This window comes from Reyranella massiliensis 521 (genome assembly GCF_000312425.1).
In the GTDB taxonomy this organism is placed as follows: domain Bacteria; phylum Pseudomonadota; class Alphaproteobacteria; order Reyranellales; family Reyranellaceae; genus Reyranella; species Reyranella massiliensis.
The window spans coordinates 4,660,562-4,771,091 of sequence record NZ_HE997181.1 but is presented as its reverse complement, the minus strand read 5'-3'; the positions used below and the strand labels follow the sequence as shown (position 1 = coordinate 4,771,091).

The window sequence follows — 110,530 nt, the reverse complement described above, 5'->3', positions numbered from 1 at the left end:
TTCGGCCAACGCGCAGATCGGCGTCGCGATCGGCGCCTTCTATCCGCAGATCTCGCTGGGTGCTTCCATTGGCTTCCTGGCCGGCGGCCTGGGCTCGCTGCTGCAGATCGGCAATGCAGTGTGGTCGGTGGGGCCACAGCTTGCCGGGACCTTGCTCGATGGCGGCGCGCTTTCCGCACAGGTCGAAGGCGCACGGGCCAACTACGACGCCACGGTGGCGACCTATCGCCTGACTATCCTGACCGCTTTCCAGCAAGTCGAGGATGCGCTCGCCCAGCAGCGCATCCTGGTGCAGCAGGAGAAGGTCCAGCGCGCCGCCGTCGCTGCCTCCCGCGAGGCTGAACGGCTGTCGCTCAATCAATATCGCGTCGGCACCGTACCCTATACGACCGTGGTGCAGACGCAGGCCACGGCACTGGCGGCCGAGCAGACTTTGCTGACCATTCGCCTCAATCGGCTTATCGCCAGTGCGAACCTGGTGAAGGCATTGGGCGGCGGCTGGCAGCAGGCCGATCTGCCGGCCGTGACGCCGATCGGCGGCCTCAAGCGGGCGAACCCTGCGCCGCCGGCCCTGCCGACGCCTCCGCCTCAGCCGGCGCCGTCGCCGGCCGTGCCGACCGTTTCGGCGACACGCTAGGACTCGACAACCCTCGGGGAGGAGGATTTTCTTCTCCCGTCGCGGCCGGCAGGCCGGACTTGCCGATCGCGCGTACTGCTTTGGCAGTCATTGCCGTTGACCACGACACGGGCGGCAACGACGCTCGCCTTTCGTTGCAAACAGCGAGGCCATACAATGACTAACTCCCGCCATCCTGAGACCCTGTCGCTGCATGCCGGCTGGCGCGCCGACCCCGTGACCGGCTCGGTCGCGGTGCCGATCCACCAGACCACCTCGTATCAGTTTCGCGACACCGAGCACGCCTCGAACCTGTTCGCCCTGAAGGAACTGGGCAACATCTACACGCGCATCGGCAATCCGACGGTCGACGTGCTCGAACAGCGCATCGCAGCCCTCGAAGGCGGCGCCGCGGCGCTGGCGGTAGGGTCGGGTCAGGCCGCATCGGCCTTTGCGCTGCAGAACCTGGCGCGGGCCGGCGACAATGTCGTGAGCTCGACCGATCTCTATGGCGGCACGTGGAATCTCTTTGCCCACACGCTCAAGGATCAGGGCATCGAAGTGCGCTTTGTCGATCCGGCCGATCCGCAGGCCTTTGCCCGAGCCACCGACGATCGCACGCGGGCTTACTATGCCGAGACGTTGCCCAATCCCAAGCTTACAGTCTTCCCGATCAAGGAAGTGGCGGATATTGGCCGGCCTCTGGGCATCCCGCTGATCGTCGACAATACGGCGGCGCCGATCCTTACGCGCCCGCTCGATCACGGCGCCGCGGTCGTCGTCTATTCCGGTACCAAGTATATCGGCGGACATGGTAACTCGATTGCCGGCCTGATCGTCGATGGCGGTACCTTCGACTGGGCCGCTCATCCCAAGCGTCAGCCGGCACTCAATACGCCCGATCCCAGCTATCACGGTGCCGTCTGGGTCGAGGCGGTGAAGCCGATCGGGCCGGTCGCCTACATCATCAAGGCACGCACGACCTTGCTGCGCGATCTCGGCGCGCCGCTGGCGCCGTTCAATGCCTTCCTGATCCTGCAGGGCATCGAGACCGTTACGTTGCGCATGGAGCGTCACGTCAAGAACGCGCAGGCTGTGGCCGATTTTCTGGTCAAGCGTCCGGAGGTCGCGAAGGTCATTCATCCCTCGCAACAGAAGGGCGAGGCGCGGCGCCGCGCCGACACCTATCTGAAGGGCGGCTATGGCGGTCTCGTCGGCTTCGAGCTGGCGGCGGGTCGCGAAGCCGGCCGGCGCTTCATCGATTCGCTGAAGCTGCTCTATCACGTCGCCAATATCGGCGATTCGCGCAGCCTCGCCATCCACCCGGCCTCGACGACGCACTCGCAGCTTTCCGCCGAGGAGCAGCTCGCGACCGGCGTTTCGGATGGCTACGTGCGGCTGTCGATCGGCATTGAGCATATCGACGATATCCTCGCCGATCTTGCGCAGGCGCTCGATGCGGCCGGCAAGCTGAAGCAGGCGGCTTAACGCGAGATTCGGGCTCAGGTCCTCGCGACCAGAAACTGCTCTGCGCTCGACGGACGGAGGCCGTCCGTCCTGCCGGCGAAGTAACGCTCGGCAAGATCGGCGGCCGACACGTGCTGGACTTCCCGGAAGCCCGCTTCGCGGGCCAGGTCCAGCATCTCCGTCGGGCTGAAGAAACTGACGAAAGGTGTCCCGGCGGCCTCCGCACCCTTTGCCGCTGCCTGACGCAGGGCGCGCTCTTCTGAATCGACAAACTCCAGTGGCGGCATGAAGGTCATGGCCAGCGTAGAGCCTCGAACGAGGGCCGCGGCACGGCGCAGTGTCGTCATCACCGCATCCTTGCTGAGGTACATGGTGACACCGCTGGAGGCCGCCACTGCCGGCCGATCCGAATCGAATCCCGCAGATGCAAGCTTCTCCCACCACGACCAGCCCGTCTCGAAGTCGACCGGGACGAGCCGCAGATAGTCGGGAATGCCGAAGCCGGTTTCGATCAAGCGTTTCTGCTTCCAGGCCTGGGCAGCGGGTTGATCGACTTCGAAGGTGCGAAGGCGGGTGGCGATCTCCGGTCGGCGCTGAACGAAGGTATCCAGGCCGGCGCCGAGGATGAGGTACTGGCTGATACCTTGGTTTGCCTGCTCGACGACCAGATCCTCGATGAAGCGGGCGCGGGCAACGACCGACGCGCGGGCGCGGCTGGTGGCCTTGGCGTCCATGTCCGGACGCTGACGCCAGTCGTCGGTCGGCGCGGCGAGCAGCAGGCCGATCTCGTCTCGGAGCACGTGCGGCGGTGAGTCGATCTGGGCATGCAGGGCCCGCCACAGGGCGACCCTGAGGGCTGCCCCGTCTGGAGCTGCGGTTTGCTCGGCCGGCATGACGCACTCCCCATTCACTTCGATCAGGGAGTGGAACCAATACCGCGTCGCGGCCGGCTTGGAAAAGCCTGCCGCTTCGGTCGTGCCGTGGCGCCCTAGCTGGGGGCGGCCCACTCCACGACATGGTCGGCGCGATCGGGGCGCGCCATCGGCGGCAATGTTGTGGCCGGTGTGCCGACGGTGATGAAGCCGATCAGATGCGACGGCGCCTCGAAGCCCAGCAGGGCATTCACGGCGGGATCGTAGACATTCGCGCCGGTCACCCACATGCCGCCATAGCCCAACAGGTGGATGGTGTTCAGCATGTTCATGGCGGCCGCGCCGGCGGAAAGCACCTGCTCGATCTCGGGAATGTTGCCGTCCTTCACGACGGCGCCGACGGCGATCAACATCGGGATGCGCCGCACCCAGGCGCGGTAGCGTTCGCCGAGGGCGGCACCGTTCGCTGGATCGCGTTTGGCGGCGGCTTCGGCCAGGCGCTCACCGAAGGCGAGGCGGGCGTCGCCGCGGATGATGACGAAACGCCAGGGTCGCAGCTTTCCGTGGTCGGGCGCACGCAAGCCGGCATCAAGGATCAGGTCGAGGTCGGCGCCTTCTGGCGCCGGTTCCTGCAGCGGTCCCACCGAGCGGCGGGTCAGCAATTGGTCGAGGGCGAGCCGTTGCACATCGCGGCTCTCGGGGAAGGCGGGAGCAGTATCGGGCATGGTCAGACTGTATCCGTGTTGCAAACGATTGTCATTTGCATATCGGCGATACCCAGGGCTCATACCTCTATAATCAGACCATGGCGGAAACCCCGACCCGCAAGATCATCCATGTCGACATGGACGCTTTCTATGCGTCCGTGGAGCAGCGTGACGACCCGGCGTTGCGCGGCCTGCCGGTCGCGGTCGGTGGCCGCCAGCGCGGCGTCGTCATGGCCGCGAGCTACGAGGCGCGGAAGTTCGGCGTGCGCTCGGCCATGCCCTCGGTCACCGCGAAGCGGATGTGTCCCGAACTGGTCTTCGTGAAGCCGCGCTTCGACGTCTACAAGGAAGTGTCGTGTCAGATCCGCGAGATCTTCCTCGACTACACGCCGCTGGTGGAACCGCTGTCGCTCGACGAGGCCTATCTCGACGTGACGACGAACCTCAAGGGCATGCCGCTCGCTTCGGATATCGCCCGCGAGATCCGTGCCCGTATTCTGGAGCGCACCGGCCTCACGGCTTCGGCCGGCATCTCCTACAACAAGTTCCTGGCCAAGCTCGCCTCGGACCATCGCAAGCCCAACGGCCAGACGACAATCCCACCCGAGAAAGGTCCGGCCTTCGTCGAGAGTCTGCCGGTCGCGAGGTTCCATGGCGTAGGACCGAAGACGGCGGAGAAGATGAACCGGCTCGGCATCCATACCGGCGCCGATCTCAAGGCGCAGTCGCTCGAATTCCTCGAACAGTATTTCGGACGCTCCGGCACCTACTACTACGCCATCGCGCGTGGCCATGACGAACGCCGGGTCGTACCCAACCGGCCGCGCAAGTCGGTGGGCTCGGAAACGACGTTCATGGAGGATCTCGACCGGCCGCAGGCGGTGGAAGAGGGAGTGGCCTCGGTGTTGGGCGATGTTTGGTCCTATTGCGAGCGGACCGGCATCGTTGGCCGCACGGTGACGGTGAAGATCAAGTATGCCGACTTCCAGATCGTGACGCGCAGCCGCACGCTCTCCGAATCGGTCGGCACGCGCGACATGCTGGAGCGCACGAGCCGCGAATTGGTCCGCACGATCTTTCCGCTGGAGAAGAAGGTGCGCTTGCTCGGCGTCTCGCTCTCTAACCTGCACGAGCGGGAGGAACCTAAAGTGCCCCCGCAGATGACGCTCGCGCTCTAGCGATAGAGAGGGGCGAGCGTGTCGATGGCGGTTTCGGCCTCGCGGCGATCGGGTGCCTCGTCGGCGTTGCCATAGCCATACATGTCGTTACGTCCCGTTTCCTGGATGACGATCCCCTCGGGGTGCGGCAGCATGAGGACGTGTCGATAGAAGAGGCCATAGCGGACTTCCGGCTGCGGCAAGAGCCAGGCGATCTGGCCGCGCACGGGCACCACCGACTCGTCCCTCCATAACGCCCGCGCGCCGTAACCCGTGCAGTTGACGATCACGGGCTCGCGCAGCCGCGCGAGATCGGCCGGCGTGTCGAAGGTCATGTCGACGATCCGGCCGCCTTCGCGCAGGAAGTCGTCGGTCAACCGTTGCCCCAGTGCCGCAATGTTGAACTGCATGGATGTTCCCACTCGCGCGTGAGCGACGGGGAAGGGATTCTCGTTGGTCGGCAAGGAACGGTAAGGTGACGTTAGGCCGGCCAGGCGCTGGCCGTAGCTGGCGAAATGAACCTCCTCGGCCGATAGGTCCGGTTCGGCGGGCGCTGGCTGCGCCACATCGTCGAACAGCACATAGCGTTCGCTCATGGCGACCGGCTCGCCCGGCTGACCGATATAGCTCTGGTAGGTGGCGTAGGAGGTACGCGCCATTTCCTCCCATTGGGCAGGAAAGGTCGGTGCCACGCTGCCGGTGGCGGCGATGCGCGAGTCGGGCGACCAGGTACCCGTCGCGCGCGCCGACTGGCTCTGCGGCAGGCGTTCCTTCGCGTAGATCGTCACATGGGCGCCGGCGCGGCGCAGCAGCAGGGCCGAGGTAAGGCCGAGCGCCCCGCAACCGATCACCGCGACATCGCGCGTGCCGCCCTCCAGCGCCATGCCGGCGGCGATGCTGCTCGACCCCCAGGCCAGCGACCAGCCGCTGCCGCCATGGCCGTAATTGTGGACCACGCGCTTATTGCCGACCGTCTCGACTTCGAGCCGTGGGCCGGCCGCCCGAAAGGGGCGCAGGCATACGGTGATGCGGGCGACGCGGCTCATCTGCAGGCGTGGCGGTGGCAGAGGCTGCGCGCCCGATCGGGTGCCGGTCGCGCATCCCGCAAGGCCGAGTGCGCCCAAGCTGCCGAGGCCCATGATGACAGTCCGCCGACTGCGTCTCGCTGCCTCGGTCATGCGTGCCTCGCTGGGGACCCTATAGAGGATGATTCTAACGGCTACGCCGCGGCCATACCACGCGATATGCTGGCGCGATGATCGACAAGCTCGAGTTCCTGCTGGCGCTGGCGCGGGAGCGGAATTTCAGCCGGGCCGCGGAGCAATGCGGCGTCACACAGCCGACATTCTCGGCGGCGATCAAGCAGCTCGAAGATACGTTGGGCGTGATGCTGGTGCAGCGCACCTCGCGCTTCATCGGCTTTACGACCGAAGGCGAGCATGTGCTCGACTGGGCCCGCGGCATCGTTGCCGACGCGCGCGCCATGCGTCAGGACCTGCAGGCCTTGAAGAAGGGGCTGACCGGCCGGCTGCGGATCGCGGCGATCCCCACGGCGCTGGCAATGGTCTCGGCCCTCACGACGCCGTTTCGCGCCCGGCACCCGAACGTGACGTTCACCATCTTGTCGCGCACCTCCATCGAGATCCTGTCGATGGTCGAGAACCTCGAAGTCGATGCCGGTCTCACCTACATCGACAACGAGCCGCTGGGGCGCATGCGCACCGTGCCGCTCTATCTCGAACAGTACCGCTTGCTGACGTCGGAGAGCAGCCCGCTCGGCGATCGCGATCAGGTGACGTGGGCGGAGGTGGCCGGCATCCCGCTCTGCCTGCTGACGCCGGACATGCAGAACCGGCGCATCATCGACCGCCTGCTCGGCAATCCGAGCGGCCGTGCCGAACCGACCCTGGAATCGAATTCGATGATCGTTCTGTTCTCGCACGTGCGGACCGGCCGTTGGGCGACCGTGATGCCGGAGAAGCTGGCTGATACGCTGGGCCTCACCGACCATTTGCGCGCTATCCCCATCACCGAGCCGACCGCCGTGCACCAAGTCGGCCTGGTCGTCCCGCCGCGGGAGCCGATGACGCCGCTTTCGGCCGCCCTGGTGGCTGAAGCAACCCAGCTCGCCCGGGTTTTGACGCCAACGTCATAGTCTTTCGCTCGCCAATACAGGCTGATTGATAGGAATGTTCTATTGCAGCACTGGGAAGCCTTATTGAGAGTACGGCGACGAAGACGGATCATTCCTTATGAAAAAGTCGGCGCCAAGCCGCTCAAGACAGGGATGGGAGTCGATCGATGCCGATGGCATGGAGCGAAAGTCGGACCAGCGAGATCATCCGGCGGCATGTAGACCGGGAAGGTCCGTTGCTGCCCATCCTGCACGAGGTGCAGGCCGAATACGGCTGCATCCCTGCGCCGGCCATTCCCCAGATTGCGGCGGCGCTCAACCTGACGCGGGCCGAGGTTCACGGCGTCGTCTCCTTCTATCACGACTTTCGCGGAGCGCCGGGCGGGCGGCATGTGCTGAAGCTCTGCCGCGCCGAGGCCTGTCAGTCGATGCAGGGCGAGGCTCTGGCCGAACAGGTGCTGCGCCACTTCGGCGTGGCCTGGGGCGGCACGACGCCTGACGGCCATCTCACCGTGGAAGCCACCTATTGCCTGGGCCTATGCGCCTGCGCGCCGTCGGCGCTGCTCGATGGCGAACCGCGCGGCCGGCTGACGGCGGAGTCGATTGCGGCGCTCGCCGCGGAGATCGGGCGATGAGCGCATTGCGCATCTTCGTCCCTTGCGATGCCGCGGCGCGCGCTGTCGGCGCCGACAAAGTCGCCGTGGCGATTCGCACCGAAGCCGCTCGCCACGGTGTGGATGTCGAGATCGTCCGTACCGGCTCGCGCGGCCTCTTCTGGCTGGAACCGATGGTCGAGATCGCGACGCCCTCCGGCCGCATCGCGTTTGGCCGCGTGACGCCTGGCGACGTGCCGGGCCTGTTTGCGGGCTACAGCCGGTTCGCGGCCAGCCATCCGCTCTGCGTGGGACGCCCGGAAGAGATCCCCTTCCTGAAGCGCCAGACCCGCATCACTTTCGCGCGCTGCGGCATCGTCGATCCCTTGTCGCTCGACGATTATCGTGCGCACGGTGGCCTGCGTGGGCTGGAGCGGGCGCGCAGTCTCGGTGCTGCGGGCACCGTGGCCGAAGTGACCAAGTCCGGCCTGCGCGGCCGCGGCGGCGCGGGTTTCCCGACCGGCCTCAAGTGGAAGACCGTCGCCGACACATCGGCCGACCAGAAATACATCGTCTGCAACGCCGACGAGGGCGACTCGGGGACCTATGCCGACCGCATGCTCCTGGAAGGCGACCCGTTCGTGTTGATCGAAGGCATGATCATCGCCGGGCTCGCGGTCGGTGCGGCCAAGGGCTACGTCTACATCCGCTCCGAATATCCCGACGCCATCAGGACCTTCTCGAAGGCTGTCGCCGTCGCCGAATCCTCTGGCCTTCTCGGCGCGGCGGCGGGTTTCGAGATCGACGTGAGGGCCGGCGCCGGCGCCTATGTCTGTGGCGAAGAAACTTCGATGCTGGAAAGCCTCGAAGGCAAGCGCGGGCAGGTGCGCGCCAAGCCGCCGCTGCCCGCGCACAAGGGTCTGTTCGGCAAGCCTACCGTCATCAACAACCTTGTCTCGCTTGCGACCGTGCCGGCGATCCTGGCCGATGGTGCCGAGGCCTATGCGGCGCTGGGCATGGGCCGGTCGCGTGGCACCATGCCGATCCAGCTCGCCGGCAACGTGAAGCAGGGCGGCCTCTTCGAGACAGCTTTCGGCCTCACCCTGGGCGAGATCGTCGACGAGATCGGCGGCGGCACGGCGAGTGGCCGGCCGGTGCGTGCGGTGCAGGTGGGCGGGCCGCTCGGTGCCTATTTCCCAAGGTCTCTGTTCGATACGGCGTTCGATTACGAAGCCTTTGCCGCGCTCGACGGATTGGTCGGCCACGGCGGCGTCGTGGTGTTCGACGACACGGTCGACATGGCTCGCCAGGCGCGCTTCGCGCTCGAATTCTGCTCCATCGAATCCTGCGGCAAGTGCACGCCCTGCCGCATCGGTTCGATACGCGGCGCGGAAACCATGGACAAGATTATTCGCGGCGAGCGGATCGCCGCCAATCTCGCGCTGATCACCGATCTTTGCCAGACCTTGAAGTTCGGCTCGCTCTGCGCGTTGGGCGGGCTCACGCCTTATCCGGTGATGAGCGCCCTCAAGTATTTCCCCGAAGATTTCGACCGGCCGCGCCTTGTCGCGGCGGCCGATTAAGAGGCCGTCATGTCCCTCGTTCACGAAATCGACTACGGCACGCCGCCGAGTCGAGCGGAAGAAAAGGTAAATCTCACCATCGACGGCCACGCCGTCACCGTGCCGGCCGGCACGTCGATCATGCGCGCTGCCGTCGAGGCGGGCATCCAGGTGCCCAAGCTCTGCGCCACCGACTCCGTTGAAGCGTTTGGCTCCTGCCGCCTCTGTCTCGTGGAGATCGTCGGCCGCGCCGGCACGCCCGCCTCGTGCACCACGCCGGTGGCGGCAGGCATGGTCGTGTCGACCCAGACCGAGCGCCTGAAGCAGGTCCGGCGCGGGGTGATGGAACTCTATATCTCCGATCATCCGCTCGACTGCCTGACTTGCGCCGCCAACGGCGATTGCGAACTGCAGGACATGGCGGGTGCCGTCGGCCTGCGCGAGGTGCGTTACGGCTACGATGGCGAGAACCACATCCAACAGACGAAGGACGAATCGAACCCGTATTTCACGTTCGATCCGTCCAAGTGCATCGTCTGCTCCCGCTGCGTGCGCGCCTGCGAAGAGGTGCAGGGCACCTTTGCACTGACCATCGAAGGCCGCGGCTTTGACTCCAAGGTTTCGCCCGGCGCGGCAACCGACAATTTCCTGAGTTCCGAGTGTGTCTCCTGCGGGGCCTGCGTCCAGGCTTGCCCGACCGCGACGCTGTCGGAAAAGAGCGTGATCGACATCGGCCTGCCGGAGCATTCGGTCGTCACGACCTGTGCCTATTGCGGTGTCGGCTGCAGCTTCAAGGCCGAGATGCGCGGCGCGGAGCTGGTGCGCATGGTTCCCTACAAGGACGGCAAGGCCAATCGCGGCCACTCCTGCGTCAAAGGCCGCTTCGCCTGGGGCTATGCTAATCACCGCGAGCGCATCCTGAAGCCGATGGTGCGCGAGAGCATCGATCAGCCGTGGCGCGAAGTGAGCTGGGACGAGGCGATCGGCCGGGTCGCATCGGAGTTCAAGCGCCTGCAGGACAAGCATGGACGCCTGGCGGTCGGCGGCATCACCTCCTCGCGCTGCACGAACGAGGAAACCTACCTGGTGCAGAAGCTGGTGCGCGGCGGCTTCGGCAACAACAATGTCGATACCTGTGCCCGTGTCTGTCACTCACCGACCGGCTTCGGTCTCAGGACCGCTTTCGGCACGTCCGCCGGCACGCAGGACTTCGATTCCGTCGAGCAGGCCGACGTGATCCTGGTGATCGGGGCCAACCCGACCGATGCGCACCCGGTCTTCGCCTCCCGCATGAAGAAGCGCCTGCGCCAGGGCGCGCGGCTGATCGTGATCGATCCGCGCCGCATCGATCTCGTGCGCATGCCGCATGTCGAGGCGGATTATCATCTGCCGCTGCGGCCGGGCACCAATGCCGCGATCCTGAATGCGCTGGCCCATGTCATCGTCACCGAAGGTCTGGTCGACGAAGCCTTCGTGCATTCCTTCTGCGATCGCGATGCCTTCGAGTATTGGGCGGCCTTCGTGGCCGAGAAGCGCAACAGCCCCGAGGCAGTCGGCCTGATGGCCGGCGTCTCGCCCGAGGAGATCCGCGGCGCTGCGCGGCTTTACGCTGCCGGCCCCAACAGCGCGATCTATTATGGCCTCGGCGTTACCGAGCACAGCCAAGGCACGACCGCGGTCATGGCCATCGCCAACCTGGCGATGGTGACCGGCAATCTCGGCCGGCCGGGCGTCGGCGTGAACCCGCTGCGCGGCCAGAACAACGTCCAGGGCTCCTGCGACATGGGCTCGTTCCCGCATGAGCTCAGCGGCTATCGCCACATTTCGGACGATGCGACCCGTGCCATGTTCGAGGAGATGTGGGGCCGCTCGCTCGATGCCGAGCCCGGGCTGCGCATTCCCAACATGTTCGATGCGGCGATCGAGGGCAGCTTCAAGGGCCTCTACGTGCAGGGCGAGGACATCCTGCAGTCCGATCCCAACACGACCCACGTCGCGGCCGCGCTCAGAGCGATGGAATGCGTCGTGGTCCAGGATCTGTTCCTGAACGAGACGGCGAACTATGCCCATGTCTTCCTGCCGGGCTCGACCTTCCTCGAAAAGGATGGAACCTTCACCAACGCCGAGCGCCGTATCAACCGCGTGCGCCGCGTGATGACGCCCAGGAACGGCCTGGCCGACTGGGAAATCACCCTGGCCATCTCCAAGGCCATGGGCTTCGAGATGCCCTACGCGCACCCGTCGGAGATCATGGACGAGATCGCGCGCCTGACGCCGAGCTTCGCCGGTGTCTCCTATGCCCTGCTCGACGAAGTGGGCTCGGTCCAGTGGCCGTGCAACGAGAAGGCGCCGCTCGGCACGCCGGTGATGCATATCGGCGGCTTCGTCCGCGGCAAGGGTAACTTCATGATCACCGAGTATGTGCCGACGGACGAGCGCACCGGCCCACGCTTCCCGCTGCTGCTCACCACGGGCCGCATCCTTTCGCAATACAATGTCGGTGCCCAGACGCGGCGCACCGACAATACGGTCTGGCATGGCGAGGATGTGCTGGAGATCCATCCGCACGATGCCGAACAGCGCGGCGTCCGCGACGGCGACTGGGTGAAGCTCGACAGTCGCGTCGGCGGTACGACCTTGCGCGCCCATCTCACCGATCGCGTGGCGCCGGGCGTCGTCTACACGACCTTCCATCATCCCGACACGCAGACCAATGTCGTGACCACGGAGTTCTCCGACTGGGCGACCAATTGTCCGGAGTACAAGGTCACGGCCGTGCAGGTCTCGCCTTCCAACGGCCCCAGCGAGTGGCAGCGCGACTACGCGGCGCAGACAGGTCGCAGCCGGCGGATCTCCAAGGTCGCGGCGGAGTAGAAGCGATGTCGGCCACGAGCACGAACGAGCGGCTGGTGACCATGGCCAACCAGATCGGCCAGTTCTTCGTGCCGCAGCGTCGGGGCGACCCGGCCGCGGCCATTGCCGATCATTTGCGGAAGTTCTGGGACCCGCGCATGCGGGCGGCTATCGTCGCGCACCTGGAGGCTGGTGGCGAAGGGCTCGACGGTCCGGTTCGCGAAGCCGTGGGACGGTTGAAGGAAATGGGCTGCCCGTGAACATCTTCCTCACCGGCGCCACCGGCTATATCGGCGGCACAGTGGCCCATCGTCTCCTGCGGGAGGGCCACAAGCTGCGCGGTCTGGTGCGCGATGCGGAGAAGGGCAGGCGCCTTGCTGCGCTGGGCATCGAGCCGGTGGCGGGAGGTCTCGACGATGCGGCGACCCTCACGGCCGAGGCGCGCCGCGCCGACGCCGTGGTCAATACCGCGAACAGTGACCATCGCGGCGCCATCGAGGCCCTGATCGAAGGGCTCGCCGGGTCGAACAAGCCGTTCCTGCACACCAGCGGCTCCAGCATCGTGGCCGACGAGGCGCATGGCGACAGGGCGTCGGATCGTATCTACGACGAGGAGTCGCCGCTCGATCCCGTGCCGGGCAAGGCGGCGCGCGTCGCCATCGACCGGGCGATCCGCGAGGCGAGCCAGCGCGGCGTGCGCTCGGTCGTGCTGTGCAACACCATGATCTACGGCAACGGCCTTGGCCTGGCGCGCGACAGTGCGCAGATCCCCGGCCTTGCCGCGCGGGCGCGCAAGACGGGCATCGTGCGCCATGTCGGCCAGGGCCTGAACATCTGGTCGAATGTCCATGTCGAGGACATGGCGGACCTCTACAGCCTCGCACTCGCCAAGGCGCCGGCCGGTGCTTTCTACTTCGTGGAGAATGGCGAGGCGTCCTATCGCGACATCTGCGTCTCGATCGCTAGGCGTCTCGGTCTCGCCGCCCCGCAGGTCTGGCCTTTCGCCGACGCTGTCAAGGAACTGGGCGAAAGCAGCGCCGCCTACACCTTCGGTTCCAACAGCCGTGTCCGTGGCAAGCGCGCGCGCAGCGAACTGGGCTGGCAGCCGACGCACAAGTCGGCGACGGCGTGGATCGAAGCAGAGCTACCGTTCTAGATCGCGATCTCCGCCGCCATGCGCTTCAGCAGGGCTGCATCGGGATAGGTGCCGAAGCCGGCCTGCAAGTTGTCCTTCATGTGTTCGGGCTTGCCGGTGCCCGGAATCACGCAGGTCACCGCCCGGTTGGCCAGCACGAACTTGAGCAGGAGCTGGGCCCAGCTCGTGACGCCGATCTCGGCCGCCCAGTCCGGAAGCTTGCGCGAGGAGAGCTTGCGCAGGAGGCCGCCGCCGCCAAAGGGCTGGTTGACGATCACCGCGATGCCGCGCTCCGCAGCCAGCGGCAGCAGGCGCTGCTCCACTGCCCGGTCGTCGAGCGCGTAGTTCAACTGCACGAAGTCCCATTTCTCGGCGCGCATCACGCGCTCCAACTCGTCGTGTGCACTTTGCGTATAGTGCGTGATGCCGAGATAGCGGATGCGGCCGTCCGCTTTCCAGGCCTGCAACGTCGGCAGGTGGGCGCGCCAGTCCACGAGGTTGTGGACTTGCATCAGATCGATGCGGTCGGTGCGCAGCAGACGCATCGAGGCCTGCATCTGGGCGATGCCGTTGTCGCGGCCGTTGGTCCAGACCTTGGTGGCAATGAAAGCTTTGCTGCGGGAGCCGGAGGCGGCCAGCAAGCTGCCGACCACGGCCTCGGCCGAGCCGTACATCGGCGATGTATCGATCACCGAACCGCCGGCCTCGAACAGGAGGCGCAGCACGTCGGCGACCGGCGCGCGATCCTCGGGTTTGCCGCCGACGTCGAAAGTGCGCCAGGTGCCGACGCCGACGACGGGCAGCAGTTCACCTGAAGAGAGAATCTTGCGTCGATTCATCTGGACGGATGGTTGGGCCGCAACGTGACGGCCGGCAAGCACGCTGGTCCCAGCGAGGCTCAGTAGCGCAGAACGTGTCAGCTTCATGGTCCCCCTGGCACGACGACGCACGTCATCGATCTGTCATTGTCTTCTTCGTTTGGCCGTATCGCCAGCATGGAAAAGAGCATCGCCATATTGATGCCGTACGCGAAGGGTCTGCTGTCTCTCACCGCAGGTTTGGCAGCATCGGCCATTGCCATGGCGCGCTGTCGACACCATGTGGGAGTGGCCACAGATACTTCAGCCCCGACTGAAACCCCAAGGGAGACCGTGCCATGCCCGAACCCTTCGTCGTCGAAATCTGGGGTCAACCTGCGGGCATCGTCCTGAAGGAAGGAAACGCTTTCCGCTTCCATGCTTACGCGCGTCCTTTCTTCGAGATGGACGGTGCGCAGTTCAGCACTCCAGGTCAGGCTAAGCTTGCCGCAGCGCGGTTGAAGCCGCCGCGCGAAAGTCCGCGCGCCGAGTAACGTCTTTCGCCTTGTCGGTCGAACGGCGTGGCGTTAGTCCGGAACGCTAGCCAAGCCGAGACCTGCAAGGAGAATGACACGGTGATCAAGCGCAAGCAGCGAATCCCTCTGCGTGACCTCGCGACCATGAAGCCGGAGGAACGCGAGGCCGTCGAAAAGAACGCCATGAACGGGCAGGTGTTCAACATCTTCAAGGTGTTGGCGCACCACCCCAACCTCACCAAGCGCTGGACGCCGTTCGCGGGCCACATCCTCTCCAAGCAGACACTGCCGTTCCGCGACCGCGAGCTGCTGATCCTGCGCATCGGCTGGCTGAACCAGGCCGAGTACGAATTCGCCCAGCACGAGCTGATCGCCAAGCGCGGCGGCCTGAGTGACGCCGATGTTGCGAACATCAAAGAAGGCCCGAAGGCCAAGGGCTGGAACGAGCACGAGGCGACACTGATGCAGCTCGCCGACGATCTCTACGAAAACTCCGTCGCCTCCGATGCGACCTGGGCCACGCTCTCGAAGACCTATTCGACGGAGCAGCTCATGGATGCCGTCTTCACCGTCGGACAGTACAATCTCGTCTCCTGGGCGCTGAACAGCTTCGGTGTGCCGCTCGACGATTTCCTGCCGGGCGCCCAGAAGAAATGAGGAACTAGAGCCGTTCCCCTCAGACGAGGGGAACGCCGTCCAGCGTAATGCGGTGCATCAGGCGCCGCTCGCCCTGATAGTCGTTGATGGCGAGATGCCAGGTGGCTCGATTGTCCCAGAAGGCAATCGAGCCTTCGCGCCACTGGAAGCGCGTCTGGAACTGAGGCTGCGAGGCGTGCGTGTAGAGATAGTCGAGCAGCGGCTTGCTCTCCTGCGCCGTCCAGCCCTCGAAATGCGTCGTGAACCCCGGATTGACGTAGAGGGTCTTGCGCTTGCTCAAGGGGTGCTGGATCACGACGGGGTGGACGGCATCCTGTGTCGCGAGTTCGGCATTGCCGATGCGGCCCACCGTGTCGCGTGCATATTGGGCGGTCGCGCCGAACACATGCCGGCTCGAATGCACGGCGCGCAGCCCCTCCAGCGTGCGCTTCAGACCGTCCGACAGCGCCTCGTAGGCCAGCGACATGCTGGCGAACATGGTATCGCCGCCGCGCGGCGGCACTTCGCGCGCCAGCAGGATCGACCCCAGCGCCGGTACCTCGTCGTAGCTGTGGTCGGTGTGCCAGCCGCCGCCGATGTTCCGGGTCTGGTCGGGCTCCTTGCGGACCTCGGCGATCTCGGGATGGTCCGGCACCGCCTTGAAGAAGCGGTTGATATTGATCGGCGCGATGCTTCCGGCGAAGGCGATGTGCTGCTCGGGGGTCAGCTTCTGGTCGCGGAAGAAGATCACGCCATGCTCGGCGAGGGCGCCGCGGATTTCGTCGGCCTGCGACGATGACAAAGGCTGGGCGAGATCGACGCCCAGGATCTCCGCACCCAGTGCGCCGGATGTCGGACGCACGTCGAAATGGGAATTGCGCATTTGCTTTCCTCCGAAGGAATTCTTATAATTAGAATTATAATTCTAGTTTTGATTGTCTGGCAAGTGCGTCCAACGCAAGGGTGGGGTTCCGGGGATGCTGGACGAGCAGCTCATTGCTGAAGCAAACGTGCCGGGTCTGAAGCCGACGCAGCAGCAGCGCAGCCGCGCGCTGGTCGTCAGGCTGATGAACGAGGGCTTGGCGCTCCTGGAGGAGCACGACTTCGACGGTCTGTCGATCGAGGCACTGTGCGCCCGCTGCGACACGACGGTCGGCTCCTTCTATGCCCGCTTCGACAGCAAGGACGCTTTCGTCGATACGCTGCAGCGGCTGGTGGTCGAGGATCGCCGGCGCGAACTGGCGGCGCGCTACAGCTCGGACCGGGTACCGCGGAGCGACCTGGCGCAGCTCCTGAACTGGATCAGCCGGGGCGGCGTCGTCTGGCTGAAGCGCCATCACGGTCTCGTCCGCGCGTCGCTGCGCCGGGCCGGCAGCGACCTCGGAAGCTGGACGCCGATGCGGGAGCTTGGCCAGATACAGGTCGACTATGCCCTGCCTCTCATCGTGGATTTGCTCGGCGGTCGGTCGACGGCTGACCTCGAGCAGCGGATCCGGTTCGCCTTCCAGATCATGTACGGCACCCTGAACAATATGATCCTGATCGATCCGGGGCCGTTCACGCTGCAGGACGCCGCCACGCCGCGCCTGCTGGCGACCGCCATGCACCGTCTGATCGACCCGACAATGGCCTAGTCTTCCGCCGGTTGCGCGGCCTCGATCGGCGAGCACATGCGCATCGAGGCGATGGTCCTGGCGGTGGGACATGAGGGCGCGGGCCCCGGCTCGCTGCCCTGGGCTACGATGCGTTGGGCTACGATGCCTGGCATTGGTGCCGTAGCCGTGGTCTGTATGCTCGCACGGCGTGCCCGGTGGCTGCGTCCGTTGGCGCACCTCTTCCATCATCTCCGAGGCTGGCTTCATCACATGCGCGTTTCTCGTTTGCTTGCCTTTCTGGCCTTCCTGCCGGCGCTCGCCCTGGCCCAAACGGCTATGTCGCCCGCGGCTGCTCCCGGTCCTGCCGCCGCGGCGGTGCTGCCGCGCGACCTTTCGGTTCTGGGCATGTTCCTCGCGGCCGACTGGGTGGTGCAGGCGGTGATGGTCGGTCTGGTTGTGGCCTCGGTGCTGACCTGGACGGTGTTCCTCGCCAAGAGCCTCGAGCTTGCGGCCGCGCAACGGCGACAGACGCAGGCTCTTGCCGCGATCGACAATGCGCCGTCGCTCGATGCCGCGCCTGCCAACGATCTCGTTGCCGCGGCACTGGCGGAGCGCCAGCTCAGCGTCGACAACGACAACGACCGCGACGGCCTGAAGGAACGAATCGCGTCGCGGCTGGAACGGCTCGAAGCGGCGACGGGCCGCCGCATGCTCAAAGGGACCGGCGTTTTGGCCACCATCGGCGCGACCGCGCCCTTCGTGGGTCTGTTCGGTACGGTCTGGGGAATCATGAACTCCTTCATCGGCATCTCGAAATCGCAGACGACGAATCTCGCCGTCGTGGCGCCCGGCATCGCGGAAGCACTGCTGGCGACGGCGCTGGGGCTGGCGGCCGCCATTCCGGCGGTCGTGATCTACAACCACTTTTCCCGGCGCATCGCGGCGTACCGCGCCCTGGTGGGTGACACGTCGGCGGCCGTTCTCCGTCTCGTGTCGCGGGACCTTGGCAAGTCGGGGGCGAAGTAGATGTCGGTCAAGCTGGATCACGGGTCCGACGACCTCGCCGAGAACCACGAGATCAACGTCACGCCCTTCATCGACGTCATGCTGGTGCTGCTGATCATCTTCATGGTGGCGGCGCCGCTCGCCACGGTCGACGTGCCGGTCGATCTGCCGGTCTCGACGGCCGAGCGTCAGCCGAAGCCGGACACGCCGCTCTATCTCACCTTGAAAGCCGATCTCTCCTTCGTGCTGAAGGAACAGCCGGCGACCCGGGAGACGCTGGCCCAGGCGCTGGACGAAGCGACCGGCGGAAAGAAGGACGAGCGCATCTTTCTGCGCGCCGACAAGACCGTGCCCTACGGCGAGCTGATGCAGGCGATGAACATCCTGCGCGGGGCCGGCTATCTCAAGGTGGCCCTGGTCGGGCTGGAGCAATGAGGGAAGGCCTGCGCTGGGGGTGCTCGTTTGCCGTTGTGCTGACCCTGCATGCCGGCGCAGTCGGCATTGCGCTCGGCTGGTCGCATCCGGAAGCGCCGTTCGCCCCGCCGTCGGCAGCCGTGATGGTGGAGATGGCGCCGCTGCCCGCGGCGCCGGGAGTCGTGCCCAAGGAGGCGCCGCCGGGCCCCGATCTCAGCGAAATGCTGCCCGATCCCGAGCCGCCGCCGCCGGTCGAGATGCCGCCGCCGGTGATGGCCGAGGTGACGCTGCCCGATCCCGAGCCGCCGCCGCCGCTCGACTTGAAGCCGCCACCGCCACCAAAGCCCAAGCCGCCGGAAAAGAAGGTTGAGAAGAAGCCGCCGCAGCCCAAGGCCGCGGCATCGCCAGCCGCGCCCCAGCAGGCGGCGGTCGCTGCGGCACCGCAGGCCGGCGCTACTCCGGCGCCTCCTTCGGCTGCATTGCCGACCTGGCAGGGGCTGCTGCTGCGCCACCTTGAGCGCCACAAGCGTTATCCCTCCGAGGCGCAACGCGCGCGTCAGGAAGGCGTCACCTACGTGCGCTTCACCATGAGCCGCGACGGTCGCGTGCTCGCCGCCCGGATCGAACGCGCTTCCGGAATCGGCGCGCTCGACCGCGAAGGGCTGGAGCTGTTGCAACGGGCGCAGCCCCTGCCGCCATTGCCCTCCGATCAACCGGGCGAAAGCCTGGAGATCGTCGTGCCGATCCAGTTCTTCCTGCGGCGCTGACGCTCAGCGCTTCGCTACTTCCACGTTCCAGAAGGCCGTGGTCGACGGCGGGCGAAGCCAACCCTTGGTGCGCGAGCTGACGGCCGAGGCGCTGTACCATTCCCCCAGCGGGTAGTGCGTGCCGAGTTCCATAGCACGCGCCTGGATCTGCTCGGCGATGGCCTTGCGCTTGGCAGCATCGGGTTCGAGAGCAAAGGCGTTGCGCAATTCCTCGATCTTGGCGTCGCATGACCAACCGGCCGATGCCTTGTCGCACGCCGAGTTGAGGAACAGAGACGTGACCGGGTTCACCACGTCGAGTACGCCGGTGCTGGAAAGCGTGACGTTCCAGCCACGATCCTCAGGCGGCTCCTTGCGCATCACGCGGGCGAGATGGGTCTGCCAATCGGCCGGCCGCATGTCGACCTTGAAGCCAACCCGCTCGAGCTGCGCCTTGGCGACGGGTGCGAGGTTGGCGAGCGAGGCGAGATCGCTCACCTGCAGCAGCACGATCGGGCGTCCGTCGTAGCCCGCTTCCTTGAGCAACGCCTTGGCCTTGCCGACATTGCCTTCGAGCAGGCCATTGGTGCCGGCCTCGGATGCGAGGGGCGTGCCGCAGCCGAAGTAGGTCTTGCAGAGGCGCCAATACTTCGGGTCACCGACGGCCGCTTCCAGATAGCCTTTCTGGTCGATCGCATAGCCCAGCGCGAGGCGCATCCGCGGATCGTTGAACGGGGGATGGAGCCAGTTGGGCCGGAGCGCATACTGGCTGGCATAGGCGCCGCGCTGGACGTCGATGCCCTTGCGCTTCTCGATCAGCGGCAGCAGGTCGTGTGCCACCGATTCGAGCGCATCGACTTCGCCATTCTCCAGGGCATTCACCGCAGTCTGCGGATCGGCAATCGACGTCCATTCGATCCGGTCGAGCTTGACGACCTTGCCGCCAGCGAAGTTCGCAGGCGGCTCGGTCCGCGGGACATACTTCGGATTCTTCACATAGACGACCTTGTCGCCAGGCCGCCATTCGTCGGCCTTAAAGATGAAGGGGCCCGAGCCGGTGGGGTCCTTGATCTGTTGCGTGGCAGGCGCTTCGGCGATGCGCTTGGGCATCATGAACGGCACGATGCCGGCGGGCTTGGCGAGCGAGTCGAGCACCAGCCCATAGGGCTGGCTCAGTTCCATCCGGATCGTCTTGGCGTCCGGTGCGGAAAGCTCCTTTACATGCGCCATCAGCTTGATGCCCATCACGTCCCGGCTGCCCCAGCGCTTCAGCGAGGCGACGCAGTCCTCGGCCGTCACCGGCGCGCCGTCGTGCCAGGCAAGGCCATCGCGCAAGGTGAAGCTGTAGACCAGACCCGCAGGATCGACGGTCCAGGCGCCGACCATCTGTGGCTGCGGCTTGAGATCGCCATCGAGGCCGAACAGCGTATCGTAGACCATGTAGCCGTGCGTGCGGCTGATCTGCGCCGACGCCCAGATCGGATCGAGGACCTTGAGGTCGGAGTGCATCACGATCTTGAGCGTCGATTGCGCGGCCACGGGCGCGGCAAGCAGCAGGCCGGCAAGTGCACCAAGCAGAGAGCGTAGCTTCATTGTATTTCCCCTCGTTATTGTTCGGCCGCGAGGCCGTTGATCGTTTGCAGGGCAAAGGCGCGAAACTGGCCGAGGATCATCCCCTTCCAGTCGTCGGCATCGACGTAGAAGGCATCGCGTACGGCGCGGCGGATTTCTGCTGAGACCGCGGCCGGCGCATCGGGGTGGCCGGCGAGCCAGGCTTCGCCACGCAACGCGCGCCGCACCTGCGGCGAGGGCAGGGTGCCGTATTCGAGAGTCGAGGGGGTGATCGCGACGCCGGGGCATTCTTCGGGCGCGCAACCTGTGATGTGACCCGTGGTGCGCGGCGAGACCGACTCGGTGGCCGTGCTGACGATCAGGTCGCTGCCCCACCAGGCAAGCGCACGGGCGAGTGTCGCGTCGGAATGGTGGCCAAAGATCTTCTCGCCATGGCCGTAAGGGCCGAGCCCGGTATGCACGTCGATCCAGGCAATGTGTCGGCAGTTGGCGCCGTGCTTGCGTACGATCCTGCGGATGGTGCGGTTGCTCCAGGCTGGCCCCGTGCCGCTGTAGAAAAGGCCGTCAGGATGCCTGGCCTGCCCGCTGGAAATTCCCGGTGCGCGTCGACCGACGAGACGTGCCATGGCGGCGGCGAGCTGGTTCTCGTTCTCCGCACTCGGTGGCCAGGCGGCGGGGACCAGCAGATCGTGGATCTCCTCGTAGACCGGATTGTCGGGATAGGGTGTCGAGAAGTCGTTGAAATTACGGTTGAGATCGATGTTGTCTTCGTTGGTCCGCTTCAGATGCGAGAAGCCGAACGGATTGACCGCATGGATCAAGAGCAGAGCGATGCCGCGATCGGTGGCACGGCAGGCAAGCTCGTCGTTCAGCAGCGCGAGCTGGCAGGCCGATCCCGAGAAGCCTTCGGGTCCGTGCGTGCCGGAACTCACGATGAACAGCTTGTCGGCGTCGGCGGCGCCCAGCAACGCGGTGTCGGTGCCGATCTCCTCGCCCTCGGCGCCCGTCAGTGGATGTACGTGCGCATCGACGGCGGCGCCTGCCTTGCGGGCCGCCTCGAGAAAGCGTTGTCGCGCTTCGCGGTAGGTGGCTGAGAAGAAGGTGGCGCTCATCTGATTTTCTCGTCGAAATAATCCATTGCCCGGAAGGCGCCGCCGATCACCGGCAGGAACCAGGGCTTGCCGGAGTAGAGCGGAATCGGCGGCAACGCAGCATCGGCGAAGGGCAGTTTCCCGCGCAGACGGCCGGCGATCGACCTGCCGATGGCGTCGCCCAGGAACGGCATCATCGACACGCCCGAGCCGTTGCAGCCCACCACGAAGTGCAGCCCGTCGAGTTCGCCCGCATGGGGCAGGGCGTCGTAGGTGAAGGCGACATTGCCCTGCCAGGTGTGCGTCACCTTGGTGCCTGCGAGTTCGGGTAGGCGCTCGACCAGGGCCCGATGCAGGAGCTGAGCTCGGAGTTCGCCGGGAATCTCGGTGAAGCGGGCGCGGCCACCGAAGATCACGCGCTTGCCGTCGGGCGAGAGCCGGTAATAGTGCAGCACGCGGCGCGTCTCAGAGAAGGTCCGTCCCTTGGGGCAGATCTTCGCGGCGAGCCCCGGCGGCAGTTCCTCGGTGGCGATGATGTGGCTGGCGATTGGAACGAGCCGGCGCTGCAAGGTCGGCGTCAGGCCGCCCGTATAGCCGTTGGTCGCGACCACGACATGGCGTGCGCGGACTTCGCCCGCCTCGGTCTTGACCCGCCAGCCCTCGCCGTCGCGGCTGAGGCCGGTGGCGCGGCAGCCTCCGGCCAGGGTGATCGAATTGCGCCGCCGCGCCGCCGCGAGCAGCCCGCCATAGAACAAGGCGGGATGCAGCTTGCCCGCAGTCTCGAAGACCATGCCGCCGTGATAGAAGTCGCTGCCGATCTCCTGGCGCTGCTCCTCGCGACTGATCAGCTTGCAGTCCGTGGCGCCGCCCGAGCGCAGCTTCTCGAAGCGCGTGCGCAGACCTTCATAGTGCGAGGCGGCGCAGGCGCCGAGGAAGCGGCCGCGCTGTTCCAGATAGCAGTCGATCTTCTCCTGCTCGACGAGATCGATCAGTCCGCGATAGGCATCGATCGCCCAGCCCACGACGTCGCGCACCAGCTCGGGGGCATAGTCGAGCGTTCGGCCAGTAAAGCTCTTGCCGATCGAAAGGCCGGCGCTCAACGCGCCGCCGCTGCGCGTCGACGCGCCCGCGCCGAATTCATCGGCTTCCAGCACCAGGCTCTGCACGCCGCCATCGGCCAAGGCGCGTGCCGTGGCAAGCCCCGCGTAGCCGCCACCGACGACCACGACATCGGTTTTCGCCGGCAGCGCCGACGTCGGTATGGCCTGCGGACGGAACGCCCCCCACCAGTAGGGCTCCTCCTTGAAGTCGCTGCTGAAGATTGACTGATCAATGGAAGGCATGAATACGCCCTTGTCTGAAATGTCGATGCAGTGGACTTTTGGCTTGTCGCCCTACAGGGTCAAAGTCATTGTCGGCGGACTCAAATTCCCTGGAGTTATGATGATCACGTCGCGCCAGCTCGAAGCCTTCCGGGCGATCATGTCCCACGGCACGGTGACGGCGGCGGCCGAACGGCTGGGCGTATCGCAGCCCGCAGTGAGCAAGATCCTCGCCGGGCTGGAGCATGAGATCGGCTATCCGCTGTTCACGCGCATCAAGCGGCGGCTGGCGCCGACCAGCGAGGCACGCCTGCTCGAAGCCGAGGTGACGCGCCTCTATCACAGCCTCGAACGGGTGACCGAGGTGGCGCGCGAGATCCGCGAGCGCCAGGTCGGCGACCTCCTGATCTATTCGACGCCGGCGTTCGGCCGCTCCGTCCTGCCCGACGTTCTGGCGACCTTCATGAAGCGTCATGCCAAGGCGCATATCGGCTTTCACGTTCGCAGTTCGACCTACATCAACCAGAAGATGATCGACCAGCAGATCGACCTGGGCTTCTCCATGATGCCGTTCGAGCATCCTTCGATGGTCACCGAAGAACTGAGCCGCGCCACCGCGGTCTGCGTGCTGCCGGGCGACCATCGGTTGGCGCGACGTAAGGTGATCCGGCCGGCCGACCTGCGCGGCGAGCGCTTCCTGTCCTTTCCGCTCGATGGCCGCATGCGCCATCTGATCGACGCGGTGTTCGAGCAGGAACGGATCGAACGGCGTTTGCAGATCGACGTCTATTCCTCGGCTGATGCCTGTGCGCTGGCGGCCCGTGGGCTCGGCGTCTCTATCGTCGAGCCCTTCACGGCGCGCGATTATCTCAACGAAGGCATTGCCGTCGTGCCTTTCGAGCCCAGGATCCGCTACCTGTTCCGCGCCATGCGGCCGCGCTACCGAAAGCCGTCGCGCCTGGCCGACGCTTTTCTCGACACCATGCGGGCACATCTGAAGGCGAAAGGGTGGGCCTGATCGCTTAGGCCGGATCATGCGCCACGAAGAATTCGAGCCCGATCAGCCGTTCCAGCAGCATCACGACCAGCAGCGTCACCGCGACCGTCACCGTCGAGATCGCCGCCAGCAGCGGCGACGCGTTCTCCTGGATGAAGGCGTAGATCTGCACCGGCAGGGTCGTGACCTGCGGCCCGGTGAGGAACATCGTCACCGTCACCTCGTCGAACGAGATGATGAAGGAGAAGAGCAGCGCCGTGACGATGCCTGACCGGGCCAGCGGCAGGGCGATGCCAAGCGCGATGCGGCGCTCGTCGGCGCCCAGCAGCGAGGCGGCCTCGACGATCTCGCTGTCGATCCGCTGCAGGGCGACCATGATCGGCCGCCAGGCAAAGGGGAGCGTACAGACGACATGGGCGACGACGATGCCGCCTGCCGTGCCGAGATGGCCGCTGAGCGCCAGCACGTTCACCAGCGCGACACCCAGCGCGGCATGCGGGAAGAACAGCGGCGACATGACGATGAGCTCGAAGGTTGCCAGCCAGCGCGGCTTCAGCCGGTGGCAGGCATAGGCGCCGGCGAACGCGATGGCCGTCACTGTCACGGCGACGATGGCGGCAATGCCAAGGCTGGTGAGGAAGGAATCGATCCAGCGTGGATCGGTGGCGGCTTCGGCGTACCAGCGCAAGCTGAGCTCGCCCGGCGGGAAGCGCAGGTAGCCGGCCGCAGCGAAAGAGGTCGCGCCGATCACCACAATGGGCGCCGGCAGGAAGAACAGCAGCGCCAGGGAGCCCGCCCGGCCGAGCTTGATCAAAGGCGCATTCATTTGTCGGCTTTCGGTACGAGCGCGGCTTCCACGGTGCGCAGCAGCACCAGGCCGAGCGCGCTCAGGATCAGCAGGCAGAGCGCCCACGCAGACGCCTTGCTCATGTTGAAGTTGTAGACGACCTCTTGATAGATCTGCGTGCCGGCCATTTTCTGGCGGATGCCGCCCAGCAGGATCGGCGTCACGATGGCGCCCATCGAGGTCAGGAAGGTGATGCCGATGCCGGTGAAGACACCGGGGAGCGACAGCGGCAGCACGACCCGGCGCCAGGTTTCGAACGCGCCGGCGCCCAGCGATTCGCTGGCCTCCTCCAGCCGGTTGTCGATCTGCAGCAGCACCGACAAAGTGGCGATCACGGAGAACGGCATCAGTACATGGGTGAGGCCGATCACCACGCCGAGATCGTTGAAGATCAGCGGCAGCGGTGACTCGATGACACCGGCCCAGCGCAGCGCCTCGTTGAGGAAGCCCTTGGGTCCGAGGATGACCAGCCAGCCATAAGTGCGCACGACCAGGCTGACCAGCCACGGCACCAGCACCACGACCAGCAGAAGGTTGCGCCACTTGGGAAGACGCCAGAGCAGCCAGGCGATGGGATAGGCCAGCAATGCCGAGGCGAGCGACACGATGGCCGCGATCGACACGGTGCGCAGGAAGACTTCGTGATAGTCGGCGCGATCGAGGATCTGCTTGAAGTAGGCGAGAGAGAACCCGTCCTTGGTCCAGAAGGCGTGCAGGAAGAGGAGCGCCACCGCTCCCAGGAAGAGGGCGAGGACCAGCACCGCCGGCAGCAGCAGCCAGCCCAGGCCCTTGGGCGTTGCCGTGGCGCCACGCATCTTCAGGCGCCCGTGGCGAAGCCCGGCGGGAACTCCGCCGACGCGCCGGTCTCGGCGTCGAAAGCCTCGGCGAGCCGGATGAGATGCGCTTCCTCGTACCACGGCGCCACGAAGTGGATGCCAATGGGCAGGCCCGCCTTGGAGCGGCCGAACGGGATCGAAATCGCCGGATGGCCCGTCATGTTGAAGGGGATCGTGTAGGTGTACCAGGCGGCACGCAGGTCGCCGAGCGGCTTGCCGTCGACAATAAGCGGCTTGAACTGATCCTGCGTGGCCAGCGGCGCCGGCGTCGCGACGGTCGGCGTCAGCAGAAGGTCGGCATCGGCAAACAGACGCTGCACGGACTTGTAGGCCGTGGTGCGGTCGGCCAGTGCGCGACGCAGCATCACCGCATCGACCGCGTCGCCTTCGTCCAGCGTCTTGGCAAAGGAGGGATCGAGCTCGTCACGCCTGGTCTTCAGGATCTCGCCGAAACGCTCGATCTGGTTGGCACGCAGGACGACGCGCGCCACGTCGAGCTTCCAGTCGATCTCGCGCCCGTCCATTTCCTTGATGTGGGCGCCTTGCTTGTCGAGGAAGGCGAGGGCTGCGTCGAGGCGCGCTTCGGTGTCCGGATCGAGATAGCCGCCGGTCATGCGGCGGATCACGGTGATGCGCTTGCCGGCAATCGGATGCTCGCCCGTGTTCTCGGGCCAGGCGAAAGGCGTGCGTCCGATGGCGGCGGTCCAGGGATCGTCGCGATGGCCACGCGACATCGACGCCAGGCCGGCGCCGAGATCGGTCGGATGGCGCGCCATCACGCCGAGATAGGTGAGCTGGCCGAACTGGTCGGGCGCGATTTCGTGCGGCACGCGGCCGAGCGTGGCCTTGAGACCATAGATGCCGCAGCAGGCGGCCGGGATGCGGCCCGAGCCTGCACCATCGGTCGACATGGCGATGGGGCCGAGGCCGAGTGCCACGGAAACCGCCGCGCCGCCGCTCGACCCGCCCGACGTGTGCTCGCGGTTCCACGGGTTGCGCGTGACGCCGTGCAGGCGGCTGTCGGTCAGGACCTTGTGGCCGAACTCCGGCGTCGTGGTCTTGGCGAACAGCACGGCATCGGCCGCGCGCCACTGGGCGATCGCGTCGGCGTCGATGGCGGGCACGTTATCTTTCATGGTGAGCGAGGCGAAGGCCGTCCGCAGGCCCTTGGTCAGGATCAGGTCCTTGGCCGAGACGGGCACGCCCGCCAGCTTGCCGAAGCCGGTGCCGCGCTTGCGTCGGGCATCGAGCGCATCGGCCGCGGCGCGCGCACCGTCGACATCGAGCGTTGCAATGGGATTGAAGGGTTCGGCCTTCTTGACGCGCTCCAGCACACCCTCGATGAGGTCGCGCGCCGAGACTTTGCCCGAGGTGAAGGCCTCGACATGCTGGGCGACGGTACGGCCGGCGAAATCCTTGGCGGACATGATTGTTCTTTCAGGTTGGGACGAAGACGGTGAGCGTGTCGGAAGGCACGACGACACGCACCGTCTTTCCCTCCGCGAGTTCCGCAGCCTGCGGGGCGCCGGCCATCATCAGCGCCGTGAGCGGCCCCAACGGCGTATCGAGCATTGCCTTCACCGTGGGGCCGAGGCGATGGAGCGCATCGATGCGCCCATCGAGGGCGAGCGCATTGGCACTATCGTCGGCAAGAGTGACGGCTTCCGGTCGGCAAGCGATCTGGCAGGCAGCGCCGGCCGCCGGCTGTCCAACAATCGCCGACGGCGGCAGGTCGAAGCGATGCTGGCCGAGATCGACCGATACCGACGAGCCGTTCACTGTCGCGATGCGGCCTTCGAGCATGTTGATGTCGCCCACGAAGCGCGCGACGAAAGGCGATGCCGGCCGGCGATAGATTTCGCCCGGGCTTCCGACCTGACGCACGCGGCCGCCTTCCATGACGACGATCGTGTCGGACAGCAACGTCGCTTCTTCCTGGTCGTGCGTAACGAAGACGAAAGTGGTTGCGAGCTGGCGCTGGATCGCCTTCAGCTCGACCTGCAACTGACGGCGGAGCTGCAGGTCGAGGGCCGAGAGCGGCTCGTCGAGCAGCAGGATCGCAGGCTCGAGGGCCAGCGACCGCGCCAGCGCCACGCGCTGCTTCTGGCCGCCGGAGAGCTGGCCGATGCGACGGCGCTCGAAGCCCGCCAGTCCGACCAGACCCAGGAAGCGCGCGACCTTGGCCGCGATCTCGGCCGCCGGCGTCCCACGGATTTTGAGGCCGTAGGCGACGTTCTCGAAGACATCGAGGTGCGGGAACAAGGCAAGGTTCTGGAAGACCATGCCAATCGGCCGGCGCCGCGGCGTCACGCCCTGCATCGGTGCTCCGTCGATGGCGATGGTGCCGCGGCTCGCCTCGAGGAAGCCCGCGATCAGACGCAGCAACGTCGTCTTGCCGCAACCCGAAGGGCCGAGCAGGGTCACGAAGCTGCCGCCCTCGATCACGAGGTCGACGTCGCTGAGGACCGTCGTGGCGCCGAAATCCTTTCCGACGCCCGCGACCGTGATTGTGCCTCGCCTCACTTCTGGACGCCGGACAGCAGCTTCTCGGCGCGGTCGACGCGCGCCTCGTTATGGTCGACGACGACGCTCCAGTCCGGTGAATAAAGGCTCTTCACGATGTCCTCGTAGGGCCGGCCCAGCGTCTTCTGCAGCTCTTCGGGCAGCTTGACCTTGGAGTTCATCGGCAGCCAGCCGTCGAGCAAGGCGGCGCGCAATTGCGGCTCGGCGCCGGCGATGTAGTTCATCCAGAGCAGCGCCTTGTCCTGGTGCTTGGCACCCTTCGGCACCACTACGACATAGGGCAGCATCAGGACGCCTTCCTTGGGCATCACGATGTCGACATTGGCGGCGCCCTGGCGGCGCAGGGCCCAGACACGCGAGGCATAGAAGGGAACGGCCGCGACTTCGCCGCGCGTCAGCAGCGTGTTCATGTGCGCCAGCGAGGTATAGGTCGCCAGCACGTTGGGCACGATGCGCTCCAGCAGCTTGAAGCCCGGATCGATATCCTTCTCGCTACCACCCATGGCCTTGGCCATGATCACCGCGTCATAGGGCGCGAGATAGACCGGCCGCGTCACGGAGAGCTTGCCCTTCCACTTGGCATCGGTCAGCCCCTGCCACGAGGCGAAGTCCTCGGCTTTGGCCAGGTCGGTGTTGTAGGCGATGCCGTAGTAGGTGAAGTAGACCGGCAGGCCGACGTGGCGCCCCTTCTTGTCCTTGGTGAGGAACTTGGGGTCGACGTCGCCGATACCCGGGAGCTGCTTGTCGTCGAAGGATTCGATCAAGCCTGCGTTGGAAAGGGCAATCGCCTCGAAGTAGGTGACCAGCGCCAGATTGTACTGGCTGGCCGCGGCCGGCGAGCGTAGGCCGCCGGCCGGATTCGGCACTTCGACCATCTTGATGGTGAACTTTTCCGCTGGCGAGAACTGCTTGATGAACGCCTCGCGCCAGGTGTTGGCGCCGCCGCCGCCCCACACCGCCATGGTGAGTTCCTGGGCGGCCGCGGTGCTGGCAACGCATGCCATGGCTGCGGCGCACGCCAGCGCCTTCAATCGGTTCATCATCGTTTGCCCCCTTCACAACCCCTGTTGTTTCGACGTTAGGCGTGTCGGGCGATGACGGAGAAATTCATTCGTCCTTTATGGTCATTCCAGAAAGTTATGGGCATGGAAGTTGCTCGTCGTGGAATGCACTCCTACAGTCGTGGGGAGAAAACGAAACAGGGGGTCTGTCATGGACATCAAGCGTCCGCACCGCCGTCACGTTCTTTCACTTCTCGGAGGCGCCGCTGCCGTCGGCGTATCGGGCCGGGCATTCGCCCAGGCGGAGCCTCCCAAACCGGCTCAGATCGTGGTCAATCATTCTGGCGGGTCGATGGGCACCGCCATGCGCAAGGCCTTCTTCAACGGCTTCGAGAAGAAGTACGGAATCAGGGTCGTCGAAACGAGCCCGGTCGATTTCGGCAAGCTGCGTGCCATGGTCGATTCTGGCAATGTCGAATGGGACCTGACGGAGATCGGTGGCCAGGACGCCATCCGCGCTTCCAAGCTGAACCTGCTCGACAAGGTCGATCCCAAAGTGGTCGACCGTTCCAAGTATCCACCGACGGCGCAGAACCCCAATGTCTTCGCCTCGTCGGTCTATACGACGATCATCGGCTACCGCACCGATGTCTTCAAAGGCGGGACGCATCCCAAGAGCTGGGCGGAGTGGTGGGACGTCAAGAAGTTCCCCGGCGCGCGCTCCATGCGCAACCATCCGACGGACAATCTCGAATTCGCGCTGATCGCCGATGGTGTCCCCAAGGACAAGGTCTATCCGATCGACTTCGACCGAGCGTTCAAGAAGCTCGACCAGATCAAGCCGTATGTGACGGCCTGGTGGTCGACCGGCCAGCAACCGGCCCAGCTCCTGCTCGACAAGGAGGTCGTGCTGGCGACCGGCTGGAACGGGCGCTTCTACGACGTCATCAAGAAGGGCGGACCAATCGAGATCGAATGGAACGAGGGCGCCCTGAAGCAGGGCAGCTTCGCCATCCCGCGCGGCGCCAAGAATCCGTACTGGGCCAACAAGATGCTGGCCGAGCTGGCGATCCCGCAGCAGCAGGCGGTCTACGCCTCGGAGCTGGGCTATCCCGGCCTCAACCTCGAGTCGCTGAACTTCGTCGACGCCAAGGTGAAGCCCTATCTGCCGACCGCGTATCTCGACAAGCAATTCTGGATCAGTGACGAATGGTATGCCGAGAACGGCGCCAAGGCGCAGGAACTATGGAACGCGTGGATGCTGAAGAAGGCGTAACCGGCATTGCGTACAGGTAAGGGGTCCGGTGAAGGATCGGCCGAACTCCTGATCGAAGGGGTGGCCAAGCGATTCGGCGATGTCGTGGCGCTCGACCATGTTTCTCTCCAAGTGGCGCAGGGCGAACTTCTGACCATCCTGGGCCCCAGTGGCTCCGGCAAAACGACCTTGCTGAAGGTCGTGGCCGGCTTCGAGACACCCGATGCCGGGCGGGTCACGGTCGGCGGGGCGGACATCACTTCCTTGCCACCGGCCAGGCGCGACATCGGCATGGTGTTCCAGAATTACGCGCTCTTTCCGCATCTGTCGGTGAAGGCCAACGTGGCCTTTCCGCTGGAGATGCGGAACGTCGGCAAGGCCGAGATCGACCGCAGGGTCGGCGAGGCCTTGGCCATGGTCGAGCTTGCGGGCTACGAGGCGCGGCTGCCCAAGCAGCTTTCCGGCGGCCAGCAGCAGCGCGTCGCCCTTGCCCGCGCCATCGTCTTCAATCCGCGGCTGCTGCTGCTTGACGAGCCGTTCGGCGCCCTCGACCGCAAGCTGCGCGAGACCATGCAGCTCGAGGTGCGCCGGCTGCAACGCAGGCTCGGCCTCACCACCATCTTCATCACCCACGACCAGGAAGAGGCGCTGGTCCTTTCCGACCGAATCGCGGTGATGAACAAGGGCGCGATCCAGCAGATCGCTACGACCACGGAAATCTACGAGCGACCGGCCAACGATTTCGTCGCCGACTTCGTGGGCGAGAGCAACATCCTGCATGGCACGATGAGCGCGCCGGGTCTCGTCGCGTTGCCCGACGGCCGCAAGCTCATGGTCGACAGCGAAGCCGCGCCCGGCGCCAGGGTCGGTGTGCTGATGCGGCCGGAGCGGTTCGCGCCAGGCGGCATTAACGAGTTCACCGGCGAGATCGTCGAGGCAGTCTATCTCGGCACCTCCTTCAAGCTGCGGCTCGCCTGCGAAGGCGGGCAGGAGCTGCTGGTCCGCCAGCCGGCGCGTGGTCCGCTGCCCGCCGCCGGTACGACGATCACCGTCGGCATCGACCCGGAAGCGATCCATGTTTTCTGACCGGCTGCGCGGTTCGGCCTGGCCGGCGCTGCCGGCGCTGATCCTGCTGCTGGTGTTCTTCCTGTTTCCGGTCGTGCGCATGCTGGGCTTCAGCGTCGAAGCGGGCACGCTCGACTGGTACGCCAAGGCGCTGGGCGAGGGGCTCTACCTGCGCGTCTTCTGGAACACCTTCGAGATCGCGCTGCTGGTGACGCTCGTCTGCCTGCTCCTGGGCTATCCGCTGGGCTACCTGATGGCGACCACGACGCCGGGCTGGGCGACTTTCGGTTTCATCTGTGTTCTGCTGCCGCTCTGGACGTCGGTGCTGGTGCGTACCTATGCCTGGATGGTGCTGCTCGGCCGCAACGGCGTGCTGAACCGTACGCTGATGGAGTCCGGACTTACGACGGATCCGCTGCCGCTTCTGCACAATTTCACCGGCGTGCTGATCGGCATGGTGCATGTGCTGCTGCCTTACATGGTGCTGCCGGTCTATGGCGCCGTGCGCCGCGTCGATCCGGCGATCCCAGCGGCGGCTGCCGGCCTCGGTGCTTCGAATGCACGCATCTTCTGGCGCATCTACCTGCCGCTCACCTTGAACGGTATCTTCGCCGGCAGCGTCCTGGTGTTCGTGCTGTCGCTGGGCTTCTTCATCACCCCCGCTCTGCTGGGCGGCGGCCGGGTGATGATGATTGCGGTCCTGATCGAACAGCAGGTGCGCGAGACGCTGAACTGGCCCTTTGCCGCGGCGCTCTCGGCGGTGTTGCTGGTCTTCACCTTCGCTGTTTACGCGGTGGCGCAGCGCTTCACGCAGCCGGAGGCGACACGATGAGAAATGGAGGAGGGAGCCGCCGTCTCCTCGTCGCGGTCTGCGCGCTGATCTACTTCTTCCTGATGCTGCCGCTGCTGGTGGTATTCCCGATCTCGCTTTCTTCGGCGCCCTACATGCAGTTCCCGCCGCCGGGCTTTTCCTGGCAATGGTACGAGCGCTATCTCGACGATCCGCAATGGATCGACGCCACATGGCGCTCGCTCTACATCGGCGGCGCGACCGCGGTGCTGGCATTGCTGTTGGGCGTGCCGCTGGCCTTCAGCCTGGTGCGCGCCCGCTTTCGCGGCCGTGCGCTCCTCGACCGTCTGGCGCTGGCGCCCATCATCGTGCCGACCATCATTCTCTCGGTCTCGATCTATGGCCTGTTCGCCAAGCTGAAGCTGATCGGCACCTGGTACGGGCTGGTCGTTGCGCACACGGTGCTGGCGCTTCCCTTCGTGGTGCTGGTGATCGCCGCAGGCCTGCGCGATTTCGACCGTTCGCTGGAGCAGGCGGCCGAAGGGCTGGGCGCCTCGCGCTGGAAGACGCTGACGCGCATCACCCTGCCGCTGCTGCGACCGAGCCTCGTCTCGGCTGGATTGCTCGCCTTCATCTCCTCCTTCGACGAAGTGGTGGTGGCACTGTTCCTGGCGGGCGCGAACATGACGCTGCCCAAGAAGATGTTCGACAACATCATGATGGAGATCGATCCGACCATCGCCGCCGTTTCGGTGATGCAGATCCTGCTGGTGTCGGTGGTGCTGGTCCTGATCGGCCGCTTCGGCCGGGGCCTCAGGGACAGCACGCGTTAGCGGCGTGCGCGAGGGGAGGGAGTGATGGCCGAGTCCGTGTTCCACAAGGATTTCAAGCCGATGCCCTGGTGGTGGGAATGGTGGCACCCCTCCAACGAGCTGAGCCAGGACCCGCCGCTCAAGACCGACGTGCTGGTGGTCGGCGCGGGCTATGGCGGCCTGTCGACAGGATTGGAACTGGCGCGCTCCGGCGTCGAGGTCACGGTTCTGGAGCGTGGCGACTTCGGCGTCGGCGCCTCGACGCGCAACGGTGGCGGCGTCAGCGGCGGCACCACCATGGGCAAGGGCTTCTCCGGCAAGGGTGTCGGCGGCAATGCCGAGGCCTGGAAGAAGGTGATGGCCCGCATGCTGGCCGACGCCGCCGATTCGCTGGCGCAGGTCGAAACGGTGATCCAGCGCGAGGGCATCGAGTGCTACTGGCGCATGAACGGCCGCTTCAGTGGCGCCTACACGCCGCGCCATTACGCCGAGCAGGCGGCCAAGGTCGGCACCTACAACGCCAAGGCGGGGCTCGGCACCTACATGGTGCCGCGCGAGCAGCAGCGCGAGGAAATCGCGTCGGATTACTACTATGGTGGCATGGTGGTCGAGCGCACCGGCCAGCTCCATCCCGCGCTCTACTACGGCGGTCTCCTGAAGGCGGCCCATCGCGCCGGCGCCACGCTCTGCGCCAATTGCGACGCCGAGAAGATCGAGCGCAAGCCGGGTGGCTTCCGCGTGCTGACCAGCAAAGGCCCAATCGAAGCGCGCGAGGTCGTGATTGCGACCAACGGCTACACGACCGAGCTGACGCCGACGCTCCGCCGCAAGCTCGTGCCGGTGGCCAGCCATATCATCGCGACGGAGGAGCTGCCGGAGGATCTGGTGCAGAGCCTCATTCCGAAGAACCGCGTCGTCAGCGATACCAAGCGCGTGCTCTGCTACTACCGCCAGTCACCCGACAACAAGCGGGTGATCTTCGGCGGCCGCGCGCGCTTCACGCAGGTCACGCCCGAAGTCAGCGCGCCGGTGCTGCACGGCTACATGCTGGAGCGCTGGCCGCAGCTCAAGGGCGTGAAGGTCACGCACGCCTGGACCGGCAACGTCGCCTTCGCCTTCGATTTCCTGCCGCACATGGGCAGGGAGCAGGGCATGCACTATCTCATGGCCTGCAACGGCTCGGGCGTCGCGATGATGAGCTATCTCGGCTACCAGACAGCCCGCAAGATCGCGGGCGGCTCGAACGCGCCGGTGAATGCCTTCGACGGCCAGGATTTCCCGACCGTGCCCTTCTACAACGGCAATCCCGAATGGGTGCTGCCCTTCGTCGGCGCGTGGTACCGCACGCGCGACTGGTGGGATCGGGTGCGGGCCTAGGGGCGGCTCGACCGCAACGTTGCGATGAAGGCCCGGACGGCCGGTGAAGGAAGGGATTGCCGTTTCGTCGCCATGAGGAGCTTCCGGCGCTGCCGCGGCTTCAGTTCGAGGATGCGCAGGCCCGGCCTTTCCTTTGGCAGCGACAGCGCCGGCACGATCGTCACACCGAGACCCTGACGCACCATTTCGAGCAAAGCCGTCATGTCGCGCACCTTGAAGGCGACAGTGGGTTCGCGGGCGGCGCCGGCGAACAGCACGCGGATCGCCGGTTCGCAGCCGGCCGCCGACATGATGAAGGGGTGCGCGGAAACCTCGCGCATCGAGGGCGTGGGGGCGAGCGCGCGGTGGTGACGGCTGGAGGCAACCACGAGAAAGTCGTCCTCTGCGATCACCTCGCCTTCCAGGTCGGGCGCGAGTTCGGCGGTGAAGCCGACGTCGACGATGTCGCCCGCGGTCCAGTCGCGGACTTCAGGGTCCGACCCTTCGAGCAGGGTGACGGCGATGTTCGGATAGCGCGTCCGGAAGAGACGCAGGGCCTCGGGAAGCACATGCGCGGCCGCGCTCGCGACGCTGCCGAGCCGCAGGGTGCCCCGATCGAGGCCAGCCCAGCTCGCACAGTTTTCATGGATACGTTCGACGGACCGAAGCGCTGCCCGGGCGTCGACAAGAACCCGCCCGCCGATTTCCGTCGGTTCGACCCTTTCGCGCCGGCGGACCAGGAGAACCGCGCCCAGGGCATCCTCCATGGTCTGGATGGCCTGGCTGACGCCGGACTGCGTCAATCCCAGATGCTTCGCCGCGGCGGTAAACCCGCCTTCATCGACGATGGCTACGAGCACGCGCAGGTGGGCGAGGGTGAGATTAGTCCGGCTAATTCTCATGATCTTCGGAATGAATTGCACTTATATGACTGCCGTTGCTCCAATGGCGCAAGTATTCCCGCTTTGAAGGACAGATCAGGTGACATCACGCGGACCCCGGCTTGCGATTGTGGGCGACTTCAATCCCGACTTCGCTCCTCATCCCAAGACCAACGAAGCCATCGCCCACGCCTGCAACCATCTCGGCCTGCCTGTTAGGGCCGACTGGATCCCGTCGGCAGAGCTGGCCGGCCGGGCCAGCGCGCGGCTTTCGGGTTACGACGGCGTGTGGGTCGCACCCGGCAGTCCCTACCGAAGCATGGACGGCGCTCTCGACGCCATCCGCTTTGGCCGCGAGGCGGCCCTGCCGCTGCTGGGAACCTGCGGCGGCTGCCAGTACGCCCTGATCGAGTATGCGCGCAACGTTCTGGGCATCGTCGATGCGCAGCATGCCGAGCACGATCCCTATGCGTCGGTTCTCGTGATCACGCCGCTCTCTTGTTCGCTGGTCGGCCAGCGGATGGACGTTTTCATCGAGGAGGGGTCGCTTGCCGCAAGAGCCTATTCGGGCACAAGGGCGACCGAGGAGTATTACTGCAACTTCGGTCTCAATCCCGATTACGAGGCGCGACTGCACGAGGGCGGGCTGCAGGTCATCGGCCGGGATGCCAACCGCGAGCCGCGAATCCTGACGGTCCCGGCGCATCCGTTCTTCCTGGTGACGGTCTTCGTCCCGCAGCTGAGATCGTCGGTGGGGCGGCCGCACCCGTTGATCCTCGCCTTCCTGAAGGCGATCGCGTCTCGCGCCTCCGCCTGAGTAAAAAAGGGGGGCCTCGGTCGAAGCGGCGCCTAGTGTCAGGACATCATGGGACGTATCATCTCCGCCGCGACTGAGAGTATGGATCCATGGCTGACAAGGTGGCGAGCCACTATGCTGGTGGCGACAGCATCGTTGGTGCACTTGCCGAGAGCCTGCGCAAGGCTGGGAAAGATATCGGCAAGCTGACGACTGCCGATCTTGGGACAGTTGACGAGTTCCATATTCGCGGCCGTCGGGCCACGTTGGAGCTTGCCCGATCACTGAACTTGAGCGCCGACTCCCATGTGCTCGACATCGGGAGCGGCCTGGGCGGGCCGGCCCGTACGCTTGTTGAGACCTACGGATGCCGCGTAACAGGCATCGATCTGACACAAGCCTTTTGCGAGGCCGCGACCACTCTGAGCGATTGGGTGGGCCTGAGTGATCGCGTTTCCTTCCGGCAAGGCGATGCGACGAGCCTGCCATTCACCAGCGATCAGTTCGATGCGGCCATGACCATTCACGTGTCGATGAACATTGCTCGCAAAGACAAAGTGTATGCGGAGACCAAGCGGGTGCTTAGACCGGGCGCTCGATTTGCGGTTTACGACATCTTGCAAGGTGAAGGGGGCGATGTGTTGTTCCCGGTGCCTTGGGCCCGCGAGCCGTCGATCAGCCACTTAGCTACCCCCGATGCGATGCAGTCGCTATTGACGAATGCCGGCTTCAGGGTGGTGGATGTGCAGGACTCCACAGAGGAGGGGCAGCGCTGGTTTGAGGCGATGGCGGCGCGGATGGCAAAGGCTGCTGTGCCCGCCGCGACGTTCCAGGCATTCCTCGGCAATGACTTTCCCGAGATGGCCCGTAGTCAGGTGGCCAACCTGCGGGACCGTCGCATACGCACCGTAACCTACGTTTGCGAAGCCTGAGGCCTCTGCCGCCAGTCCTCGAACGTACGTCCTGCCCTCCTGGGCTTGGCCCTCCTGGGATTGGCCTTCGCGTGCGTCCTAGTTCGCCGGCGCCGGCAGTCGCGTCGCCTGGCTGACGGCCAGTTCCCAGCCGTCCTTTGCCGTGACGTACACGCAGACCCAGCGGAAGTCGTAGGTCTTCTGTTCCTTCACGTTCAGGATCGGGCTCTTGCCGGTCACGATCACCGTGGGGCCGGCGTAGACTTGGAAGCTGAGTTCGGTAGCGGGAGCCGCCTCGATCAACGGCTCGCCGGCCATGGCCGAGACGATACGCGCATCTTTGTTGTCGAGTTTCCCCGAGCCGTGGGTGTGCGTGTAGTTGTAGGCATAGGCAGCGCGCAATGCCTTGAAGTCCTTGTCCTTCACGGCCTTGGCGAGCTTCTCGCGGAAGGCCGTCACTTCCTGGATGATCCTCTGCGCTTCAGCCGAATCGGGCTGGCGCGGCGGGTGGGCAAGAGCCGGCAACAGCGGCAGGGCGAGGAGCGGCAGGGACGCCGCAATCAAGGCGCGTCTACGCATCCTTTGAGGATACGCCGGCCTCCGCGAAAGTCGCCATCCCGTTGTGACAGGCCGCGGCCGCTTTCAGGATCGGCACGGCAACGGCCGCCGCAGAGGCTTCGCCCAGCCGCATGCCGAGGTCGAACAGCGGCTGCTTGTCGATCGCCTTGAGGAGGCGGTCGTGACCGGGTTCGGCCGAGCGATGCGCCACCAGGCAATGGTCCAGAGCATGCCGGTCGACGGCCCACAACACGGCGGCGGCGGCGGTGCAGGCAAAGCCGTCGAGCAGCACCGGAATGCGGCCCATGCGGGCGGCGACTATGGCGCCGGTAATGGCGGCAAACTCCTCGCCGCCGACGGCGGCCAGCAGCTCCAGCGGATCGCGGCGCGCGATGGCGTCCTTATGGTGCGTCAGCGCCTCGTCGATGACGGCGATCTTGTAGTCCAGCGCCTTGCCGGCGACGCCGGTGCCCGGTCCTGCCCAGTCCGCGGCCTTGCCGCCGAACAGCGCGGCGCAGAGCGCGGCGGCCGTGGTCGTGTTGGCGATCCCCATCTCGCCCAGGCACAGCACGTCGATGCCGGGCTCCGCCGCCATCATGCCGTAGGCCATGGCGTTGGCGGCGCGTGTCTCGTTCATCGCCGGGCCTTGTGTGAAGTCGGCGGTGGGATGGTCGAGGTCGAGTTCGTAGATGCGCAGATCGGCGTCGATGGCGGCGGCGAGCTGGTTGATCGCCGCGCCGCCGTTCAGGAAGTTCTTCACCATCTGCTGCGTCACTTCCGGCGGATAGGCCGAAACGCCGCGCGCGGCGACGCCGTGGGTTCCGGCAAACACCGCAATGCGCGGCCGTTCGACCCGCGGCTGGGCGCGGCCCTGCCAGCAGGCCAGCCATTCGGCGAGCTCTTCCAGCCGGCCGAGCGAGCCCGGCGGCTTGGTGAGTTCGGTCTGGCGGCGGACCACCTCGGTCTGCGCGGTCAGGTCCGGACCCGGCAGGTCGCGCAGGATGCGGCGCATTTCGTCGAAAGAAGCAGCAGGCATGACGGAAATCGGACTCTTCGGCGCTGAGGGGGACGGCGAGGGCGCGGACCATCCTACATTTGCCGGGACGAGACCAGCCCCGGATGGGACTCGACTATTGGTAAGTATTAACTTACCAATTGGCTGTGACCCGATCCGCCCTCGCCAAGGTCGACAAGACATTCGATGCCTTCGGAGATCCGACGCGCCGTCAGGTCTTCGAGCGCCTGCGCGGCGGTACGCGCTCGGTGCGCGAGATCGCCGATGGCATGGGCGTCAGCCGGCCGGCCGTGTCGCAGCATCTCAAGGTGTTGCGCGAAGCCGGGCTGGTGAGCGTGCGCGCCGAGGGCACGCGGCGATTCTACGTCGTCGATACGCAAGGGCTCGAAGCCTTGCGGCGATGGCTGGACGGGCTGTGGGACGAAACCCTGGCAGCCTTCAAGGTGGCGGTTGAAGAAGAAGCGGCGAAGGAAGGACGGCAATCGTGAAGCAACCTGCTGACTTCGATCCCAACTGCGTGCGCAAGACCGTGACGGTGCGGGCCCCCGTCGCGACCGCCTGGCGTGTCTTTACGGGGAGCATCGGCCGCTGGTGGCCGCTCGGTACGCACAAGATCGGCAAGGCGCCGGCCGTCGATGCCGTGATCGAACCGTACGTCGGCGGCCGCTGGTACGAGCGGGGCGACGACGGCAGCACCTGCGACTGGGGCGGCGTGCTGGTTTGGGAGCCGCCGGTGCGCCTGGTGCTGAGTTGGCAGGTCAACGCCGACTGGCAGCACGATCCTTCGCTCAACACCGAAGTCGAAGTACGCTTCGTGCCGGAAGGCGCCGATGCGACCCGTCTCGAACTGGAGCATCGCCTGCTCGCCGGTTATGGCGCGCGGCGCGACGAGATGCGCGGCATTTTCGATTCCGATCGCGGCTGGATGCTGCTGCTCCAATCTTTCGTCGTGCTGGCCGCGAAGGAGAACGACCAATGAGCGATGTAGCGTCGGGCCGCCTCAAGCTTTTCCAGTTTCCGCGAACCTTCGCGATCCCCAATCTCAGCCCGTTCTGCTGCAAGATGGAGACATGGCTCCGGATCGCGGGGGTCCCCTACGACGTGGTCGACACGCCCAACCCGCGCAAGGGGCCCAAGGGCAAACTGCCGTTCATCGAGGATAACGGCCTCCGCGTTGCCGACTCCGACCGCATCATCGACCATTTGCGCAGGACCCGCGGCATCGATCTCGATGCGCATCTCGACGAGCGGCAGCGGGCGACGGCGACCCTGGTGCAACGCACCCTGGAGGAGCACTACGCTTACATCCTGGTCTACAATCACGTCTATCGCGACGACGGCTTTCGCCATACCGGCGTGCAATTCAACGGCATCCCGGCAGCGATCCGGCCGATGGTCACGGGCATGATCCGCCGGAGCATCCGCAAGCTGTTGTGGACGCAGGGCCTGCTCCGTTTCTCCCACGAGGAAATCATCGAGGCGGGAATCCGGGACTGGCGCGCCGTACTGGCCTTCATGTCGACGGGCCCGTTCTTCTTCGGTGATCAGCCAAGCACCACCGACGCCGTCATCTTCGGCGCTCTGGCCTCCACAGTGTTGACGCCGACGGAGACCCCGATCCGCGCCTTCCTGCGCGGCCAGCCGGGTTGCCTCGCTTATGCTGAACGCATGCGAGAACGGTTCTTTCCCGAACTGCATCGCTCCGGCGAAAGCCGTTCATGACCGGGCCGGTTCCTCCTATATTGGAGGACCATGACCAGCCCCAATGATCCCTCCTTTGGCTCCAGCAGCCGTCGTCCGACCTCATTCGACGAGTGGCTGCAGGCTGCGAAGGAACAGGCGACCTTCTTCACGGGCCTCAAGCTCGATGTCGGCCTGCCGCGCTGGCAGCTCGCCGATGTCCTGCCGGTGCTGCCCTTCATCGGCGCCGGCATCGGCCTGGCGGCCGGGCTGGTCTTCGCCATCGTACGCGGCATCGCGGGGCCGGGCTGGCTGGCGGCGGTCCTGGCCGTCGGCGCGGCCGTATTGATCACGCGCGCCCTGCATGAAGACGGTCTTGCCGATACCGCCGACGGGCTCGGTCCGCATGCGCTGGAGCCGGCGCGCCGCCTCGAAATCATGCGCGACAGCCGCAATGGCACCTTCGGCGTGCTGGCGCTGGCGCTCTCGGTTTTGATCAAGGTCGCCTGCCTTGCGCAGTTTGGCGGCGCCACCGGCCTCGTTGTCCTGATTTCTGCACACGCCGTGTCGCGCGCGGTGCTGGCCTATCCGCTGCTGGCCTATTCGCCGGTCCATACCGACGGTCTCGGCGCGCAGGCCGGAAAACCCACCGATAACGACGTTTGGTTGACGATTGCGCTCGGCGCCGTGCTGGCCTTCCTCCTGCTGTTGGGCAAGGGTTTTTTCGTGGCGCTGCTGACGCCGCTGATCGCCATCGGTGCCGGCATTTGCGCGGCGCGCTGGATTGCCAAGCGGCTGGGGGGCTACACCGGCGACACGCTCGGAGCCGTCCAGCAGAAGGCCGAGATCGCGTTCCTCGTGGTGGCGGCGCTCCTCATCGGTCGCTAAGAAGACTGCCGTTCGAAAGACAGCGGAGGGCAGCATGGCGACGGGCGCCAAGATCACCGGATCGGTCACACGTTGGTGGTGGGTGCGGCATGCGCCGGTTCCCAATCCGGAACGCCGCTGCTACGGCCAGTCCGACAAGGATTGCGATGTCAGCAACGAGGAACTGTTCCGCCACCAGGCGAAGCTGCTGCCCAGGGGCGCGGTCTGGTACGCCTCGAACCTCCTGAGGGCACGCAAGACGGCCGAGCAGCTCGCCAAAGCCGGCGCGGAGATGGACCGGCTCAATATCGATCCCGATCTCGCCGAGCAGCATTTCGGCGACTGGCAGGGCCTCACCTATATCGAGATCGCCGAGAACCACGCCAACAACCATCTCTTCTGGCTGGGGCCGCCGGAGTATCGGCCGCCGGGCGGCGAGAGCTTTGTCGACCTGCGGGATCGCACCGTGCGCAGCATCGATCGACTGACCGCCGAACATAAGGGGCGCGACATCGTGGCGACGGCCCATGGCGGCACGATCCGCGCGGCGCTGGCGCATGCGTTCAACCTGCATCCCGAGGCAGCGGTTCGCTTCGAGATCGACAATGTCTCGCTGACCCTGATCGAGCATTTCGAGCAGGCCGATCCGGCGCATGCCTGGCGGGTTTCGTTCGTGAATTACATGCCGCGCGAGCTGGCCAATGGCCCCGCGGGTGGTCCGGCGTGAAGAGCGTCGCCGAGCTTGCGGCTGAACAGGCGGCCTTCTGGAACGGGCCTGGCGGACAGGGTTGGCTTGCCGCCTACCGGCGCATCCAGCGGTCGCTGGTCGACATCAATCAGGCTGTCCTGACGCTGGCCGATGCGCGGCCAAGTGAACGGCTGATCGACGTCGGCTGCGGCACGGGTGACACGACCGCGGCGCTCGCTGCTGCGGTGGGAGAGTCCGGCCACGTCCTGGGTCTCGACATTTCCGAACCGTTGATCGAGGCGGCGCGTGCCAACGCGGCCGCCAACAGCAGCTTCGTGGTGGGCGATGCGACGACGCATCCTTTCGAGGCCGGTGCATTCGATCTCGTCTTCTCGCGCTTTGGCGTGATGTTCTTCGGCGAGCCCGTTGTGGCCTTTCGCAACCTGCATCGGGCGTTGAAACCCTCGGGACGTCTGGCTTTTGTCTGCTGGCGCACGCCGCAGGAAAATCCCTGGGGGCTGGCGCCTGTGCGCGCCGCCGCGCCCTTCCTGCCGCCCTTGCCGAGGCCCGGTCCGGAAGATCCCGGCCAGTATTCTTTCGGCGATCGCGCCAGGGTCGAGCGCATCCTTGGGGAAGCTGGATTCGCGGCACTTTCTTTGAAGTCGCTCGATGTGCCGATCTTCATGGGCAAGGACGTGGCCGAGGTCGTGGCCAATGCCGATCGCTTCGGTCCGCTGGCCCGCGCCTTTGCCGAAGCGACGCCCGAGGCGGCCGACAAGGCGCGCGCGGCCATCGCCGAAGCCCTCGCGCCGCATGCGAAACCCAAGGGAGTCACATTGCCGGGCGCCTGCTGGCTGGTGAGCGCAAAGCCATCCTGATGGAGCATATCGGGACGTTTCCGTTGCCGCCGGTGACCCTGGTGCTGGGCGGCGCACGATCGGGCAAGAGTACGCATGCCGAAAGGCTCGTGGCCGGCACGCTGCATGGCGCGTCGCCGCATCCGGCGGTCTACATCGCCACGGCCGAAGCGGGCGATGTCGAGATGGCGACCCGCATCATGGCCCATCGCGCCCGTCGTGGCGTCGGCTGGACCACGATCGAGGAGCCGTTGAAGCTCGCCGAAGCGCTGGAAACGGCCAATGCCCATGGCCAGCCAGTGCTGGTCGATTGCCTGACCCTATGGCTGTCCAACCTCATGCATGCGGGCGCCGACGTCGACGAAGCGACGGACGAGCTGCTGCGGTCACTGGATGGTCACAAGTCGCCGGTGGTGTTCGTCAGCAACGAGCTGGGCCTCGGCCTGGTGCCGGAAACGCCGCTCGGGCGGTCGTTCCGTGATGCTATGGGGCGCATGAATATGCGCGTTGCCGAGCGGGCGCACCGGGTGATCTTCATGGCGGCCGGCCTGCCTCTGGTCATGAAGGACCGCCCGGCCGGCTGACGGCCGGCAGCAGGGGTGAAGGGTCACGGCGCCCCATTTTCGCCCCGAAACATGCTATCATTGACACTGTAGGGACCACCAAGGCGCTCCCCGGCGTCGGTCTCCAGCCAAGGAGCAGAGAATAATGAAGCTCGACCGCCGAACCGTCCTTTCGGGGACTGCGGCCGCCTTTGCCGTGCCCTTCCTCGGAACCCAGCCCGCCCGTGCCGACGCCAAGCGTCAGTCGCTGGTTGATGCCTGTCTCGCCACTGCGCAGAAGATCCTGAGTGGCCCGGATTTCCCGGACGCCGCCAAGCAGATGACGACGGCGCGCGGCGTATTGATCATTCCCGAACTGGTGCAGGGCGGATTCATCTTCGGCGCGGCCGGCGGGCGGGGCGTCCTGATGGGCCGCCAGTCGCCCAACAACTGGAGCTATCCGGCCTTCTACGGCATGGGTTCCGGCAGCGTCGGCCTGCAGGTCGGCGGCAAGGTGTCGGAGATCGTGTTCATCATCCGCACCGAAAAGGGCTTGCAGGCAATCCTCGATCACAAGTTCAAGGTCGGTGCGGAAGCCGGTGTCACGCTGGTGGCGGTCGGTGCCGGCCTCGAAGGTGCCTCGACGGCCGCCGGTGGCGCCGACATCGTGGCCTTTGCCAACTCGCAGGGCCTGTTCGCCGGTGTCTCGCTCGAAGGCTCCTACATCGACGCCGACAACGACTGGAACGCGCTCTATTACGGCGGTGGCGCCAACGCCAAGACCATCATTTCGGAGCAGCGCTTCACCAATCCGGGCGCCGAACCGATCCGGCAGTATCTCGCCAAGTGGTGAGACAGGTCGCGCTCACCGCGACATGCCCGCGATAGATAGATTCAGTCCGGCCGCGCCAAGCACGGCGACGGAAACCGGCCCGTGTCCGAAGCGACGCTTCAGGTGGAAGGCAAGATCACGCACCTGATCTATCGCGCGCCGGCCGACCGGTCGTCGCTCAAAGTGTTTCGCAACTACGAGGATGCCCTCAAGAGCGCCGGCTTCTGCACAATCTATCGCTGTTTCGACTTCGACAAGGCCGACATCAAGGCGGAGTCCAGGCCGCAGATCGACCAGCTCGGCGAGCTGCTGAAGAAGAATCCGAAGCTCGACGTGCTGATCGTCGGCCATACCGACGGGCAGGGCGCATTCGACTACAATCTCTCGCTGTCGCAGCGCCGCGCCCAGGCCATCGCCTCGGCGCTGAACGGTGCTCAGACCGCGATCTTGAGCTTCGCCTTGGTCTTGGCCTTGACTTCGTCGACGGTGACGCCGTCGGCGAGCTGAACCAAGGTCACGCCGCCGTCGCCCTTCTTGTCGACGGTGAAGACGCCCAGTTCCGAGATCACCATGTCGACGACGCGGCGGCCGGTCAGCGGCAAGGTGCATTCGCTCAGGAGCTTGGAGGCGCCGTCCTTGGAGACGTGCTCCATGGTGACGATGACGCGCTTCACGCCGGCGACGAGATCCATCGCGCCGCCCATGCCCTTCACCATCTTGCCCGGGATCATCCAGTTGGCGAGGTCGCCGTTCTCCGCCACTTCCATGGCGCCCAGGATGGAAAGGTCGATATGGCCGCCGCGGATCATGGCGAAGCTGTCGGCCGAGCTGAAATAGGACGTGCCCTTTACTTCGGTCACAGTCTGCTTGCCGGCGTTGATGATGTCGGCATCGACTTCATTGTCGAGCGGGAAAGGGCCGACGCCCAGCATGCCGTTCTCGCTCTGCAGCGTGATGTCGACATCCTCGGGCACGTAGTTCGACACCAGGGTCGGGATGCCGATGCCGAGATTGACGTAGAAGCCGTCCTTCAGTTCCTTGGCGGCGCGCGCCGCCATCTGATCGCGGGTCCAGGCCATCGTTCTCTCCTCAAGCCTTGCGGATGGTGCGTTGCTCGATCTGCTTGTCGTACGGCGCGCCGCAGAAGATGCGCTTCACGAACACGGCGGGCGTATGGATATGGTCGGGGTCGAGCTGGCCGACCGGCACCAGCTCCTCGACCTCCGCGACGCAGACCTTTGCCGCGGTCGCCATCATCGGATTGAAGTTCCGCGCGGCCTTCCGGTAGATCAGGTTGCCGGCGGTGTCGCCCTTCCACGCCTTTACCAGCGCGATGTCGCCGAACAGGCCGCGCTCCATCACATATTCCTCGCCGTCGAAGACCTTGGTCTCCTTGCCTTCGGCCACCAAGGTGCCGACGCCGGTCTTGGTGTAGAAGGCCGGGATGCCCGCACCGCCGGCGCGGCAGCGCTCCGCGAGCGTGCCCTGCGGGTTGAATTCGAGCTCGAGCTTGCCCTCGAGATAGAGCTTGGCGAAGGTCTTGTTCTCGCCGACGTAGGAGCTGATCATCTTCCTGACCTGCCCGGTCTCGAGCAGCAGGCCGAGGCCCGCGCCGTCGATGCCGGCATTGTTCGAGACGCAGGTGAGGCCCTTCACGCCGGAGTCGCGCACCGCGTGGATCAGCTTGTCGGGAATGCCGACCAGACCGAAGCCGCCGCACATCAGCATCAGATCGTCGCGCAGCAGGCCGTCGAGCGCCGACTTCGCATCCTTGTAGACCTTGTTCGCCATCGCTCCGCAGCTCCGTTCCGTTCGCGTCCCGGGGGTGTCTGCATATGGTAGGCCAGCCGCCGGCCTGTCAATCAGTCGCGAATCGTGCGCTTGCCGGCGACAAATTCGCCCATCAACCGGTGTCCGTCGTCGCTGACGGCGAGGTCGAGGAACAAGGTGCGTTCGTTGGCCAGCCCTTTTGACAGCGGTGTTTCAACCGCCGACCGGACTAGCCGCTTGATGTGCGCCACCGCCTTGGGCGGCTGCCCGGCGAGCCGCTTGGCCATCGCCAGCGCATGATCGAGCACCGGCCCGTCGACAGCCGCATGAACCATGCCGAGCGCCGCCGCTTCGTCCGGCGACACGGTGCGGCCCATCAGCGACAGTTCCAGCGCGCGTGCTTCGCCAACCAGCCGCACCAGGCGCTGGGTGCCGCCGGCGCCGGCCAGGATGCCGATGTTGATCTCGGGTTGGCCCAGCCAGTAGGGCCCGCGCTCGGCCAGGCGGATGTCGCAGGCCATGCAGAATTCGAAGCCGCCGCCCATGGCGGTGCCGTTGATGGCCGCGATAACCGGCTTGGGCGCCGCTTCAAGCTTCGTAAGGATCTTGTGGTAGGCGCTTTCGGGCGAGGGCCGGTCGAGCGAGAAGCTCGCCCCCTTGGCGCGCAGCTTCTCGGACAGGGCCACGAGTTCCGAGACGTCGTAATGCTCGACGAACACACCCTTCAACGCGCCGGTGAAGACCAGCACGCGCACACTGTTGTCGGCGAGCAGAGCATCGACGGCAGTGTCGAGCTCGCCCACCATCGCGGCATTCATGTAGCCCTTGGGCGGGTTGTTGAAACGAATGATGGCAACGGCGTCGCGCCGTTCGATTTCGATCCGGGACATGCCCCAATTGTTTCGCTCCCGGATCGCGATGGCAATTCCCACGACCGCCTACGGCAAGCGGCGGCCACGCGATCCCGGCGGCGATTCCTACGCGCGCTTTTTCTTCACGACGGTCAGCGGCTGCGGTAGTCGCGAGAGCATTTCCTTCGGCACGACCTGCCAGAAACGCTCGACCTCGCGGTTCCAGTCGTTCAACAGGCGTGCACCGAGCGGCGACTTGGTCTCCGCGACATGCTCCTGCAGACGCGCCTTCAGGTCGGCATCCCAGTGCGGATGGTCGATGCGCTGCCACACGACCGTCTCGGGATTGACCTTGAGCTTGAAGTTGTCGTCCGGGTCGTAGACGTAGGCCATGCCGCCGGTCATGCCGGCGCCGAAGTTGATGCCGGTCGGTCCCAGGATCACGGCCGTGCCGCCGGTCATGTACTCGCAGCCGTTCGAGCCCACGCCCTCGACGACAGCGTCGGCGCCGGAGTTGCGCACGGCGAAGCGCTCGCCGGCGAGACCTGAGGCGAACAGCTTGCCGGCCGTCGCGCCGTAGAGGACGGTGTTGCCGATGATGGCGTTGGCTTCGGGGACCAGCGGACTGGAAACCGTAGGCTTCACAACGATGGTGCCGCCGCTCAGGCCCTTGCCGACATAGTCGTTGGCGTCGCCGAACACTTCGAGCTTCATGCCCTGGACGGCGAAGGCGCCCAGCGACTGGCCGGCCGTACCGCGCAGGCGCACGGTCACGGTGTCGGGTTGGAGGCCGGCCATGCCGTACTTGCGCGTGATCATGGCGGCCAGCCGCGTGCCCACCGCGCGATGGGTATTCCGCACGCTGTACTGAAGCTGCATCTTCTCGCGGTGCGTGAACAGCGGCTGCACGTCGCGCAGCATCTGGGCATCGAGCGTGTCGGGCACCTCGTTACGGCCCTCGACCGTACAGTGCGCGACCTCGCGGCCACCGTCGGCGCGCGACAGCAGCGGATTGAGGTCAAGATCGTCGAGATAACGCGCGCCGCGGCTCACCTGCTTCAGCAGGTCGGAGCGGCCGACGATCTCCAGCAGCGAGCGGTAACCGAGCTGCGCCAGGATCTCGCGCACTTCCTCGGCGATGAAGCTGAAGAGGTTGACGACCTTTTCCGGCGAGCCCTCGAACTTGGCGCGCAGCTTCGGATCCTGCGTGCAGACGCCGACCGGGCAGGTGTTGGAATGGCACTGCCGCACCATGATGCAGCCCATGGCGATCAGCGACGCGGTGCCGATGCCATATTCCTCGGCGCCCAGCATGGCGGCGATGACCACGTCGCGGCCGGTCTTGATGCCGCCGTCGGTACGCAGCAGCACCTTTTCGCGGAGCCGGTTCAGGGTCAGTACCTGATGCGTCTCCGACAGGCCCATTTCCCAGGGAATGCCGGCATACTTGATGCTGGTCTGCGGGCTGGCGCCCGTGCCGCCACTATGACCCGACACCAGGATCACGTCGGCCTTGGCCTTGGCCACGCCCGCCGCGATCGTGCCGATGCCGGAGCGCGCGACCAGCTTCACGGTCACGCGCGCCTCGGGGTTGATCTGCTTCAGGTCGTAGATGAGCTGAGCCAGGTCCTCGATCGAGTAGATGTCGTGATGCGGCGGTGGGCTGATCAGCGTGACGCCCGGCGTCGAGTGACGCAGCTTGGCGATCATCTCGCTCACCTTGAGGCCCGGAAGCTGGCCGCCTTCGCCGGGCTTGGCGCCCTGCGCGACCTTGATCTCCAGTTCGCGGCAGTTGTTCAGATATTCCGCCGTGACGCCGAAGCGGCCCGACGCCACCTGCTTGATGGCCGAAGACGCGTTGTCGCCGTTCGGCCGCGGGCGGTAGCGCGCAGGGTCCTCGCCGCCTTCGCCGGAATCCGACTTGGCGCCGATGCGGTTCATGGCGATCGACAATGTCTCGTGCGCCTCGGGGCCCAGCGCCCCCAGCGAGATGCCCGGTGCTACCAGCCGCTTGCGTAGCTCGGTGATCGACTCCACCTCGTCGAGCCTGATCGGCGCGCGGTCGGTCTTGAAGTCGAGCAGGTCGCGCAGGTTGATCGGCGGCAGGCGGCGCACCGCCTCGCTGTACTTGCGGTACTTGGCGTAGGCCTCGGTGTTCACCGCGTCCTGCAGCATGTGGATCAGCGTGCCGTCGAAATTGTGCCGGTCGCCGCCGCGGCGGGCTTTGTAGAAGCCGCCGATCGGCAGCGCGATCACGTCTTCGTCGAAGGCGCGGGCATGCTGCTCGGCAATCTTCTCCTGCACGCCGCGCAAGCCGATGCCCGAGATGCGCGAGGGCATGCCGGGAAAGAATTCGTTGACCAGCGAGCGCGAGAGGCCGACCGCCTCGAAGTTGCAGCCGCCGCGATACGACGACAGCACCGAAATGCCCATCTTGGACATGACCTTCAGCAGGCCGTCGTCCAGCGCCTTCTTGTAGTTGGCAAGGCACTGGCTGAGCGACTGCTTGCCGAACAGGCCGCGCGCGTGGCGGGCCGCAATCGTCTCCTCGGCGAGGTAGGGGTTCACGGTCGTCGCGCCGACGCCGATGATGACGGCGACATAGTGCACATCTAGGCATTCGCCGGACCGCACGTTCAGCGACGTGAAGGTGCGCAGCGACTGGCGCACCAGATAGGAGTGGACGGCGCCCGCTGCCAGGATCATCGGCAGCGCGGCCCGGTTCTCGTCGATGTTGGCATCGGTCAGCACGACATGCAGGCAGCCGCTGCGGACGGCCTCCTCGGCCTCCTTGCAGATGCGTTCAAAGGCCTGGCGCATGGCGTCGAGCCCCCCCTTCGGATCGAAGGTGCAGTCGATGCGCACGGCCGTGTCGCCCATATACTTGCGCATCGCCTCGAATTCGGCGTTGAGCACGATCGGCGACTGCAGCGACAGCATCTCGCTCTGGTCGGGCGATTCGTCGAGGATATTGCCCAGGTTTCCCAGCCGCGTGCGGATCGTCATCACATTGCGCTCGCGCAGGGAGTCGATCGGCGGGTTGGTCACCTGGCTGAAGTTCTGCCGGAAGTAATGGTGCATTCCGCGATAGGTGTCGGACAGCACGGCCAGCGGCGCGTCGTCGCCCATCGAGCCGACGGCCTCCTTGCCGTCCTCGACCATGGGATGGAGGATCGCTTCGAGATCCTCGATCGACCAGCCGGCGGCGAACTGCCGGCGACGCAGTTCGTCGGCCGGGAAGTGCTCGGTGGCCGGCGCGTCCTGCTTGATCAGCGAGTCGAGTTCGACCGTACGCTGCGTCCAGCTTGCATAGTCGTGCGTGGCGGCGAGCATGTCCTTCAGCTCGCGATCCTTGTAGAGGCGCGGCTGGTCCATATCGACGGCCAGCATCTCGCCGGGGCCGAGCCGGCCCTTTTCGACGATCCTGCTCTCCTCCTGCGGGACCATGCCGGCCTCGGAACCGGCGATCAGCAGATCGTCCGAGGTGCAGACATAGCGCAGCGGGCGCAGGCCATTGCGGTCGAGCCCGACCAACGCCCACTTGCCGGCGACGGCGGCGATGGCCGCCGGCCCGTCCCACGGCTCCATGACGCCGTTCACGTAGTTGTACATCGCCCGGTGCTCGGCCGGCACGTTGGGGTTCGTGCCCGAGGCTTCGGGAATCATCATCGTCTTGACCATCGGCAGGTTGCGATGGCCGCGCACCAGCAGCTCGAACACATTGTCGAGTGCCGAGGAGTCGGAGGCTCCGGGCTGGATGATCGGCTTCAGATCTTCGATGGCGCGGCCGAAGCCATCATGCTCCAGCCGTGCCTCGTGGCTCTTCATCCAGTTGACGTTGCCCAGGATGGTGTTGATCTCGCCGTTGTGGGCGAGCACGCGGAAGGGCTGCGCCAGCTTCCATTGCGGGAAGGTGTTGGTCGAATAGCGCTGATGGAAGATCGCGAAGCGCGAGACGAAGCGCTCGTCGAGCAGGTCGGGATAGAAGGCCGACAGATGCTCGGCGAGGAACATGCCCTTGTAGACGACCGAGCGGCAGGACAGCGAGCAGACGTAGAACTCGGCGATGTTCTCGGCGATCGCCGCCTTCTCGATGCGCCGGCGCAGGATGTAGAGCTGCTTCTCGAACTCGCGATTGTCGAGCCTGGCGTCGCCGCGGCCGATCAGGATCTGTTCGATCTCCGGTCGCGTCTCGTTGGCCTTGGCGCCGATCGAGGAAATGTCGACCGGCACCTGGCGCCAACCCAGGATCGTATGGCCGAAGCGCAGGATCTCGGTCTCGACGATGGTACGGCAGCGCTCCTGCGCGCCGAGGTCGGTGCGCGGCAGGAACACCATGCCGACAGCGAGACGTCCGACCTGCGGGAGCTCGCCGCCGACGTCGCGGACATGATCCCGGAAGAAGTCCTGGGGGATTTCGACATGGATGCCCGCGCCGTCGCCTGTTTTGCCGTCGGCGTCGACGGCGCCGCGGTGCCACACGGCCTTCAGTGCATCGATGCCTGCCACGACCACGTCGCGCCGTCGCTTGCCGTCCAGCGCCACGATCAGACCGACGCCGCAGGAGTCGATCTCCTGGGCGGGGTTGTAGCCGTAGGCGTTGGTCAGCCTGGCGGTTTCGTCCTGGTAGTCACGGACGAACTGCTTTGCATCGAAGGGACGTGCGGACATGACGTCGTATCCTGAAAAAGAGATCTAATCCGAGAACAGCTTGCCGGCTTCGGCCCAGTTCTCTTTCTTGATGTCGGTGAGGATGATCTGCACGGCGTCGGGGGTGCAGCCGAGCGCGCGGCAGGTGCCGTCGGTCAGTTCTTTCACAAGTTTTCGGCGCTGCTCGATCGTGCGGCCCTCGAACATCTGGACGTTGATCATCGGCATTGTCTTCTCCCTCGGTTCAGTTCTTGTGGCTGATGGTAACGTGCTTGGGCTGGCCGGCGACCCGCGCCATCCAGGCGTTGATGTTCGCATACTTCGACAGGTCGAACTCGCCTTCGTGTGCGACGTGCGTGTAGGCGTAGAGCGCGATGTCGGCGAGGCCGTAGCGATCGTCGACGAAGAAGCGTCGCGTCGCGAGATGCTTTTCCATCACGTCGAGCGCGGCGTAGCCTCCCTTCATGCGGTTCGGCAGGTCCATCTCCTGCAGCGGCGAGAGCTTGGGTAGGTAGTGCTTCCAGAACCGCGCCACGGCGATATTGGGCTCGTGGCTGTACTGCTCGAAGAACATCCATTGCAGCGTCTCGGCGCGAGCCTTGCGGTCCTTGGGGGCGAGTGGCGTGCCGTCGGCCAGGTACCAGATGATGGCGCCCGACTCGGCGAGGAACGATCCGTCTTCGAGCTGCAGGGTCGGGATGCGGCCGTTGGGATTGCGTGCCAGGAACTCCGGCGTGCGCGTCTCGCCCTTGAGGATGTCGCACTCGACGAGCTTGTAGGGAATGTCGAGCGCGGCCAGCACGAGCCGCACTTTGTAGCCGTTGCCGGAGTCCATGAAGTCGTAGAGCGTCAGCATCCTGCTCACTCCGCGGCGATGCGTTGCGCCGTTTGCGTCTTGGCCGTCAGGTAGGAATGGATGCGCTCGGCGGCGTCGCGGCCGTCGCGCACGGCCCACACCACCAGCGAAGCGCCGCGCACGATGTCGCCGGCGGCGAACACGCCGTCGAGGCTGGTCATCATGCTGCGCCAGTCGATCTTCAGCGTGCCCCAGCCGGTTACGCCGAGGTCGGGCGCGGCCAGCATCGCCGGCAGGTCTTCGGGGTCGAAGCCCAGCGCCATCAGCACGAGGTCGGCTTCGATGTTGAAGTGGCTGTTGGGAATCTCCTGCGGCGTCTGGCGGCCCGAAGCGTCGGGCATGCCGAGATGGATGCGCACGGTGCGGACGTGGCTCACCGCGTCGTCACCGAGGAAGGCCTGCGGAGCTGAGAGCCAGACGAACTCCACGCCTTCTTCCTCCGCGTGCTTCACTTCGCGCTGCGAGCCCGGCATGTTGGCGCGGTCGCGGCGATAGAGACACTTCACGGACTTGGCATCTTGGCGCACCGCGGTGCGCACGCAATCCATCGCCGTGTCGCCGCCGCCGATCACCACGACGTTCTTGTCCTTGGCATCGAGCAGGCCCGATTCGAACGCGGCGGTCATTTCGCCGAGGCCGTGCCGGTTGGAGGTGGTGAGGTAGTCGAGGGCGGCGGCGATGCCGGTGAGGCCGACACCGGGCGCGGCAATGTCGCGTGCCTTGTAGACGCCGGTCGCGATCAGCACCGCCTGATGGCGGTCGCGCAGCTCCTCGAGCGTGACGTCGCGGCCGACTTCGCAGTTCAGGTGGAAGGTGACCTTGGAGTCGCGCAGGAGCTTCTCGCGGCGCTGCACGATCTCCTTTTCGAGCTTGAAGTTCGGGATCCCGTAGATCAGCAAGCCGCCGACCCTGTCGTAGCGATCGTAGACCGAGACCTGGTAGCCCTTGCGGCGCAGCTGCTCGGCGGCGGCCAGGCCCGCGGGGCCGGCGCCGACGATGCCGATGCTCTCCAGCCGCTCGCGCCGCGGCTGGATCGGCTTCACCCAGCCGCGATCCCAGGCCGTGTCGGTGATGTACTTCTCGACCGAGCCGATGGTGACGGACTCGAAGCCCTTCTCGATGACGCAATTGCCTTCGCAGAGGCGGTCCTGCGGGCAGATGCGGCCGCAGATCTCCGGGAAGTTGTTGGTCGCCGAGGAGAGTTCGTAGGCTTCGTCGAGCCGGCCTTCGGCAGTGAGCTTCAGCCAGTCGGGGATGTTGTTGTGCAGTGGGCAGTGGACCTGACAGAAGGGCACGCCGCATTGCGAGCAGCGCGCGGCCTGTTCGGCGGCCTTGTCACGGGCATAGCGCTCGTAGATCTCATCGAAGTCGCGACGACGCTCGGCAGCCGGCCGCTTGTCGGGCATGGCTTGCGGCGTTCCGACGAACTTCAGCATCCTTTCGGCCATCCCGGCCTCCGCGAACAGATTGTGAAATTTTATTACAAAAGAGGCGTGCCGATCGCGCCTTTGCTGCACTGCCGATCTGCTTAGACCATGTCACTCGACAATAGTCAATAATACTGACCTATTATGAATCCGGAGGCACCGACGAAGAAATTTTATCCCATCGCGGGATTCGACCAAGAAGATTATAATTCCAAAATGGGACTATAGAATCTGGCCAACCTGCGGCTCCGTCGGAAAAGCGCAGAAATGCGGGCGATTAAGCGGGGGCGTGCTGGTTGTAGCGGCCGCCGAGCCGATAGCGGTCGAGGTACATCGGCAGAATGGCTTCGGCCGCCGTGGGCTCGATCCCGAGTGCCGCCAGTCCCGGCGCTCCCGGGCGTGCGACATTATCGACCGTGAGCAGACTCACCTGATCACGGGTGAGCGGCGGTACCGGCAGAAACTCGGCAAAGAAGCCGGCGAACTTCATCAGGCCGGCCGGCACGCCGATGATCGGCTTCTGACGGTCAATTACCCGCAACGTGAGCGCCGCGACTTCGCGATAGGTATAGACGCGCGGACCTCCCAGCTCGAACACGGTCTTGGCCGTGTCGGGCCGCGCCAGGACCGCCGCCACGGCGCTGCCGACGTCGCCTACGAAGACCGGCTGCACCTTCGCCGAGCCGTCGCCGACGACCGGCAGGAACGGCGCCTTGGCGGCAATCTGCGCGAGGCGGTTGAACATCACGTCTTCCGGGCCGAACACGACGCTCGGCCGCAGGATCGTGGCGCTTTCGAAGCCCGAAACTATGGCATCCTCGGCTTCGATCTTGGAGAGCACGTACTTGTTCGTCGAATTACGATGTTCGGCGCCAATGCCGGAAATATGCACCAGGCGCTGTGCACCCGCGGCGCGCGACGCCTCGGCAATCGCGCGGGCGCCGGCCACGTGGACCGTCTGATACCGCTGTCGGCCGCGCTGGAAGGGGATGCCGGCGGCATTGACCACGGCCTGGCTGCCGGCGACGGCGGCGGCCACGGACGACGGAACGCGCAGGTTGGCGCGCATCACCGTGATCTGCCCGACATCGCCTGCGGTCTTGGTGCGCTCCGCCAGCTCGATGCGGCGGCAGGCCACACGGACCTGCAGCCCCTCCTGCGCCAGTGCCCGCACGATGGCCCGGCCAACGAAGCCGCTGCCGCCAAAAACCGTGACCTGCTTGATGCTCATGGTGCTGCCTATAGCCCAATGAACAGAAGGCGCAAAGGCACTGTAGTTGACATCTGCGCGGCCTCGCCCTAACTCAGCGCCCGCACTAGCCCGCATGCCGTGCCCAGGTGGCGGAATTGGTAGACGCACTAGTTTCAGGTACTAGCGCCGAGAGGCGTGGAAGTTCGAGTCTTCTCCTGGGCACCATGCAGGGCAGTCGGGACACCCTATAGATGGCCATCAGTCTTCACCGTGGCGACCTTCCTGCGGATGTTTCGTTTGGATCGGTCGTGGCCATCGACACCGAGACGATGGGCCTCAATCCACATCGCGACCGGCTCTGCCTGGTCCAGCTCTCGGGTGGCGACGGCAATGCCCACCTGGTCCAGATCCCGCGCGGGCCTCAAGGGGTGCCTCATAAGGCGCCGCGGCTTGCGGCTCTGCTGGCCGATCCGAAGGTGCTGAAGCTCTTTCATTTCGGCCGTTTCGACATCGCCGTCCTGGAGTACTCACTCGGCGTGCGGTGCGAGCCGGTCTATTGCACCAAGATCGCAGCGCGGCTGGTGCGGACGTTCACCGACCGCTTCGGTCTCAAGGACCTCTGCCGCGAACTGCTGGGCATCGACCTGTCCAAGCAGCAGCAGACGTCCGATTGGGGGGCGGCAACCCTAACGGACGAGCAGCTCGCCTATGCTGCGTCGGACGTCTTGCATCTGCATGCCCTCAAGGCAAAGCTGGATGTGCTCCTGGAGCGCGAGGGGCGGCGGGAGCTGGCGGAGGCGGCATTCAAATTCCTGCCCACCCGTGCGCGGCTGGACGTGGCGGGCTGGCCTGAGACGGATATTTTCGCACACTGAAATGGAGATCGTGCTGATCTTGGCACGATTCTTGCATTAGACTGGCCGTCGGAGGTCCGGTGACCTCCGGGTGGGGGTCATATGCGTATCGGTCCGAGTCTCATCCTCACGTCACGCCAGGCCCTGGCGATGACTCCGCAGCTGCAGCAGGCGATCAAGCTGCTGCAATTTTCGCACCTGGAACTGGCCGCCTTCATTCAGCAGGAGCTCGAAAAGAACCCTCTGCTTTCCGAAGGGACGACCGAGGAAGGCCCGGTTGCCGAAATCGAAAGGCCCGCTCCCGAGCCGGCGGGCGACACGGCGGAAGCGCTGTCGGCCGCAGCGCCGGCGCTGGCCGATGCCGATGAGCGCTGGACGCGCGAGTATGCCGATCGCGGCGGCGACGGTACTGCAAGCCGCACGGGTTCCCGCGAAGACGCACCCGATGCCCTGGACTTCGTTGCCGAGCGCCAGCCTTCACTCGCCGTCCATGTGCTCGAGCAGCTCGAACTCATGTTCAAGAACCCTGTGGAGCGGCGGATCGCCCTGAAGCTTGCCGAAGGTCTCGACGAAGCTGGTTACTGCCGCCTCGACGCCGCGGCTGTCGCCGAGGCCGTCGCGACCGACATTGGCGTCGTCGAGGCGATCTGGACGCGGCTGCGTCAGATGGAGCCGGCCGGGCTCTTTGCGCGGACCGTCGCGGAGTGCCTCGGCGCCCAGCTCGCGGAGCGCAACCGTCTCGATCCTGCGATGCAGGCGCTGCTCGACAATCTCGACCTCGTCGCGGCCGGCGAACTCGGCCAGCTGCGGCGGCGCTGCGGCGTCGACGACGAGGATCTGCGCGACATGCTGGCCGAGCTGCGCACGCTCGATCCGCGTCCCGGCCAGGCCTTTGTTTACGAACCGATCCAACCGGTAGCGCCCGATCTCTACTTGACCGCCGCGAAGGATCCCGAGACCGGCGAAGAAGGCTGGCACATCGAACTCAACACCGACGCCTTGCCCAAGGTCCTGGTCGATCGCAACTACCACGCAACCCTGATGAAGGGCGTCCGGGCCAAGACCGATCGCGATTTCGTCGCCGAGCGTTTCCAATCGGCCAACTGGCTGGTGAAGACGTTGGAGCAGCGCGCCACGACCATCCTCAAAGTCGCGCGCGAGATCGTACGTCAGCAGGACGGCTTCTTCCGTCATGGCGTCAGCGCACTGAAGCCGCTGGTGCTGCGCGACATCGCCGTCGCCACCGAACTGCACGAAAGCACGGTGAGCCGTGTCACCTCCAACAAGTACATCTCCACGCCGCGCGGCATCTTTGAGCTGAAGTACTTCTTCACGTCGGCATTGCCGGCACGCACGCCCGGCGTCGTCGTCTCATCCGAAGCGGTACGCTCGCGCATCCGCCATCTCGTGGGCAGCGAGAATGCGCGTCAGCCTCTCAGCGACGATCGCATCGTCGATCTGCTGAAGGGTGAGGGCATCGAGATCGCGCGTCGTACGGTCGCCAAGTATCGCGAGGCGATGCGCATTCCCTCTTCGTCCGAGCGTCGCCGGTTGGGCCGGCTGGGCATGAGTCGGCCGACACCCTCGGTAGTGCCGAGTGCTGCCGTCGCCGCCCAAGCGTTGACCGGCCCGGCTGATTGATCCGGCTGGCGGTACCGCGAACCCTCCCTTGACCCGCTCGGGGGACGCGCCTATAGGGGCGCACCCCTCGCGGGGCGAATCGAGTTCGAGCCCGCTAACCCATTGGTGATGTTGTGGAAATTGTCGATTTGCTGTCCGGCCCGGATGCCGTTCTGGCAAGCGTCAAGGCATCCGGCAAGAAAGCGCTCCTGGCCGAACTGGCCGCCCGCGCTGCCAATGTCTTCAAGATCGACGAACGCAAATTGTTCGACCGCCTGCTAGAGCGCGAGCGTCTAGGCTCGACCGGCATCGGTGGCGGCATCGCCATTCCCCATGGTCGGCTCGCTTCGGTTCCCAAGCCGGTCGGCTTGTTTGCCCGTCTGGCCCATCCTGTCGATTTCGACGCCATTGACGAGCGTCCGGTAGATATCGTTTTTCTGCTCGTGACCCCCGAGGGCGCGGGTGCAGACCATCTCAAGGCATTGGCCCGCGTTTCGCGGTTGCTGCGCGACCGCAGCCTCGTCGAGAAGCTCAGGGCAACCGACAAGGCCGACGCGCTCTACGCACTGCTCGTCGAGTCAATCCAAGCGCAGAGCGCTGCCTGAGGCAGCCCGCGCTTCATCCGATTTTAGTGAACCAGCGCAGGTTCCAGTTCGTGCTGGCGGATCAGCGCCTGGGCGATTTCCACCGAGGGCGCGGCCGCCATCGGCTTGCCGTCGGCGGAGAAGATGCCGATGGCGTGTGCGCCGTCCGGAAGGTTGATCGCCTTCACGTAAGCGATCTGCTCCGAACCGAGGCTGAGAAAAGCCTCTTCCGCGAGGGGAGTGAAAGCAGCTTCGTTGTTTTCCATGGCTACCTCCTTGGCAGCGGTCAACGCGTGTCCGCCGTTCAACGGCTACGGCGCGCGGTGATGTCGATCGTATTGTCGGGAGCGCCAACCTTGGCGCTGCCACCGTCGATACGAATGGTGCGGATGCGCGGCTCCAAAACGGGGCGCACCAGGTCGATCGACAACAGACCATTGTCGAGACGGGCGCCCGTCACTTCGATGCCGTCGGCGAGCATGAAAGCCCGCTGAAACTGACGCGCGGCAATGCCGCGGTGGAGATAGACTCGGTCGCCCTCGTCGGCCTGCTTGCCGCGGACCATCAGCTGGTTTTCGACCAGTTCGATTACCAGATCGTCGTCTGTGAAGCCGGCGACGGCTAAGGTAATGCGCAGGCCATTCTCGCCGATTCGCTCGATATTGTAGGGAGGATAGCCTTCGGCATTTTTCGCCAGGCGATCCAATGTACGCTCAAGCTGGTCGAAACCCAGCAGCAGCGGTGAATTGAACATCGGCATACGACTCATATTGACCCTCCTCCGAGGAGCGAGCGGCAGGGAATCCCATAAGGCCTTCCCATTGTATGAATCTGGTGTGCCAAATGGCCGGTTCAAGGGCCGGTCAAGGGGTCCGTTTCGGAGCTGGACCTGGGTTTCGCACCCCATCGCCATAGCCTCCTTCGTAGGGTAAAATATCCAGAACCCCTCCACCGTCCGGGCAGACGCGTCCGGGCCAAAGAACGAAACGAATGACGCTGGTCGCCTCAGAAAGACGGCCCGGGGAGCCTTTAGTTCCCGGCGCCCGCCCAATCCGTTCGGTTCAGGCCCGTCCGACAGCCAAGTCGGCAGCCAAATCGACCGCCAAGCAAAGCCGCCGGTTCGGCCGCTGGTTCCTGGGTTCGTCCCTTTATTCCCTGACGCTCGGTTACAATTCGCCCCAAAGCTTCTTCGCCGTGGCCCCCGATGGCTGGCCTGGCGACCCGGTCCTGGGTCAAAGGCTGCTCATGGCCGGCGAATTGGCCGCCTGCGGCAGCTCCGGCGCCGTTCTGCCGGATTCGGACGATCCGCCCTGGCAGAGAAAGGGCATGTCGCCGCTCTGGCTCGATGCCCTGAACGGCTTCGGCTGGCTGCGCGATCTGCGCGACAGCGGCGATCCCGCAGCCGGCCTGCTGGCGGCCCGGCTGGTCGACGACTGGACCAACAAGGAATGGCGCTGGTCGCCGGTGACGTGGAAGCGCGACGTGGTTGCCGCGCGCATCGTCGCCTGGATTCGCCACTACGAATGGATGGCCGCGGCGGCCGATCCGGGCTTCGCCGCGCGCTTCGTCTTCTCGATTGCCCGCCAGCGCGTCCACCTGCGGCGCGTCGCGCGCCGCGGCATGGTCGGCCACGAGGCCATCGCCGTCCTGAAGGCGCTGATCTACGCCGATCTCGCCTTCATCCGCGACGGCAAGCATTTCGAGAAGGGCCTGGACCAGTCGCTGACCCGGCTGGCGAAGTTCGTGAAGCGCTATGTGCTGCACGACGGCATCGTTGCCGAGCGCGCGCCGCACCTGCAGCTCACCGTGATGCGTCATCTGCTCGATGTCCGCGCCGCGCTGGCCTCGGCGGAGCGCCGGGCGCCCGCCGAGCTGGTGGCCGCCATCGACCGCATGGCGCCGATGCTGCGCTTCTTCCGCCATGGCGATGGCGGCCTCGCGCTGTTCAACGGCACCTGGGAGGGCGACCGTCGCATGATCGATCTCGTGCTGGCCCGTTCGGGTTCGGGCGAGGCGGCACCGACCATGGCGCTGGTCAGCGGATTTCAACGGCTCGTGGCCGGCACGTCGCTGGTGATCGCGGATGCCGGCAGTCCGCCGGGTCGCGGGATGGACGGCATCGCCCATGCCGGCACGCTCTCCTTCGAGATGAGCGCGGCGCACGAACGCCTGATCGTGAACTGCGGCACCTATCCGGGCGCCCCGCGCGACTGGCAGCACTTCATGCGCTATACGGCCGCGCACAGCACGGCGGTTGTCGACGACACCAACTCGACCGAGATCACCGATCACGGCGCGCTTGAATACCGCGCCGGCAACGTGTTGATCGACCGGGCCGACGATGCCGGCGCGCAGTGGCTCGACATGTGTCACGACGGCTATCGCTCGCTTTACGGCATCATCCATCGCCGCAGGCTATGGCTGTCGCCCGATGGCGGAGACCTCCGCGGCGAGGATGCCTTCCTGGGCTACGAAGGTCGGCCGATCACGGTGCCAGACCAGCGCTTCATCGTGCGCTTCCACCTGCACCCCACGGTGAAGGCGACCCTCGCGCAGAGTGGTCAGGCGGTGCTGATGCGGTTGCCGAGCGGCCGTGGCTGGCGGCTGCGTGCTTCAAACGCCGGCATCGGCCTCGCCGAAAGCATCTATCTCGGCGAAGAGGGCCGCGTGCGCCGCACCGAGCAGATCGTCCTGGTCGGCCAGGTGCCGGTCGAGGGCGCCACCGTGAAGTGGGCCCTGACGCGGATGGAAGGGTAACGCCGAGCCGCCTCAGCCTTAGGGCCTGAGGAAGCCGACCGTCCTGTAGACGTCGTCGAGGATCGGCGCTGCCAGCGCGCGGGCGCGTTCGGCGCCGTTGCGCAGAATGCCGTCGACATGGCCGGGATCCTTCATCAGGCGCTGCATCTCCGCACCGATCGGGCCGAGCTTGGTCACGGCCAGCTCGGTGAGCGCCGCCTTGAACTCCGAGAACTGCTTGCCGGCGAAGGCGGCAACGACGGCCTCCTTCTTCTGGTCGGCGAGGGCGGCATAGATGCCCAGCAGATTGTCGGCATCGGGCCGCTTCTCGGCATCGGCCAGGGTCTCCGGCATCGGCAGCGGATCGGTCTTGGCGCGGCGGATCTTCTGCGCGATGGCGTCGGCATCGTCGGTCAGGTTGATGCGCGAGTAGTCCGACGGATCGGACTTGCTCATCTTCTTGGTGCCGTCGCGCAGGCTCATCACGCGCGTGGTTGCGCCGAAAATCAGGGGCTCCGTCACCGGGAAGAAGTCGGGCACCCCGAAGTCGTTGTTGAACTTGATCGCGATGTCGCGCGTCAGTTCCAGATGCTGCTTCTGGTCCTCGCCCACCGGCACATGCGTGGCCTTGTAGAGCAGGATGTCGGCGGCCATCAGGGCGGGATAGGCGAACAGGCCCAGCGAGACATTCTCGCGGTCCTTGCCGGCCTTTTCCTTGAACTGCGTCATTCGGCTCATCCAGCCCATGCGGGCGACGCAGTTGAAGACCCAGGCAAGCTGCGCATGCCCGGGCACCATCGACTGGTTGAAGATGATGTGCTTGGCGCCGTCGACGCCGGCCGCCAGGAAGGCGGAGGCGATCTCGCGGGTCTGGGCCGACAGTTCCTTGGGGTCCTGCCACAGCGTGATCGCATGCTGGTCGACCACGCAATAGATGCAGTCGTAGTCGTTCTGCAGGCGCGCGAAGTTGCGGATCGCGCCGAGATAGTTGCCGAGATGGAGATTTCCGGTGGGCTGCACGCCGGAGAAGATCCGGCCTTTCAGTCCGCGGGCGGCATAGGGCGGGAGGTGCGGATTGGCGGCGGCGGGCGCGGCAGCGCCGGGATTCGGACTCGTGGTCGCGTCAGGCATGGGTGTGGACTCCGCTCAAGGTCGAAAGCGCGGGGTTTGGACCGCCGCGCGCCCCGCCGGTGGAAGGCTGGGGGCGGGCGGGTATCGCGCAGGCCGGCCGCGTAATCAAGCGAACTCCCGTCGTTTTTCAGTTCGACTGACGTTGACGGCAGCAGCCTGCGCTGGTCCCATCTTTGTCGCACGTATCTTGCAGAATAGCGGGAGCGTCGGGGACGGATTCGACAGCTTGGACGGAGGTATCCGATGGACGAGCGTGGCTTGCGTAGTCTGATCGACAAGGTGAAGGCGGGCGGGATGTCCCGCCGCGCCTTCGTGCGGCGCATGGCGGCAGTAGGTCTTACGGCACCGATGGCGGCGCAGCTCCTGGCCTTTTCAGGCGTCGCGATGGCGGATACCAAACCGATCTACAAGCCGACCAAGCGCGGCGGCGGCGGCCTGCTGAAGGTGCTGTGGTGGCAGGGGCCGACACTGCTCAATCCGCACTTCGCGGTCGGCACCAAGGATCAGGACGGCTCGCGCCTCTTCTACGAGCCGCTGGCAGCCTGGGACCGCGCCGGCAATCTCCGGGCAAAGCTCGCGGCCACTATCCCGAGCCGGGATAACGGCCAGCTCGCCGCCGACGGCCGGTCGGTGATCTGGAAGGTGAAGCAAGGCGTCACCTGGCACGACGGCAAGCCGCTCACCGCCGACGATGTCGTTTTCACTTGGGAATATTCCAGCAATCCCGCGACGGCGACCGTCAGCAGCGGCTCCTACAAGGACGTCGCGGTCGAGAAGATCGACCAGTACACGGTGCTCGTGAAATTCCAGAAGCCGACGCCGTTCTGGGCCGACACCTTCGTCGGCTGGGCGGGTTGCATCATCCCCAAGCACTTGTTCAGCGACTATATCGGCGCCAAGTCGCGCGACGCGCCGACCAACCTGAAGCCGGTCGGCACCGGCCCCTACCTGTTCAAGGATTTCAAGCCGGGCGATCTCATCACCGGCGAGATCAATCCCAACTATCACGAGCCCAACCGGCCCTACTTCGACGCAATCGAACTGAAAGGCGGCGGCGATGCCGTCTCGGCGGCACGCGCGGTGCTGCAGACCGGCGAGTATCACTTCGCCTGGAACCTGCAGGTCGAGGACGAGATCCTCACCCGTCTCGAGAAGGGGGGCCGGGGTCGCGTACAGGTGACTCCCGGCGGTGCCATCGAGCATATGCAGCTCAACAACACCGACCCCTGGACCGAGGTCGACGGCGAGCGATCCAGCCTCAAGACCAAGCACCCGCTTTTGTCCGATCCGGCGGTGCGCCAGGCGCTTTCCTTGCTGATCGACAAGAAGTCGATCCAGGATCACATCTATGGCCGCATCGGGATTGCGACTCCGAACTACATCAACAACCCCGAGCGGTTCCGCTCCAAGACGACCAAGTTCGAGTTCGATGTCGGCAAGGCCAATGCCATTCTCGACAACGCGGGCTGGGCGCGCGGGCCCGACGGCATCCGCGCCAAGGACGGCAAGAGGCTGAAGTTCGTCTACCAGACCTCGATCAACCAGCCGCGCCAGAAGACACAGGCGATCGTGAAGCAGGCCGCGCAAAAGGCCGGCATCGAGATGGAGTTGAAGTCGGTGACGGCGTCGGTGTTCTTCTCCTCCGACGTGGCCAATCCCGACACCTATACGAAGTTCTATGCCGACCTTCAGGAGTACAGCAACGGCATGAACGCGCCCGATCCCGAGGTGTTCCTGCGCCAGTTTTGTTCGTGGGAGGCGGCCACCAAGGAGAACAAGTGGCAAGGCCGCAACATCACGCGCTGGCGGAACCAGGAATACGACGACATCCACAAGGCCGCGCAGGTCGAGCTCGATCCCATCAAGCGCGCGGCGATGCTGATCAAGCTGAACGAGCTTGTGATCAACAAGGTGGTGGTCATCCCCATCGTGGCCCGGCCTCAAACGGTGGGGATGAACAACCAGCTCGTCGCCGAAATGAGCGGCTGGGACAACAACACCTGGGATATCGCCAATTGGTATCGTGACGGCTGATCGCTCAGGCCGTCCGGGGCACGTTCTGCCGGTCCCGGTCGGGATGATGGAACAGCAGCACGACCAGGACGGATGACAAAGCGAGGCCTGCCATCAGGAAGAAGCCATCGGCGAAGGAGCCGCGCAGGCCTAACACCCAGCCGGTGATCGCGGGCGCAAGAAAGCCCGCGACGGCGAAGCCGAAGTCCATGAGGCCGAGCGCCGTCGCCGCGCGCTGCGGCACGATGTCGACATTCACCGCATAGTAGGCGGCGTTGGCGCCCATCGACGCGGCGACCGCCACCGTGATGCCCGCGATGGCGACGGTGAGGTCGCTGGTGAGTGCCACAGGGATCACCGCAAGGGCCGCCACGAACTGGCTGCCAGCGATGAGATAGGAACGTGAAACGCGTAGGCTCCCGGTGGTCTTCAGGAGATGGTCGGACCAGCGGCCGAACAGCCACAGCAGGAAGGCGGCGGAAAGCCAGGGCAGCACGGAGAAGAGGCCGACGGCCGCGAGATTCAGCCCATACTTCTTTTCCAGGTAACTCGGCAGCCAGGTCATGAAGAAGAACAGGAAGTAGCCAAAGACGAAGAAGGCCCAGTAGTTGGCCAGCAGCGTCTTGTTGGTGAACATGAGCTTCAACACCGCAGTGCTTGGCCAGGATTTCAGGGGCGTATGCGGCGCGGCGGGGACGCCGGGATCGCTCGTGCGGATGTGGGCGAGCTCGGTCTTGTCGACGAAGCGTGAGTCGGCCGGATCGTCACGGAAGAAGAAATACCAGAGCGGCACCCAGGCGATGGACAGCGCGAACAGCAGGAGAAAGGTGAGCCGCCAGTCGAGCCAGTCCAGGAGCTGCGTGACGACGGGGCCGCCGACGGCCAGCGCCAGCGGCACCGCCAGCAGCGCATTGCTCAATGCCGTTGCCCGCTCGTGCGGCGACAGCCAGTGGCTGACAGCGCCGGTGAGGGCGGGAAAGTTGGGCCCCTCCGATATGCCGAGCAGTACGCGCGCGGTGTAGAGGATGGCGACGCTGGTCGCGAGCCCGGTCATGCCGATCGACAGGCTCCACAGGATCGCGGCGATCGTGAGCACCGCCCGCGCGCCGTAGCGGTCCACGGCGAAGCCGCCCAGCAGGGTGGTCACGGCATAGCCCAGGCCGAAGGCGCCCAGTACGGCGCCGGTGGCCGCTGGCGACAGGCCGAGATCGCGCTGGATCATCGGGATTGCATAGGCGATGGCGGCGCGGTCGATGTAGTTCACGACGGTGATCGCAAACAGCAGGAAGACGATGAACCACCGGAACCGCGTACGCGCCATCTGCTTCTCCTTGTTCGACGCAAGGTAGCATGCGAAGGAACGACGTGTTCCTAGGGATGGTCTGACGCCGATGTCCGAGTTGCCGCCGATCGAGTACGCCTTTCCCGAACTTCGCCGCTGGGAGAAGGGCGCCGCGCCCTATGTCCATGTCCTCGAGAGCGGCAAGCCGGGGCCGACCGTCATGGTGGCGTCGCTGACGCACGGCAACGAAGTATCGGGCGCGATCGTGGTCGATGCGCTGCTCGCGGCAGGGGTGAAGCCGCGCCAGGGTACGTTGATCCTGTCGTTCAACAATATCGACGCCTATCACGCGTTCGATCCCGAGGCGCCGTTCAAGTCCAGGCTGGTCGACGAGGATTTCAATCGGGTGTGGGGTCGCCTCGACCAGCCGGCGACGACGGTCGAGACGAAGCGGGCGCAGGTCGTGAGGCCGTTCGTCGAACGCGCCGACATGCTGCTCGACCTGCACTCCATGCACGACGATTGCGTGCCGCTGATGCTCTCGGGCCCGCTCGACAAGGGCGTGGCTTTCGCCAGGAAGATCGGCACGCCGGTCGACATCGTGCGCGATGCAGGACATGCCGCCGGCATGCGCATGCGCGACTATGGCGGCTTCGGCGATCCCAAGAGTCCGAAGAACGCCTTGCTGATCGAGACCGGCCAGCACTGGCGCGCCTCGTCGGTCGTCGTCGCCAAGGATGTGGCGGCGCGGTTCCTGGTCGAGACCGGAGCCGTCGACGCAAACGACCTGCCCGCCGACTGGCGCCAACCGACGCCCGCCCGGCAGCGTGTCGTCGAAGTGACGCACGCCATCGCGACCCGGCGCGGCAACTTCGAGCCGGTCCGCGTCTTCGAAGGCCAGGAACTGATCGCCAAGGCCGGCACCGTGCTGGGCCACGACGATGGCGAGCCGGTGACGACGCCTTACGACGATTGCGTGCTGGTGATGCCCTCGTCGAGCCGGCCGCTCAGGCCCGGTGTCACTGTGGTTCGCCTGGGTCGGCTGACTTGAGGCCGGGCTGTCGGCGCAAGGCGTAACGCAGCTCCGACATCCGCACGATTCCCAGCACGATGCCCAGCAAGGCATAGGCCGCGACACCCGCAGCGCAGGTGGCGGCGAGTGCTACGCCGCCCGAAATGTCGGGGCGCGCGAGCGGGGCGGCCAGCCAGATCATCATTCCCGACAGCGCCGCAGCCATGCCGAGCGTCGCGCCGACCACACGAACGGCGCGCGAGACCAGGCGCGTGTCCGGCACCCAGTGATGGCGTTTCAGCAGCACGGCCGCCAGCAACGCGGCGTTCAGCCATCCCGAGAGCGAGGAGGCGAGTGCAATGCCGACATGGGCGAGTGTCGTGGCAAACAGGAAGAACAGGTTCAGTGCGATGTTGGTGGTGATCGCGGCGATCGCGACATAGAGCGGCGTGCGCGTGTCCTCGCGGGCGAAGAAGCCGGGCGTCAGCGCCTTCACCAGCACGAAGGCCGGCAGGCCGACCGCGAAGGCCGCCAGCGCGCCTGCAGTGCGCCAGGTATCTTCGGAGCCGAAGCGGCCGCGCTCGAACAGGGTGCGAATGATCGGATCGGCCAGCAGCCATAGGGCAACGGCGGCCGGCAGGCTGAACAGCAGGCCGAATTCGATGGCGCGATTCTGGTTGGCCATCGCTGCCTGGGCGTTGCCGGCCCGCAGTTCGCGCGCCAGCAGCGGCAGCAAGGCGGTGCCGACGGCGATGCCGACCACGCCCAGCGGAAGCTGCGCGATGCGGTCGGCGTAGTAGAGCGCGGAGATCGTGCCGACGGGCAGCAGCGACGCCCAGACGACATCGAGCATGACGCTGATCTGCTGGACGCCGCCGCCGATGGCCACCGGGGTCGCGAGCTTCACCAGCCGCGCCACCCGTTCGGTCCAGCGCGGCCGCACCAGCTTCATGCTGACGCCGTCGCGATGGCAGGCGATCAGCAGCCACAGCCATTGCAGGAGCCCCGCGATCGCCACGCCAATCGAGGCGGCATAGCCGGAGTTGGGCAGCAGCGGCGTCAGCCCCAGCACCGCGCCGATCAGCGCGAGATTAAGAAGGATTGGCGTGGCCGCGACATGGGCGAAGCGGTCGATGCTGTTCAGCACGCCGCCGTAGAGCGACGCCAGCGAGATGAAGAGAAGATAGGGAAAGGTGATGCGGCCGAACTCGACGGCCAGCGCGAAGGAAACCGGATCGTCGCGCATGCCGGGCGCCAGCAGCGACATGACCCATGGCATGCTTGGAATCAGCAACAGCGTGAAGGGAATCAGGACGAGGAGCAGCGCGGCCTGCGCCTGACGCGCGAAGGTCAACGCTTCCTCGCGTCCCTTGCCCTGCAGTTCGCGCGCGAACAGAGGCACGAAGGCTGCCGAGAAGGCACCTTCGGCAAACAGGCGGCGAAAGAAGTTCGGCAGCTTGAAGGCAACGAAGAAGGCGTCAGCCACCGCGCCCGAGCCCAGCACGGCCGACAGCACGATATCGCGCACGAAACCGACGAGACGGCTGAGCAGCGTGAAGCCGCCGACCGTCGCGATGGCGCGGGCGAGGCTCATCGGTCAGTGCCGTACGCCGGGCTGTACGGATTCGTCACAGGTGCCACAATCCTGTCATCGTCGAGTGCCATAGTCTCAATCGGTGGTGGCCGGCGATGTGATGGCCGGTTTAAACCGCCACCGCGGCCGGTCCCGAAAGGGGCCGGTTTCATTTTGTGGCCGTCACGCCGGACGCCCGGCCAGCTTGAGCAAGGTCTCGCGGTCCTGGGCGACGAGCTTCTTGTAGTCGCCGACGATCTTTTCGAGTTCGTCCGACGGCAGCACGCTTTCGAGATTGGTGAAGCCCTGCGGCGCGCGCTGCTCGACGATGTCGAGCATCACATCGATGCCCTTGCGACGATTGCTCTCGACGATGCGCGCGGTCGGCGGCAGTCGCCGTTCTTCGTAGCGCTTCAGCGCCGCTTCGGGATCGTCGCCGACGCTGAGTTCCTGCGTGATCGCCTCGCCGTCGAGGATCGCCTGCGACGCGCCGTTCGATCCGATGGGGTACATCGGATGTGCCGCGTCGCCCAGCAGCGTAATGCGGCCCTGGCTCCAGCGCGGCAGCGGATCGCGATCGACCATCGGGAATTCCAGGATCGTGTGCGCGGTGCGGATCACTTCCGGCACGTCGAGCCAGTCGAACTTCCAGTCGGCGAAGCGCGGCAGGAAATCCTCGAGCTTGCCGGGCTTGTTCCAGTCCTCGCGCGACGGCAAGGCGCCATCGCCCATGTGCAGGTCGCAGATCCAGTTGATCAGCGCTTCGCCGCGTTCGGCATGCGCGCGACTGATCGGATAGCAGACGAACTTCTGCGTGTGATGGCCGGCCTGCACCATCGTCGCGCCGCCGAGATAGGGTTTGCCCACGGTGACGCCGCGCCACATCAGGATACCCTGCCACTTGGGCGGCCCCTCGTTCGGATAGAAACGTGCCCGCACCGCCGAATGGATGCCGTCGGCGGCGACGAGAAGGTCGGCGGTCATTTCCTCGACGATTCGGCCGTCGCGGTCGGCAAAACGCGCCGTCACTTTTGCCTGCTCTTGCGCGAAGTCAGCGATGCGCCGGCCGAACTTGATGCGATCCGCGCCCAGCATCTCCTGCGCGGCGCGAAACAGGATCATCTGCAACTCGCCGCGATGGATCGAGAATTGCGGCCACGGCAGTCCAGCATGCCGCCCGCGTGGATCGGCCCAGATCGTCTGACCATGGCGGTTGGCATAGCGCAGCTCGCGCGTCTCGATGGCCGTGGCCGCCAACGCGGGCTCCAGGCCAAGGCCCGAGAGAATGCGCACGGCGCCCGCCTGGATGTTGATGCCGACGCCGAGCGGCCGCATCTCGTTCACGGCCTCGAAGACATGGACGTCGAAACCGGCGCGATGCAGGCACATCGCTGCCGTCAGACCACCGATCCCGGCGCCGGCGATGATGATCTTCATGTAATCAAGGATCTCGGCTGAGGCCGCGCTGGAGCAGGGCGGCCTGATAGGCGGCCCAGCGTTCGGCATGGGTTTCGCTGAGTTCGCGCAAGTAGGCCCAGCTGTAGATGCCGCTGTCGTGCTTGTCGTCGAAGACGATGCGAATGGCGTAGTGGCCGACCGCTTCGACGGCCGCGATCTTCACGTGACGACGACCGGACACGATCTTCTTCTGGCTGGGACCGTGGCCCTGCACTTCCGCCGACGGGCTTTCGACGCGCAGATACTCGGCCGTCAGCGCGCAGGCATGGCCATCCGAAAAATCGATTTCGAGCCGCCCTTCTTCCTTGAAGACGCGCAGCTCGACCGGCCAGGGCGCTGTTGTCGACTCGTAGCTGCCGCCATCGGGCACGGCCTTGGGAAAATGGTCGGCTGTCATGGTCGGGCGCTCACGGCACGTCGCGAATCTGGCGGGCTTCGCTCACCAGCATGATGGGAATGCCGTCGCGGATCGGATAGGCGAGACCTGCCTTGCGGCTGATCAGCTCGCCGGCCGCCGCGTCGTACTCCAGCGGTCCGTGGGTCGCGGGACAAACGAGAATCTCCAGCAGCTTGGGGTCCACGCCGCCGCGGCGCGGGGCTGCAGGTTCGTCCGATGGAGGGCTCATCGTGCGCTGCTTTCCTTGGTCTCTATGGCGGCCTTTATAGCATGCCCGGGGGCATGCCGCTTTCAATTGGTCCGGCGTGGCGGCGTGTCGGACGGCTCGCCGAACGCGTTCATTTCCAGGAAGGCGAGCAACAGCTTGGCGCGTGCCGAACTGTCGGCGGCTTCGAGCAGCGCCTGCTTCTCGGCCGGGCCGAACGGTAGCACCATCGACAGCGACGTCACCAGATTGGCATCGGCGGCCTGTTTGACCGCATCCCAGTCCGTGGAGAGGTTGCGCGAGCGGAAGAAGGCGGCGAGAGCCGCCATCAGGCGCTCGCGATCCAGCTCGACCAGCTCGTCGGCATGGTCGAGATCGGCGCGATAGGGCGAGAAGACCGACGAGACCCGGCGATAACCGCCGTGAGCGGGCTCGAGCTCGCGCACGATCTCGAAACGGCAGATGCCGGCCAGCGCCAGCAGCAGCCGGCCGTCCTCGGTTTCGTTGAAACTGACGATGCGGCCGGCGCAGCCCACCTTGTGCACCTTGGGTGCGCCATTGTCGGTCGGCAGCCCGTCGCCGGCGAAACCGCCGGGTTGCTGGGGCTGCACCATGCCGATCATGCGGTGGCCTGCCAGCGCATCGAAGACCATCGCGAGATAGCGCGGCTCGAAGACGTTGAGCGGTAGCCGGCCGCCGGGCAGCAACAGCACGCCCGACAGCGGGAAGATCGGCAGCGTCTCGGGCAGCTGCTCGAAGGTCGGATCGAAAGGGTTACGTACCGGCGCGTTGTCGCTCATCGACTCCGTTCGTCCCTCAGGAGAACAGGATGGTCGAAAGCCGCTTGCGGCCGTCGACGGAAATCGGGTCGGTGAAGCCCAGCGCCTCGAAGAACTTCAGCAGCTGCTGGCGCGCGGCGGCTTCGTTCCAGTTGCGGTCGGCCTTGATCATCGCAAGCAGCTCGTCGACCGCTTCCTGCTTCTGGTTGCCGGCCCAGTAGGCCATGGCGAGATCGAGCCGGGTCTGGAAATCCTTGGGGTTGGCGTCAGCCTTGGCCTTGAGCTCGCCGATGGGGCCCGCTTCCTTGGCCTTCTCCGCAAGATCGATGGCGGCCTGCACGGCCACGACGTCGGCACCGGTACGTTCCTTGGCGGGAATCTGGTTGAGCAGTTCCTTTGCCTGCTCGAGATCGCCGAGCGAGACCTGGTAACGGGCAAGACCGGCCAGCGCGACCACGTTGGTGGGCTCCACGCCCAGGATCTCGCTGTAGATCTGCGCCGCGGTTTCCATGTCGTTCTGCGCGACGGCGGCTTTAGCGTGTTCGAGCAGCTCGGCAATTTCGTTGGCGTTGCCATCGGCGCCCGGCGCACCGCCGGCAGCCTGCACGAGGCGATCGACGAATTGCTTCACCTGGCTTTCCGGCACGGCGCCCATGAAGCCATCGACCGGGCGGCCACCGAAGAAGGCATAGACTGCCGGGATCGACTGGATGCGGAGCTGCTGGGCCAGCATCTGGTTCTTGTCGATGTCGATCTTGACCAGCTTCACCGCGCCTTTGGCTTCCTTGACCACCTTTTCGATGATCGGCTGCAGCGTCTTGCACGGCCCGCACCACGGCGCCCAGAAGTCGACGATGACCGGAACTGTGCGCGAGGCTTCGAGCACGTCCTTGGCGAACTTGGTCTGGTCGCTGTCCTTGATGAGATCGGCGGGGGCAGCCTGCGGCGCGGCGCCCTTCAGCATCGTTTCCATAGGTCCTCGGACGGGGGAATTTGTATTGAGCGCAATGTGGCCTCGGCTCCCCATCGGCGCAAGGGCCTCGGGCGAGGCCAATCGGGGGCAGCAATCAGCCGCGAATCTGATACTTCATCAGCTCATCACCCAGCCGGCCGGTCAGGAATAGGCCGCACATGCGATAGTCGCTGATCAGCGACCAGAACGGTGCCTGGAAGGTCGCGGGCTTGTTCTTCTCGATGAAGAAGTGACCGAACCAGGCCGGGCCGTAGCCCAGCAATGGAACCGCGATCAGCCACCACCAATTCTGGCTGGCGGTCGCCCAGATCAGGACGGCCGCCGAGAGGATGGTGCCGAAATAATGCACGACGCGCGTCGCCGGCTTGGCGTGTTCCCGAAGGTAGAACGGCCAGAACTCGGCATAGGTCTGGAAGCGCGCAGCCATGGGCCCAGTCTAGCGCAAAGTCCTAGCCCAGGGCGCCCGCCTTTTTGAAGGCCGCGATCTCGGCCTCGCTGAATCCTGTTTCGTGCAGGATCTCGTCGTTGTGCTGGCCCACCGCGGGCGGCGGGCCGGCCGGCCGCGGCTTCGCAAAGCCCAGACGGATCGGATTGTTCACCGTGCGCGGGATCTCGGGATTGGTCGTGTCGGCGAAGATGCCGGCATGCTCGGCCTGCTCATCGTCGATCACGTCGACCAGTCGTCCGATGACGCCAAACGGAATGCCGGTGCCGGCCAGTGCCTGTTCCCATTCGGCGTAGGTCCGGGCGGCGAAGATCGGAACCAGCTCGGCCCCCAGCTCCAGGGCATGGGCGCGGCGCTCGGGACGTCCGGCGTAGCGCGGGTCGGCCAGCAGATCCGGCCGCTCGATGACAGTGCAGAATTTCTCCCAGAGACGGTCGTCGCGCACCATGAGGAGCTGCAGCCAGCGATCGTCCTTGGTGCGGTAGAGATTGGTCAGGGCATTGCGTGGCTTGTCGGGGGGATGGCGCGGCGGCAGCCTGGCGCCGATCACCGCGCCGGCAGCGGAGGTGCCGTTGGCCCACACGCCGTTGGCATAGAGCGACGTGCCGACCCAGCCACCCTTGCCGGTCTGGTCGCGACGACGCAGCCCCAGCAGGATCGCGGCTACCAGGGTCATCGCCGTCGCCCGATCGCCCTGGGCGGGCAGCGACAGGCCGGGCGGACCGTCTTCGTAACGCGCCGAATCGAGGATGCCGGAGCGACCGAAATAGGCGGTAATGTCGAAGCCGGGCCGGTCGCGGTCGGGGCCGCTTTCGCCGTAGCCCGTCAGCGAACAATAGACGAGACGCGGGTTGATCGGTTCGATGTCTTCCCAGCGCAGTCGCAGCCGTTCGCGCGCCGGTGGCGGAAAGTTGACGATCAGCACATCGGCCTTCTGCAGCAGGCGGTCGAGGATCGTGCGGGCATCCGCGTTCTTGAGATCGAGCGCGATCGAGCGCTTGTGGCGGCCGTCGAGCTGCCAGGGGAAATTCCGGTCGTCTGGCGGATCGCTTTGCGGGTAGCTCGCGTTGCGGAAGCTGTTGCGGTGCGGGTCGCCCTCGACGGGCGGCTCGATCTTGATGACGTCGGCGCCGAAATCGGCCAGCGCAACGGCTGCGGCGGGCGCGGCGATGAACGAACTGATGTCGAGGACGCGCAGGCCGGCGAGCGGCAAAGGCTCCTCGTTGCTCAGGGCTTCACTCATTTCACTGCACCCGTCGAGCGCAGACCGGCTATCTCGTCCGTCGTGAGGCCGACCTCGCCCAAAATTTCGTCGGTGTGCTGGCCGAGTGTCGGGGCGGGATGGGCGATGCGCTGTTCGGCGAAGCTCACGCGGATCGGGTTGGCCAGCGTGCGCGGCATTTCCGGGATCGCCGTTTCGACCACGGCGCCGGCATGGACGGCCTGCTCGTCGTCGGGAACGTCCTGCGGCCGGCTGATGACGCCGAAGGTGATCTCGTGCGCCGCCAGCGCCTTGCGCCAGTGTTCGTAGGGCTGCGTGGCGAAGGTTTCGCTGAAAATCGCCGCGAGTTCGGCCGAACGTTGCCGCCGCTCGCCGATCTCGACGAAGCGTGGATCGTCGAGCAGCTCCGGCCTGCCCAATGCACGGCAGAGCGGCGCCCAGAGCTTGTCTTCGCGCACGATGGTGAGCTGGATCCAGCGATCGTCCTGGGTGCGGTAGATGTTGCCCAGCGCCGTGCGCGGACGTTCCGGTGGCGGCCGCGGCGGCAGGAAAGCCCCGACCAGCGCGGCCTGGGCGATTACGCCGCACGACCACAAGCCATTGCCCAGCAGCGAGGTGCCGACCCACGAGCCTTCGCCGGTCTTCATGCGGTGGACCAGCGCCAGCAGGATCGAGGAGACCAAGGTCATCGCTGTCGCGCGGTCGCCCTGCGCCGGCACGGGCACGCCCGGGGGGCCGCCTTCGTAGCGTTGCGCATCGAGCAGGCCGGAGCGGGCGAAGTAGGCGGTGACGTCGAAGCCCGGCCGGTCGCGGTCGGGGCCGGTCTCGCCATAGCCGGTCAGCGACGCATAGATCAGCTTCGGGTTGACCTTCTTCATGTCCTCGTAGGTGAGCCGGAGCTTGTCGCGCACCGGCGGCGGGAAGTTGCAGATGACGATGTCGGAGACGGCGATCAGCCGGTCGAGTGCGGCACGCGCGGCCGGTTGCTTGAGATCGAGCGTCAGGGAGCGCTTGTTGCGCGAATCCATGTGCCAGGGATAGTTGACCTCGGCCTTCGGGTAGTTGGCCGAGTCGTGCATGATCTTGCGGTTGGCGTCGCCGTCGGGCCCCTCGATCTTGATCACGTCGGCGCCCCAGTCGCCCAGCACTACAGCGGCCGCGGGGGCGGCGATGAACGAGCTGATATCCAGGACGCGCAATCCTGCGAGCGGCAGGCCTGTCTCGGTCATTGAATCTCCCTTTCGCGCCGATATGGGGGCGGGGCCTCGGTTGCCGTCAAGACCGTGTGTCGGCGGGGTTTCGTAGATCGGCCAGATGCCGCAACAATCCGCTGTTTCCGGCGGTTTCCTTGCAAAAGGGGGACCCGGCGCGTATCTCCCTCTGTCCGTCAATCAGAGGAGCGCGCACACAAGGCGCATATAGTCATGGGCTACAGAGTCGCCGTCGTCGGCGCGACCGGAAATGTCGGTCGCGAAATGTTGCAGATCCTGGCCGAGAGAAACTTCCCGGCCGATGACGTTGTTGCGTTGGCGTCCGCCCGTTCGGTCGGCGCGCAGGCCTCGTTCGGCGACAAATCGATCCTGAAAGTCCAGGACCTCGCGAAATTCGACTTCAAGGGCATCGACATCGTGTTGAGCTCGCCGGGCGCCAAGGTGTCGGCCGAGCACAGCCCGCGCGCGGCCAAGGCCGGCGCCGTGGTGATCGACAACACGTCCTTCTGGCGCATGGATCCCGACGTGCCGCTGGTCGTGCCCGAGGTCAACGCGCAGGCGATCGCCGGCTACAAGGGCCGCGGCATCATCGCCAACCCGAACTGCTCGACCATCCAGATGGTCGTGGCGTTGAAGCCGATCCACGAAGCGGCCGGCATCAAGCGCGTCGTCGTGTCGACCTATCAGTCGACGTCTGGCGCCGGCAAGGAAGCGATGGACGAGCTGGTCAGCCAGACCAAGAGCTTCTTCGTCAACCAGACGCTCGACCCGGTGAAGTTCACGAAGAACATCGCCTTCAACGTCATTCCCCAGATCGACGTCTTCATGGAAGACGGTTCGACCAAGGAAGAGTGGAAGATGGTGGCCGAGACCAAGAAGATCCTCGACCCCAAGATCAAGGTCCACGCGACCTGCGTGCGCGTGCCGACCTTCATCGGCCATGCCGAGGCGATCAACGTCGAGCTCGACAAGCCGCTCGACGAGGTCGAGGCGCGGCGCCTGCTTGCGGCCGCGCCCGGCGTGCTCGTCGTCGACCGGCGCGAGCCCGGCGGCTATGTGACGCCGAAGGAGATCACCGGACAGGACGGCGTCTTCGTCAGCCGCGTGCGCGTCGATCCCACGGTCGACAACGGCCTGTCGATGTGGGTGGTCAGCGACAATCTGCGCAAGGGCGCGGCGCTGAATGCGATCCAGATCGCAGAAGAGCTGATCAAAGGCTATATCTAGCTGCGATCGTCCGCTTTTCCGGACATTGAAACGGCGCGGAACCTTCGGGACCGCGCCGTTTTTCTATGCGCCCGCAGATGTTTAAGATGACGGGCTGATGTAGGATACACTGCTCCCGTACGAGCGAGTGCCGTGAACGACACGCCGACGCTGCATCCCACGAGGCCGGAGTCCACGGCCACCGACGCGCCGACGCCTTTGTTCGGCAGCGATGCTGACAGCTTTGTGCAGCAGCTCCGGCTGGCCTCGCAGGCGCATCGTGCCGGCCGTCTCGACGAGGCGATCTCTTCTTATCTCCGGCTGCTTGCCGTGCGGCCCTATCACGCCGAGCTGCACAACAATCTCGGCGTGGCGCTGCGGCTGGCCGGCAAGCTCGAAGCGTCGGTCGCGCATCATCGCCTGTCGCTGGCGGCCGATCCGCAGAACCCTGCGCTGCATTCCAATCTCGGCAATGCGCTGCGTGCCGCCAATCGGCCCGACGAAGCGGTGAAGCATCACTTCCAGTCGATCGCGCTCAATCGCGACTATGCCGAGGGCTTCTTCAATCTGGCGCTCTGCCTGCGCGATCTCGGTCGTCTCGACGAAGCCGTCGGCTGCTTCAGTCGCGCCCTGACGCTCACCCCCGACAACCGTCGCGCCCGCGTCGAACTCGCGATCGCGCTGTTGATGCGTGGCGAGCTGGCGTCGGGCTTCGCGGCTTACGAAGCCCGCAAGCGTCTGCCGGAAACGCCGGCGCCGGAATTCGGGCAACCCGCCTGGGACGGCGGACCGATTGAAGGCAAACGCATCCTGCTCTATCCCGAGCAGGGCTTGAGCGACGCGCTGCTGTTCGTGCGTTTCGCGCGCGAATTAAAGCGCCGCGGGGCGACGGTGATCGTGCTCTGCCAGGCGCTTCTCAAGGAGCTGCTGTGCGCCGTCGACTATGTCGACGAGGTGGTGGCCGAAGGTGAAGGGCTGCCCGAATTTGATCTGCATGCGTCGATGGTGTCGCTGCCGCATCTTTGCGGTACGGACTTCATCGCGCTCGCCGCCGAGTCCGCCTATCTGCGCGCGCCGGACGACAGCCGCATCAAGCTCGGCACGCTGGAGCAAGCGAAGCTCAGGGTTGGCATCTACTGGGCGGCAATGCCCGGCCAGGCGCAGGATCGACAGCGCTCGGTGCCGTTCTCGCATTTCCTGCCGCTTGCCGGCGATCCCGAACTTCTGGTGTTCAGCCTGCAGGGTGGCGTGCACCAGAAGGATATCCAGCAGTTCGGCGCCGGCGGCCTGGTGCACGATGTCGGCCGTGGCATCTTCGACTTTGCCGAAGCTGCGACCGCGCTGTCGCAGCTCGATTTGCTGATCTCGATCGACGCGCCGGTGGCGCATTTGGCCGCGGCGATGGGCATGAAGACCTGGGTGCTGCTGCCGTCGGCGGCCGACTGGCGCTGGCAGCTCGGTGGCGACAGCGCGCCCTGGTACCGCTCGACCCGCCTGTTCCGGCAGTCCATGCCCGGGGACTGGACGTCGGTGTTCGCCGCGGTCCGCGCCGAGCTTCACGCCCTCAAGAGCCGGTAGCTGCTTCTAGAGCCGCCGGTACGTCTCGGCGTCGTCGACATCGTCCAGCGTGTCCGCCAAGGCCGTCGTCACATGCTTCGGCAAGCCGGCCAGCGTCTCGGCCAGCGCGGTCGATGTCGACCAGCGCACGCCGGCGAACAATGTTTGCGGAAGCGGTTTCGTCCTCTTGGCGCCGATCAGCCAGAAACCGCCGTCGCGTGCCGGACCGAAGACGAGGTCGTGTTGTCCTAGCAAAGCGAAGGCGTGGGCGATGTGATGCGCGCGCAAATGCGGAATATCGCTGCCGACCAGGACGACCGGCCCCGGCGGCAACGACAGAAAGGGCAGCTTCATGCGCCGGCCGAGGTCGCCCTGCCGCTGCGGCCGGCGGTGTACTGTCGGCACGAGGCGGCGCCAGACAACATGATCGAGCGCATTGTCCGGCGTGACGAACAGCCAGACTGTCCAGCGACGATCCCGGACCAGTCGAGCGATCTGCCGGGCCAGCAACGACCTGTAGAAGCGGGCCGCTTCCAGAATGCCGATCTCGGCGCCGAGCCGTCGCTTGATGCGGCCAGCCTGCGGCGCGCGGGCGAAGATCACGAGATGGCGGGTCATCGTCCGTAGAGCCGCTGCAGGGTGCGCGGCGACATGCCGAGAAAGTAGAGGCTAAGGCAGCCGAGATTTCGCAACGGGCGCCTGAGCCAGCCGTCGCGCTCGTAGCGCACCGCCGACGTAACGGCCTCGGCGTCGAGTGCGACCAGGTTCCTGGCGCCGATGCGGCGCACGAACTCGACATCCTCCATCAGAGGCAGGGGCTTGAACCCGTCGAGATATTCGTAGAGCGCGCGCGAGATCAGCAGCCCCTGATCGCCATAGGGGAGGCCGAGCAGGCGACATCGCAGGGTGGCGAGCCTTTCGACGCGGCGCGCGCGGGGATCTGACGTGTCGAAGCGCAGGCGGAAGTAACCGGCCCTTCCGGCATTCGTCTTGCGGGACGTGAAGCTGCGGACGACGGCATTCCAGCCCGTTCCGAGCACCGTGTCGGCATGCAGGAAGAGAATCCACGGCGCGCTGCCATCGGTCGCGCCGGCCGCGAGCTGTGGGCCGCGGCCGGCCGTACTCACCGTCACGACCGTGGCGCCGGCCTGTTGCGCAATGGCGACGGTATCGTCGGTCGATCCGCCATCGCAGACCGTGATCCGCAGACCGAGGTCGCTGTCGCGAAGTGCATCGAGCGTGCGGGCCAGGGTGCTGCCCGCATTCAAAGTCGGGATGACGACGTCGAGGTCCGTCGCTACTGGCTGCAGGCGGCACCGCCCAGGACGCAGAACTTTGCACAATGCGGATGATTGAGCGGCACCGCGCCAATACTGTCGGCCAGGGTCCCGCCCAGTTCGAACTGCGGATCGTAGGGCAGGAGCGTGCAGGCGACGACGGCCGGCCGCGCTGCGCCCTTGCGCTTCACGATCATGCGGGAGGAGGCGCACATCACGCTGTCGGGTGACTTCTTCAGGATGCCCCAGCAGGCCGTCGTGATCTCCGGCACGTCCACCGTGGGGTCCATCTCGGGGAACAGCACGAGCGTTCCGGGATCCCACGCGTCGATGGACAGGCCGAGCCCGTCGAACAACCGGCCATAGCCGGCGCGTACTTCCTCTTCGGTCTCCGTCGAGAAATGTCGCCCCGCAACATGGACGTCGAAGCCCGAGTCGCAGAGCCATTTCAGCCCGTCGAGGGTCGGCTTCCAGCTTCCTGCGCCGCGCTCCTCTTCGTGCAGTTCGCGGCCATGGTGATCGACCGAGACACGAATAGTGAGGTTGCGACCGTGCTTCTGCAGCAAGGCGAGCAACGCCGGCTTCATCTTGTGCATGGGCTTCATGGCGTTGGTCAGCACCATCGCCTTGAGCCCGCGCGACAGCACGTCGTCGAGCATCGCCGGCAGTTCGGGATTCATGAAAGGCTCGCCGCCGGTGAAGCCGATCAGGCGGGTGGCGTGGCCGTCGCGTTCGATCTCGTCGAGGTAGTCGCCGACTTCGGCGGCCGTCAGATAGACCAGCCGGTCGTTGCGCGGCGAGGATTCGATATAGCAGTTGCGGCACGTAAGATTGCAGAGCGTGCCGGTGTTGAACCACAGCGTGTCGAGCGCCTTCAGCACAACATGGGCGCGCTGCTCGCCCTTGGCGGTGGTGAACGCATCCTTGAACTTCGCAGGATCGAGCGGAACGAGCAGCATCGACTAAAACCCTGTGTGCGGCTGGCGACGAACCTAGCACAATCCGCGTAGCGGGAAGGGGTTGCGACCTCGTAACCCGATCACAGCTGCGTGCCTCGACCGACACGGTGGGCTTGGTTAGGGTTCATCAACTTCAAAGAGGAATTCGATGCTCGACGACAAGGCGCTGGACAGTATTTTCCGCTCGGCCCGCACTCACAATGGCTGGCTGCCAAAGCCGGTAACGGACGATCAACTTCGCGCCATCTACGACCTCATGAAATGGGGTCCGACATCGGCCAACTGCCAGCCGGCGCGAATCGTCTTCGTGCGCACCAAGGAAGGTAAGGAGAAGCTCCGGCCCGCTCTCAGCGCCGGCAATACGGAGAAAACCATGGCGGCGCCGGTGACGGCGATCGTGGCTTACGATCCCGAATTCTACGAGCATCTGCCGCGAATGTTCCCGCACGACCAGACGGCGATCACCTGGTTCAAGGGCAAGCCGTCGGCCGAACCGACGGCGTTCCGCAACGGCAGCCTGCAGGGCGCCTATCTGATCGTCGCCGCACGCGCGCTCGGCCTCGATTGCGGGGCCATGAGCGGCTTCGACAATGCCAAGGTCGACCAGGCCTTCTTTCCCGACGGCAAGGTGAAGTCGAACTTCTTGTGCAACATCGGCTACGGCGATCCGGCGAAGCTCTTTGCCCGCAGCCCGCGCTTCACCTTCGAGGAAAGCTGCACGCTGGCTTGAGGTCTTGGGCGCGAGGTGCTGCGGCGTCTTGGGCTGGAAATCGCTGATCGAAAATTGTGGTTCGCTCTGCGCTGGCTGGAGCGGGCAACCAAGCTGGTGGCGATGAGGGCGATGCTCTAACAGTCTTGGTTGGACCCCGTTACGGGGCGATCATTTGAGAGTGACCACAATGCAACTCGACAAGACAGTATCGGCGGTCGTCACGGGCGGCGCTTCCGGCCTCGGCGCGGCCACCTCGCGCATGCTCGCCTCGCACGGCGTGAAGGTCGCGATCTTCGACCTCAACGAAGAACAGGGCGAGAAGCTGGCCAAGGAAATCGGCGGCGTCTTCTGCAAGGTCAACGTGACCTCGACCGAAGAGGTCGAGGCCGGGTTCGCGAAGGCGCGGGCGGCCCACGGGCAGGAGCGCATTCTGGTGAACTGCGCCGGCGTCGGCGGCGGTGCCCAGAAGACAGCCTCGCTCGACCGGACGACCGGCAAGCCGAAGGAGTATCCGCTCGAGAACTTCGAGCGCATCATCAACGTCAATCTCATCGGCACGTTCCGCTGCATCACCAAGTCGGCGGCGGGCATGTTGACGCTCGCGCCGCAGTCCGACGGCGATCGCGGCGTGATCCTCAACACCGCGTCGGTCGCGGCCGAGGACGGTCAGATCGGCCAGGTGGCGTATACCGCCTCGAAGGCCGGCGTCGTCGGAATCACGCTCGTCGTGGCGCGCGACCTCTCGAACGAGGGCATCCGCTGCAATACCATCCTGCCCGGCATCTTCGACACGCCGCTGCTCGCGCGCGCGCCGGAGAACGTCAAGGCTGCCCTGGCCGCCTCGGTGCCGTTCCCCAAGCGCCTTGGACGCCCGGAGGAATACGCGCAGGTCGCCCACACGATGATCACTTGCGGCTACTTCAACGGCGAAGACGTCCGCATCGACGGCGCCATTCGTATGGCGCCGCGCTGAGCTGAGACCCGAGGAAGGAGAAAGCAATGACCGAAGCATGGATCATCGACGCCTGCCGCACGCCGCGCGGCGTCGGCAAGGCCGGCAAGGGCGCGCTGTGGGAGGTTCATCCGCAGCAGCTCGGCGCGACCGTCCTCAAGGCGCTCGCCGAACGCAACAAGATCGACACCAAGGAAGTCGGCGACGTGATCTGGGGGACTGCCGCCCAGGTCTCGAAGCAGAGCGGCGATCTCGGCCGCATGTCGGCGCTGGATGCCGGCTACGACGTCAAGGCGAGCGGCATCACGATCGACCGCTTCTGCGGTTCGGGCATCAGTGCGGTGAGCCTCGCCGCCGCCTGCATCAAGTCGGGCATGGAAGACCTGGTGGTCGCCGGCGGTACGGAAATGATGTCGATGGACCGTAGCCGCGGCAGCGGCCCGCCGGTCATGGACAACGGCAATCTGCGCCTGCGCCTGCATCATCCGCAGACACATCAGGGCGTCTGCGCCGACGCCATCGCCACGCTCGAGAAGATCCCGCGCCAGGCGCTGGACGAGGCGGGCTACATCAGCCAGCAGCGCGCCGCCGTCGCCATCGCCGAGGGCCGCTTCAACAAGTCCCTGATCCCCGTCTACAAGGAAGATGGCACGCTTGCCTTGGACCGCGAGGAATATCCGCGTCCGCAGACGACGCGCGAGGGGCTGGCGAACCTGAAGGCCGCCTTTGCGGCCATGGCCGATGCCCCGCTCGACGACAAGGGCATGACCTACCGTTCGCTCATCCTGCAGGCCTATCCCGACCTCAAGATCGAGCATGTCCATCACGCCGGTAACTCCTCCGGCGTCGTCGACGGCTCGGCGGCCGTCCTGCTCGCGTCACCCGACTACGCCAAGGCCCACGGTCTCAAGCCGCGCGCCCGCGTCGTCGCCATGGCGAACATGGGCGACAGCCCCGAGCTGATGCTCAACGCGCCGGTGCCGGCCGCCAAAAAGGTCCTGGAAAAGGCCGGCCTGAAGAAGTCCGACATCGATCTCTGGGAGATCAACGAGGCCTTCGCCGTCGTCTCGGAGAAGTTCGTACGCGATCTCGATCTCGATCGCGACAAGGTCAACGTCAACGGCGGCTCGATCGCGCTCGGCCATCCCATCGGGGCGACCGGCGCCATCCTGATCGGCACCGTGCTCGACGAGCTTGAGCGGCAGAACAAGCAGTTCGGTCTGGTCACCATGTGCGCCGCAGGCGGCATGGCGCCGGCGATCATCATCGAGCGGATCTGATGCGCGTCGCCCCTTCCGCAGTCGCGGGAGGGGCGATTTCGCGACCGCCGATCCAATAGCTCGGCGTCAGATGCCGAGCGTCCGGCCGATCTGCTTCCACGGCAGCGGCAGCAGCGAAATCAGGGCGGCGACGCCGAAGCCCAGGATCACCGCGCCTGAGCAGCGGTTGAGCCACAGCATGCCGGTGCCGGTGAAGCGCGCCCGAAGCGCCACCGATGCCGTGCAGATGATCGTCCACCAGGCGAGCGCGCCGCAGAACACGGCGGCGACCAGCAGCGACGCGTCGGGCAGGCTGCCGCCGACGCCGGCGAGATTGCGGCCGGCGAAAGCCGCGCCGAAGGCCATCACCGTCAGCGGATTGAACACGGTGATGAAGAAGCTCGACGTCGCATAATGGAAATGCGTCGAGAGCCGATGCTCACGGTCGTCGGCCACGGGATCGCCGACATTGCGCGGCCGGTGTCGCATCGTCGTCCATCCCATGATCACCAGAACGATGCCGCCGAGGCCGAGCAGCCACGCTTCGTGTTCGGCGACGAACGTCTGAACGAACGACAGGCCGAACGCCGCGACGGCACCGAACACGGCATCGCCCAGGGCGGCACCGATCCCGGTCATATAGCCTGCCATGGCGCCGACGGTGATGGAGCGGCGAATGCAGAGGGCAGCGGCCGGTCCCACAGGCACGGCGATCAGAAAGCCGATCACCGCCCCCTCGATGGCGATCCCGATTGGATTGAACACGAAGCCCGGAACCTGCATCGCGGCGCTACAGTTTTTCTGCCGTGAAGGAACGCGGCGGCGCCACCAGCTGTTCCTGCGCGGCCACGAGCTGGAGCTCGCGCTCACCCATCGCCTGCGTTACTTCGAGGACCGCGAAGATCGACGAAGCGGCCTTGCCCAGGGCATGGGCCACGTCGCTGCCGGCAATCCAGTGGGCAGTGAAGAGCGCTGCGACGGCATCGCCGGTGCCGTTGGGCGCAATCTCGAACCCGATCAGGGGCGTAGCCACACGCCAGGCGGCGTCCGGCGTCACGGCGACCATCTCGATGATGTTCGCCGGCGCGTCGGCGCGTCGCAGGCTGGTGACGAGAGCGAGCCTTGGGCCGCCGAGAGGACCGCCGAGCAGTGTCCGCGCTGCGGACAGCGCTTCTTCAAGGGTCGAGATCCGGCGCCCGGTCAGATGCTCCAGCTCGAAATGGTTCGGCGTCACGAGGTCGGCGGCGGGAATAGCCTGTTCGCGAAAAAAAGTATCGATCCCGGGTTTCACGTAGATGCCGGTGTCGATGTCTCCCAGCACCGGATCGCAGCACCACAGGGCACGCGGATTGGCGGCTCGCACACGCCGTGCGGTATCGAGGATCACGTTGGCGAGGGCGGCATCCCCGACATAGCCGGTGAGCAATCCGTCGCAGCGGGCAAACTGGCCCAGCGCCTCGATGCCCCGCACGATTTCGCCGACCTGCTCGGCCGATGCGGCGCGGCCACGCCAGGCGCCATAGCCCGTGTGGTTGGAAAACTCGACCGTGTTCACCGCCCAGACCTCGTGGCCCAATCGTTGCAGCGGAAAGGTTGCTGCCCGATTGCCGACGTAGCCGTAGGCAACATGGCTCTGGAGCGAGAGGAAGCGCATGGCCGAGAGCCACCTTGCCACAAGGAAGCTCGGCATTATAGTCCGCCGCGTTTTCGCCAAGGACCGTTGGGGAGCCCAGACATGTCCGCATCCGTTCGTCCGCGCCGCAGCGTCCTTTACATGCCGGGTGCCAATACGCGCGCGCTGGAGAAGGCGCGGTCGCTGCCGGCCGATGCGCTGATCTTCGATCTCGAGGATGCGGTGGCGCCCGACGCCAAGGAAGCTGCGCGCGCCAACGTCGTGGCCGCGGCGCAGAGCAAGGGCTATGGCAAGCGCGAGATTGCGATCCGCTGCAACGGTCTGTCCACGCCGTGGGGCAAGGCCGACATCGCTGCCATCGCCAAGTCCGGCGCCGACGCAGTGCTGGTGCCGAAGGTCGAAACTGCGGCGGAGGTGGCCAGCGTGGTTGCCCAGCTCGATGCCGCAGGCGCGCCCAAGTCGATGGCGGTGTGGGCGATGATGGAGACGCCGAAGGGCATCCTGCGCGCCGACGAAGTGGCGGGCTCGCATCCGCGGCTCACTCTGTTCGTCATGGGCACCAACGACCTGGTGAAGGACATGCGCGCGCGCCACACGCCCATGCGCCTGCCGATGGTGACGGCGCTGGGGCTCGGCATGCTGGCCGCCCGCGCACATGGGCTCACCATCCTCGACGGTGTCTACAACGACATCCAGGACGCCGAAGGCTTCCGCGCCGTCTGCCAGCAGGGGCTGGAGATGGGCTTCGACGGCAAGACCTTGATCCATCCCAGCCAGGTCGAACCCTGCAACGAGGTGTTTGCGCCGTCGGCCGCCGAGCTCGAGATGGCCGGCAAGATCGTTACCGCCTTCAAGGCCGCACAGGCCGAAGGCAAGGGTGTGGTCACCGTCGATGGACGCATGATCGAAAACCTCCATGTCGAGCAGGCCGAGCGCGCGTTGGCGCTGGCCACGGCGATCAAGGAGCTGCAGGCGGCATGAGCAAGGCAAAGACCAAGAGCGAAGCGGTCGCCGGAAACTTCTTCGAGGATTTCCGCGTCGGCCAGGAGATCCGCCACGCCACGCCGCGCACCATGACGGAAGCGGACGCGGCGCTGAACGTCGCGCTCTACGGCTCGCGCTTCGCGATCAACTCGTCCGATGAGTTCGCCCGCGCGCTGGGATTGCCGCGTGCGCCGCTCGACGATCTGGCTGTGTTCCATGTCGTGATCGGCAAGACCGTGCCCGACATCTCGCTGAATGCCGTCGCCAACCTGGGCTATGCCGAATTCCGCTGGGGCGTGCCGGTCTACCCGGGCGACACGCTGTCGGCGCATTCGATTGTGCTGGGCCTGCGCGAAAACTCCAACCGTGCCAGTGGCGTCGTCTGGGTGCGCTCGACTGGCGTCAATCAGCGTGGCGAGATGGTGCTCGACTATGTGCGCTGGGTGATGGTGCACAAGCGCGATCCGGCCGCCGCCGTGCCCGAGACCGTGGTCCCGAAGACTGCGCCGTCGGTCGCGCCGGCCGATCTCATCGTGCCGGCGGGCTTGAAGCTCGCGGGCTACGACGACGTTGCCGCCGGCTCGTCCTATCGCTGGGAAGACTACGAGGTCGGCGAACGAATCGACCATGTGAGCGGCATCACCCTCGAAGACTCCGACCATATGTTCTCGACGCGGCTCTATCAGAACACCGCGCGGGTGCATTTCGACGCCTTCGCCGGCAAGAGCACGCGCTTTGGCCGGCGGCTTGCCTATGGCGGCCATGTGATCTCGCTGGCGCGGGCGCTGTCGTTCAACGGCTTGGCCAACGGCTTCCGCGTCGCCGCCATCAATGCCGGCAGCCATGTCGCGCCGACCTTCGGCGGCGACACGATCTATGCCTGGTCGGAAGTGCTGGAGAAGGTGCCCCTGCCGGGCCGCACCGATCTCGGTGCATTGCGAATGAGAAGCATTGCGGCCAAGGATTGCCCATGCAGTTCGTGGCCGGGCAAGGGGGCGGACGGCAAGTATCATCCTGCCGTCGTGCTCGATCTCGACTATTGGCTGCTGATGCCGCGGCGTGCTGCGTGAATGCCGTTCGGCTGACGGTTTTTCATTGCAGAATCCAAGACTTAACCAGCCCGCAAAGCCGACATTCGTTGACTTGAAGCGGTTGAGCGGTACAAAAGTACAGCCGCTTCAAGGCATTTGAGGTTTCGACGCGATGAGCGCTGCCAATCGGCCGACCAGTCGGCCGCTTTCTCCCCATTTGCAAGTCTATCGACTGCCGTTCCTGGCGAACCTGTCGATCCTGCATCGCGCAACCGGCATCGCCCTGTCGGTGGGTGCGCTCTACCTCGCGACCTGGGTCGTATTCGCTTCGGCCAGTCCCCAGACCTACGCGATGTTCCAGGGCTTCAACGGCTCGATCGTCGGCCGCATCGTGCTGGGCGGTTGGTTGTTCAGCCTCTTCTTCCATCTGTTCAACGGCATCCGCCATCTCTTCTGGGATGCCGGCTACGGTTTCGAATTGAAGGATGCCGATCGCAGCGGCTGGATCGTGGTGGTGGTTGCCGTTGTGGCGACGGCCGCCTCGTGGATCGTCGGCCTGCGGCTGGTCTGAGGAGATCGAATATGAGCGACCTCAGAACCCCCCTGTCCCGCGCCCGGGGCCTCGGCTCCGCCAAGGACGGCCTGCATCACTGGTGGGTGCAGCGCCTCACCGCCGTCGCGCTCATCCCGCTCGTCGTCTGGTTTGCCGTCTCGCTCGTGATGTTGAGCGGCGCCGACTACGACGCGGCCCGTGCCTGGATCGGCTCGCCGGTCGTCATGGTGCTGCTGATCCTGACGGTCGTCATCGGCCTGCACCATGCCCAGCTCGGCATGCAGGTCGTGATCGAGGACTATGTCCATAGCGAGGGGCTGAAGCTGGCGTCGATCATCGCCATCAGGTTCATTGCAGTGTTCTTCGGGCTGGCGGCGACGGTGGCCATCCTGCGTATCGGATTCGGAGGCTGAACATGGCCGAGGCAAGCAGCGGCAAGAGCAACGGCGCGGCGGCAGGTACGTTCAGCATCGGCGGCAACGCCTACAAGATCATCGATCACGAATACGACGTGGTCGTGGTCGGTGCTGGCGGGTCCGGCCTGCGCGCCACCTTCGGCATGGCCAACAAGGGCTTCAAGACGGCCTGCATCACCAAGGTATTCCCGACCCGCAGCCATACCGTGGCGGCGCAGGGCGGCATCTCGGCGGCGCTCGGCAACATGGGCCCGGACGACTGGCGCTGGCACATGTACGACACGGTCAAGGGCTCCGACTGGCTCGGCGACCAGGACTCCATCGAATATATGTGCCGCGATGGCATCCCGGCGATCATCGAGCTCGAGCATTTCGGCGTGCCGTTCAGCCGTACGCCCGAGGGCAAGATCTACCAGCGCCCGTTCGGCGGCATGACCACGGAGTTCGGCAAGGGCATCGCCCACCGCACCTGCGCCGCCGCCGACCGTACCGGCCACGCGATCCTGCACACGCTCTACCAGCAGTCGCTGCGGAATCACGCCGAGTTCTTCATTGAGTATTTTGCGCTCGACCTGATCATGGACGACGGCGTCTGCCGCGGCGTCATGGCGTGGAACCTCGACGACGGCACGATCCATCGCTTCCGCGCCCATCGCGTCGTGCTGGCGACCGGCGGCTACGGCCGCGTCTACTCGACCGCCACGTCGGCCCACACCTGCACCGGCGACGGCGGCGCCATGGTGCTGCGTGCCGGCCTGCCGCTGCAGGACCTGGAATTCGTTCAGTTCCATCCGACCGGCATTTACGGTGCGGGCTGCCTGATCACCGAAGGCGTCCGCGGCGAGGGCGGCTACGTCACCAACGCCAGCGGCGAGCGCTTCATGGAACGCTATGCGCCGTCGGCCAAGGATCTCGCGTCGCGCGACGTCGTCAGCCGATCGATGACCATCGAGATTCGCGAAGGCCGCGGCTGCGGCCCCAACAAGGATTACATCGAGCTGCACGTCGAGCATCTCGATCCGAAGATCATCCACGAGCGCCTGCCGGGCATCGCCGAGACCGCGCGCATCTTCGCCGGCGTCGACGTCACCCGCCAGCCGATCCCGATTTTGCCGACCTGCCACTACAACATGGGCGGCATCCCGGCGAACTATCACTGCGAAGTCATGACCGTGAAGAACGGCGATCCGAACACCGTCGTGCAGGGCCTGATGGCGCTGGGCGAGGCGGCTTCGATCGGCGTGCACGGCGCCAACCGCCTCGGCTCCAACTCGCTGTTGGAACTGGTCGTGTTCGGTCGCTCCGCCGCCAACCGCGTGGCCGAGCTGATGAAGCCCGGCGAGCCGCACAAGGACATGCGCAATGCCGGCGAGGAGGCGATCGCCCGTCTCGACAAGGCGCGCTACGCGTCCGGCGGCACCGGCACGGCGCAGCTCCGCGCCAACATGCAGAAGACCATGCAGAACGACTGCGCGGTGTTCCGCACGACCAAGAGCCTGGCCGAAGGTTGCCAGAACATGGACAAGGTGTACGCCGGCAAGGACGACATCCGGGTCAAGGATCGCTCGATGATCTGGAACTCCGACCTCATGGAGACGCTGGAGTTCGAGAACCTGATCCTCCAGGCTCAGGGCACCATCTATTCCGCCGCCAACCGGCAGGAGAGCCGCGGCGCGCACGCGCACGAGGATTTCCCCGAGCGCGACGACAAGAACTGGCTGAAGCATACGGTCGTGTGGGTCGACGAGAAGACGGGCAAGACCCGGATCGACTATCGCCCGGTCAACCTGCAGCCGATGACCAACGACGTCCAGTCGTTCCCACCCAAAGCGCGCGTCTACTGAGTTCGAGAGGAAGAAATGGCTGAGTTCGCTCTTCCCGCCAATTCCAAGATCGGAACCGGCGAGACGTACAAGGCGGCTGCGGGCGTCAAGAACATCAAGACGTTCAAGATCTACCGCTGGACGCCCGACGACGGAAAGAACCCGTCGGTCGACACTTACGAAGTCGACATGGACACCTGCGGTCCGATGGTCCTGGACGCGCTGATCAAGATCAAGAACGAGATGGACAGCTCGCTCACCTTCCGGCGCTCCTGCCGCGAAGGCGTCTGCGGTTCGTGCGCGATGAATATCGACGGCACCAACACGCTGGCCTGCACCAAGTACATTTCCGAGGTGAAGGGCGACATCAAGATCTACCCGCTGCCGCACATGCCGGTGGTGCGCGATCTGGTGCCCGACCTCAACGTGCCCTACGCGCAGCTCGCCTCGATCGAGCCGTGGCTGAAGTCGACGACCCAGCCGCCGACGCGCGAGCGTCTGCAGTCGCCGGAGGAGCGCGCCAAGCTCGACGGCCTGTGGGAGTGCATCCTGTGCTTCTGCTGCTCGACCTCGTGCCCCAGCTACTGGTGGAACGGCGAGCGCTATCTCGGCCCGGCCATCCTGCTGCAGGCCTATCGCTGGATCGCCGACAGCCGCGACGAAGCCAAGGGCGAGCGCCTCGACCAGCTCGAGGACCCGTTCCGGCTCTATCGCTGCCATACGATCATGAACTGCACCAAGACCTGCCCGAAGCACTTGAACCCGGCAAAGGCCATCGCCGAGATCAAGAAGCTGATGGTCGAACGGACGGTCTAAAAGCACCGTCTCTTGCCGCCGCTGGGGGACTGACCCCAGCGATGCGGCCATGGCTCTTAATCAATCCTCACTGATTTGAGCGTAGACGTCCCGCCCAATGCATTAGGTGAACCTTGACTCGGTCGGTCGACCGAACTATATCGCATAAATGTCGGTCGGTCGACCGAATTGAACCAGGAGGCAACCATGGGCGGTATTGCTTCGGCTCTCTACGGCGCGGTCGTTTACGTCTTCTTCCTCGGCACTTTCCTTTACGCCATCGCCTTCGTCGGCAACCTGCCGGTCCCCAAGAGCATCGACAGCGGATCGGTGCGGCCTCTCGGCGAGGCCCTGATCGTCAACGTCCTGCTGCTGGGTCTCTTCGCCGGCCAGCACAGCGTGATGGCCCGGCCCGGCTTCAAGCGCTGGTGGACCCGGTTCGTGGCACCTCCCGTCGAGCGCACGACCTATGTGCTGCTGGCGAGCCTCGCCCTGGCGCTGCTCTGCTGGCAGTGGCGGCCGATGCCCGAAATGGTGTGGTCGGTGACGCAGCCGCTCGGTGTGATCGTTCTGTCCATCCTGTTCTGGCTGGGCTGGGGGCTGGTGCTGCTCAGCACCTTCCTCATCAATCACTTCGAACTGTTCGGCTTGCGGCAGGTCTACGCCCGCTTGCGCGGGACGCGCGTGCCGGAACCCGTCTTCAGGACGCCGTTCCTCTACAAGAACGTGCGACATCCGATCTATCTCGGCTTCCTGCTGGCCTTCTGGTCGACGCCAACGATGACGCAAGGCCATCTGCTGTTTGCCGTCGCGACGACGGGCTACATCCTGATCGGTATCTATCTCGAAGAGCGCGACCTAATCGCCTTGTTTGGCGATCAGTACCGCCGCTACCGTGAGCAGGTATCGATGCTCCTCCCTCTGCCGCGCAAGAGAGGCCTTGATGAAGCTGAAGCAGACAACGGCGAAAAAGGCCGAGACGGACATCTCGCTGCTCGAAGCCGCCAGAAAGATGCTGCATGACAAAGGTTACGCCGGCCTGTCGACGCGGGACGTCGCTGCAGCGGCCGGCGTTCCGCTCAGCCAGATCCATTATCACTTTGGATCGAAGCAGGGCCTCGTACTGGCGCTGTTCGAGTATCTCAACACGCAACTGCTCGATCGCCAGAACGCCCTGTTCGGCGATCCCTCGCTCAAACTGTCGGAGCAATGGGACCGGGCCTGCGACTATCTCGAAGACGATATTGCCTCTGGCTATGTGCGCGTCCTGCAGGAGATGATTGCGGCGAGTTGGGCCGATCCGACGGTCGCCGAGATCGTCCGTACCGGTTTGATGGGCTGGATAGAACTGATCGGCAACGCCGCACGCAGGGCCGAAGTCGAGTTCGGAACGCTTGGCCCGTTTTCGCCCGAGGAATTCGCAGCTCTCGTTGCCAACGCGTTCATCGGCGCCGAAAGCCTCTATCTGCTCGGCGTCGAAAAGAAGGGTTCGCCAGCCCGTTTGGGCCTTCGCCGTGTCGGCGATCTGATTCGGATCCTGGAAGCCCGCACTTCATGAGGTGATGCAATGCGCGCCAGGCTGCCCGACGAGACCGGAGTCGTCGTGCGAGACGGCGTACGGATCGCTTACGAAGTTTACGGAGGGGGGGCGGAAACCCTGCTCTTCGTGCCGCCCTGGAGCATCGTCCATTCCCGCGTCTACAAAGCGCAGCTTCCCTACTTCAGTACGCGCTACCGCTGCATCACCTACGACGGTCGCGGCAATGGAAAGTCCGACCGGCCGCAGGACGTTGCGGCCTACAGTCTGGAGAATTACGCCGCCGACACGCTTGCCGTCATGGATGCCACCGCTACAGCCAGCGCGATTCTGGTCGGGCTTTCCTTCGGCGGCATGCTCGCTTGCGTCCTTGCGGCTTATCATCCCGAACGGGTGAGGGCGGCAGTGCTGGTGGGCACATCGGCCAGCATCGGGCCGAGTCATCCCGACACGACGATCGAGAATTTCCTGAGCAAGAGGGAAGCCGTCGACGGCTGGGGCAAGTTCAACCGCGATTACTGGATGGCTTCCTATCCGGACTTTGCCGAGTTTTTCGTCCGCAACATCTTTTCCGAACCTCACTCGACCAAGCAGATCGAGGATGCTGTGGGTTGGGCCTGCGAGACCACTGGCGACGTGCTCGCCAAAACGGTGGAAGCCCGCCCGATGATGCCGTCCTTCGACATCAGCGAAGCGATGTATCGCAACATCCGCTGTCCCGTCCTGATGATCCATGGCGACGACGATCGGATCCAACCCTACGCCCGCGCGCAGGCCGTGGCTTCGGTCACGGGCGCAGAGCTCGTGACCATCCCGCGTGGCGGCCACAATCCGCTCGGCCGCATTCCCGCGAAAGCCAACGTCCTCATTGCCGATTTTCTGAACCGCCGGCTTCCTGCCGCCACGTCGACGTGGAAGGTGGCACCGCCTCGTCGCGGCAAGAAGGTGCTCTATCTCTCCTCACCAATCGGCCTGGGGCATGGAAGGCGCGACATCGCCATCGCACGGCAGTTGCGGTTGTTGCATCCTGGCCTGCAGGTCGACTGGCTGGCGCAGGATCCTGTCTCGCGCCTGCTCGACGCCGCGGGCGAACGGCTCCATCCCTCGAGCTCCCGACTGGTCAGTGAATCGCAGCACATCGAGCTGGAGGCGGGCGAGCATGACCTGCACTGCTTCCAGGCGTTGCGCCGCATGGATGAGGTCTTGATCGCCAACTTCATGACCTTCCAGGAGGCAATCGACGAGGGCGGCTACGATCTGGTAATCGCCGACGAAGCTTGGGACGTCGACCACTACTGGCACGAACACCCGGAACTCAAGAAGGCGAAGCTTGCCTGGCTCACCGATTTCGTGGGCTTCGTGCCGATGCCGTCAGGCGGCGCGGCGGAAGAATTCCTCACGACCGACTACAACGCCGAGATGATCGCCCATGTCGAAAACTGTCCCGGCGTGCGCGACCGCGCGATCTTCGTCGGCGGCCCCCTCGACATCCTGCCGCGATCCTTCGGCAAGGACCTGCCCGGGATGGGTGACTGGATCTCCCGCCACTTCGATTTCTCCGGCTACATCATGGGCGAACATCCCCAGACTTGGGGCAGCCGTGCGGAGCTGCGCCAGAAGCTTGGCTACCGATCCGACGAACGGGTCTGCATTGTCACCGTCGGCGGTTCGAGCGTCGGCCTCCCCTTGATCCGCCGGATCCTGCAGAGCTATCCGATCGTCCGGCGCAGGCTGCCGGAGTTGCGCATGGTCGTGGTGACGGGGCCTCGCATCGATCCGCGCTCGCTCGTCGCGCCGCTGGGCGTCGAAGTGCGTGCGTTTGTGTCCGATCTCGATCGCCATCTCGCAGCCTGCGATCTGGCACTCGTACAGGGTGGCCTCACGACCTGCATGGAATTGACCGCGGCAGGAACTCCGTTCGTCTACTTTCCGCTCAAGAATCACTTTGAACAGAACTTCCATGTCGCCCATCGCCTCGACCGCTATGGCGCCGGCGGGCGCATGGACTATGAAACCGCGACGCCCGACATCATCGCCGATGCGATGATTGCCGCGTTGCGATCATCGGCGGCCTTCGCGCCCGTGGAGGCCGATGGTGCCCAGCAGGCGGCCCGTATGATCGCCGAACTCCTCTAGAGGCAAGAATGGCCGGTGATGAATCGGCTCTGCTTTTGCTAGAGTGAGCGCGACATGAATAGGGTAGGGGCTCAGCAAATGTTTCTTAAACGTCTCACCGCGGTGGCGGTCCTTTCGGTCGCTGCGGCGATGCCGGCGTCGGCCGGCCAGACCTTCGATGCCGTCAAGGCCAAGGGCTTCGTCCAGTGCGCGGTCAATACCGGCCTGGCGGGCTTCTCCTTCGCCGACAGCCAGGGCAAGTGGACCGGCCTCGACGTCGATCTCTGCAAGGCAATTGCGGCGGCCATGTTCGGCGACGCCGAGAAGGTGAAGTTCACGCCGACCACCGCCCAGCAGCGCTTCGTCGCCCTGCAGTCGGGCGAGGTCGACGTCATCACCCGCAACGCGACGCAAACCCTGCTGCGCGACACGTCGCTCGGCTTCAACATCGCGGGCGTCAATTTCTACGACGGCCAGGGCTTTATCGTGCCGGCCAAGAGCGGCATCAAGATCGCCAAGGAACTGAACGGCGCCACGATCTGCGTCCAGCCGGGCACGACGACCGAGCTCAATCTCGCGGACTATTTTCGCAAGAGCAAGATGACCTTCAAGCCGGTGCTGATCGAGAAGCTCGACGAGCTGTTGCAGGCCTATGCCGCCGGCCGCTGCGACGCCTACACGACCGACGCCTCGGGCCTCGCCGCCGTTCGCGCCGGCCAGCTTGCCGGTAAGGGCGAACATACGATCCTGCCGGAGCGCATCTCCAAGGAGCCGCTGGGTCCGATCGTGCGCCAGGGCGACGACCAGTGGTTCGACCTCGTGAAGTGGGTCCTGATGGGCATGATCGAGGCCGAGGAGATGGGCATCACCTCCAAGAACGTCGACGAAATGCTGAAGAGCGACGATCCCTCGATCAAGCGCTTCCTCGGCGTCACGCCAGGCTTCGGCAAGGCCGTCGGCGTCGACGAGAAGTGGATGTACAACGTCATCAAGCAGGTCGGGAACTACGGCGAGAGCTACGACCGCCATGTCGGTCCGGCCACGCCGCTGAAGCTGGAGCGTGGCCAGAACGCGCTGTGGACCAACGGCGGCCTGTTGTACGCGATCCCGTTTCGCTGAAATCAGTCCTGTCGGTCGAACCGCATCTTCTTGATGCGGCCGGTCGAGACTTCCAGCGCCGTGATCTTGCCTTTGCGATCACGGACGATGTGGGCGAGCTGGGTGACATTGATCCAGCTCCCGGCCGGGCTCGCGACTTCGACCGTCTCGTCGTCGATCCCCTGGACCGTCCACGGCGCGCCGCCTGCGATCAGCGGGCCGCCGACGAACATCTCCCAGGTGTCGCCCTTGCGTTCGATCCGCCAGACGGCGCCGCTGTCGGCTGACACATAGGTGCCGGCGAGCGCTGCGGGGGCGGCCTTGCGCCGTCCCAGCTTGGCGAAGGTCATCACGCGGCCAGCGCCGAGATCGACCCGCACCGTACCCTTGGCGCCGGGCTTCAGGGCGAATTCGAACGAGCCGCGTTCGGCCGCCAGCCATCCGTCGGCACGCCGGCCGAGGACGAAGGGCAGGCCATTCTGCGTGACCGTGGCTTCGCCGTTCTGCCAGGCCAGGTCGAACATCGACGGTTCCTGGGCGTTGAACCAGGTGCCGGCCAACGGCTTGATCTCGGCCTCCGTGACGGGCGCGGGCGCCGGCTTCAGCTTCTTATTGCCCTCCAGTGCGAGGGTCGCGATGGCACGCGCCTGCCGCCACGGGTCGATGCTGCCGAGATTGGCGATCACCACGACGGTGAGCCCGGCATCGGGCACGCGCAGGAACTCGGTGCGGAAGCCCGGCCACAGGCCGCCATGGCCGATCGTGGCGAGGCCGCGCAGGTCGTCGGCCTGCACGCCGCGGCGATACCTGTTGGTGTGCTTGCCGGTGAGCGGCGACACCGCCGTAAGCTGCGAGGGCAGAGTCTTGGGGGAAAGCGTCGGCTGGTCGAAATGCCGGCTCCAGATCAGCAGGTCCTCGACGGTGGAGGTGAGGCCGCCTTCGCCACCCTGCGGATAGGCATGCGCGGCACGGCGAAAGCCGTTCGCGGCATCGCCCAGATAGCCGGTGGCGAGACCCGGGATCACGGTGTCGATGCCGGCGGCGAGCTGGGTCGAGTTCATGCCCAGCGGCTTGAAAATGCGCTCCGCCAGGAAATCGCCCAGCTTCATCTTCGACAGCCGCTCGACGATCAGCCCAAGCAACAGGAAGTTGGTGTTGCTGTAGAGGAAGCGGCTGTTCGGCGTGAAGTTGAGATGCCGGTTGCGCCCGCAGGCAGCGTAGAGATCTTCGGGCCGCGCCGGCTTGTCGAGGCCATGGCCGCCCAGCCGCAGCAGTTCGAGGAAGTCCGGCAGGCCGCTGCAGTTGCGCATCATCTGGTCGATCGTCACCGGCAGCGGCGCCAGCTCGCGCAAATACTTGTGCGGCGGGGCCTTGAGGTCGAGCTTGCCCTCGGCCGCCAGCATCAACGCCGCGGATACCGTGAACTGCTTGCTGACCGAAGCGATGCGGAAGCGGGTCGCGGGTGTGATCGGCACGCCGAGTTCGATGCTCGCCAGGCCATAGCCTTTGCTGAGCACGACTTCGCCGCCCTGCATGACGGCAACGACGGCGCCGGGTGAACCGGGCGCGGTGTAACGGGCGAACAGCGCGTCGACGCGGCGTTCGAGAGCAATGGAACCAATCGATTTCGACATGAGACGCAGTCAATCGAAGCAACTCGCACTTGTAAAGGCGAGGCGGTACGTTCGGCGGAACACCGGAGGAACGACCGTGACGATTCGCCAGTTCGTGAAGATCGAGAAGGGGTTGGGGCCGCAGGGCCGCATAGCGGTCGTGCGGTTTGACCGTGGCGACAACATCAATGCCATGAGCCAGCAGGCGATGCGCGAGCTGCGCGACGTGCCGCGCGACTTCGAGGACGATCTCGAAACGTCGGTCGTCATCCTCACCGGCACCGCCAAGGCTTTCTGTGCCGGCTTCGATCTCAAGGATCCCGAGGGACGCGCGCGCGATGCATTGTCTGTCGGCGAGCGCCTACACAAGCAGCGGCTCGGCCCCAAAATGTGCCGGGCCTGGCAGGACATGGACCAGGTCACCATCGCGGCCATCGAGGGCCATTGCGTCGGCGGCGGCGCCGCGCTGGTCGTGTCGCTCGACTTTCGTACCTGCGGCCGCTCTGCCCATTTCCGCATCCCGGAGATCGAGCTCGGCATGAACATGAGCTGGGGCTCGATCCCGCGCATGTTGGCGCTGATGGGCCCGGCCCGTACCAAGCAGGCGGTGATCCTGGCCTCCGACCGCATCGGTGCCGCGGAGGCGCTGGACTGGGGGCTGGTCGAGAAGGTCGTCGACGATGGCCAGGCGCTCGCCGCCTCGATGGAATTCGCCGAGCGCATCGCCCGTCAGCCACCGATTCCCGTCCGGATGACCAAGAGCACGGTCAACCGCCTTGCCCATGCGCTCGACGATCTCGGCGCCCATATGGATGCCGATCAGAATGTGCTGACCGGCCTGACCGAAGACTATGTCGAGGGCACCTCGGCCTTCCGCGAGAAACGCAAGCCAGTCTTCAAGGGACGGTAGCGCCAGCCGCTCGACCTCAGAGCTGGCGCAGCGACACCTGGCCGATCGAATGGTCGGCCCTTTTGCGCAGGATCACGTCGGCGCGTTCGCGCGTCGGCAGGATGTTCTCGCGCAGGTTCACTTCGTTGATCTCCGCCCAGAGGCGGCGGCCGACTTCGCGCGTCTCTTCCGGCGAAAGGTCCTTGTAGTGATGGAAGTAGGAGGCCGGCTTCTGAAACGCCGTGCGCTGCAGGAACTGGAAGCGGGCGAGGTACCAGGACTGAAGGTCCGCGATTTCGGCGTCGAGATAGATCGAGAAATCGAAGAAGTCCGACAGGATGACCGAAGCCGGTCGGCCACCGGCGAGGCCGGGCTGCAGGACGTTCAGGCCCTCGAAGATCAGCACGTCGGGCCGCCGCACGGTCTGCCACTCGCCCGGCACGATGTCGTAGGTCTGGAACGAATAGACAGGCGCGCGCACTTCCGCGTGGCCGGCCTTCACGTCGGCCAGGAACTGTACCATCTCGCGGGTGTTGTAGCTTTCCGGGAAGCCCTTGCGCCGCATCAGCTTCTCTTCTTCGAGCTGGCGGTTGGGGTGCAGGAAGCCGTCGGTCGTGACGAGATCGACCCTCGGATGATCGGGCCACTGCGCCATCAGCGCCCGCAGGACGCGCGCGAAGGTGCTCTTGCCCACGGCCACGCTGCCGGCGATGGCAATCACATAGGTCCGCGCGCCGACCGGCTTGCCGAGGAAGGTGTCGGCGACGCTGTTGAGGTTGCGCGCCGCCCGGACATGCAGGTTGAGCAGGCGAGTCAGCGGCAGGTAGACGTCGGCAATCTCCTCGAGCGAGACGCTGTCGTTGATGCCGCGCAGCGCAATCAGCTCGTCGAGGGAGAGCGTGAGGGGCGTGTGGGCGCGCAGCGACGCCCATTCGTCGCGAGCGAATTCCCGATAGGTATCTGAACGCATGATCTAGAGTTTACGGCCCGGAATCTTGTCGAGGATGGCTTGGCGCTCGGGATCCTGGAGCATGGCCCAACGGCCGATCTCCTCGATCGTGCGCTTGCAGCCGATGCAGAAGCCGCTCTTCTGATCCAGTTTGCAGATGCCGATACAGGGCGACATCACGCGCCGGGCCATCGATGAGGTCGCCACAGCCATGGTGTCGTCAGGACTTCTTGCCGAGCTCCGAGAGCTGGGCCTGCAACTCGTCGAGCTTGCGCTTCAGGTCGTCGATCGCCGTGTCGTTGGACGGCGCTGCCGCATCTGGCTTCGCGGGCTCCTGCCCGTTGGCGGCTGCTGGCGGCTTCGGCATCGCCTGGCCGTTGGGGGCTGTGCCGAACGGGTTGAACATGCGCATGGCTTGCTCGAACATCGCCATGTTCTGCTTGCCCATCGATTCGAACTGCTGGAACGGGTTGAAGCCGAAGGCGTTCTGCATGTAGTGCCGCATCTGTTCCTGATTGCGGGCGAACTGCGTCATCGACATTTCGAGATACTGCGGCACGACGCCTTGCAGGCTGTCGCCGTAGAAGGAGATGAGCTGGCGCAGGAAGGGGATCGGCAGCAGCGTCTGCCCACCCTTGTTCTCTTCTTCGAAGATGATCTGGGTCAGGACCGAGCGCGTGATGTCGTCGCCGGTCTTGGCGTCGTAGACCACGAAGTCGGTCTTGTCCTTCACCATCTGCGACAGGTGATCGAGCGTCACGTATGCCGATGTCGCCGTATTGTAGAGGCGCCGGTTCGCGTACTTCTTGATGACCACAGGCGCCGGCTTCGGTCCGCCCTCGGGTATTGCCTGATCGGCCATTACGCTTCGCTCCTCTAGCCCCCGCGCGCCGTGAACGCCCGTTTACTTCGGATCGGCCACCTTAACGCCGATGCCGCAGTGCGACAAGGCGAGCTTTGCGTCTGCGAATACAGCCTTCACGCGACGTTCGGGTGCGATCGGCTATAGTGCGGCCATGGCCTCTGAGAACGACGAAAAGACTGCTGGTCGCGCCGCGGATACCAGTGCCGAACTGGACAAGCTGGCCCGCCGCTACCTCGATCTTTGGCAGACCCAGCTTGCCGGATTGTCTTCCGACCAGGCGGTGACGGAGCAGATCGCCCGCCTGTTCGCGGCCGCGAACACGCAGGTCGCCTCGGCAATGCAAGCGGCCCAGGGAGCAACTCATGCAGGGACATCAGGTTGGCAGCCGCCCTCAACCCCGACTGGGACCCCGACCGCTGCCGCTGCATCTGGGAACGGCGCTGATGACGTGGGCGAGCTCCGAAAGCGCCTTGAGGCTCTGGAAGCCCGGGTCGCCGAGCTCGAATCCCGGCTCGCCCGCGCCTGAAGCCATCGCGAGGTTGCTGCCGGAGATCGCGGCCCTCGAAGCGCGCGCCGGCGCAGGCAAATTCGAAGAGGCGCTGAAACGCGAAATCGGCCGGCGCATGGAGCGGCTGGCCGACGGCGTGCTGGCTTATCGACGTCACCACGTTCATCGCACTCTGGAGAATCCGCCGGCCGCATGGAGCGAGGGCAACACGCGTCTGCTCGACTATGGCGCCACGCATCGCGCGGCACGGGTCCGGGGGGCACGGGCGGTTCTGGTCGTGCCGTCGCTGATCAACCGCTGGGAAGTGCTCGACCTCACGGCGGAGAAGAGCCTGTTGCGCGCTATGGCCGCGAGGGGGCTGCGGCCATACCTCGTCGATTGGGGTACGCCCAATGCCGAGGAGCGCTGCTTCGACACGGCGGCCTACGTCGCGCGCCTGGAGCGGGCGATCGCCTTTCTCGCTAAACGGGCGCGTCGGGCGCCGGCGGTGATGGGCTACTGCATGGGTGGCACGCTCGCGGTGGCACTTGCCGCGCGCCAGCCACGGCGTGTCGCAGGCCTCGCCTTGCTCGCGGCGCCCTGGGACTTCCATGCCGACCGCACCGGGCAGGCCTTTCTGGTGGCCAGCGGCCCGCTGCTGGCCCAGGTGGCCGACAAGGTCGGCGAACTGCCGGTCGACATCCTGCAGACGCTGTTCTGGTCGCTCGATCCCTGGCTGGCGGTGAAGAAGTTCGGCCGCTTCCTCGGCATGGACCAGCAGGGCGATTCGGCACGGGAATTCGTGCTGCTAGAGGACTGGTTGAACGACGGCGCCCCGCTTGCCGGGCCGACGGCGCGCGAATGCCTGATCGGCTGGTATGGCGAGAACACGCCGGGCGCCGGCAAGTGGGTCGTCAACGGCCGGCGCATCGTGCCGTCGAAGATCAACGTGCCGTCGCTGGTCATGATTCCGTCGGGAGACCGAATCGTGCCGCCTCTGTCGGCGGCGGCGCTGGCTGATCCGGTGAAAGGGCTTCGCAACGCCACGCGGCTCGACCTGCCACTGGGCCATATCGGCATGGTTGTCAGCAGCCGAGCGCGCGATCTCTGCTGGACGCCGTTGCTGGAGTGGCTGAGCAACATCCCCGCAAAGCAGCGTAGATGACGGCGGAGGAAAGACCCTTCGACTGGCGTGTACCGGCGGTCTGGACGGCCATCTTCGTCGTATCGATCGTCACCCGCACCTATGTCGGGGGCGCCGATATGGCGTGGCGCGGCCACCCTGTCGCCTTCGACCACGTCTTTGCCATCGAAGTAGCCAGCCACATTGTCGTCGGCGCCCTGGTGCCCGTCCTCTATTGGCTGCATCGGCGGTGGCCGATCATGGGCGGGCTGCGCAACGTCGCAATCCACGTTCTGGCCGTCGTCCCCTTCAGCATCGTGCATACGCTCGGGATGGCGGCGCTTCGCCTCCTGTGGTTCAGCGGCATCCTGGGCGAGGCCTATAGCTTCCCGCTGACCTTCGAGCGGCTCGCCTACGAATTCGCCAAGGATGTGTTTTCCTACGGCATGCTGAGCGGCGGCGTTCTCGGGCTTCGCTATCTGTTCGGACGGCGGCCGGCCCCCGCCCCGACGGAAGCCCAGCCGGCTGCTGCCGTGCCGCCCCATGCCGATGCGCGTCTACCCGAGCGCTTCGCCGTGCGTCGTCGCGGCAAGGAGATCATGGTCGATGTGGCGGACATCGACTGGGTCGAGGCCGCCGGCAACTACGCCGTCCTCCATGTCGGCGGCGAGACCCTGGAGATCCGGTCGTCGCTTACCAAGCTCGAAAGCGAGCTCGATCCGAAACGGTTCGTGCGGGTGCACAAATCTCACCTGGTCAATGTCGCGCGCATCGTCGAGGTGACCCCCTGGGTCAGCGGCGACTGGCGGATCCGCCTGCAGGACGGGGCCGAGGTGAACCTCAGCCGCCGCTATCGCCAGCGCTTCGAGGCGCTAGTGCCGGTTCGCACCTGACCGATCGTCCCGGTGCCGTCGCCGGTCGTCCCACTTGGCTCGCCGCTTGTCACAATTTCAAGCAATATCAAGAGGTTGATGAGTAGAAGGCCAGCGTCCGCTCTGATCTTCCCGGAGGCCCGTCATGAACCGACGCCACCTGTTCAAGCTCGCTGGAGGGCTGCCGCTGATGTCGACCGCCTATGCTCAAGGAACCCCTTTCCGGCGCAACCGCCCCGGCGACCCCGCTTGGCCGTCATCGGCGCAATGGGAAGAACTCAACGGCCGGGTGGGTGGCCAGCTCTCCCGGGTGCAGTCGCCTCTCGAGGTCTGCCGCGCCACGCCGGCGAGCCCCGAATGCGAAACCCTGTTCAAGCGCCTGAAGAACCCCTGGTACATCGGGGATACGCCGGGGCTGACCCAGACCAGCGGCTGGGCCGATGCGTGGACGTCCTCGCCCAGCGCCTACTGCGTCGCTGCCCGCAATGCCCAGGATGTCGCCGCAGCCGTGAACTTCGCCCGCGAGCATCGCCTGCGCCTCGTCGTGAAGGGCGGCGGTCACAGCTATCAGGGCACCTCCTGCGCGCCCGACTCGCTGCTCGTCTGGACGCGTCATCTGAACGGCGTCGCGTTTCAGGACTCCTTCGTGCCCCAGGGCTGCAACACGCCGCCCCAGCCGGCCCTGTCGATCGGGGCAGGGGCGGTATGGCTGCGTGCCTACAGCGCCGCCGCCAGGGCCGGCCACTACGTGCAAGGCGGCGGCTGTCTCACGGTCGGCGTCGCGGGTCTCATCCAGAGCGGCGGCTTCGGCAGCTTCTCCAAGCGCTTTGGTCTGGCCGCGGCGGGCCTGCTCGAAGCCGAGATCGTGACCGCCGACGGCTCGGTGCGCATCGCCAACGCCTGCACCAATCCCGATCTCTTCTGGGGCCTGAAGGGCGGCGGCGGCGGAAGTCTGGGCATCGTCACGCGGCTCACCCTGCGCGCACGTTCGCTGCCGCAGGTTGTCGGCGCCACCTTCGGCAGCGTGAAGGCCAGTTCCGACGCCGCATTCCGGCGGCTGATCGATCGCTTCATGGGCTTCTATCGCGAAAGCCTGTTCAATCCGCACTGGGGCGAGCAGGTCCGCTTCCGTCGCGACAATACGATGGCCATCAGCATGGTCTTCGAGGGTCTCGACCAAGATGCCGCGACGGCGGTGTGGCACCCGTTCCTGTCCTGGATCGCGGCTCAAGGCGGCGACTATGCGTGGAGCGAACCATCCGTCATCGTGGCGCTTCCCGCGAAGTACCTGTGGGATCCGGCATTCCTGAAGAACAACGCACCGCATCTGGTGCTGAACGACGATCGCCCCGGCGCGTCGGCCGACAACATCTTCTGGAGCAGTAATCTCGGCGAGGCCGGCTGGTTCCTGCACGCCTATCAGTCGACCTGGATGCCGGCATCGCTGCTCGACGACCAGCATCGCGGCCAGCTCGTCGATGCGCTGTTCGCAAGCTCGCGGCATTGGCAGATGTCGCTGCACTTCAACAAGGGCCTGGCGGGCGCGCCGCCCGAAGAGATTGCCGCGGCGCGTGATACGGCAACCAATCCGGCCGCCGTCGAGGCCTTTGCGCTGGCCATCTCTGCTGCCGAAGGGCCGCCGGCCTTTCCGGGCATTGCCGGTCATGAACCCGATCTTGCCAAGGCGCATGCAGCTGCTCGCAACGTAGCCGCCGCCATGGGCGAGTTGCGCAGGCTGGTGCCCGAACCTGGAGCCTATGTCTCGGAGTCCAACTACTTCGAGGAGAACTGGCAGCAGGCCTTCTGGGGCGCCAACTATGCGCGGCTGCGTGCGGTGAAGCAGAAGTACGATCCCGAGGGTCTCTTCTTCGTGCATCACGGCGTGGGCAGCGAAGAGTGGAGCGCCGACGGTTTCAGCCGCCGTATCTGATGCGGGAGAGGCCATCATGCCCAACGCGGTCTTTGCGGCACGGCGCGCCGATCTCGACTGGCTGCGCGTCCTCGCCTTCAGTCTCCTCATTTTCTACCACGCCGGCATGGCGTGGTCGGGATGGAGCTGGCACGTCACCAGTGCCGACAGCCTCACCTGGCTGCGCGAGGCGATGCGCTTTCTCAATCGCTGGCGCATGCCCCTGATCTTCATGGTCTCGGGCGCGGCCATCGTGCTGGCGCTGGGCACGCGGACGCCGAACGCCTTCGTCAGGGATCGCCTGAAGCGCCTGTTGCTACCTCTCGTCTTCGGCATGCTCGTCCTCGTGCCGCCGCAGGTCTATCTGGAGCGGCTTTATCGCGGGCAGTTCACCGGATCGTTCCTGGAGTGGCTGCCGCATGCGTTCGAGGGCGTCTATCCGGGCGGCAACACCAGTTGGCATCATCTCTGGTTCGTGGCCTATGTGCTGGTGCTCGCGATCGTCCTGCTGCCGTACTTCCTGTGGGCACGTAGCGCCTCGGGGCAGGCGATGCAGGACGCGGCTGGCCGCTTTGTTGCGCGTACGGGTCTGCAATGGGCGATGGTGCTTCCGCTCGCGGCGGCGACCCTGTGGCTGGCACCGATCTCGTACAATACGAACGGACTGATCGGCGACTGGTATGGACTTGCTTACTACGGCACGTTGCTTCTCTACGGTGCGTTCCTGTTCGCGTCGCCGCCCCTGCTCATGGCGCTGCAACGTCAGCGCTATCTCTCGCTCGCGGTTGGCGTCGCCGCTTATGCCTGCCTGTACCTGGTGTTCATCAAGGGCGAGGTTCGGCCTGTCATCGCAGCTGAAGTGAGATCCGCCTACGCGCTTCTGTCGGCGCTCAACACCATGGCCTGGCTGTTCGCCATCCTGGGGTTTGGCCATCGCTATCTCACGCGACGGCCCGCCTTCCTCGCCGAGGCGACCGAGGCCGTCTATCCATTCTATCTGATCCATCAGACAGTTGCGGTGATCGCCGTCTACTGGCTGCTGACCGCAGGCGTTCCTTCGCTGGCTGCGTTCATCCTGACCGTGCTGGCGACTTTCCTGGGGACCGGGCTTGTTTATGCAGGGCTAGTGCGTCCGTGGAGCTGGGTGAGGCCGCTGTTCGGTATGAAGCCTCTGCCGGTGGCGGGGCAGGGGGCTTTGCCCGGTCGCACGGCAAGCCTATAAATATCGCCAGGGCGGCCCCAAGGAGGACTCTATGAGCACTGAAATTGTCATCGCGAGCGCTGCGCGCACGCCCGTCGGATCGTTCAACGGAGCCTTCGGCGCCGTACCTGCGCACGATCTCGGCAAGGTCGCCATCAAGGGGGCGCTTGAGCGCGCCAAGGTGAAGCCCGAGGAAGTCGACGAAGTCATCATGGGCCAGATTCTGGGCGCTGGTCAGGGCCAGAACCCGGCGCGTCAGGCGGCAGTCAACGCCGGCATCCCGGTCGACAAGACCGCGCTCGGCATCAACCAGCTCTGCGGCTCGGGTCTGCGCGCCGTCGCCTTCGGCTGGCAGGCGATCCGTAACGGCGATGCCAACATCATGGTGGTCGGCGGCCAGGAGAGCATGAGCCAGGCGCCGCACGCCGCGCATATGCGCGACGGCACCAAGATGGGTGAGCTGAAGCTGGTCGACACAATGCTGAAGGACGGCCTGTGGGATGCCTTCCATGGCTATCACATGGGCAACACTGCCGAGAACGTCGCGCAGAAGTTCCAGATCACCCGCGCCGAGCAGGATGCGTTCGCTGCTTCGTCGCAGAACAAGGCCGAGGCGGCGCAGAAGGCCGGCCGCTTCAAGGACGAGATCGTTCCGGTCACCGTGAAGACCCGCAAGGGCGAAGTGGTGGTGGATACGGACGAGTTCCCCCGTCATGGCACGACGGTCGAGGCGCTGGCCAAGCTACGCCCGGCCTTCACCAAGGAAGGCGGCTCGGTCACGGCCGGCAATGCCTCGGGCATCAACGATGGTGCGGCCGCGCTGGTGCTGATGAGCGCCGACGAAGCCAAGAAGCGCGGCGTCAAGCCGCTCGCCAAGATCGTGTCCTGGGCGACCACCGGCGTCGATCCGGCGATCATGGGCATCGGGCCGGTCACCGCGTCGCAGGAAGCGCTGAAGAAGGCCGGATGGACGGTGAAGGACCTCGACCTCGTCGAAGCCAACGAAGCCTTCGCGGCGCAGGCCGTCGCGGTCGGCAAGCAGCTCGGCCTCGATCCGGAGAAGCTGAACGTCAACGGCGGCGCCATCGCGCTCGGCCATCCGATCGGCGCGTCCGGCGCCCGCGTGCTCACCACGCTGCTCTACGAGATGCAGAAGCGCGACGCCAAGAAGGGCCTCGCCACGCTCTGCATCGGTGGCGGCATGGGCATCGCCATGTGCGTCCAGCGCGACTGAAACAGGGCCCTTGGTCCATAGAAAAACGCCCGAAGGTTTCCCTTCGGGCGTTTTCATTTGGTGAACCGGTTCAGTTGTAGTTGGCCGGGGCGTAGTTGCTGGGAACCTGCTGGCCCTGGCGGACGAGGCGACGACCTTCGTCCCACGAGATCGTCATGAGCTTCGCGTTGGTGGTGCCCACGGGCTCCGCGACCAGGAAATAGGTCTCGCCGGCGACGACGGTGATGATGAGTTCTGTGCTGTCCTGGCTGCCGTAAGCCCTGAGGTCGAGTGGGTTCGGCACTGCATCGAGGCGCATCCAGCTCGAACCCGTCAGGCTGCCAACGGCTTGCCGCCCTTCCGAGATCGGAATTGGCGGGGCGTCGGGCGGCGCAGCGCCGCGCACGAGATAGACCGCGGCCATGCCGTCCTTCGGTCCGGGAAAGTTCGTCCCGTAGGCCTGCTGGTATGAAGTCAAACCGCCCTGCTCGCAGGCGGCCACCGACAGAGCCACGACAATGGCGCACAACAACGTCTTCATGCAACGACCTCCGGCCGCAAGGTCCGACGGCCGCGGCTTCGGGTCAAGCGGCAGCCGGCATGGTTCTCAAACGGGCAAGCGGTGACAGCACGATGACGAGGGTGGAAAGCGCAAAGGCCGCGGCAATCAGGATCAGGGCGCTCTGCAAGCCGGCCTGGGCCGCCACCAGGCCGCCTGCCAGGGCACCCAGAGGGCGCACGCCGTAGATGGCGGTTTGCACCGTCGCGTTGACTCGGCCCATCAGCGGGGCCGGCGTCACGAGCTGGCGCACCGTAGTCTGGCAGATCAACCACAGGATGGGGCCGAACCCGACCAGGAAATGGCCAATCGCCGACATCACGAAGCCGCCGCCTGACGGGGCCATCAGGAAGCATATTGCCGCGATCACCGAGACGGCCGGTCCGAAGATCAGCGTGGCGAAGGGCGGTAACTGGCGCGACGAGACCGGCGCGACCAGGGCACCCAGGATCAAGCCCGCGCCGTAAGCCGACTGCGCCAGGCCCATATGGGCGGGGTCGAGATGCAGGGGGCCCAGCGCCAGCGGCGCCCAGATGGCGAGCAGGGCGAAGAAGGCGAAGTTCCAGCAGATGGCGCAGAGGCTGATGCCGCGCAGCAGCTCGTGGCGCGCGACGAACTCGGCGCCGGCCCGGATGGACTGGATGAACGAGGGGCGGTTGGCCGGGTTGTTCGGTGCGACGCCTTTCGGCAGGGCGAGGGCGCAGACAAGGGCAAGGGCGGCGCCGAAAGCGGCCAATACATACCCCCAGGTCGGCGTCAGATGCTGGGCCAGCAGGCCCGCCACGAACGGCGCGGCCAGGCTCACCACGGCGCGCGTCAATTCCAGCCGCGCGTTCGAGCGGGGCAGGTCGCCCGAAGGCACGAGACTCGGCAGCAAGGAGACCGACGTCAGGACGAAGACGACCGTCCCCGATGCACCGGCAAAGGCGGCCATGCCGAGCAGGGCGGCAACGCCGGTCGCGGCGGCGACTACTGCAGTGATAGAGGCCAGAAGCCCCAGACCCAATGCGACGATCAGCAATCGGCGGCGCGGCAGGCGATCGATCCAGGCGCCCGCCGGCAGCGAGACCAGTAACCACGCAGCACTTTGGGCAGCCACGAGCAGACCGAGAACATCCGGTCCCGCACCCAGGATGAGAGTAGCCGTAAGAGGCAGCGTCGCCAACGCAAGTTGATCTGCTGCGTGGGTTCCGGCGGAGACGCCGAGCAGGGCAGTGAAAGGCTTCATGGTTGCCGTTTTATGGTCGGCAGCGCGTGGCCCTCTATCCGCCTTCGGACATCAATTCAATCGTCGAGGATATATCGCGACCTGCCGCTTGCCCGGGACGGGGGAGAACCGGCTAGAGTGTGTTTGCCAACAGCAAGGGAGGAAACAATGGCTGAGCGTGTAGCGGTCGTGACGGGCGGAACGCGTGGCATAGGCGCCGCCATCTCCCGAATGCTCAAGGACAAGGGCTATAAGGTCGCCGCCACCTATGCGGGCAACGACGAGGCGGCCAACAAGTTCAAGGCCGAAACCGGCATCAACGTCTACAAGTTCGACGTCGGCGACTTTGCGGCCTGCCAGTCCGTCGTCGGCCAGATCGAGAAGGATCTCGGGCCGGTCGACGTTCTCGTCAACAATGCCGGCATCACGCGCGACTCCACGATGCGCCGCCTGACGCGCGACATGTGGGATGCGGTGATCGACACCAACCTCGGCTCCTGCTTCAACATGTGCAAGGCGGTGTGGGAAGGCATGAACACGCGCGGCTTCGGGCGCATCGTCAACATCGGCTCGATCAACGGCCAGGGCGGCCAGTACGGCCAGGTGAACTATGCCGCGGCGAAGTCCGGCATCCACGGCTTCACCAAGGCGCTGGCCCAGGAAGGCGCCTCCAAGGGCATCACCGTGAATGCAATCGCACCGGGCTACACCGACACCGACATGGTCTCTGCAGTTCCGGCCAACGTGCTGGAGAAGATCGTGGCCAAGATCCCGGTGGGGCGTCTCGGCAAGGCCGAGGAGATCGGCCGCGGCGTGATGTTCCTGATCGCCGACGATGCCGGTTTCATCACCGGCTCGACGCTCTCGATCAACGGCGGCCAGCATATGTACTGACAATCGGTGCGAAAGCGCCATGATGGGGGCCGGCGTCATGCCGGCCCTTTTCATTTGTGGTGGAGCGATCCGTGGCGAAGTTGACCGAGTACAAGGACATGAACCCTCGGGCCAAGGCCGTCGTCGAGGAGATCGCGAAGGCACGCGGCAGCGATCCGGCGAACATCAACAATGTCTGGAAGGCGCTGGCGCGCCATCCCGATACGATGGAACGCTTCGCCAGGGAAATGCGCGAGGTGATGGCGCCGGGCAAGCTCGATGCGCTGACCAAGGAGATGATCTATCTCGCCGTCAGCATCGCCAACCAGTGCGACTACTGCATCAACTCGCATGGCTACATGGCGCGGCAGAAGGGCATGACCGACGAGATGTTCGGCGAGTTCATGGCGGTCGTGCTGGCGGCGCAGAAGGGCAACAAGATCGCGACGGCCTACCGCGTGCCGGTCGATGCGGCGTTCGAGGAGAAGTGACGTGAACGACGCAAAGTCCATCGACCAGTCGACCAAGTGGGATGCCAATCTCTATCTGAAGTTCGCCGACCATCGAACGCGACCGGCCCTCGACCTGATGGGGCGGCTCGATCCCGCGAACGGCGCACGGCCGGGACACGCGATCTACGATCTGGGCTGCGGCGCAGGCAATATCTCGCGCATCCTGGCGGAACGCTTCCCCGGAGCGCCCATCGTCGGCATCGATTCGTCGGAGGACATGCTCGCCAAGGCGCGAACACAGACGGCGGATCCGCGCATCACTTTCGCCAAGGGCGATCTCGCCGCCTTCAAGCCCGACCGGCGGCCGGGCATCCTCTACAGCAACGCGGCCTATCAATGGCTCGACAGCCATATCGATATGTTTCCGGGCCTCATGAAGCTGCTGCCGTCGGGCGGCCAGCTTGCGATCCAGATGCCGCGCAACCATGAAGCCCCCTCGCACGCGCTGATGAAGACGGCGGCCGAAGCGGGTCCCTGGCGCGACAAGCTTGCCAAGGTCCGCCCCATTGCGCGGGTGCGCGAGCCGGCGGACTACTACGACGTCCTGAAGCCGCTCAGCGCCGAACTGGAGGTCTGGGAGACGATCTATCAGCAGCCGCTCACGGGCAAGGATCCGGTGGCGCAATACACGTCGTCGACGGGACTGCGGCCCTATCTCGAATTGCTGCAGGAGCCGGAGCGTACGGCCTTCTACGAGACCTATGCCAACCTGACCGCCAAGGCGTATCCGACGCGGCCCGACGGCATCACGATCTTTCCGTTCCGCCGGCTCTTCATCGTGGCGCGCCGCGCGTGAAGGCCGTTCGTCTGCTGGGCGCCGCCCTGCTTCTGCTGCTGGCGGCCTGTCGCGCGTCGGTGAGCTTTGCGGCACCGCAGACGATGGTCGCGGCGGCCCATCCGCTGGCGGTCGAGGCCGGGCTGGAAGTGCTGCGGCGCGGCGGCTCTGCCGTCGATGCCGCGATTGCCGTCCAGATGGTTCTGGGCGTCGTCGAGCCGCAGGCCTCGGGCATCGGTGGCGGCGGGTTCCTGCTGCACTACGACGCCGGCACGCAGGCCATCACGGTCTACGACGGCCGTGAGACGGCGCCGGCAGGCGCCACCCCGTCGATGTTCCTCGATACCGAGGGCAAGCCGCTGGGCTTCCGCGAAGCCATCGCTTCCGGAATCTCGGTGGGTGTTCCCGGCCTGCTGGCGATGCTGGAGCTTGCTCACAAGGAGCGCGGCAAGCTCGCCTGGTCCGACCTGTTCGTGCCGGCGATTGCCGTGGCACGTGATGGGTTCGCGATCCCGCCGCGGCTCGCCGCCTGGCTCGCCCGCATTTCGTCGCTGCGCGAAGAGCCGGCCATTCGTACACTCTACTATAATGCCGACGGCTCGCCCAAGAAGCTCGGCGAGCGCATCGCCAATCCCGAGCTTGCCGAAACGATGCGCCTGATCGCCGAGCAGGGGCCGCGCGCGTTCTATCAGGGGGCGATGGCGGCCGAGATGGTCGAGCGGGTGCAGCGCCATCGCCGGCCCGGCACGCTCTCCGTGACCGATCTCGCGGACTACCGGCCGATCAAGCGCGAGGCCGTGTGCGGTCCCTATCGCGTCTGGAAAATCTGCAGCATGCCGCCCCCCTCCTCGGGCGGCATCGCGATCCTGCAGATCCTGGGTCTGCTCGAGCCGTTCGAGATCTGGCATGACAAGCCCACCGACCTGCGCGCCATCCATCTCATCGCCGAGGCGAGCCGGCTCGCCTTCGCCGACCGCGACCGCTATGTCGGCGATCCGGCCTTCGTCGACGTGCCGGTGGCCGGCATGCTGTCGCCTGTCTATCTCTCGGAGCGCCGCAAGCTGATGTCGCCGGACCGCAGCATGGGCAAGGTCTCGCCGGGCGTGCCCCCGGGCTATGTCGAGCGCGGCACCAGCCACATCAGCATCGTCGACCGCTGGGGCAATGCCGTCAGCTTTACGACCACCATCGAGGCGCCGTTCGGGGCGCAGATCATGGTACGCGGCGTCCTGCTGAACAACGAACTTACCGATTTCTCGCCGCGGCCGGAGCTGAACGGCAAGCCGGTCGCCAACCGCGTGCAACCCGGCAAGCGGCCGCGTTCGTCGATGTCGCCGACCTTCGTTCTCGACCGGGACGGCAAGCTGGTCGCGGCGCTGGGCTCGGCCGGCGGTTCGCGCATCATCGGTGACACTT

Annotated in this window: 112 protein-coding genes and 1 tRNA gene (2 of these 113 cut by a window edge); 65 read left to right on the top strand and 48 right to left on the bottom strand. The window is 65.7% G+C overall.

The window, feature by feature from the left end; all coding sequences use genetic code 11:
• Together BN60_RS23345 and BN60_RS23340 are read left to right on the top strand one after the other, a co-directional pair.
• Positions 1-637 carry the final stretch of an efflux transporter outer membrane subunit gene (locus tag BN60_RS23345; RefSeq protein ID WP_020698587.1) on the top strand. The gene continues 929 nt to the left of window position 1, outside the view, so only the last 637 of its 1,566 coding nucleotides appear in the window; its start codon lies beyond the left edge, outside the window; it ends in the stop codon at positions 635-637.
• A gap of 156 nt (positions 638-793) precedes the next feature.
• On the top strand, positions 794-2,104 hold the full coding sequence (locus BN60_RS23340; protein WP_020698586.1) for an O-acetylhomoserine aminocarboxypropyltransferase/cysteine synthase family protein: 1,311 nt from the start codon (positions 794-796) through the stop codon (positions 2,102-2,104).
• A 14-nt stretch (positions 2,105-2,118) separates the two neighbouring features.
• On the opposite strand, the gene BN60_RS23335 is transcribed toward BN60_RS23340, so the two are convergent.
• Together BN60_RS23335 and BN60_RS23330 are read right to left on the bottom strand one after the other, a co-directional pair.
• Positions 2,119-2,976 (bottom strand): class I SAM-dependent methyltransferase, encoded by an 858-nt coding sequence (locus BN60_RS23335; protein ID WP_020698585.1) that lies wholly within the window; start codon positions 2,974-2,976, stop codon positions 2,119-2,121.
• Between the two features lie 95 nt (positions 2,977-3,071).
• Positions 3,072-3,680 carry a nitroreductase family protein gene (locus BN60_RS23330; RefSeq protein WP_020698584.1) on the bottom strand — a complete coding sequence of 203 codons (609 nt, stop codon included), beginning with the start codon at positions 3,678-3,680 and terminating at the stop codon, positions 3,072-3,074.
• An 80-nt stretch (positions 3,681-3,760) separates the two neighbouring features.
• Between BN60_RS23330 and dinB the strand changes: the two genes are divergently transcribed.
• Positions 3,761-4,840 carry a DNA polymerase IV gene (dinB, locus tag BN60_RS23325; protein ID WP_020698583.1) on the top strand — a complete coding sequence of 360 codons (1,080 nt, stop codon included), beginning with the start codon at positions 3,761-3,763 and terminating at the stop codon, positions 4,838-4,840.
• Here the strand turns inward: dinB and BN60_RS23320 are convergent.
• Complete coding sequence (locus tag BN60_RS23320; protein ID WP_043284279.1) at positions 4,837-5,997, bottom strand: NAD(P)/FAD-dependent oxidoreductase; 1,161 nt, start codon at positions 5,995-5,997, stop codon at positions 4,837-4,839. The two genes, dinB and BN60_RS23320, sit on opposite strands and share 4 nt — an antisense overlap.
• Positions 5,998-6,074: 77 nt before the next feature.
• On the opposite strand from BN60_RS23320, the gene BN60_RS23315 reads away from it, so the two are divergent.
• From BN60_RS23315 to BN60_RS23290, 6 genes are all read left to right on the top strand, one after another.
• Positions 6,075-6,974, top strand: coding sequence for a LysR family transcriptional regulator (locus BN60_RS23315; RefSeq protein WP_020698581.1), 900 nt, complete (start codon positions 6,075-6,077; stop codon positions 6,972-6,974).
• Between the two features lie 146 nt (positions 6,975-7,120).
• A complete protein-coding gene (locus tag BN60_RS23310; RefSeq protein ID WP_020698580.1) occupies positions 7,121-7,588 on the top strand; it encodes a formate dehydrogenase subunit gamma in 468 nt (155 codons plus the stop codon).
• The gene (locus tag BN60_RS23305; protein ID WP_020698579.1) at positions 7,585-9,129 is read left to right on the top strand and encodes a formate dehydrogenase beta subunit; all 1,545 of its coding nucleotides are present in this window, start codon (positions 7,585-7,587) and stop codon (positions 9,127-9,129) included. The genes BN60_RS23310 and BN60_RS23305 overlap by 4 nt, the downstream gene beginning before the upstream one ends.
• Positions 9,130-9,138: 9 nt before the next feature.
• Positions 9,139-11,982, top strand: coding sequence for a formate dehydrogenase subunit alpha (gene fdhF, locus BN60_RS23300; protein WP_020698578.1), 2,844 nt, complete (start codon positions 9,139-9,141; stop codon positions 11,980-11,982).
• A 5-nt stretch (positions 11,983-11,987) separates the two neighbouring features.
• Positions 11,988-12,221 carry a formate dehydrogenase subunit delta gene (locus tag BN60_RS23295; protein ID WP_020698577.1) on the top strand — a complete coding sequence of 78 codons (234 nt, stop codon included), beginning with the start codon at positions 11,988-11,990 and terminating at the stop codon, positions 12,219-12,221.
• Complete coding sequence (locus BN60_RS23290; RefSeq protein ID WP_020698576.1) at positions 12,218-13,117, top strand: NAD-dependent epimerase/dehydratase family protein; 900 nt, start codon at positions 12,218-12,220, stop codon at positions 13,115-13,117. Before BN60_RS23295 ends, BN60_RS23290 begins: the two co-directional genes overlap by 4 nt.
• Here BN60_RS23290 and BN60_RS23285 read toward each other — a convergent pair.
• Positions 13,114-13,935, bottom strand: coding sequence for an aldo/keto reductase (locus BN60_RS23285; RefSeq protein ID WP_020698575.1), 822 nt, complete (start codon positions 13,933-13,935; stop codon positions 13,114-13,116). The genes BN60_RS23290 and BN60_RS23285 overlap by 4 nt on opposite strands.
• A gap of 317 nt (positions 13,936-14,252) precedes the next feature.
• Between BN60_RS23285 and BN60_RS23280 the strand changes: the two genes are divergently transcribed.
• Together BN60_RS23280 and BN60_RS23275 are read left to right on the top strand one after the other, a co-directional pair.
• Positions 14,253-14,447, top strand: a complete 195-nt coding sequence (locus tag BN60_RS23280) for a hypothetical protein (RefSeq protein ID WP_020698574.1) — start codon at positions 14,253-14,255, stop codon at positions 14,445-14,447.
• A gap of 81 nt (positions 14,448-14,528) precedes the next feature.
• Positions 14,529-15,086: a carboxymuconolactone decarboxylase family protein gene (locus tag BN60_RS23275; RefSeq protein ID WP_020698573.1), complete on the top strand. Its 558-nt coding sequence runs from the start codon at positions 14,529-14,531 to the stop codon at positions 15,084-15,086.
• A 19-nt stretch (positions 15,087-15,105) separates the two neighbouring features.
• Here the strand turns inward: BN60_RS23275 and BN60_RS23270 are convergent, their stop codons facing one another.
• The gene (locus BN60_RS23270) at positions 15,106-15,948 is read right to left on the bottom strand and encodes a TauD/TfdA dioxygenase family protein (RefSeq protein ID WP_020698572.1); all 843 of its coding nucleotides are present in this window, start codon (positions 15,946-15,948) and stop codon (positions 15,106-15,108) included.
• A gap of 94 nt (positions 15,949-16,042) precedes the next feature.
• On the opposite strand from BN60_RS23270, the gene BN60_RS23265 reads away from it, so the two are divergent.
• The 4 genes from BN60_RS23265 to BN60_RS23250 all read left to right on the top strand — a co-directional run bounded on the left by BN60_RS23265 (position 16,043) and on the right by BN60_RS23250 (position 18,846).
• Complete coding sequence (locus BN60_RS23265; RefSeq protein ID WP_020698571.1) at positions 16,043-16,699, top strand: TetR/AcrR family transcriptional regulator; 657 nt, start codon at positions 16,043-16,045, stop codon at positions 16,697-16,699.
• Positions 16,700-16,930: 231 nt separating this feature from the next.
• Entirely contained in the window at positions 16,931-17,686 is a 756-nt protein-coding gene (gene exbB, locus BN60_RS23260) for a tonB-system energizer ExbB (protein ID WP_051150310.1), read from the top strand.
• Entirely contained in the window at positions 17,687-18,100 is a 414-nt protein-coding gene (exbD, locus tag BN60_RS23255; protein ID WP_020698569.1) for a TonB system transport protein ExbD, read from the top strand.
• Positions 18,097-18,846 (top strand): energy transducer TonB family protein, encoded by a 750-nt coding sequence (locus tag BN60_RS23250; protein WP_020698568.1) that lies wholly within the window; start codon positions 18,097-18,099, stop codon positions 18,844-18,846. Before exbD ends, BN60_RS23250 begins: the two co-directional genes overlap by 4 nt.
• 3 nt (positions 18,847-18,849) lie before the next feature.
• Here BN60_RS23250 and BN60_RS23245 read toward each other — a convergent pair whose 3' ends face one another.
• From BN60_RS23245 to BN60_RS23235, 3 genes are read right to left on the bottom strand one after another with little or no spacing between them, the layout of a single operon-like run.
• The gene (locus tag BN60_RS23245) at positions 18,850-20,418 is read right to left on the bottom strand and encodes an ABC transporter substrate-binding protein (RefSeq protein WP_020698567.1); all 1,569 of its coding nucleotides are present in this window, start codon (positions 20,416-20,418) and stop codon (positions 18,850-18,852) included.
• 14 nt (positions 20,419-20,432) lie between these two features.
• Entirely contained in the window at positions 20,433-21,509 is a 1,077-nt protein-coding gene (locus BN60_RS23240) for a M14 family metallopeptidase (RefSeq protein WP_020698566.1), read from the bottom strand.
• Complete coding sequence (locus BN60_RS23235; protein WP_020698565.1) at positions 21,506-22,831, bottom strand: NAD(P)/FAD-dependent oxidoreductase; 1,326 nt, start codon at positions 22,829-22,831, stop codon at positions 21,506-21,508. The genes BN60_RS23240 and BN60_RS23235 overlap by 4 nt, the downstream gene beginning before the upstream one ends.
• A gap of 100 nt (positions 22,832-22,931) precedes the next feature.
• On the opposite strand from BN60_RS23235, the gene BN60_RS23230 reads away from it, so the two are divergent.
• The gene (locus BN60_RS23230; protein WP_043286576.1) at positions 22,932-23,828 is read left to right on the top strand and encodes a LysR substrate-binding domain-containing protein; all 897 of its coding nucleotides are present in this window, start codon (positions 22,932-22,934) and stop codon (positions 23,826-23,828) included.
• 4 nt (positions 23,829-23,832) lie between these two features.
• Here BN60_RS23230 and BN60_RS23225 read toward each other — a convergent pair whose 3' ends face one another.
• The 5 genes from BN60_RS23225 to BN60_RS23205 are packed head-to-tail and all read right to left on the bottom strand — an operon-like array spanning position 23,833 to position 29,056.
• Positions 23,833-24,633, bottom strand: a complete 801-nt coding sequence (locus tag BN60_RS23225; RefSeq protein ID WP_020698563.1) for an ABC transporter permease — start codon at positions 24,631-24,633, stop codon at positions 23,833-23,835.
• A complete protein-coding gene (locus tag BN60_RS23220; RefSeq protein WP_020698562.1) occupies positions 24,630-25,469 on the bottom strand; it encodes an ABC transporter permease in 840 nt (279 codons plus the stop codon). The genes BN60_RS23225 and BN60_RS23220 overlap by 4 nt, the downstream gene beginning before the upstream one ends.
• Positions 25,470-25,471: 2 nt before the next feature.
• The gene (locus tag BN60_RS23215) at positions 25,472-26,917 is read right to left on the bottom strand and encodes an amidase (RefSeq protein WP_020698561.1); all 1,446 of its coding nucleotides are present in this window, start codon (positions 26,915-26,917) and stop codon (positions 25,472-25,474) included.
• Positions 26,918-26,927: 10 nt separating this feature from the next.
• On the bottom strand, positions 26,928-28,013 hold the full coding sequence (locus BN60_RS23210; protein WP_020698560.1) for an ABC transporter ATP-binding protein: 1,086 nt from the start codon (positions 28,011-28,013) through the stop codon (positions 26,928-26,930).
• On the bottom strand, positions 28,010-29,056 hold the full coding sequence (locus tag BN60_RS23205; RefSeq protein ID WP_043284273.1) for an extracellular solute-binding protein: 1,047 nt from the start codon (positions 29,054-29,056) through the stop codon (positions 28,010-28,012). The genes BN60_RS23210 and BN60_RS23205 overlap by 4 nt, the downstream gene beginning before the upstream one ends.
• Before the next feature lie 169 nt (positions 29,057-29,225).
• Between BN60_RS23205 and BN60_RS23200 the strand changes: the two genes are divergently transcribed.
• Genes BN60_RS23200 through BN60_RS23180 form a run of 5 tightly spaced genes read left to right on the top strand, consistent with a single transcriptional unit; the run spans position 29,226 to position 34,313 of the window.
• Complete coding sequence (locus BN60_RS23200) at positions 29,226-30,290, top strand: ABC transporter substrate-binding protein (protein ID WP_020698558.1); 1,065 nt, start codon at positions 29,226-29,228, stop codon at positions 30,288-30,290.
• A 6-nt stretch (positions 30,291-30,296) separates the two neighbouring features.
• On the top strand, positions 30,297-31,355 hold the full coding sequence (locus BN60_RS23195; RefSeq protein WP_043284270.1) for an ABC transporter ATP-binding protein: 1,059 nt from the start codon (positions 30,297-30,299) through the stop codon (positions 31,353-31,355).
• Positions 31,345-32,166: an ABC transporter permease gene (locus tag BN60_RS23190; RefSeq protein WP_020698556.1), complete on the top strand. Its 822-nt coding sequence runs from the start codon at positions 31,345-31,347 to the stop codon at positions 32,164-32,166. Before BN60_RS23195 ends, BN60_RS23190 begins: the two co-directional genes overlap by 11 nt.
• Complete coding sequence (locus tag BN60_RS23185) at positions 32,163-32,957, top strand: ABC transporter permease (protein WP_020698555.1); 795 nt, start codon at positions 32,163-32,165, stop codon at positions 32,955-32,957. Before BN60_RS23190 ends, BN60_RS23185 begins: the two co-directional genes overlap by 4 nt.
• A gap of 24 nt (positions 32,958-32,981) precedes the next feature.
• Positions 32,982-34,313, top strand: coding sequence for an NAD(P)/FAD-dependent oxidoreductase (locus BN60_RS23180; RefSeq protein ID WP_020698554.1), 1,332 nt, complete (start codon positions 32,982-32,984; stop codon positions 34,311-34,313).
• Here the strand turns inward: BN60_RS23180 and BN60_RS23175 are convergent.
• Positions 34,310-35,194 (bottom strand): LysR family transcriptional regulator, encoded by an 885-nt coding sequence (locus BN60_RS23175; RefSeq protein WP_148283512.1) that lies wholly within the window; start codon positions 35,192-35,194, stop codon positions 34,310-34,312. The genes BN60_RS23180 and BN60_RS23175 overlap by 4 nt on opposite strands.
• Before the next feature lie 79 nt (positions 35,195-35,273).
• Between BN60_RS23175 and BN60_RS23170 the strand changes: the two genes are divergently transcribed.
• Together BN60_RS23170 and BN60_RS23165 are read left to right on the top strand one after the other, a co-directional pair.
• Positions 35,274-35,990: a CTP synthase C-terminal region-related (seleno)protein gene (locus tag BN60_RS23170; protein ID WP_043284267.1), complete on the top strand. Its 717-nt coding sequence runs from the start codon at positions 35,274-35,276 to the stop codon at positions 35,988-35,990.
• An 89-nt stretch (positions 35,991-36,079) separates the two neighbouring features.
• Positions 36,080-36,901 carry an SAM-dependent methyltransferase gene (locus BN60_RS23165; protein ID WP_020698551.1) on the top strand — a complete coding sequence of 274 codons (822 nt, stop codon included), beginning with the start codon at positions 36,080-36,082 and terminating at the stop codon, positions 36,899-36,901.
• A 78-nt stretch (positions 36,902-36,979) separates the two neighbouring features.
• Here BN60_RS23165 and BN60_RS23160 read toward each other — a convergent pair whose 3' ends face one another.
• Both BN60_RS23160 and cobT read right to left on the bottom strand, forming a co-directional pair.
• Positions 36,980-37,459, bottom strand: coding sequence for a nuclear transport factor 2 family protein (locus tag BN60_RS23160; protein WP_148283511.1), 480 nt, complete (start codon positions 37,457-37,459; stop codon positions 36,980-36,982).
• On the bottom strand, positions 37,452-38,474 hold the full coding sequence (gene cobT / locus BN60_RS23155) for a nicotinate-nucleotide--dimethylbenzimidazole phosphoribosyltransferase (RefSeq protein WP_020698549.1): 1,023 nt from the start codon (positions 38,472-38,474) through the stop codon (positions 37,452-37,454). Before cobT ends, BN60_RS23160 begins: the two co-directional genes overlap by 8 nt.
• A gap of 125 nt (positions 38,475-38,599) precedes the next feature.
• On the opposite strand from cobT, the gene BN60_RS23150 reads away from it, so the two are divergent.
• The 9 genes from BN60_RS23150 to BN60_RS23110 all read left to right on the top strand — a co-directional run bounded on the left by BN60_RS23150 (position 38,600) and on the right by BN60_RS23110 (position 44,426).
• Complete coding sequence (locus BN60_RS23150; RefSeq protein WP_051150309.1) at positions 38,600-38,941, top strand: ArsR/SmtB family transcription factor; 342 nt, start codon at positions 38,600-38,602, stop codon at positions 38,939-38,941.
• A complete protein-coding gene (locus tag BN60_RS23145; RefSeq protein WP_020698547.1) occupies positions 38,938-39,432 on the top strand; it encodes an SRPBCC family protein in 495 nt (164 codons plus the stop codon). Before BN60_RS23150 ends, BN60_RS23145 begins: the two co-directional genes overlap by 4 nt.
• Entirely contained in the window at positions 39,429-40,175 is a 747-nt protein-coding gene (locus BN60_RS23140) for a glutathione S-transferase family protein (protein WP_020698546.1), read from the top strand. The genes BN60_RS23145 and BN60_RS23140 overlap by 4 nt, the downstream gene beginning before the upstream one ends.
• A gap of 30 nt (positions 40,176-40,205) precedes the next feature.
• A complete protein-coding gene (gene cobS / locus BN60_RS23135; protein ID WP_020698545.1) occupies positions 40,206-41,021 on the top strand; it encodes an adenosylcobinamide-GDP ribazoletransferase in 816 nt (271 codons plus the stop codon).
• Positions 41,022-41,055: 34 nt separating this feature from the next.
• Entirely contained in the window at positions 41,056-41,727 is a 672-nt protein-coding gene (locus tag BN60_RS23130; RefSeq protein WP_020698544.1) for a histidine phosphatase family protein, read from the top strand.
• Positions 41,724-42,566 (top strand): class I SAM-dependent methyltransferase, encoded by an 843-nt coding sequence (locus BN60_RS23125; protein WP_020698543.1) that lies wholly within the window; start codon positions 41,724-41,726, stop codon positions 42,564-42,566. The genes BN60_RS23130 and BN60_RS23125 overlap by 4 nt, the downstream gene beginning before the upstream one ends.
• Positions 42,566-43,129: a bifunctional adenosylcobinamide kinase/adenosylcobinamide-phosphate guanylyltransferase gene (cobU, locus tag BN60_RS23120; RefSeq protein WP_020698542.1), complete on the top strand. Its 564-nt coding sequence runs from the start codon at positions 42,566-42,568 to the stop codon at positions 43,127-43,129. Before BN60_RS23125 ends, cobU begins: the two co-directional genes overlap by 1 nt.
• Positions 43,130-43,253: 124 nt before the next feature.
• Positions 43,254-43,940: a lipid-binding SYLF domain-containing protein gene (locus tag BN60_RS23115; protein WP_020698541.1), complete on the top strand. Its 687-nt coding sequence runs from the start codon at positions 43,254-43,256 to the stop codon at positions 43,938-43,940.
• An 81-nt stretch (positions 43,941-44,021) separates the two neighbouring features.
• Positions 44,022-44,426 (top strand): OmpA family protein, encoded by a 405-nt coding sequence (locus BN60_RS23110; protein WP_020698540.1) that lies wholly within the window; start codon positions 44,022-44,024, stop codon positions 44,424-44,426.
• Here BN60_RS23110 and BN60_RS23105 read toward each other — a convergent pair.
• From BN60_RS23105 to BN60_RS23070, 8 genes are all read right to left on the bottom strand, one after another.
• Positions 44,354-44,998 (bottom strand): CoA transferase subunit B, encoded by a 645-nt coding sequence (locus BN60_RS23105; protein ID WP_020698539.1) that lies wholly within the window; start codon positions 44,996-44,998, stop codon positions 44,354-44,356. The two genes, BN60_RS23110 and BN60_RS23105, sit on opposite strands and share 73 nt — an antisense overlap.
• A gap of 10 nt (positions 44,999-45,008) precedes the next feature.
• Positions 45,009-45,710, bottom strand: a complete 702-nt coding sequence (locus BN60_RS23100) for a CoA transferase subunit A (RefSeq protein WP_020698538.1) — start codon at positions 45,708-45,710, stop codon at positions 45,009-45,011.
• Between the two features lie 71 nt (positions 45,711-45,781).
• The gene (locus tag BN60_RS23095) at positions 45,782-46,579 is read right to left on the bottom strand and encodes an enoyl-CoA hydratase/isomerase family protein (RefSeq protein ID WP_020698537.1); all 798 of its coding nucleotides are present in this window, start codon (positions 46,577-46,579) and stop codon (positions 45,782-45,784) included.
• 87 nt (positions 46,580-46,666) lie between these two features.
• Complete coding sequence (gene gltB, locus BN60_RS23090; protein ID WP_020698536.1) at positions 46,667-51,211, bottom strand: glutamate synthase large subunit; 4,545 nt, start codon at positions 51,209-51,211, stop codon at positions 46,667-46,669.
• 24 nt (positions 51,212-51,235) lie between these two features.
• Complete coding sequence (locus BN60_RS23085; RefSeq protein ID WP_083856250.1) at positions 51,236-51,508, bottom strand: 4-oxalocrotonate tautomerase; 273 nt, start codon at positions 51,506-51,508, stop codon at positions 51,236-51,238.
• The gene (locus tag BN60_RS23080; protein ID WP_020698534.1) at positions 51,435-52,046 is read right to left on the bottom strand and encodes a glutathione S-transferase family protein; all 612 of its coding nucleotides are present in this window, start codon (positions 52,044-52,046) and stop codon (positions 51,435-51,437) included. The genes BN60_RS23085 and BN60_RS23080 overlap by 74 nt, the downstream gene beginning before the upstream one ends.
• A 5-nt stretch (positions 52,047-52,051) precedes the next feature.
• Positions 52,052-53,494 carry an NAD(P)-dependent oxidoreductase gene (locus BN60_RS23075; RefSeq protein ID WP_020698533.1) on the bottom strand — a complete coding sequence of 481 codons (1,443 nt, stop codon included), beginning with the start codon at positions 53,492-53,494 and terminating at the stop codon, positions 52,052-52,054.
• A 256-nt stretch (positions 53,495-53,750) separates the two neighbouring features.
• Entirely contained in the window at positions 53,751-54,704 is a 954-nt protein-coding gene (locus BN60_RS23070) for a complex I NDUFA9 subunit family protein (RefSeq protein WP_020698532.1), read from the bottom strand.
• A 101-nt stretch (positions 54,705-54,805) separates the two neighbouring features.
• Here BN60_RS23070 and BN60_RS23065 point away from each other — a divergent pair.
• The 4 genes from BN60_RS23065 (at position 54,806) to BN60_RS23050 (ending at position 57,744) form a co-directional block, all read left to right on the top strand.
• Positions 54,806-54,890 (top strand) — tRNA-Leu (locus BN60_RS23065).
• A 26-nt stretch (positions 54,891-54,916) separates the two neighbouring features.
• Positions 54,917-55,540, top strand: a complete 624-nt coding sequence (locus tag BN60_RS23060; protein ID WP_020698531.1) for a ribonuclease D — start codon at positions 54,917-54,919, stop codon at positions 55,538-55,540.
• 81 nt (positions 55,541-55,621) lie between these two features.
• Positions 55,622-57,160, top strand: coding sequence for an RNA polymerase factor sigma-54 (rpoN, locus tag BN60_RS23055; RefSeq protein WP_020698530.1), 1,539 nt, complete (start codon positions 55,622-55,624; stop codon positions 57,158-57,160).
• 113 nt (positions 57,161-57,273) lie between these two features.
• Positions 57,274-57,744 (top strand): PTS sugar transporter subunit IIA, encoded by a 471-nt coding sequence (locus tag BN60_RS23050; protein ID WP_043284264.1) that lies wholly within the window; start codon positions 57,274-57,276, stop codon positions 57,742-57,744.
• Positions 57,745-57,767: 23 nt separating this feature from the next.
• Here the strand turns inward: BN60_RS23050 and BN60_RS23045 are convergent, their stop codons facing one another.
• Together BN60_RS23045 and BN60_RS23040 are read right to left on the bottom strand one after the other, a co-directional pair.
• Positions 57,768-57,989, bottom strand: a complete 222-nt coding sequence (locus BN60_RS23045) for a DUF1150 family protein (RefSeq protein ID WP_020698528.1) — start codon at positions 57,987-57,989, stop codon at positions 57,768-57,770.
• A gap of 38 nt (positions 57,990-58,027) precedes the next feature.
• Positions 58,028-58,492: an Hsp20 family protein gene (locus tag BN60_RS23040; RefSeq protein WP_043284261.1), complete on the bottom strand. Its 465-nt coding sequence runs from the start codon at positions 58,490-58,492 to the stop codon at positions 58,028-58,030.
• A 476-nt stretch (positions 58,493-58,968) separates the two neighbouring features.
• Between BN60_RS23040 and BN60_RS23035 the strand changes: the two genes are divergently transcribed.
• Positions 58,969-60,480 (top strand): heparinase II/III family protein, encoded by a 1,512-nt coding sequence (locus tag BN60_RS23035; protein WP_177324858.1) that lies wholly within the window; start codon positions 58,969-58,971, stop codon positions 60,478-60,480.
• 18 nt (positions 60,481-60,498) lie between these two features.
• Here BN60_RS23035 and trpS read toward each other — a convergent pair whose 3' ends face one another.
• Positions 60,499-61,590 carry a tryptophan--tRNA ligase gene (gene trpS / locus BN60_RS23030; protein WP_020698525.1) on the bottom strand — a complete coding sequence of 364 codons (1,092 nt, stop codon included), beginning with the start codon at positions 61,588-61,590 and terminating at the stop codon, positions 60,499-60,501.
• A 243-nt stretch (positions 61,591-61,833) separates the two neighbouring features.
• Here trpS and BN60_RS23025 point away from each other — a divergent pair, with 243 nt between their 5' ends.
• Entirely contained in the window at positions 61,834-63,624 is a 1,791-nt protein-coding gene (locus BN60_RS23025; protein ID WP_020698524.1) for a peptide ABC transporter substrate-binding protein, read from the top strand.
• Between the two features lie 4 nt (positions 63,625-63,628).
• On the opposite strand, the gene BN60_RS23020 is transcribed toward BN60_RS23025, so the two are convergent.
• A complete protein-coding gene (locus BN60_RS23020) occupies positions 63,629-64,924 on the bottom strand; it encodes an MFS transporter (protein WP_020698523.1) in 1,296 nt (431 codons plus the stop codon).
• A 70-nt stretch (positions 64,925-64,994) separates the two neighbouring features.
• Here BN60_RS23020 and BN60_RS23015 point away from each other — a divergent pair, with 70 nt between their 5' ends.
• The gene (locus BN60_RS23015) at positions 64,995-65,936 is read left to right on the top strand and encodes a M14 family metallopeptidase (protein WP_020698522.1); all 942 of its coding nucleotides are present in this window, start codon (positions 64,995-64,997) and stop codon (positions 65,934-65,936) included.
• Here the strand turns inward: BN60_RS23015 and murJ are convergent.
• From murJ to BN60_RS22970, 9 genes are all read right to left on the bottom strand, one after another.
• Positions 65,905-67,491, bottom strand: a complete 1,587-nt coding sequence (murJ, locus tag BN60_RS23010; protein WP_020698521.1) for a murein biosynthesis integral membrane protein MurJ — start codon at positions 67,489-67,491, stop codon at positions 65,905-65,907. The two genes, BN60_RS23015 and murJ, sit on opposite strands and share 32 nt — an antisense overlap.
• A gap of 162 nt (positions 67,492-67,653) precedes the next feature.
• A complete protein-coding gene (locus BN60_RS23005; RefSeq protein WP_020698520.1) occupies positions 67,654-68,907 on the bottom strand; it encodes a flavin-dependent oxidoreductase in 1,254 nt (417 codons plus the stop codon).
• Positions 68,908-68,911: 4 nt separating this feature from the next.
• Entirely contained in the window at positions 68,912-69,325 is a 414-nt protein-coding gene (locus BN60_RS23000) for a gamma-butyrobetaine hydroxylase family protein (protein WP_020698519.1), read from the bottom strand.
• A 10-nt stretch (positions 69,326-69,335) separates the two neighbouring features.
• Positions 69,336-69,554, bottom strand: coding sequence for a Trm112 family protein (locus BN60_RS22995; protein ID WP_020698518.1), 219 nt, complete (start codon positions 69,552-69,554; stop codon positions 69,336-69,338).
• Positions 69,555-69,616: 62 nt separating this feature from the next.
• A complete protein-coding gene (locus tag BN60_RS22990) occupies positions 69,617-70,330 on the bottom strand; it encodes an LON peptidase substrate-binding domain-containing protein (RefSeq protein ID WP_020698517.1) in 714 nt (237 codons plus the stop codon).
• A gap of 16 nt (positions 70,331-70,346) precedes the next feature.
• The gene (gene trxA, locus BN60_RS22985; RefSeq protein WP_020698516.1) at positions 70,347-71,282 is read right to left on the bottom strand and encodes a thioredoxin; all 936 of its coding nucleotides are present in this window, start codon (positions 71,280-71,282) and stop codon (positions 70,347-70,349) included.
• 94 nt (positions 71,283-71,376) lie between these two features.
• Positions 71,377-71,709, bottom strand: a complete 333-nt coding sequence (locus BN60_RS22980) for an Mpo1-like protein (protein ID WP_020698515.1) — start codon at positions 71,707-71,709, stop codon at positions 71,377-71,379.
• A 22-nt stretch (positions 71,710-71,731) separates the two neighbouring features.
• On the bottom strand, positions 71,732-72,970 hold the full coding sequence (locus BN60_RS22975) for a CaiB/BaiF CoA transferase family protein (protein WP_020698514.1): 1,239 nt from the start codon (positions 72,968-72,970) through the stop codon (positions 71,732-71,734).
• Entirely contained in the window at positions 72,967-74,178 is a 1,212-nt protein-coding gene (locus tag BN60_RS22970; protein WP_020698513.1) for a CaiB/BaiF CoA transferase family protein, read from the bottom strand. The genes BN60_RS22975 and BN60_RS22970 overlap by 4 nt, the downstream gene beginning before the upstream one ends.
• A gap of 195 nt (positions 74,179-74,373) precedes the next feature.
• Between BN60_RS22970 and BN60_RS22965 the strand changes: the two genes are divergently transcribed.
• Together BN60_RS22965 and BN60_RS22960 are read left to right on the top strand one after the other, a co-directional pair.
• Positions 74,374-75,387 (top strand): aspartate-semialdehyde dehydrogenase, encoded by a 1,014-nt coding sequence (locus tag BN60_RS22965; RefSeq protein ID WP_020698512.1) that lies wholly within the window; start codon positions 74,374-74,376, stop codon positions 75,385-75,387.
• 132 nt (positions 75,388-75,519) lie between these two features.
• A complete protein-coding gene (locus BN60_RS22960) occupies positions 75,520-76,944 on the top strand; it encodes a tetratricopeptide repeat protein (RefSeq protein ID WP_020698511.1) in 1,425 nt (474 codons plus the stop codon).
• Between the two features lie 6 nt (positions 76,945-76,950).
• On the opposite strand, the gene BN60_RS22955 is transcribed toward BN60_RS22960, so the two are convergent.
• Genes BN60_RS22955 through BN60_RS22945 form a run of 3 tightly spaced genes read right to left on the bottom strand, consistent with a single transcriptional unit; the run spans position 76,951 to position 79,159 of the window.
• Positions 76,951-77,541 carry a TIGR04282 family arsenosugar biosynthesis glycosyltransferase gene (locus BN60_RS22955; RefSeq protein WP_020698510.1) on the bottom strand — a complete coding sequence of 197 codons (591 nt, stop codon included), beginning with the start codon at positions 77,539-77,541 and terminating at the stop codon, positions 76,951-76,953.
• Positions 77,538-78,266, bottom strand: coding sequence for a TIGR04283 family arsenosugar biosynthesis glycosyltransferase (locus BN60_RS30190; protein ID WP_425357815.1), 729 nt, complete (start codon positions 78,264-78,266; stop codon positions 77,538-77,540). Before BN60_RS30190 ends, BN60_RS22955 begins: the two co-directional genes overlap by 4 nt.
• Positions 78,221-79,159: a radical SAM protein gene (locus tag BN60_RS22945; protein ID WP_020698508.1), complete on the bottom strand. Its 939-nt coding sequence runs from the start codon at positions 79,157-79,159 to the stop codon at positions 78,221-78,223. The genes BN60_RS30190 and BN60_RS22945 overlap by 46 nt, the downstream gene beginning before the upstream one ends.
• Before the next feature lie 148 nt (positions 79,160-79,307).
• On the opposite strand from BN60_RS22945, the gene BN60_RS22940 reads away from it, so the two are divergent.
• The 3 genes from BN60_RS22940 (at position 79,308) to BN60_RS22930 (ending at position 82,103) form a co-directional block, all read left to right on the top strand.
• On the top strand, positions 79,308-79,889 hold the full coding sequence (locus BN60_RS22940; protein ID WP_020698507.1) for a malonic semialdehyde reductase: 582 nt from the start codon (positions 79,308-79,310) through the stop codon (positions 79,887-79,889).
• A 169-nt stretch (positions 79,890-80,058) separates the two neighbouring features.
• A complete protein-coding gene (locus tag BN60_RS22935; protein ID WP_020698505.1) occupies positions 80,059-80,844 on the top strand; it encodes an SDR family NAD(P)-dependent oxidoreductase in 786 nt (261 codons plus the stop codon).
• Between the two features lie 26 nt (positions 80,845-80,870).
• Entirely contained in the window at positions 80,871-82,103 is a 1,233-nt protein-coding gene (locus tag BN60_RS22930; RefSeq protein WP_020698504.1) for an acetyl-CoA C-acetyltransferase, read from the top strand.
• A gap of 66 nt (positions 82,104-82,169) precedes the next feature.
• On the opposite strand, the gene BN60_RS22925 is transcribed toward BN60_RS22930, so the two are convergent.
• Together BN60_RS22925 and pdxY are read right to left on the bottom strand one after the other, a co-directional pair.
• Positions 82,170-82,865: a LysE family translocator gene (locus BN60_RS22925; protein ID WP_020698503.1), complete on the bottom strand. Its 696-nt coding sequence runs from the start codon at positions 82,863-82,865 to the stop codon at positions 82,170-82,172.
• 7 nt (positions 82,866-82,872) lie between these two features.
• Entirely contained in the window at positions 82,873-83,772 is a 900-nt protein-coding gene (gene pdxY, locus BN60_RS22920; protein ID WP_342626626.1) for a pyridoxal kinase PdxY, read from the bottom strand.
• A 45-nt stretch (positions 83,773-83,817) separates the two neighbouring features.
• Between pdxY and BN60_RS22915 the strand changes: the two genes are divergently transcribed.
• From BN60_RS22915 to BN60_RS22870, 10 genes are all read left to right on the top strand, one after another.
• Positions 83,818-84,696, top strand: a complete 879-nt coding sequence (locus tag BN60_RS22915; RefSeq protein ID WP_020698501.1) for an HpcH/HpaI aldolase/citrate lyase family protein — start codon at positions 83,818-83,820, stop codon at positions 84,694-84,696.
• Positions 84,693-85,769 carry a MaoC family dehydratase gene (locus BN60_RS22910; protein ID WP_020698500.1) on the top strand — a complete coding sequence of 359 codons (1,077 nt, stop codon included), beginning with the start codon at positions 84,693-84,695 and terminating at the stop codon, positions 85,767-85,769. Before BN60_RS22915 ends, BN60_RS22910 begins: the two co-directional genes overlap by 4 nt.
• A 133-nt stretch (positions 85,770-85,902) precedes the next feature.
• Positions 85,903-86,301 carry a succinate dehydrogenase, cytochrome b556 subunit gene (gene sdhC / locus BN60_RS22905; RefSeq protein ID WP_020698499.1) on the top strand — a complete coding sequence of 133 codons (399 nt, stop codon included), beginning with the start codon at positions 85,903-85,905 and terminating at the stop codon, positions 86,299-86,301.
• An 11-nt stretch (positions 86,302-86,312) separates the two neighbouring features.
• Entirely contained in the window at positions 86,313-86,696 is a 384-nt protein-coding gene (gene sdhD, locus BN60_RS22900) for a succinate dehydrogenase, hydrophobic membrane anchor protein (RefSeq protein WP_020698498.1), read from the top strand.
• Between the two features lie 2 nt (positions 86,697-86,698).
• Positions 86,699-88,543 (top strand): succinate dehydrogenase flavoprotein subunit, encoded by a 1,845-nt coding sequence (sdhA, locus tag BN60_RS22895; RefSeq protein ID WP_020698497.1) that lies wholly within the window; start codon positions 86,699-86,701, stop codon positions 88,541-88,543.
• A 15-nt stretch (positions 88,544-88,558) separates the two neighbouring features.
• Positions 88,559-89,338, top strand: a complete 780-nt coding sequence (locus BN60_RS22890; protein WP_020698496.1) for a succinate dehydrogenase iron-sulfur subunit — start codon at positions 88,559-88,561, stop codon at positions 89,336-89,338.
• Positions 89,339-89,524: 186 nt separating this feature from the next.
• A complete protein-coding gene (gene mddA / locus BN60_RS22885) occupies positions 89,525-90,340 on the top strand; it encodes a methanethiol S-methyltransferase (RefSeq protein ID WP_020698495.1) in 816 nt (271 codons plus the stop codon).
• Positions 90,261-90,875 (top strand): TetR/AcrR family transcriptional regulator, encoded by a 615-nt coding sequence (locus tag BN60_RS22880; RefSeq protein WP_020698494.1) that lies wholly within the window; start codon positions 90,261-90,263, stop codon positions 90,873-90,875. Before mddA ends, BN60_RS22880 begins: the two co-directional genes overlap by 80 nt.
• 9 nt (positions 90,876-90,884) lie before the next feature.
• Positions 90,885-92,990 carry an alpha/beta hydrolase gene (locus tag BN60_RS22875; protein WP_020698493.1) on the top strand — a complete coding sequence of 702 codons (2,106 nt, stop codon included), beginning with the start codon at positions 90,885-90,887 and terminating at the stop codon, positions 92,988-92,990.
• 78 nt (positions 92,991-93,068) lie between these two features.
• Complete coding sequence (locus tag BN60_RS22870) at positions 93,069-94,088, top strand: amino acid ABC transporter substrate-binding protein (RefSeq protein WP_020698492.1); 1,020 nt, start codon at positions 93,069-93,071, stop codon at positions 94,086-94,088.
• A gap of 2 nt (positions 94,089-94,090) precedes the next feature.
• Here the strand turns inward: BN60_RS22870 and BN60_RS22865 are convergent, their stop codons facing one another.
• Positions 94,091-95,701 (bottom strand): serine hydrolase domain-containing protein, encoded by a 1,611-nt coding sequence (locus BN60_RS22865; protein ID WP_020698491.1) that lies wholly within the window; start codon positions 95,699-95,701, stop codon positions 94,091-94,093.
• An 82-nt stretch (positions 95,702-95,783) separates the two neighbouring features.
• Between BN60_RS22865 and BN60_RS22860 the strand changes: the two genes are divergently transcribed.
• Positions 95,784-96,590 (top strand): enoyl-CoA hydratase/isomerase family protein, encoded by an 807-nt coding sequence (locus BN60_RS22860; protein ID WP_043286526.1) that lies wholly within the window; start codon positions 95,784-95,786, stop codon positions 96,588-96,590.
• Positions 96,591-96,606: 16 nt separating this feature from the next.
• Here the strand turns inward: BN60_RS22860 and coaA are convergent, their stop codons facing one another.
• The 3 genes from coaA to phaR are packed head-to-tail and all read right to left on the bottom strand — an operon-like array spanning position 96,607 to position 98,380.
• Complete coding sequence (gene coaA / locus BN60_RS22855; RefSeq protein ID WP_020698489.1) at positions 96,607-97,539, bottom strand: type I pantothenate kinase; 933 nt, start codon at positions 97,537-97,539, stop codon at positions 96,607-96,609.
• Between the two features lie 3 nt (positions 97,540-97,542).
• Positions 97,543-97,710, bottom strand: coding sequence for a DUF1289 domain-containing protein (locus BN60_RS30000; protein WP_020698488.1), 168 nt, complete (start codon positions 97,708-97,710; stop codon positions 97,543-97,545).
• A gap of 28 nt (positions 97,711-97,738) precedes the next feature.
• Positions 97,739-98,380: a polyhydroxyalkanoate synthesis repressor PhaR gene (phaR, locus tag BN60_RS22850; protein ID WP_020698487.1), complete on the bottom strand. Its 642-nt coding sequence runs from the start codon at positions 98,378-98,380 to the stop codon at positions 97,739-97,741.
• A 154-nt stretch (positions 98,381-98,534) separates the two neighbouring features.
• Between phaR and BN60_RS31065 the strand changes: the two genes are divergently transcribed.
• The 6 genes from BN60_RS31065 to BN60_RS22820 all read left to right on the top strand — a co-directional run bounded on the left by BN60_RS31065 (position 98,535) and on the right by BN60_RS22820 (position 105,209).
• Positions 98,535-98,909: a hypothetical protein gene (locus BN60_RS31065; protein ID WP_177324857.1), complete on the top strand. Its 375-nt coding sequence runs from the start codon at positions 98,535-98,537 to the stop codon at positions 98,907-98,909.
• Positions 98,854-100,035, top strand: coding sequence for an alpha/beta fold hydrolase (locus tag BN60_RS22840; protein WP_215905933.1), 1,182 nt, complete (start codon positions 98,854-98,856; stop codon positions 100,033-100,035). Before BN60_RS31065 ends, BN60_RS22840 begins: the two co-directional genes overlap by 56 nt.
• Entirely contained in the window at positions 100,032-100,886 is an 855-nt protein-coding gene (locus BN60_RS22835; protein WP_020698484.1) for a LytR/AlgR family response regulator transcription factor, read from the top strand. The genes BN60_RS22840 and BN60_RS22835 overlap by 4 nt, the downstream gene beginning before the upstream one ends.
• Before the next feature lie 124 nt (positions 100,887-101,010).
• A complete protein-coding gene (locus tag BN60_RS22830) occupies positions 101,011-102,795 on the top strand; it encodes an FAD-binding oxidoreductase (protein ID WP_020698483.1) in 1,785 nt (594 codons plus the stop codon).
• A 16-nt stretch (positions 102,796-102,811) separates the two neighbouring features.
• Positions 102,812-103,996 carry an acyltransferase family protein gene (locus tag BN60_RS22825; RefSeq protein ID WP_020698482.1) on the top strand — a complete coding sequence of 395 codons (1,185 nt, stop codon included), beginning with the start codon at positions 102,812-102,814 and terminating at the stop codon, positions 103,994-103,996.
• A gap of 31 nt (positions 103,997-104,027) precedes the next feature.
• Complete coding sequence (locus tag BN60_RS22820) at positions 104,028-105,209, top strand: acetyl-CoA C-acetyltransferase (protein WP_020698481.1); 1,182 nt, start codon at positions 104,028-104,030, stop codon at positions 105,207-105,209.
• A 70-nt stretch (positions 105,210-105,279) separates the two neighbouring features.
• Here BN60_RS22820 and BN60_RS22815 read toward each other — a convergent pair whose 3' ends face one another.
• Together BN60_RS22815 and BN60_RS22810 are read right to left on the bottom strand one after the other, a co-directional pair.
• Positions 105,280-105,729 carry a hypothetical protein gene (locus tag BN60_RS22815; protein WP_020698480.1) on the bottom strand — a complete coding sequence of 150 codons (450 nt, stop codon included), beginning with the start codon at positions 105,727-105,729 and terminating at the stop codon, positions 105,280-105,282.
• Positions 105,730-105,772: 43 nt separating this feature from the next.
• A complete protein-coding gene (locus tag BN60_RS22810) occupies positions 105,773-106,975 on the bottom strand; it encodes an MFS transporter (protein ID WP_020698479.1) in 1,203 nt (400 codons plus the stop codon).
• A gap of 147 nt (positions 106,976-107,122) precedes the next feature.
• Here BN60_RS22810 and phbB point away from each other — a divergent pair, with 147 nt between their 5' ends.
• The 4 genes from phbB to ggt all read left to right on the top strand — a co-directional run.
• Positions 107,123-107,848: an acetoacetyl-CoA reductase gene (gene phbB, locus BN60_RS22805; RefSeq protein WP_043284256.1), complete on the top strand. Its 726-nt coding sequence runs from the start codon at positions 107,123-107,125 to the stop codon at positions 107,846-107,848.
• A 71-nt stretch (positions 107,849-107,919) separates the two neighbouring features.
• On the top strand, positions 107,920-108,318 hold the full coding sequence (locus BN60_RS22800; protein ID WP_020698477.1) for a carboxymuconolactone decarboxylase family protein: 399 nt from the start codon (positions 107,920-107,922) through the stop codon (positions 108,316-108,318).
• Position 108,319: 1 nt separating this feature from the next.
• Positions 108,320-109,135, top strand: a complete 816-nt coding sequence (locus tag BN60_RS22795) for a methyltransferase domain-containing protein (protein ID WP_020698476.1) — start codon at positions 108,320-108,322, stop codon at positions 109,133-109,135.
• Positions 109,132-110,530 carry the 5' portion of a gamma-glutamyltransferase gene (gene ggt / locus BN60_RS22790; protein ID WP_020698475.1) on the top strand. Its footprint extends 260 nt past the window's final position, so the window shows 1,399 of its 1,659 coding nt (coding positions 1-1,399); its start codon is at positions 109,132-109,134; the stop codon falls past the right edge of the window. Before BN60_RS22795 ends, ggt begins: the two co-directional genes overlap by 4 nt.

What these genes read in the sequence shown, in the direction of transcription:
- BN60_RS22980 (WP_020698515.1), bottom strand. Translation starts at nt 71,709, where the DNA reads ATGGCTGCGCGCTTCCAGACCTATGCCGAGTTCTGGCCGTTCTACCTT.
- BN60_RS22975 (WP_020698514.1), bottom strand. Translation starts at nt 72,970, where the DNA reads ATGAGTGAAGCCCTGAGCAACGAGGAGCCTTTGCCGCTCGCCGGCCTG.
- pdxY (WP_342626626.1), bottom strand. Translation starts at nt 83,772, where the DNA reads ATGCCGAGCTTCCTTGTGGCAAGGTGGCTCTCGGCCATGCGCTTCCTC.
- BN60_RS22870 (WP_020698492.1), top strand. Translation starts at nt 93,069, where the DNA reads ATGTTTCTTAAACGTCTCACCGCGGTGGCGGTCCTTTCGGTCGCTGCG.
- sdhC (WP_020698499.1), top strand. Translation starts at nt 85,903, where the DNA reads ATGAGCGCTGCCAATCGGCCGACCAGTCGGCCGCTTTCTCCCCATTTG.
- BN60_RS22990 (WP_020698517.1), bottom strand. Translation starts at nt 70,330, where the DNA reads ATGAGCGACAACGCGCCGGTACGTAACCCTTTCGATCCGACCTTCGAG.
- BN60_RS23165 (WP_020698551.1), top strand. Translation starts at nt 36,080, where the DNA reads ATGGCTGACAAGGTGGCGAGCCACTATGCTGGTGGCGACAGCATCGTT.
- BN60_RS23015 (WP_020698522.1), top strand. Translation starts at nt 64,995, where the DNA reads ATGTCCGAGTTGCCGCCGATCGAGTACGCCTTTCCCGAACTTCGCCGC.
- BN60_RS23295 (WP_020698577.1), top strand. Translation starts at nt 11,988, where the DNA reads ATGTCGGCCACGAGCACGAACGAGCGGCTGGTGACCATGGCCAACCAG.
- BN60_RS23215 (WP_020698561.1), bottom strand. Translation starts at nt 26,917, where the DNA reads ATGTCCGCCAAGGATTTCGCCGGCCGTACCGTCGCCCAGCATGTCGAG.
- murJ (WP_020698521.1), bottom strand. Translation starts at nt 67,491, where the DNA reads ATGAGCCTCGCCCGCGCCATCGCGACGGTCGGCGGCTTCACGCTGCTC.
- BN60_RS31065 (WP_177324857.1), top strand. Translation starts at nt 98,535, where the DNA reads ATGGCCTCTGAGAACGACGAAAAGACTGCTGGTCGCGCCGCGGATACC.
- BN60_RS23100 (WP_020698538.1), bottom strand. Translation starts at nt 45,710, where the DNA reads ATGGCGAACAAGGTCTACAAGGATGCGAAGTCGGCGCTCGACGGCCTG.
- BN60_RS22995 (WP_020698518.1), bottom strand. Translation starts at nt 69,554, where the DNA reads ATGAGCCCTCCATCGGACGAACCTGCAGCCCCGCGCCGCGGCGGCGTG.
- sdhA (WP_020698497.1), top strand. Translation starts at nt 86,699, where the DNA reads ATGGCCGAGGCAAGCAGCGGCAAGAGCAACGGCGCGGCGGCAGGTACG.
- BN60_RS22930 (WP_020698504.1), top strand. Translation starts at nt 80,871, where the DNA reads ATGACCGAAGCATGGATCATCGACGCCTGCCGCACGCCGCGCGGCGTC.
- BN60_RS23085 (WP_083856250.1), bottom strand. Translation starts at nt 51,508, where the DNA reads ATGCGAACATCAACGCCTGGATGGCGCGGGTCGCCGGCCAGCCCAAGC.
- BN60_RS23000 (WP_020698519.1), bottom strand. Translation starts at nt 69,325, where the DNA reads ATGACAGCCGACCATTTTCCCAAGGCCGTGCCCGATGGCGGCAGCTAC.
- gltB (WP_020698536.1), bottom strand. Translation starts at nt 51,211, where the DNA reads ATGTCCGCACGTCCCTTCGATGCAAAGCAGTTCGTCCGTGACTACCAG.
- BN60_RS23220 (WP_020698562.1), bottom strand. Translation starts at nt 25,469, where the DNA reads ATGCGTGGCGCCACGGCAACGCCCAAGGGCCTGGGCTGGCTGCTGCTG.
- BN60_RS23230 (WP_043286576.1), top strand. Translation starts at nt 22,932, where the DNA reads ATGATCACGTCGCGCCAGCTCGAAGCCTTCCGGGCGATCATGTCCCAC.
- BN60_RS22835 (WP_020698484.1), top strand. Translation starts at nt 100,032, where the DNA reads ATGACGGCGGAGGAAAGACCCTTCGACTGGCGTGTACCGGCGGTCTGG.
- BN60_RS22820 (WP_020698481.1), top strand. Translation starts at nt 104,028, where the DNA reads ATGAGCACTGAAATTGTCATCGCGAGCGCTGCGCGCACGCCCGTCGGA.
- BN60_RS23035 (WP_177324858.1), top strand. Translation starts at nt 58,969, where the DNA reads ATGGCCGGCGAATTGGCCGCCTGCGGCAGCTCCGGCGCCGTTCTGCCG.
- BN60_RS23130 (WP_020698544.1), top strand. Translation starts at nt 41,056, where the DNA reads ATGGCGACGGGCGCCAAGATCACCGGATCGGTCACACGTTGGTGGTGG.
- BN60_RS22875 (WP_020698493.1), top strand. Translation starts at nt 90,885, where the DNA reads ATGCGCGCCAGGCTGCCCGACGAGACCGGAGTCGTCGTGCGAGACGGC.
- BN60_RS23250 (WP_020698568.1), top strand. Translation starts at nt 18,097, where the DNA reads ATGAGGGAAGGCCTGCGCTGGGGGTGCTCGTTTGCCGTTGTGCTGACC.
- BN60_RS22910 (WP_020698500.1), top strand. Translation starts at nt 84,693, where the DNA reads ATGAGCAAGGCAAAGACCAAGAGCGAAGCGGTCGCCGGAAACTTCTTC.
- BN60_RS23240 (WP_020698566.1), bottom strand. Translation starts at nt 21,509, where the DNA reads ATGAGCGCCACCTTCTTCTCAGCCACCTACCGCGAAGCGCGACAACGC.
- rpoN (WP_020698530.1), top strand. Translation starts at nt 55,622, where the DNA reads ATGCGTATCGGTCCGAGTCTCATCCTCACGTCACGCCAGGCCCTGGCG.
- BN60_RS23305 (WP_020698579.1), top strand. Translation starts at nt 7,585, where the DNA reads ATGAGCGCATTGCGCATCTTCGTCCCTTGCGATGCCGCGGCGCGCGCT.
- BN60_RS23070 (WP_020698532.1), bottom strand. Translation starts at nt 54,704, where the DNA reads ATGAGCATCAAGCAGGTCACGGTTTTTGGCGGCAGCGGCTTCGTTGGC.
- BN60_RS23080 (WP_020698534.1), bottom strand. Translation starts at nt 52,046, where the DNA reads ATGCTGACGCTCTACGACTTCATGGACTCCGGCAACGGCTACAAAGTG.
- BN60_RS23060 (WP_020698531.1), top strand. Translation starts at nt 54,917, where the DNA reads ATGGCCATCAGTCTTCACCGTGGCGACCTTCCTGCGGATGTTTCGTTT.
- BN60_RS23200 (WP_020698558.1), top strand. Translation starts at nt 29,226, where the DNA reads ATGGACATCAAGCGTCCGCACCGCCGTCACGTTCTTTCACTTCTCGGA.
- BN60_RS22965 (WP_020698512.1), top strand. Translation starts at nt 74,374, where the DNA reads ATGGGCTACAGAGTCGCCGTCGTCGGCGCGACCGGAAATGTCGGTCGC.
- BN60_RS23045 (WP_020698528.1), bottom strand. Translation starts at nt 57,989, where the DNA reads ATGGAAAACAACGAAGCTGCTTTCACTCCCCTCGCGGAAGAGGCTTTT.
- BN60_RS22915 (WP_020698501.1), top strand. Translation starts at nt 83,818, where the DNA reads ATGTCCGCATCCGTTCGTCCGCGCCGCAGCGTCCTTTACATGCCGGGT.
- cobU (WP_020698542.1), top strand. Translation starts at nt 42,566, where the DNA reads ATGGAGCATATCGGGACGTTTCCGTTGCCGCCGGTGACCCTGGTGCTG.
- BN60_RS22945 (WP_020698508.1), bottom strand. Translation starts at nt 79,159, where the DNA reads ATGCTGCTCGTTCCGCTCGATCCTGCGAAGTTCAAGGATGCGTTCACC.
- BN60_RS23310 (WP_020698580.1), top strand. Translation starts at nt 7,121, where the DNA reads ATGCCGATGGCATGGAGCGAAAGTCGGACCAGCGAGATCATCCGGCGG.
- mddA (WP_020698495.1), top strand. Translation starts at nt 89,525, where the DNA reads ATGGGCGGTATTGCTTCGGCTCTCTACGGCGCGGTCGTTTACGTCTTC.
- dinB (WP_020698583.1), top strand. Translation starts at nt 3,761, where the DNA reads ATGGCGGAAACCCCGACCCGCAAGATCATCCATGTCGACATGGACGCT.
- BN60_RS23075 (WP_020698533.1), bottom strand. Translation starts at nt 53,494, where the DNA reads ATGGCCGAAAGGATGCTGAAGTTCGTCGGAACGCCGCAAGCCATGCCC.
- BN60_RS23330 (WP_020698584.1), bottom strand. Translation starts at nt 3,680, where the DNA reads ATGCCCGATACTGCTCCCGCCTTCCCCGAGAGCCGCGATGTGCAACGG.
- BN60_RS22970 (WP_020698513.1), bottom strand. Translation starts at nt 74,178, where the DNA reads ATGACCGAGACAGGCCTGCCGCTCGCAGGATTGCGCGTCCTGGATATC.
- BN60_RS22955 (WP_020698510.1), bottom strand. Translation starts at nt 77,541, where the DNA reads ATGACCCGCCATCTCGTGATCTTCGCCCGCGCGCCGCAGGCTGGCCGC.
- BN60_RS22865 (WP_020698491.1), bottom strand. Translation starts at nt 95,701, where the DNA reads ATGTCGAAATCGATTGGTTCCATTGCTCTCGAACGCCGCGTCGACGCG.
- BN60_RS23175 (WP_148283512.1), bottom strand. Translation starts at nt 35,194, where the DNA reads ATGAGAATTAGCCGGACTAATCTCACCCTCGCCCACCTGCGCGTGCTC.
- exbD (WP_020698569.1), top strand. Translation starts at nt 17,687, where the DNA reads ATGTCGGTCAAGCTGGATCACGGGTCCGACGACCTCGCCGAGAACCAC.
- trpS (WP_020698525.1), bottom strand. Translation starts at nt 61,590, where the DNA reads ATGCCTGACGCGACCACGAGTCCGAATCCCGGCGCTGCCGCGCCCGCC.
- phbB (WP_043284256.1), top strand. Translation starts at nt 107,123, where the DNA reads ATGGCTGAGCGTGTAGCGGTCGTGACGGGCGGAACGCGTGGCATAGGC.
- BN60_RS23335 (WP_020698585.1), bottom strand. Translation starts at nt 2,976, where the DNA reads ATGCCGGCCGAGCAAACCGCAGCTCCAGACGGGGCAGCCCTCAGGGTC.
- BN60_RS23095 (WP_020698537.1), bottom strand. Translation starts at nt 46,579, where the DNA reads ATGTCCCGGATCGAAATCGAACGGCGCGACGCCGTTGCCATCATTCGT.
- BN60_RS23180 (WP_020698554.1), top strand. Translation starts at nt 32,982, where the DNA reads ATGGCCGAGTCCGTGTTCCACAAGGATTTCAAGCCGATGCCCTGGTGG.
- BN60_RS23235 (WP_020698565.1), bottom strand. Translation starts at nt 22,831, where the DNA reads ATGCCTTCCATTGATCAGTCAATCTTCAGCAGCGACTTCAAGGAGGAG.
- BN60_RS22925 (WP_020698503.1), bottom strand. Translation starts at nt 82,865, where the DNA reads ATGCAGGTTCCGGGCTTCGTGTTCAATCCAATCGGGATCGCCATCGAG.
- fdhF (WP_020698578.1), top strand. Translation starts at nt 9,139, where the DNA reads ATGTCCCTCGTTCACGAAATCGACTACGGCACGCCGCCGAGTCGAGCG.
- cobT (WP_020698549.1), bottom strand. Translation starts at nt 38,474, where the DNA reads ATGCCTGCTGCTTCTTTCGACGAAATGCGCCGCATCCTGCGCGACCTG.
- BN60_RS23320 (WP_043284279.1), bottom strand. Translation starts at nt 5,997, where the DNA reads ATGACCGAGGCAGCGAGACGCAGTCGGCGGACTGTCATCATGGGCCTC.
- BN60_RS23105 (WP_020698539.1), bottom strand. Translation starts at nt 44,998, where the DNA reads ATGGCCTGGACCCGCGATCAGATGGCGGCGCGCGCCGCCAAGGAACTG.
- BN60_RS23225 (WP_020698563.1), bottom strand. Translation starts at nt 24,633, where the DNA reads ATGAATGCGCCTTTGATCAAGCTCGGCCGGGCGGGCTCCCTGGCGCTG.
- BN60_RS23115 (WP_020698541.1), top strand. Translation starts at nt 43,254, where the DNA reads ATGAAGCTCGACCGCCGAACCGTCCTTTCGGGGACTGCGGCCGCCTTT.
- BN60_RS23280 (WP_020698574.1), top strand. Translation starts at nt 14,253, where the DNA reads ATGCCCGAACCCTTCGTCGTCGAAATCTGGGGTCAACCTGCGGGCATC.
- BN60_RS23160 (WP_148283511.1), bottom strand. Translation starts at nt 37,459, where the DNA reads ATGCGTAGACGCGCCTTGATTGCGGCGTCCCTGCCGCTCCTCGCCCTG.
- BN60_RS22825 (WP_020698482.1), top strand. Translation starts at nt 102,812, where the DNA reads ATGCCCAACGCGGTCTTTGCGGCACGGCGCGCCGATCTCGACTGGCTG.
- BN60_RS23140 (WP_020698546.1), top strand. Translation starts at nt 39,429, where the DNA reads ATGAGCGATGTAGCGTCGGGCCGCCTCAAGCTTTTCCAGTTTCCGCGA.
- BN60_RS23245 (WP_020698567.1), bottom strand. Translation starts at nt 20,418, where the DNA reads ATGAAGCTACGCTCTCTGCTTGGTGCACTTGCCGGCCTGCTGCTTGCC.
- BN60_RS23005 (WP_020698520.1), bottom strand. Translation starts at nt 68,907, where the DNA reads ATGAAGATCATCATCGCCGGCGCCGGGATCGGTGGTCTGACGGCAGCG.
- BN60_RS22935 (WP_020698505.1), top strand. Translation starts at nt 80,059, where the DNA reads ATGCAACTCGACAAGACAGTATCGGCGGTCGTCACGGGCGGCGCTTCC.
- BN60_RS23205 (WP_043284273.1), bottom strand. Translation starts at nt 29,056, where the DNA reads ATGATGAACCGATTGAAGGCGCTGGCGTGCGCCGCAGCCATGGCATGC.
- BN60_RS23265 (WP_020698571.1), top strand. Translation starts at nt 16,043, where the DNA reads ATGCTGGACGAGCAGCTCATTGCTGAAGCAAACGTGCCGGGTCTGAAG.
- BN60_RS22815 (WP_020698480.1), bottom strand. Translation starts at nt 105,729, where the DNA reads ATGAAGACGTTGTTGTGCGCCATTGTCGTGGCTCTGTCGGTGGCCGCC.
- cobS (WP_020698545.1), top strand. Translation starts at nt 40,206, where the DNA reads ATGACCAGCCCCAATGATCCCTCCTTTGGCTCCAGCAGCCGTCGTCCG.
- phaR (WP_020698487.1), bottom strand. Translation starts at nt 98,380, where the DNA reads ATGGCCGATCAGGCAATACCCGAGGGCGGACCGAAGCCGGCGCCTGTG.
- BN60_RS23315 (WP_020698581.1), top strand. Translation starts at nt 6,075, where the DNA reads ATGATCGACAAGCTCGAGTTCCTGCTGGCGCTGGCGCGGGAGCGGAAT.
- exbB (WP_051150310.1), top strand. Translation starts at nt 16,931, where the DNA reads ATGCGCGTTTCTCGTTTGCTTGCCTTTCTGGCCTTCCTGCCGGCGCTC.
- BN60_RS23190 (WP_020698556.1), top strand. Translation starts at nt 31,345, where the DNA reads ATGTTTTCTGACCGGCTGCGCGGTTCGGCCTGGCCGGCGCTGCCGGCG.
- BN60_RS22940 (WP_020698507.1), top strand. Translation starts at nt 79,308, where the DNA reads ATGCTCGACGACAAGGCGCTGGACAGTATTTTCCGCTCGGCCCGCACT.
- BN60_RS23270 (WP_020698572.1), bottom strand. Translation starts at nt 15,948, where the DNA reads ATGCGCAATTCCCATTTCGACGTGCGTCCGACATCCGGCGCACTGGGT.
- BN60_RS22830 (WP_020698483.1), top strand. Translation starts at nt 101,011, where the DNA reads ATGAACCGACGCCACCTGTTCAAGCTCGCTGGAGGGCTGCCGCTGATG.
- BN60_RS22880 (WP_020698494.1), top strand. Translation starts at nt 90,261, where the DNA reads ATGAAGCTGAAGCAGACAACGGCGAAAAAGGCCGAGACGGACATCTCG.
- BN60_RS23340 (WP_020698586.1), top strand. Translation starts at nt 794, where the DNA reads ATGACTAACTCCCGCCATCCTGAGACCCTGTCGCTGCATGCCGGCTGG.
- BN60_RS30000 (WP_020698488.1), bottom strand. Translation starts at nt 97,710, where the DNA reads ATGGCCCGGCGCGTGATGTCGCCCTGTATCGGCATCTGCAAACTGGAT.
- BN60_RS22890 (WP_020698496.1), top strand. Translation starts at nt 88,559, where the DNA reads ATGGCTGAGTTCGCTCTTCCCGCCAATTCCAAGATCGGAACCGGCGAG.
- BN60_RS23025 (WP_020698524.1), top strand. Translation starts at nt 61,834, where the DNA reads ATGGACGAGCGTGGCTTGCGTAGTCTGATCGACAAGGTGAAGGCGGGC.
- coaA (WP_020698489.1), bottom strand. Translation starts at nt 97,539, where the DNA reads ATGCGTTCAGATACCTATCGGGAATTCGCTCGCGACGAATGGGCGTCG.
- BN60_RS23185 (WP_020698555.1), top strand. Translation starts at nt 32,163, where the DNA reads ATGAGAAATGGAGGAGGGAGCCGCCGTCTCCTCGTCGCGGTCTGCGCG.
- trxA (WP_020698516.1), bottom strand. Translation starts at nt 71,282, where the DNA reads ATGGAAACGATGCTGAAGGGCGCCGCGCCGCAGGCTGCCCCCGCCGAT.
- BN60_RS23040 (WP_043284261.1), bottom strand. Translation starts at nt 58,492, where the DNA reads ATGAGTCGTATGCCGATGTTCAATTCACCGCTGCTGCTGGGTTTCGAC.
- sdhD (WP_020698498.1), top strand. Translation starts at nt 86,313, where the DNA reads ATGAGCGACCTCAGAACCCCCCTGTCCCGCGCCCGGGGCCTCGGCTCC.
- BN60_RS23020 (WP_020698523.1), bottom strand. Translation starts at nt 64,924, where the DNA reads ATGGCGCGTACGCGGTTCCGGTGGTTCATCGTCTTCCTGCTGTTTGCG.
- BN60_RS22810 (WP_020698479.1), bottom strand. Translation starts at nt 106,975, where the DNA reads ATGAAGCCTTTCACTGCCCTGCTCGGCGTCTCCGCCGGAACCCACGCA.
- BN60_RS23285 (WP_020698575.1), bottom strand. Translation starts at nt 13,935, where the DNA reads ATGAATCGACGCAAGATTCTCTCTTCAGGTGAACTGCTGCCCGTCGTC.